The organism is Corynebacterium ammoniagenes DSM 20306, assembly GCF_001941425.1.
GTDB lineage: Bacteria > Actinomycetota > Actinomycetes > Mycobacteriales > Mycobacteriaceae > Corynebacterium > Corynebacterium ammoniagenes.
In genome coordinates, this window is sequence record NZ_CP009244.1 from 1 (window position 1) to 112,695 (window position 112,695).

Below are 112,695 nucleotides of genomic sequence, written 5' to 3' on the forward strand. Positions count from 1 at the left end.
GTGTCTGACCAACAATCGTCCCTGAACTCCACGTGGCGTGTCATCGTTGAAGATCTCATTCGACGCTCTGAACAGCCGAACTCGGAAGTGCCCACTTTCAGTGCGCAGCAGCGGGTGTACCTGCAGCTTGTCAAGCCGATCATGATCAGTGATGGCTATGCCTTTTTGGCAACCCCAGATCAAACCGGGCGGGATATCGTCGAGGCTGAACTTTCCACGCATATCGCCGCTGGACTATCTCGCCACATGGGACGTCCATGCTCTGTTGCTATTACGGTGGCACCACCAGAAGAAACTGCACCCCCGCAGCCGCAGTCTTCGCAATACCCGAATCAACAGGATTCGGGGCGCCAGGGCAACCAATTCAATAATTATGAAGAAGACCGCCCGCGTTTAAACCAGGTCGACGTCACCAACCAAGACTTCCATGAAGTTCACCGTTCAGTTTATGGCCAATTCGATCAGGGCACTGGCCACAACCCCAATACCCAAAATTTTCATACACCGGAGTCCCAGACACGGTCTCCCCAACAACACCCCGGACAGCAACACTCTCAGACGCAGTCGCAGCAGCACCCTTCTGCACCCATGCAGGATCAGCGTGAGAACAACCCACGTTTTAATGACTTAGCAAGCAATCGTCACGATATGTCAGAAGATTCTTCTTCTGGATCTTTTGCCTCTCCGCAATCGTGGCACACCAGCCATTCACCAGCGAATTTGGATGATCTGGCTGATATCTACCAAAACCAGCAGTCCAACCAGTCTTCTTTCCAGGCACCGTCCTCTGCGCGAATTCCGCGTGAGCGCCCCGCGCATGACCCCAACCGTGAGCAATCACTAAATCCAACGCATACCTTCGATAACTTCGTCATTGGTTCCTCGAATCGTTTTGCTAATGGCGCAGCCGTTGCCGTCGCGGAAAATCCTGCCCGTGCCTATAACCCGTTGTTTATTTGGGGCGGGTCCGGACTCGGCAAAACACACCTTTTGCATGCGGCGGGCAATTACGCGCAACTGCTGCATAAAGGTCTACGCGTGAAGTATGTATCGTCGGAAGAATTTACGAATGACTACATCAACTCTTTGCGTGATGATAGGCAGGAGTCTTTCAAGCGTCGGTACCGCAACCTCGATATTTTGATGGTTGATGATATTCAGTTCTTAGAGGGCAAGGAATCGACTCAGGAAGAGTTCTTCCATACCTTTAATGCCCTGCATCAGGCCAATAAACAGATCATTTTGTCTTCTGACCGGCCGCCAAAACAATTGACCACGCTAGAAGACCGCTTGCGTACCCGCTTCGAGGGCGGGCTCATTACAGATATTCAGCCACCGGATCTAGAAACCCGCATCGCTATTTTGATGAAGAAGGCTTCCGCTGATGGCACCACTGTTGATCGCGCGGTGTTGGAACTTATCGCGTCCCGCTTCGAATCATCGATTCGTGAGCTCGAAGGTGCACTGATCCGTGTCTCGGCCTATTCCTCCTTGGTCAATGAACCAATCAACATTGAAATGGCTGAAGTCGCGCTGCGTGATTTGGCACCGGACTCGGCGGCCGAGCAAATTACACCCAATACGATCATTGAAGTCACCGCAGAGTTCTTCAATATTGATGTAGCAACCTTGACGGGGTCGGGTAAAAAGCGCGATATCGCCCACGCCCGTCAGCTAGCGATGTATCTGTGTCGTGAACTTACAGATCTCTCCTTGCCGAAACTCGGCGAGCAGTTCGGCGGTAAGGACCACACCACCGTTATGTACGCCGAGCGCAAGATCCGTCGCGAAATGACAGAAAAGCGCGAGACTTATGACGAGATCCAGGCGTTAACCCAACGTATTAAGGCACGCGGTCGCAACTAGACCTGTCATTGTCCGCTTAGTTGCTGAGTAAATCTTGGTGGCTAGGCGGATTTTCTAGTTTTACGGGGTTTACCAGGCTAAAAGTTATCCACAAAGTTATTCACACTTGTGTAATTCCATCATTGTAATTTAATGAGGTTGCTCACAGCATCTGTTTTCACAAGCGTAAGAAAACCTCCGACCTGCTGTGATCACTGCTGTGCGATCTCAGTGAATAACAAAGACCCACCTGTGGATAACTTTGATGTAATTTGAGTTATCCACATTTCGCCCGATCTATCCACAGATTGATCACATGTGATCACACACGTAGGTTTTGCTCCTCGACCATGGATTTCTTGTCATTATCCACAGGATTCACAACGGTTATTACTACTACTATCTTTATTTCTAGATCACTTAGAAGAAAAAGGGCCTGTGTGGAAGTTCGAGCGCCGCCCACCTGGAGCCGCCGAAATTGCGAATTACAAGAATCCGCCGGAAGTAGCGCTCAGGCCCTGCAACTGGTTAAGTTAGAAGCAGTTAGAAACGAGCAATTGTTGTAAGTTGCTCAACCTTTAAACATTTTGAAACCAGGTAGATTCAGGTCATTTCCTGCACCTGCGGTGATCGCCACCCAGTGGTTACTCGCCAGGCAAAAGCAAGAAATACCTAGTCGGCGTGCGTCGAATGACAAATAGCTCGCAAGCTAGGCACGACGCATCGAACGTGAGTCAAGGAGAGTAAAGACGCACATGGAAACCCTAACGACCAACGCCGTGTCTTTTCGTGTGGCTAAAGATGACCTCAGCCACGCAGTTGGATGGGTTGCCCGAAACCTACCGACGAAGGCAGCGCAGCCAGTCCTGCGCGCAATGATTTTCACCGCGGATGACAATGGCTTGGAAATTGCAGGATTCGACTATGAGGTTTCCACTCGTGTTCGGATCGCTGCGGAGATCGAAGAGCCTGGCCGCGTAGCTGTGGCCGGCAAGCTCATGTCTGACATTGTCAGCGCTATGCCTAATCGGCCGGTAGAGATTCGCCAAGAAGACACCAAGGTTCTCATTCAGTGTGGTTCTTCACGCTTTGAGCTGCCGACCATTTCCTTGGAAGACTACCCACAACTTCCGGTATTGCCCGAGGTCACCGGCAAGATCAACCCACAGCTTTTCTCTGAAGCGGTCTCCCAGGTCGCCGCAGCAGCGGGCAAAGATGACACGTTGCCAATGCTCACCGGCATCAGCATGTCCATCGAAGGCAAAGATGTGCATCTAACTGCCACTGACCGCTTCCGCCTGGCAGTGCGCACTTTTGAGTGGGAGCCCACGGCTGAGGATGTAAAGACCCAGCTGTTGGTACCAGCCAAGACTCTGCAGGAAACTGCGCGCACGCTGGACTCACACATCAATGACCCCATTGAAATTGCAGTCGGTACCGGCGACAGCATTGCTGCCGATGGCCTCTTTGGCCTGCACGCCGATAACCGTGAGACCACCACGCGCATGTTGGATGCAGATTTCCCGACGGTCTCGCACTTGCTGCCGAAGACGCACACTGCCATGGCCTCGGTTGAGATCGGTCCACTGCAGGAAGCTATTCGTCGTGTTTCTTTGTTGACGGACCGAAATGCTCAGATCCGTATGCTCTTTAGCGAAGGCGAAGTACAGCTTGCAGCAGGTGCAACGGATACGGGCAATGCCGAAGAAACCATCCCTTGTGCATTTACCGGCCGTGATGAACTGCTGATTGCTTTCAACCCGGCCTTCCTCAAAGACGGCCTAGCAGTTATTCCAACGGATCGCGTGGTCTTTGGCTTTACGGAACCATCACGCCCAGCGATTATGATTCCAGAGCCAGAAGAGCTCCCGGAAGCAGATGAAGATGGTAATTTCCCAACGCCTGATACCTTCTTCACCTACCTTTTGATGCCAGTGCGTTTGCCTGGTTAAACTACGCAATAGATGTATATTCGTGAGCTTGACCTGCGGGATTTCAGATCTTGGACGGAGCTAAAGCTAGATCTGGATCCCGGCATTGTCCTTTTTGTAGGCCGCAACGGTTTTGGTAAGACCAATATCGTTGAGGCCTTGGGCTATGTCGCGCACCTAAGTTCACACCGCGTTAATCAAGACGCACCTTTGGTGCGGCAAGGCACGGCCAGCGCCAGGGTTTCTGCGACCGCGGTCAACCAGGGCCGCGAACTGACAGCACACATGCTGATCAAACCTCATGCTGCTAATCAAGCCCAGATCAACCGCACCCGGTGTAAGTCCCCGCGCGAGCTTTTAGGCGTTGTAAAAACCGTGCTCTTTTCCCCGGAGGATTTAGCTTTGGTGCGCGGTGAGCCGGCAGAACGTCGCCGCTACCTTGATGACATCATCGCGACGCGAACTCCGCGTCTAGCTGGGGTGAAGGCAGACTATGACAAAGTTTTGCGCCAACGCAATGCTTTATTGAAATCTGCATCGGCAGCGATGCGTCGTGGATATGGGGATACCGAGGGTGCTTCGGCCCTGGCGACATTAGACGTGTGGGATACCCAGCTGGCGACGCTGGGCGCACAGGTTATCAATGCGCGCTTAGAGCTTATCGATGAGCTCTCAGATCTGATCCCTGCTGCGTATGAAGGTTTAGCGCCCGAATCAAGGCCTGCGCATATTGCGTATAAAGCAACGATTGATACCTCTGACCGTGATGTATTAGAAGCCGTCATGCTCGCGGAATTGGGAACTAAACGCCAACGTGAGATCGAGCGTGGAATTTCTTTGGTAGGCCCCCACCGTGATGACCTGGAATTACATTTGGGCACCGCCCCGGCCAAGGGGTTTGCTAGCCATGGTGAGACGTGGTCTTATGCCATTGCTTTGCGCTTTGCAGAATTCCAACTGCTGAGATCCGAGGATTCCGATCCTATTTTGATCCTGGATGACGTCTTTTCAGAGCTAGATGCCAAGCGCCGCGAAAAGCTGGTGAAACTCGCAGCAGATGTTGAACAGGTCTTTATCACCGCCGCTGTCGATGAGGATCTGCCAGAAAACCTCGTGCCCATCAAGCGCTATGAAATCGGTGTGGAAGATACCGCTGATGGCCGGGTTTCCGTCTTGGTTCAGCCTGATGATAGCCGCGATGGCCGCGGTATCGAAGAGTCTGCTTCTGCACCTAGAATAGAAGAACAGGAGCACGGCGGAACCACAAAGGCTGGTGGCAGCGATGTCTAATACAGACCCAGTGCAACAAGCCTTTGACCATATTCGTAAGCGTTCGCCGAATCCGCCGAAGCTACAGCATGTGTCCCGATCCAAGATCGCGAAGATGCAGGTGGAAAAGCCCCAGGGCGTCCCGGTGCCCCAGGTGCCGGGATTTGATATCTCGGAGCTGACAAAAACTCCGCAGAAACGTTATCGCGGCAAAGGCCGCGAAACCGGAGCTGATGGTCGTCGGCGCCGCAAGGGCGTGGATATTCCGAAATTGGGTTCTCATATTGCACGCGAGGTCACGTCGCGTGGCTGGGAACACGAATTAGCGCATGGCTGGATTACGGGGCATTGGCACAAGCTAGTCGGCGAAAAGATCGCGCAGCATACCCACCCAGATCGCATCGAAAATGGCATTATTTATGTCGCCTGCGATAACTCCAATTGGGGTACGCAACTGCGCTATTTGCAACGGCAGATTCTGCAGCGGATCTCGGAGCAAGTTGGCGTAGATGTCATTACACAACTGAAAATTTCCGGTCCGAAGCAACATAAAAATTACCAAGGGCCAATGTGGGTAAAACCGCAGGGCTCGAAGGATACATACGGTTAAATTATCAATCTGGTTCTAAAACACTGTTAACCAGCTCGTTCGCAGCATTCTTGAATCGGCGGGAGCCGATCTGCTCGGTGCAAACGTAAAAAATAACGCATAATTTGGCGTTTAACCGGAGTGACATCTGTCTAGGTAGGGGGACACAGTGTAGAATGGATAAAGTCTTAGAACTACACGGACGCGAAACCGTGGCCGTGATTAGTTCACCCTTTATTTAAAGGGGCATTGCATTATTGATTTCTACGATGGCATCTCGCCACCGTTTAAATTTGGAATAAAGGAGTACACGGTTTCGTGGCTACCCAACCAGAATATAACGCTGGGTCAATTACCATCCTGGAGGGCTTAGAAGCTGTCCGTAAGCGTCCAGGTATGTATATCGGCTCTACCGGACCTCGTGGTTTGCACCACCTGATCTGGGAGGTCGTCGATAACTCAGTGGATGAGGCCATGGCAGGACATGCCTCCAAGGTCATTGTTCGCCTCATGGAAGACGGCGGCGTTGAAGTTACCGATGATGGCCGCGGTATCCCCGTGGGCATGCACGCCTCGGGTGCACCGACCGTCCAGGTCGTGATGACCCAGCTGCACGCAGGCGGCAAGTTCGACTCGGACTCTTATGCCATCTCCGGTGGTCTGCACGGCGTCGGTATCTCCGTTGTCAACGCGTTGTCTACCCGCGTCGAAGCGGAAATTAAGACTGACGGCAAGCACTGGTACCAGGTCTTTAATAACTCCATCCCGGAAGAGCTCCAAGAAGGCGGCAACGCGCGTGGATCCGGAACCAAGATTCGATTTTGGGCGGATCCGGAGATCTTCGAGTCCGTCGAGTATGACTATGACACCATTGCGCGTCGTTTGCAGGAGATGGCATTCCTTAATAAGGGTTTGACCATTCAGCTCATTGATGAGCGCGTGACCAAAGAACAGCTGGATCTCGAAGCCATCGCAGACGCGGAATCCGGCGAAAAGCAGCTGGATGAGACCTCTTTTGATGATGAAGAGGTAGATGACTTCGTAGAAGAAGGCGCTGTTACACCTGCGCCTGTGGAGACGTCGGGTTCTTCCAAGAAGAAGCTGCAGAAGAAGGTTACGTACCACTACCCAGATGGTCTGATTGATTACGTCAAGTTCCTCAATAAGACCAAGTCTGCTATTCACCCCACCGTGGTTGCTTTTGATGTCAAGGGCAATGAACACGAGGTTGAGGTAGCCATGCAGTGGAACCAGGGCTACAAGGAATCCACGCACACTTTTGCCAACACCATCAACACTTATGAAGGTGGTACCCACGAAGAAGGTTTCCGTTCCGCACTGACATCGTTGATGAACCGGTACGCCAAAGAGCACAAGCTCATGCGTGAAAAAGATGGCAGCTTAACAGGTGATGACTGCCGTGAGGGCCTGGCAGCGGTGGTCTCGCTCAAGGTTGCTGATCCGCAGTTTGAGGGTCAGACCAAGACGAAGTTGGGCAACTCTGAGATCAAGGGCTTTGTTCAGCGTGCAGTCAATGAGCACCTCAATGACTGGTTTGATGCCAACCCGGCTGAGGCCAAGGCCATCGTAAATAAGGCCGTGGCGTCGTCGCAGGCTCGTGTGGCAGCGCGCAAGGCGCGTGAGTTGGTGCGCCGTAAGTCTGCGACGGACTTGGGTGGTTTGCCAGGTAAGCTCGCCGATTGCCGTACCAAGGATCCGAAGATCTCTGAGCTGTACATCGTGGAGGGTGACTCCGCAGGTGGTTCGGCCAAGGGCGGCCGTGACTCTATGTTCCAGGCTATTTTGCCGCTACGTGGCAAGATCTTGAACGTGGAGAAGGCGCGCATGGACAAGGTGTTGAAAAACGCCGAGGTTCAGGCCATCATCACCGCGCTGGGCACGGGTATCCATGAAGAATTTGATATCACTAAGCTGCGCTACAACAAGATTGTGCTGATGGCCGACGCCGACGTTGACGGCCAGCACATCGCCACGTTGCTGCTCACCTTGCTCTTCCGCTTCATGCCGCAGTTGGTCGAGGAAGGCCACGTCTACTTGGCTAACCCACCGCTGTACAAGCTCAAGTGGGGCAAGGGCAAGCCAGGTTATGCCTACTCTGATGCCGAGCGTGATGAGTTGCTGGAGGAAGGCCTTAATGCCGGCCGCAAGATCAACAAGGATGACGGCATCCAGCGCTACAAGGGTCTTGGTGAGATGAATGCATCTGAGTTGTGGGAGACCACGCTGGATCCATCCAACCGCATCCTGCGTCGTGTTGATTTGGAAGATGCGCAACGCGCTGATGAGCTCTTCTCCATCTTGATGGGTGATGACGTAGCCGCACGCCGTTCCTTCATTACTCGCCGTGCAAAGGATGTCCGCTTCTTGGATATCTAAGCCGTAAGGTTTTTCAAGCAGTTGCTTGTCGATGGCTAGTTCTTAACGAAACACCGTCATTACGTTTTAAAACGTAATGACGGTGTTTTCTCTATTCTTGAGCACATGACCGTTGAGATCATCACCACTCAGTTCATCGCTAAGCCCGAAGACCTTGATCGGGCCTATGCTCTTTATGAAAGCCGTATTGCGCAAGCGGATGCTCGGATTCTGGCGTATTCGGCAAAGCCGATTCCGAGCACAAACGAATTTGAGTTGTGGTCGCTTCGAACCCAGGCGGTTTATGACCGGCTTGATTCCCCTGAAGAGTGGAAGCTTTATGAACTCAATGCGTTGGTGGAGTTTGATGAAGCCAATGATGACGAGGTGAAAGAAAAGTTCTTCTTCGAAGATGACACTGAACCGACTGCTTTTCCAAGCTCGTTAGGTGGGGCTTTCGATATGAAGCTTGTGCGTGAGTCAAATATCGTGCCTGGTCACGACGGTCTTAGTTATGTCACGGTAGCGTTTTTTACGCATCCAGATAACCTATTGAAAGTGCCGGAGCTGTTCTCAGAGTTTGTCTCGGCAATTGATCCGATTGTATACGGTGGCGTCCCAACCGAAGTCGAAGAAGTTTATATGCCGCAATATGCCGGGCCGTTATGGTTGAAAGCCGCACAGCATGAGCTAGATCAAACTGGCGATGACACCAATTATGGGGCGAAGCGAATGTGGTTAGGGTGTGTGGTCATTGATGATGACGCAGAAAAGCTCGCAGAGCACCTGCCGGAATCATTAGATCCAGATAATTTCGTGCTCGCGAGCTTATATCCTGAGCCCTTCTAAGCGTGGACTACTTCATGTGCTTTTGAAGGATGCGGCCCAGCTCGGGGACTTTGCCTTCCACAATCTTGGCGCCCTTATTGCGCAGGGACTTGTAGGTCTTGGCTAGGGGGGCGACGTTGATGCGCTCGGCGTGGCGGTCAGCGGTGGACATCACGGCATCGGAGACTTCTGCAGAGTCTTTTTCCAAAAAGGTACCGAAGTCGGTGGCGCCGGCCTTTTCAAACTCAGCCCAGCGGGGTTCTAGATCACCCAGCATGCCCGGCAACATTTGGTTAATACCTTTGGGGATGATGTCTGCGTTAATTCGGGTTGCGGTTGATACCGCGCCCTTGATCGCCATCCCGGAAATTCCGGATTGTTCAGCGACGGTGTGTTGAATGAGCTCAGTCAGGTCGGTGATCAAGCCAGGACGAGTTCTAGGTTCGAGGAGCTGGGAAAGATTAGCCATGCACACCATAGTAATGGGGCGGTGCGCGCTATTAGCCACCATCGGCAACGGCGAGGTGGATTTTCGCGCAGATAGTAGCAAATTCCTTATTGTGGCCGCTTAGCGCTTCAACTTTCGTCAAGATTTCATAGAGGCTGGCGGCTTCTTGGCGGGGGTTGTCGTGGATCCGGATGCCATCGATAAGCGCATGCGCTGCGGCTGCCGCGGCTACCAACGCTGAATAGTTGCTGATGCGCACTCGATGCACTTCACAAAAGCGCTGCGCGACAATCAGTAATTGCTCAGCTCTCATAGCGAAGCCTGGCCCCGGGAACGGCGAATATCTGCTTCCAGCGCACTGCGGCCTTTGATGTGCTCGCGGGCAAGTTCATCCACGGTAGCGTCGTTTATGGTGCGCGCTGCGGCAAGCGCGATTGCGCGAACTACTGCCTCATGCTTGGAGGTGCCATGCGCGGAAGCGAGCAAGGTTAATGCGTGATCTTGTTCAGGAGTCAACCGAAGCGTCATTGCCATACTCGTTATGGTATCACCGTGATACCACAAACGGGCATTAAAGGCTTAAAACGGCTAGGATAAAGCCTTATGAGCGATGATAACGGCGATCTTTATGACAAGATCCACCCCATTGATATCAATGAGGAAATGGAAACCAGCTATATCGACTATGCAATGTCTGTCATTGTTGGTCGTGCGCTACCAGAAGTACGCGACGGTCTAAAGCCAGTACACCGTCGCATTTTGTATGCGATGTATGACTCGGGCTACCGTCCTGAGCGCGGCTATGTGAAGTCTGCGCGTCCAGTTGCAGATGCCATGGGTCATTTCCACCCACACGGTGACTCGGCTATTTATGACGCGCTGGTGCGTCTGGCGCAGCCATGGAATATGCGTTACCCAATGGTTGATGGCCAGGGTAACTTCGGCTCCCCAGGTAATGACGGCCCGGCAGCAATGCGTTATACCGAGTGCCGTATGACGCCTTTGGCGATGGAAATGGTCCGCGATATTCGTGAAAACACCGTGGACTTCTCACCAAACTACGATGGTAAGACCCAAGAGCCAGATATTCTGCCATCGCGTATTCCTAACCTGTTGATGAATGGTTCCGGCGGTATTGCCGTTGGTATGGCCACCAACATCCCGCCGCACAACCTCAAAGAATTGGCAGATGCCATTTTCTGGTTGCTAGAAAACGCAGAAGCTTCCGAAGAAGAATCTCTGGAAGCGTGCATGAAGTTTGTGAAAGGTCCAGACTTCCCAACTTACGGCTTGATCGTCGGCGATAGCGGTATTAAGGATGCTTACACCACCGGCCGTGGTTCTATCCGCATGCGCGGTGTGACCTCCATTGAAGAGCAGGGCTCACGCCAGACCATCGTTATTACGGAGCTGCCTTACCAGGTCAACCCAGATAACTTGGTCACCAATATCGCGGAGTCCGTAGCCAACGGCAAGATCGCTGGTATTTCCAAGATTGAAGATGAATCTTCTGACCGCGTGGGCATGCGCATTGTTATTACGCTCAAGCGTGATGCCGTAGCGCGCGTGGTGCTCAACAACCTGTACAAGCACTCCCAGCTGCAAACTTCCTTCGGCGCGAATATGCTCTCCATCGTTGATGGCGTGCCACGCACCCTGCGTATCGATCAGATGCTGCGCTACTACGTGGCTCACCAGATCGAGGTCATTGTTCGCCGTACCCAGTACCGCCTGGATGAAGCTGAAAAGCGCGCACACGTCCTGCGTGGTCTGGTTAAGGCACTGGATATGCTCGATGAGGTCATCGCGCTGATCCGCCGCAGCCCAACCGTGGATGAAGCCCGCGAAGGTTTGATGTCCCTGTTGGACGTTGACACCATCCAGGCCGATGCCATCTTGGCCATGCAGCTGCGTCGCTTGGCTGCTCTGGAGCGTCAAAAGATCGTTGATGAGTTGGCAGAGATCGAGCTTGAGATCGCTGACTACAAGGACATTCTGGCCAAGCCTGAGCGTCAGCGCGCGATTGTGCATGATGAACTGCAGGAAATCGTGGACAAGTATGGCGATGAGCGTCGTACACAGATTGTTGCCGCGACCGGTGATGTGACCGATGAAGACCTCATCGCTCGTGAAAATGTGGTTGTGACAATTACCTCAACCGGCTACGCCAAGCGCACCAAGGTTGACTCCTACAAGGCGCAAAAGCGCGGCGGCAAGGGCGTACGTGGTGCAGAGCTGAAGCAAGATGACATCGTCAAAAACTTCTTCATCTGTTCCACCCACGACTGGATTTTATTCTTTACCAACTTTGGTCGCGTCTACCGCCTTAAGGCCTATGAATTGCCAGAGGCATCACGCACCGCACGCGGCCAGCACGTGGCTAACTTGCTGGAGTTCCAGCCTGAAGAAAAGATCGCGCAAGTTATTCAGATTCAGTCCTATGAGGACGCGCCATACTTGGTTCTGGCTACCAAGCAGGGACGGGTTAAGAAGTCCCGTCTGACGGACTATGAGTCCGCGCGTTCGGCAGGTCTGATTGCTATTAACCTCAACGAGGGCGATTCCCTGATTGGCGCTGAGCTGGTCTCTGATGCAGATGACATCTTGTTGACTTCGGAGCAGGGCCAGGCCATCCGCTTTACTGCGGATGATGAGCAGCTGCGTCCAATGGGTCGTGCAACCGCTGGTGTTAAGGGCATGCGTTTCCGCGATGATGACCAGCTGTTGAGCTTGTCCGTTGTGCAAGAAGGTGGCTACCTCCTGGTGGCTACCTCAGGTGGCTACGGCAAGCGCACGGCCATTGAGGAATACGCACCACAAGGCCGCGGTGGCTTGGGCGTGATGACATTTAAGTACACGCCAAAGCGCGGCAAGCTGATCGGCGCCATCACCGTGATGGAAGATGATGAAATCTTTGCCATTACCTCTGTGGGCGGCGTAATCCGCACTGAAGTCAATGAGATTCGTCCATCCTCGCGTGCCACCATGGGCGTGCGTTTGGTCAACCTCAGTGACGATGTTGAGTTGCTTGTCATCGACCGTAACGTGGAAGATGATGGGGAAGAGGAAGCGCTGGCTGTAGCGAAGGGTGAAAAGACTGTGGAGGATGCTCGACAGGAATTAGACCCTAATAAGTCAGGTGACCAGGACAACGATTCCGAAAATAAGGAGTAATTCCTATGGCACGACGAAATGTTTCGCTGAAGCGAATCACACCGCTATCGGCGTTTCGCGTCGGTTTGGCCATGTCGCTAGTGGGCTTAGTGGCCTGGTTGATCGCAGTTGCGGTCTTGTACTTCGGCATGAGCCAGTTCGGGATTTGGGAGTCCATGAACTCCCTGATCTTCGACGTTGGTGGCAACCAGAGCATCACCTTCGGCATGGTATTTGCCGTGTGCGCCCTGATCGGCGTGGTGGTCGCGATTTTCAACACCATCCTCGCACCGTTATTGGCGCTGATCTACAACGCCGTGGTTGATCTCTTCGGCGGTTTAGATATCGGTTTGCAGGACTCCGCGAAGCCGTCTAAGGCAGCTAAGTAGCAACCAGCTTATTTCGCAGCAGATCAGGCTCTACATCGCCGCACGCTATGTGCGATGTAGAGCCTTTTGCTTGTCGATGCCCCCCTTCGCTTCCTTCTTCCATGTCCGCAACAAAGAAACTGCACATGAACTACTGGTTAAAAAGCGTTTTAACCAGGCGATTTGGTCAATTTCAAAGCCGCTTGTATAGTTACTATTCGTTCCGCTTAAGGGCCTATAGCTCAGTCGGTTAGAGCGCATCGCTGATAACGATGAGGTCGCAAGTTCGATTCTTGCTAGGCCCACCAACGGAACAATGGGGCATTAGCTCAATTGGTAGAGCACCTGCTTTGCAAGCAGGAGGTCAGGAGTTCGATTCTCCTATGCTCCACAGTTAAAGGCTTGGTAGAGAAATCTACCAAGCTTTTCGTGGTTCCACTCGCTGAGTGAGCCTGGGGGTTAAGGGAACAAAGGGGATGCGGACTGTTCTTGGGACAGTTTTGTTAATGAAGCCAGCAGGATTCGGTAAAACCGATGGGATAGTTTCGTGTCTTCCCTGCAGTTTCCGCCTAGGGCCAGGGCGTAATCTATACGACCGATTACATCACGTCGATGGGTAAAGACCTGCGTAAGCTATCCGTAACCGCGCGCAATTTACCAACGATGCCGCAATTCAGACCTTACGGTTGGGGATCCACAATTCACCTCAAATCAGGTAGTAAACCCAAACTGACACGATAACTACACCACCTAGAACTGCTGGAACCCATCGCGGAACTCTTTTTATGAAAAGGAGTGTGAGCATGACTAGAACAAGAAAGGTCGCTAAAACTGAGAAGTAAGTGTCCACTACACCCATCGTGCCCACGTCCTAAAGTTGGTACCGTACGCTCCACAGATTAGGGCGACGCCCTTCCCCTCAAAGCCGAGTACAGTTCTCCATAATTTCCTGAAATTACAATTCCGTGTGGAACGGTTGCTGCAACTACTCCCAGCGTAGCCAGTACCTCATCAATAAACCCATTCGATTACTGCCGCGCCAAGGCCCTGCAAGAAGAAGCCCTGGCCGGAGGAAACGTACCTTTTCCATTGTGCGCTCCGCGCAGTGGTTGGAATTCGGGTTGAATCCGACGGCGTATACATCGTCCATAGGCCGGGATAACCTAGATTACGGACGGTTTCGACTACCGACTTCGTCCGACGATACTCAGCTACAGCACTCTTTCGTTCTTCTAGGGCATGGGAGCGGTTCATCGAGAAAACCTTTCAAGATTCCTTCCGCATCCTCTTTTGTTACTAAGTTTGATCCTTTTACTCTGATCTCCACTGCAAAAGTTCGTCCTGAATATGACCTGTGGTTAAGGAGAACCATGTGCCGTATCGTTGGATGACACGGCAACCGGTGATGGGTGATTCTTATGAAGTGGAATCTTCAGGGCCAGCTTTTAAGCGGTCTATCTATCGGCGCATTGTTGTGCTCCGGGGCGTTGTCGGGATGTTCTTCTGGAGGAAGCCAGGCATCACTTCCAGCTACTACCAGCCTGGGCACGCCTGTGAACACGACCAGCGCGGACTCACCGCCGGAGGAATCGGAGGCTACCGAAATCGACGACATACCACGCACTGATCTTTCGCAGGAGCGCGCTGTTGATTGGCAACGCTATGAGCTTATCGATGAACACAGCATCCGAGTCTTCTTCTCCGCCGGCTCGAAGAGCTGTTATGGAACCCGCGCGGTGGTGGAAGAAACCGAATCAACCGTTGAAATTGCAGTCATTGAAGGAAGATTCCCTGGCGCACCGGATGTTTGCACGCTCATCGCAAGGCAAGCATCGATCCTGGTTGAGACATCACAGCCAGTCGGCGATCGCGAGGTTATCCCACTAGCAAACCCGGTATTGAACCAATAATGCAGCCCTACTGGCTATCTTCGGGATGGTGTTGGGTCTATGGCTAATCTCTTATTCCGCCAAGAAAATACGGAGGGGTGTGGTCCATGAGGGTCTGTGCTAGGTAGTCGCGTCCGAAAGATGCGAAGACTTCAGCCTGGGGATGGGGCTGCTTGCGTGGATAGACCAAGGACACCTCAACGGCGGGCGCATCCGAGATCGGGAGATAGGAAACATCGGATGTCTGATGGTTATGAATGGTGGCTTCGGCGGTAATGCCTACGGCTTCGCCGAGGGCGATGTGCGTGAGCCATTCATCGGTGCCGGAGACAGTGAAAGTGCGTGGACTTTCTTGCGGGTCTGACCATAATGCGGCGGTTGCTGTGGGGGCTGTCCGGCAGACAGCCAACGGCGTCTGTGCAAGTTGGGCCAAGCTCACCGTTTCCAAGCTACTGCGGGGATCATCGGCGGCGATGGCAGCGACCAGGCTCTCGGTAAAAAGCGGGGATTGGATATACCCGTCGAGCTCTGATGGGTTCGGCGGCGAGTGGCGAACGAGTGCTGCATCAATATGCTCATGTCGAAGAGCATTCATGGGATCGGCAGGGCGGCTGAGCTCTACCGGGTATGCATGTTCTTTCTTCCAGGCTTGTAGCAGCGGCACAGTGTGTCTACCGAAACCTGCCCACGCCCAGCCCAGCCGCAAAGGGGGTTGCTGTTTCATACCAATCGATGACAGGCGATCTTCCAGGCGGGCAAGAATATCACGCGCTTCTTCTGCCAGGGAGATACCGTCGCTGGTCAACCAGAATTCACGCGTGGTGCGTTCTACTAAACGCGCGCCTGTTATTTCCTCCAGCTGTTGAATTGTTCGTGACAGCGTCGGCTGAGTTGTATCGAGTTCTGCCGCAGTGATTGTGCAGTATCGAGGCACGCAGCCGGATGCAAACGTAGGCTGGTCACACAAGGTGTAATACTTCTTCAAAGGAGAAACTCTGATGGCTTTGACCGTTGATGATCTCATTACCCGTGAAGAGATCCGAGATGCGCTCAATGCATATTCGCAAGGACTCGATCAACGCAATTGGGAGCTTTATGACCAAGCGTTTACCGCAGATGCGTCGTTTGAAGCCCCAGACGAAGGCATTGATAAGATCACAGCTGCTGAACTGCAGCAACTGCTCCAAAGCAATAATGATACAACGCGTCTATCTGGCCAGCACTTACTGCACAACACTCACTTCACCATGCGCGGCGATACCGCGCGCACCATCACCGAAGTGGAGTGGGTAACGCTGCAGACCACGGATAAGCCGGGGATTATCTTCGAAGTACGTGCTGGTGGCATGTACGTTGATGATTTGGTCAAGACTGATGCAGGGTGGCGGATTCAACACCGCAAGCTCGTGACCAAGAACAAGTCCACCCGCGGAGTGAACTATTCATCCGAGCGGATTGAAAACATCCGTCGGCACTCCCTGGAGGCAAACTACTTCCTTTAATTAAGCCTAGGCTGGATCGTGTCCCAATCAGCATTCGAGAATGGAGATGGACATGAAGATTGCAGTTATTGGCGCGACAGGTACCGCTGGACGCAAGGTCGTCGAGCAGCTTGATGCACAAGGCCATGACACCGTGGAGGTTTCACGCTCCAAGGGCGTGGATGTCACCACCGGCAAAGGCCTAGACGAAGCTCTTGCTGGGGTCGAGGTGGTCATTGATGCATCGTCGCCGTGGCCAAGCGAGGACGCAGATATCGGCGAGTTTTTAGCCGGTGTGACTCGCACGATCCTGCAGGCAGCGGAAAGTGCCGGGGTAAAGCACATCGTGTATTTGTCGATTACGAACATCGACAAGCCTGAGGTTGCGAAGTTTGACTACTACCGTGCCAAAGCCACCCAAGAAAAAGTCTTGGCGCAAGGCACCGTGCCGTTTTCTATCGTGCGTTCCGCGCAGTGGATGGAGTTCGCGTTGAACCCGGCCGCGGTTGAAGAACGCGACGATGAAATCATTGCCTCCGACTGGAATATTCAGCCCATCGCCGTTGAGGAGGTGGCGAAGGTGCTCGCGGAAGTTGCCACATCCACACCCACTCACCGCACGGTGGCGGGACCGGAACCTATCCGTCTTCCGGAACTTACGCGCTTGTTAATGACAGCCCGCGGCGATAACCGTGAAGTAACAGCGAGTGAACCGCCGTTGGCATCGTTAGGCGATGGCAGCTTGCTTGCCCCAGCCGAAGCTGAACTGCTGGGCCCTTCGCCACAACAGTGGGTTGAGGCGCAGTCTTAGCACGAGCGCGGCGTGGGATAACCTCGAGGTTATGGCACGAACTCTGTGGGCAGTGAGCGATCTGCACGTCACGTTCAAGGAGAACCAGGCGGTCGTCGATAAGCTTGCTCCCCGCGACCCTGGTGACTGGTTAATTGTTGCCGGCGATGTTGCCGAGCGCATCCCAGATATCGTGCGCACTCTCAAACCCTTAGCCCAGCGTTTTGCCAAGGTAATCTGGGTACCGGGCAATCATGAACTGTTTAACCGTGCCACGGAAAGAGTCAAAGGCAAGGCCCGCTACCGTGCCCTGGTGGGCGAATTGCGCGCGATCGGCGTGGTCACACCCGAAGACCCGTACCCGGTCTTTGGTGGGGTGACAATCTGCCCGCTTTTTACGCTGTACGATTACAGCTTCCGCCCGCTGGGCCTGACAGCGAAGCAGGCAGTGGCACAAGCAAAGATCAAGCTTGACGATGAATTGGCCATCGCCCGATACGTTGATGTTGAACAGTGGTGTGCGGAACGGATTGAATACTCCGAAGACCGACTGGATGGGGTTAGTGGGCAGACGATTTTGGTCAATCACTGGCCGCTGGTGGTGGAACCAACCCATCGGCTTTTTGAACCAGATATTGCGCTGTGGTGCGGTACTACCGCGACTAGGCATTGGGCGGTGAAATACCATGCCAGCTTGGTCATTCACGGACATTTGCACATTCCTGCCGAAACCCGCGTGGACGGAGTAAGCCACATCGATGTATCGCTGGGCTACCCCTTTGAAAAACACCCTCCGCAGCACCAGCGGCGGTGGCCCCTGGAAGTTATGCAAGCGCCTTAGGCACAGGCGTATTCTCAAAGCTATGGTTTTGCCTCAAATTCATGTCAGCGCCGTAGTCTTTCGCGATTCCCAGGATAAAGTTCTGACCGTGCGCAAACGCGGCACGGAAAAATTCATGTTTCCCGGCGGCAAACCTGAACCTGGGGAGAGCCCAGTTGCCACCGCCGTGCGCGAAGTACAAGAAGAACTCGGCATTGACCTCGAGGACACCCAGCTAACTCAGCTTGGTGTGTTCGAAGCACCTGCCGCCAACGAAGCAGAGCACACCGTGGTTGCCACCGTGTTTTCCTATGATGGTGCCATCGCCCCGAACGCTGCCGCCGAAATTGCGGAACTGTCCTGGGTATCTCCACATCAGCCTGCTGTTGAGCTTGCGCCTTTGCTTGCTGATTATGTCTTCCCCGCGCTCAAATCCAGCGTGTCTTAACACTGAAGTTGGAAAGTCGGGTGTTTTCACCCACAGGAGAAGAAACCTAGTGGTAGGTTTCTATCACATAGTAGGTAGGTGCGAAAACGTCGCAGTAGCGCCGTACCCTTAAAGCTTCAACTTCCCCGATATCAAGACAGGTCGATAATGGCATCGCATGATCCTGGCCATCCACAGGTTAAAACCGCTGAACCAGTAACTGACTCTCACGTGGAGTCAGACCATCTCCAGCGCGGACTTAGCAACCGACATATCCAGTTGATTGCCATTGGGGGTGCCATCGGCACTGGACTATTTATGGGATCTGGCAAGACGATTTCGTTGGCTGGGCCTTCCGTGGTTTTGGTTTACGGCATCATTGGCTTCATGCTCTTCTTCGTCATGCGTGCGATGGGTGAGCTGCTGCTATCGAACCTAAACTACAAGTCACTGCGTGACGCCGTGTCAGACATTTTAGGCCCCACCGCTGGTTTCGTCTGCGGCTGGACCTATTGGTTTTGCTGGATTGTCACGGGTATGGCCGATGTCGTGGCTATTACTGGCTATGCCCAGTACTGGTGGCCGGATATCGCGCTGTGGATACCCGGAGCGTTAACGATTCTTCTCCTACTCGGGTTAAACCTCGTTGCTGTTCGCCTTTTTGGTGAGCTGGAATTCTGGTTCGCCATCATCAAACTAGTGGCCATCACCGCGCTCATCCTCGTCGGCGGGGTGATGATTCTGACTCATTTCCAGTCACCAGACGGCAACGTTGCGGCGGTTTCGAATCTGATTAACCACGGGGGCTTCTTCCCGAACGGTATCGCTGGCTTCCTCGCCGGATTCCAGATTGCTATCTTCGCTTTTGTCGGCGTGGAACTTGCTGGTACCGCTGCTGCTGAAACGAAAGACCCAGAAAAGAATCTGCCGCGCGCAATCAACTCGATTCCTGTCCGTATCGTTGTGTTCTACATCCTGGCGCTCGCAGTTATCATGATGGTTACTCCGTGGGACAAAGTCCACAATGACTCCAGTCCGTTTGTTCAGATGTTTGCCCTGGCTGGATTGCCGGCCGCAGCAGGCATTATCAACTTCGTGGTGCTGACATCGGCTGCATCATCGGCCAACAGCGGCATTTTCTCAACGTCACGAATGCTTTTCGGCCTGGCACGCGAAGGCCAAGCGCCCAAGCGCTGGGGAGTATTGTCCAGCCACCACGTGCCCGCCCGAGGCCTTTTCTTCTCGGTAGCATGCTTGGTCCCAAGCTTATTGATCTTGTATGCAGGATCCAGCGTGATCGAAGCCTTCACTTTGATTACCACCGTCTCATCTGTTTTGTTCATGGTGGTGTGGAGCCTTATCCTCGCCGCCTACCTCGTCTACCGCCGTAAGTTCCCTGAGCGCCACAAAGCATCCAGCTTCAAGGTGCCGGGCGGTCGGTTTATGTGCTGGGTTGTTCTCGCCTTCTTCGCATTTATGGTTGTTGTCCTGACCTTTGAAAACGACACCCGCTCCGCTTTGATGGTCACCCCGATTTGGTTCGTGATTCTGTTCGCCGGCTGGTACCTCACCGGTGGTGCGAAAGGCGCTGAGAAGCGAGCTACGCAGTAGTGAGTTAAGCAGCTGACTGGCTCTCGGCTCTGGGAGCCCGCAGGTGTAGTGTCGGGGTCTCTGGCAGATGAGATTCCTGTCAGCCTCACTGCAAATTGGTGCACTCTGCCTTCAAGGCGTGACATGTATTCAAAAATGTTGTAGGTTGAGCACCATGCATTTGTATTTCCTATAAGGCAAAGTTCGCCGGCCGTTACCCGATTGAACTGATCTCGGGTTCGCACGGAGGCAACTTGTCCTGACTCGTATCCTGGCGCAACGCTGTGTTCGCATGCGTCCAGTTGATTGTGGGAGTCGAAGTTTTTCCATGCCTAGCTGAAAACATCGAAAAGACGTCTTTTCAGTGTGTTGGGCATGAGTTTTTTAAAGGAAATACATGAATACCGACGCACGTCGTTTTCCGGCGCAGGAGCTTTCTGCTCGTCAACTTCCAGCTCGTGAACGCGCCCAAATCATTGCCTCTGAAGTAACCGTAGTTCGAGGCACCAATACCGTCTTGAAAGAAGTAGATCTGGTTCTTAACGCGGAGTCACGCGTGGGAATCGTGGGTGAAAATGGGCGTGGTAAATCCACGCTGTTGCATGTTCTCGCGGGGACTTTAGAACCTGACAGCGGCACGGTGTCGTGCATTGGCACCATTGGTGTGGCTGAGCAAGAAATGCAATCGCACGGTGAGCGCACCGTGGGCGATGCGGTGGCGGAAGCTATTGCAGAACCACTTGCTGCGCTGGCTGCTCTTGATGAGGCCGGTCAGAAACTTGCCGAGGGAAGTGATGACGCCAACGATGCCTATGCCGAATCCTTGGAATGGGTCGAGCGCCTGGATGCGTGGGGCGCGGAGCGCCGCGTGCATATCGCACTGGAGGCTCTCAATGCAGTTACGGACATGTCCGTCCGTTTGGCGCAGTTGTCCGTGGGCCAGCGCTACCGCATCCGCCTGGCCTGTTTGCTCGGCGCAGATGATGATTTCTTGTTGCTGGATGAGCCCACGAACCATCTCGACCGCAGTGGGCTGGAGTTTCTCACCGCGCAGATCAGCAACCGCACAGGTGGCGTTGCCGTGGTCAGCCACGACAGGGCCCTGCTGACGGACTTTGCACAGACCATCGTTGATGTGGATCCCACACCCGATGGCCGCCTGCGGATCTATGGCAATGGCTACGCCGGATACCGTGAGGGCCGTGCAGCTGAACTAGTCCGCTGGGAACAGGCCTATTACAAAGAGCAGGCTGAGCGCGCCCGGCTTGAGGCGAGTTTAGATGCCGCACAGAATCGCCTGGTTGATAAGTGGCGCCCAGGCAAAGGCACCCCGAAACATGCGCGCACAACGCGCGCTGGTGGTGCGGTTAAAGCGTTTCATCGCCGCCAAGAAGAACTGGAGTCCCATGCCATTACGATTCCCGAGCCACCGCAGGAATTTAAGTTTCCTCATTTGAAGACCCGTAAGTCCGCCACACTGATGGCGGTGGATGATGTCACCGTTACCGGGCGTCTAACCCAACCCGTATCGTTCGAGCTGGAACAGCGCGGAAGGCTAGTCATCACTGGGCCTAACGGTGCAGGAAAATCCACGCTGCTGGAGGCTATCAGTGGCCATCTCACCCCAAGTACGGGTCACGTATCTGTGCCGCAGGGAACACGCATTGGTTATCTCCGCCAAGAATCTGATCTGCCCGCCGAACAGCGTGTGGGGGAGTATTTCCTCCGCCAAGTCGAACACTTGGTGTCAACCGGTGCTATTAAAAAATCGCAGGCACTCGGGCTTCCGGAACTTGGTTTGCTGCGTGCACCAGAGATGGATAAACGCATTGGTGAACTATCCATGGGACAACAACGCCGCCTAGAGCTAGCGCTTGTACTAGCGGAGCTTCCGCATGTGCTGATCCTGGATGAGCCCACCAACCATCTCTCCATCGCATTGGTTGATGAACTCACCGAGGCACTTGAAGCAACAGAGGCCGCCGTAGTGTTGTCGTCGCATGACCGGCAGCTTCTTCGAGATACGCAGCAGTGGCCCAGAATCGAACTTATCTAGGCCAGAAAACATCAAGAGCCGTATTTTCCCAGCAAATAGTATTTATCTTGCTGCGGTGAAAGGAGCACACGTTGTTGGAATGGAATCAGATTATCCAAGAGATTGAAGAAGACTTGGATGTGGACATCGAAAAGCTGGCACGGCGCACACTAACCACGGAGTACCACCTGCGGAAGATGTTTAGCACCCTCGCGGGGATCACGCTGACCAGATACATCCGTAATCGGCGTTTAACATTGGCTGCCGCGGAACTGCGTGCCGGGATGACGGTGCTTGATGCGGCGGTGAAGTACGGATATGGATCCTCGGAAGCCTTTTCTCGGAGTTTCGCTAAGTTCCACGGCATCAACCCTTCTATGGCGCGAACTGATTCAGCCACGCTGAGTTCACAACCGCAGTTGAGATTCAATATTTCAGTGAAAGGAGCAAGTAAAATGCGTTTTCGCATTGTAGAAAAGAAGTCTTTCTACCTCAGTGGTTTCTCAACGACAGTAAACCTCGTGTTTGAAGGAGATAATCAGCAGATCAGTGACTTCGAAAAGTCACTTGATCCCCAAAGAACAGGAGCTTTGCTGGAATACAATGATGTAGAGCCTACAGGGCAGCTTGGTGTCAGTACCGAACTCGAAAACCAGCGTGAAGAAGGTTCGGAGTTGGAATATTGGCATGCAGTGGCAACGAGTGAGCCAGCGGACGGGTATGAGTCGACGAAGGTGCCAGCGGGCACGTGGGTCGTCTTTGATTCTGAAGGGACATTTCCTGACACAATCCAGCAGATGTGGGCAGATGCAGCCACCGAATGGTTTCCCGCAAATCCCTACTTGTGGGCACCAGGACCACAATTGCTACACGTTGAGTTTGAGGATGGTTCCACTGCACGTGCTCAACTGTGGATTCCTGTGATCTCCCAACAAAACCGTCAACAGTCAGAAAAGAACGGATGATGGATCTTTTCTAGCTAGATATCCATATTGTCGATCAGCCTGGTCCCACCAACGGTGATAGCTCCCAGGGCTAAAGCGGGTGCAGTTGGTGGCCAGGTAATGGGCTGCAAGGTATCGGGAGAGACGACCTCGAGGTAGTCCATGTCCACGCCGGGACAGTTGCGGAGTTGGTCGCGGGCTTGATCAAGATCGATGCGGCGATCGCGCAGTGCGGTTAGCGTTGTCGGCAGCGCGAGCGCTTTGCGACGATCGCTGGCGCTCAGGTGCTGGTTGCGGCTTGATTCCGCTAGACCATCCGCGCCACGGCTAATGGGAACGGCGCGGATATCAACGCGTAGGTTCAAATCGTGGACCATCCGCCTGATGATTGCTAGCTGCTGGGCATCTTTTTGCCCAAAGTAGGCGCGGTGCGGGCGGATGAGATTAAACAGTTTCGTGACCACGGTGGCAACACCGTCGAAATGCCCAGGCCGGCTGGCGCCTTCAAGCTGCGAACCCATCTCGCCGGTACTTACCCATACTTCCGGTGTGCGGAGCGGATACATTTCCGCCACCTCAGGGGCGAAGACAAAATCTACCCCGGCGGATTCCAAAAGCTGTGCATCCGCGTCGACATCCCTGGGGTAGTTGCGGTAATCATCGCAGTTGCCGAGCTGCGCGAACTGCAGTGGGTTGACAAAAATGCTGGCGATGACCACGTCGTTGTCAGAGTCGCTGTCGGCGTGTGCGGCGGAGATGAGGCTTAAGTGCCCATCGTGAAGCGCGCCCATAGTGGGCACTAGGGCGATGGTGCCGCGGACGGCTACGAGGGCATCGATAAGCTCTGCTGTGGTTTTAATCAGCTTCATTCGTAGGATTCCTCCACCGCTGGAAAATTGCGGGTGGAGACATCGTCGGCGTAGGCGCGGGCGGCATCGAAAAGTGAATCACCCAGGCTCGCGTAGTGGCGCACAAAGCGCGCGGTCTTGCCCCGGTTGAGACCGAAAGCATCCTGCCAGACCAAGATTTGGCCATCGGTGTCTGGGCCGGCGCCAATGCCGATTGTGGCGATGGAAATCTCGCGGGTAACCTCGGCCGCGATCTGAGCCGGTACCATTTCTAATACGACGGCGAATGCACCGGCAGCTTCTACGGCGCGGGCATCGCGAGCGAGTTTCTCCGCGCCAGAACCCCGGCCCTGAATAACTGGGCCGCCCAGCGCGTGCTCAGACTGCGGGGTAAAACCGATATGCCCGCACACTGGAACACCTGCGGCGACGATGGCTGCAATGGTGTCTGTGCGTTCTTCCCCGCCTTCTACCTTGACTGCGTGTGCGCCGGTTTCTTTCATAATTTTTACCGCCGTGGCAACTGCTTGCTCAGGGGAAGTTTCGTAGCTGCCAAACGGAAGATCCACGACCACCAACGCGCGGCGTGCCGCGAGTGCAACGGCCTTGGCAAAGACGATCATTTCCTCGACGGTGATCGATAGCGTGGTGTCCCGGCCAAGCACGACGTTGGCCGCGGAATCGCCGACGAGCAGCATATCGATGCCTGCCTCATCAAATATGCGTGCTGATAGCGCGTCGTAGCTAGTCAACGCCGAGATGGGAGAACCAGCGGCTTTGGCCTCGAAAAAGTGACGGGTGCGTACCCGTTTGGCTTCAATTCCTGACATGGCAAAAGTATAGCCATGAGCCGATCCATCAATACACCGTTTTGAGCGCAATAAATGTGCTGAGCAGGTATTTTTTCTCGAATGTTTAATTCTAACTAGTGCTGAGCCAGATCACGGCGGCGGAAACCGGCAAACCCCAGGGCTAAAAATGCCACGGTAATAACGCTTATCCACAGAAGCCCTGCCCACGAATCACCGCTATTGACCACATTCGGGATATGCCAGTACGGGCTAATGGCAAGAATCCAGTCCCACAAATTAAATGGCGGGCCAAGGATGGTCAGCGCAAACGAGATCAACACCCCAGCCCACGCTGCTAATAAGACCATGGGTCGCGCGCCGACCACGGCAACGGCCAAAGCTACAACCGTCCATACCGCAGGGATAACGGTCACAGCCTGGAGTAATACCTCGGCCAAGGACATACCAATATCCGCCTTATCAACGAATACAGCAATGACTGTGCCAGCTATTAGTACATAGGCTGCCGGTGCGAGCAGCACGATAACTACATTGCTGCCCAGGTAGCGGGTGCGGCTTATGGCCGTGGCAAGCAGCGGTTCCAGACGGTCTTCTAATTCTTCATGGCGGATCTTAATCATCATTTGCACACCAGAGACAGAGGCAATGATGCCCACCATGCTCAAAATGGTTACTATAAATTCCGAGATCAGCGCATCCGGTGTCGTCGCACCCGCAGCGAGAATCTGTGAGACCGCACTGTCATTGCGCAGGATCTCTTCGACCGAAGTAGCAAAGTAGCCAAAGACCACACCCAGTACGCCAAAGGCACAGGCCCACGCGATCATTGATCCGGTGTTGATTCTTAATGCCAAGCGCAATGGAGAATGCACCTTACCGCGAGCTGGCCCAGGGCGTGGGGGCGTAGCACCTTGACCAAAATCTCTCCGGGCATCAAGAATAAAGGCACTAACCAGTGCAACTGTGGTAAAAGCCACGGCTAAAAGAAGAGGCCACCAGTGATTTCCTGTTGCAGGGCGGGTTTCAGTCATCCACCCCAAAGGATTTACCCACACCGTCCACTGCGGAGCTTCAATAGAATAAGTAAACCCGCGCAATACAAATAACACGCCGAGTACGGACAACGCCAAGGTATTAGCGCTGTGGGCATCGCCTCCCAATTGCGCTGCGATCGCTGCGATTCCGGTAAACATCCATCCCGTGGCAGTAAAGGTGGCGCACAACAGCAGGGAGTTTTCCCATTCTCCGCCGCACAACGCCGTGGCTATTCCAGAGATGGCTCCGACTAAAACCGAGCAGATCAAAGCTAAACACATGCCCGTAAACAACCGCGTGCCACGACCCATGACCCCGGATGCCAATAGCTCCGCTTGCCCGGAATCTTCTTGCCCACGAGTTGCTTTGACCACGATGAAAATTGCGCCCAAGGCAGTGAGGAACCCGCCGAGAGCCAACGCTCGCCAGGCGTTAAAACCATCGCTGGTGGAAAGATCGAAAGCGGGACCAAAAATCAAGCTCAACGCTGGGTTGGATCCCACCACCGCAGCAAATTCCACGCGGTCCGCTTGCTCCGGATACACCCAGGGATAGACCACCACGGACGAGACCGATAGTGCTGTGGCGATGACAATCCACGGGGCAAAAGACTTCTTTTCGTACTTCAACGACGCCCGCAATAAAGGCCCTGTGCCCGCGAGCGTATGCCCAGCTAATGCACTCATGATTGCTCGTCCTTGTCATACAAGCGCAGAAATAATGACTCCAAGGTGGGCGGTTCTACAGTTAAAGAATCGAGCCCAAATGGCACCAGCTGCGTCATGGCCTCACCAATGCGATCAGAGTCTACGGAGGCGTTGAGGGTTTTATCATCCAGGTGGATGTCGGAAAATAGCGACAGCTCCGATTTCTGTGGCACCCGCTCCAACGTGGCTTGGATCGAGGTACGCGCGTGACTTTGCAGTTCAGCCAGGGAGCCAGTTTCTACAATCGTGCCATCGCGGATGATGGATAAACGATCCGCGAGTGTTTCCACCTCGGCCAGAATATGGCTGGACAAGAGCACCGAAGTACCACGCTCTTTGGCCTCTCCGATGACTTCTTGAAAGACCTTCTCCATCGGAGGGTCGAGCCCGTTGGTGGGCTCGTCCAAGATCAATAACTCCACGTTGGAGGACAATGCGGCGATGATGGCTACCTTTTGCCGGTTTCCTTTGGAGTACTGCCTGCCGCGTTTGGTGGGGTCCAGCTCAAAACGCTCAACGAGTTCTGCTCGCTTCTTCTCCTCCAACCCACCGCGAAGAGACCCCAGCAGGTCAATAGCCTCACCACCGGTCATCCCGGGCCACAAGGAGACATCACCGGGCACATACGCCAGCTTTCGATGCAGTTCCACCACATCCCGCCACGGATCTTGCCCCAGCACCGTCGCTGATCCACCGTCAGCTTTCAACAACCCCAGAAGCACTCGAATCGTGGTGGATTTGCCGGCCCCATTGGGACCGAGAAAGCCATGCACATGGCCTTGCTCCACAGTCAGATCCACCTGATCTAAAGCACGGAATTGACCAAAGGTCTTGGTCAACCCGCGTACATCGATGACCGCATTATTTGCCATGACTACGCTTCACTTCGTGGGAAGAACTGGGTATAGCTCAACGATAGACCCACTTTCGCCGGGACGGGGTTCGTTTCGGAGGCGATTTTCCCAGCGGTATGGGGGAGAGCTCTGGGGGTGGGTTACGCCAAGTTGGCAAAGCCGCGCAGGTTCACTAGTGTTCGCCTCTCGCAGTGTCAGTCCCAGGGTTTTTCGTACTGAATTACGGGCATGTTCGACCGTTGTTAAGTGTGCAAATTGTAGTTAGCAATTTCTGCCATGCCATTTGTTGAGATCGGCGGTATACGTCCGCGAATTCCCATATACTGTGATGTTGGTTATGTTGCAGCGTTAAATGAGAATGGAGTCTCACCGTGGACCTTTACGAGTACCAAGCTCGTGACTTGTTTGAAAAGCATGATGTACCTGTACTTCGCGGCATCGTCGCTACCTCACCCACTCAGGCGGAAGAGGCAGCGGAGAAGCTCGGTACAGACGTTGTGGTCGTAAAAGCCCAGGTGAAAGTCGGTGGTCGCGGCAAGGCCGGTGGCGTCAAGCTGGCCAAAAGCCCGGCTGAGGCCGCGCAGGCTGCCGATGACATCCTTGGGCTGAAGATCAAGGATCACACCGTACGCCGCGTCATGATTGCCGAAGGTGCAGATATCGCGGAAGAGTATTATTTCTCCATTCTCTTAGATCGCACCAAGCGCCGTTATTTGGTCATGCTGTCTAAAGAAGGTGGCGTGGAAATTGAAACCCTCGCTGTTGAACGCCCAGAAGCACTGGTTCGTCGCAGTTTCTCCCCGCTTGACGGAATGACCACCACTTTGGCGCGGGAGATTGCCACCGAAGCCGGTTTCAGCGAAGAAGATACCGATAAGCTGGTGCCAGTTTTCAAAAAACTCTATGACACCTACGAGGAAGAAGACGCGACGCTAGTGGAGGTCAACCCACTGGTGAAGACGTCTTCGGGCGATATCGTTGCTCTCGATGGCAAGGTATCTTTGGATGAAAATGCGGGATTCCGCCACCCAGAGCATGCGGAACTAGAAGACCACTACGCGCAGGATCCACTGGAGCTCAAAGCTCAGAAGATGGGCCTCAACTACGTCAAACTTGATGGTTCCGTCGGTGTGATTGGCAATGGTGCGGGTCTTGTGATGTCGACATTGGACGTTGTCGCCTATGCCGGTGAAGATCTCGCCAGCCAACCAAAGCCGGCGAACTTCCTTGATATCGGCGGCGGTGCGAACGCTGAAGTTATGGCCAATGGTCTGGAAGTAATCTTGGGAGATCCCCAGGTCAAGTCCGTCTTCGTCAATGTCTTCGGCGGCATTACTGCCTGCGATGAAGTTGCTAAGGGCATTGTTCAGGCGTTCCGTATTTTGGAATCGGAAGAAATTGAACCAAAGCCTCTTGTTGTTCGCTTGGACGGAAATAACGCGGACTTGGGTTGTTCCATCTTGAAGGATGCGGACCTGCCGAAACTGCGCCAAGTCGGAACCATGGATGAGGCAGCACGTGTTGCTGCAGAACTCGCTGACTCCGCCGTAGCGGTGAAGGCTTAAGCGCTTCAAAGTATAAAAGGACGAAGAAGAACACTCATGGCTATTTATCTCGATTCCAATTCCAAAATCATCGTTCAGGGTATGACCGGTTCTGAGGGCATGAAGCACACTCAGCGCATGCTTGGATCCGGTTCCAATATCGTGGGCGGAGTCAACCCTAAAAAGGCTGGCGAAACCGTGTCCTTTGAAACGGGTGAAAAGATCCCAGTCTTTGGCACGGTGCGTGAAGCAATTCAGGCCACTGGCGCTAATGTCAGCGTGATTTTCGTGCCCGCGAAGTTCACAAAAGCTGCGGTAGAAGAAGCAATCTATGCCAATATTCCGCTCGCTATCGTTATTACCGAAGGCGTGCCGGTCAAGGACACCGCGGAGTTTTTCGCCTTGGCGAAGGAATCCAATACCCGCATTATTGGCCCCAACTGCCCAGGTATTATCACCCCAGGGCAGTCCAACGCTGGCATCATTCCGGCAGAAACCGCACCGGAACCAGGATCCATTGGGCTGGTTTCGAAGTCCGGCACCCTGACTTATCAGATGATGTACGAGCTTTCTGATATCGGCTTTTCCACCTGCGTCGGCATCGGTGGTGACCCAATTATTGGTACAACACACATCGCTGCCATTGAAGAATTCCAAAAGGATCCTGACACCAAGGCCATCATGATGATTGGTGAAATTGGTGGCGACGCCGAAGAATACGCAGCTAATTACATTGCTGAGTATGCCACCAAGCCAGTCGTTGCGTATATTGCAGGCTTTACTGCTCCAGAAGGCAAGACGATGGGGCACGCTGGCGCTATTGTCTCTGGTTCTTCCGGTACCGCCGCTGGTAAAAAGCGTGCTTTGGAAGCAGCCGGTGTTCGCGTAGGCCGAACCCCGTCGCAGGCAGCGCAACTCATGCGCGAGGCACTCGAAGCCGCGGAAGCAAAGGTCGCGCGCGTGTAAATCTCACAGCACCGTGAAAATACAACAGGGTGGGTACCGTTCATCAGCAGAGGATCGGTACCCACCCTGCTTTATTGTGAGTTCTAGTTCCGGCGGATTAGTAGACCTCGATGGAGCGAATATGGTTGCCTAGCCCAACACGGTTAAATACGGTCCGCGCCGTGGTGGGATCATCAGCAGCGCCCATGGTCAGTAACAAGGGCACGAAATGGTCCGCAGTCGGGTGCGCAATTCGCGCGCCAGGGCCTTTAGCCAAGTAATCACGCAAAGAATCCACATCCCCGCGCGCGATAGTTTCGCCAGCCCAGTCATCAAAGTCCTGGATATAGGGTTGGAGTGAGGGATCGCGCATCACGGCAAAGCTATGTGTCATATAGCCCGAACCAACCACCAAGATTCCTTCTTCACGCAGACTGCGCAGCTTATTGCCTAATTCTTGCAGGTCGGATGGGTTCATCGAAGGCATGGATACTTGGATAACCGGTACATCACCGGCTGGGTACATGGCCATCATAGGGATAAATGCGCCGTGGTCTAGTCCGCGGTCGGTGAATTGGTGAACGGGGGAATATCCCAATAAACCAGCTACACGCTGGGCCAACTCAGTGGCATCTGGGGTTTCATACTTCAAGGTGTAGTAGCGCGGGTGGAAACCACCGAAGTCGTAGTACAACGGAGTGCCAGCTGCCGATGCAGAAATCGCCACCGGGGCATTTTCCCAGTGCGCGGAAATCATAACAACAGCACGCGGTTTCGGTAAGGACTGTGACCACTTGTAGAGGTAGCCCAACCATTCAGCGTCATCCAAGGTCGGGGGTGCGCCATGGCTGACAAAAAGTGCCGGTAGTGGCCCATCGCTGGGATCCCAGTGGCGTTGTTCGTGGGCACGCGGGATCGCCATGGCACGCAGATCGTCTAAAGCACCAGCGGGGCGTACCTGGGTGCGTGGATCGGGAAGAATGGACATATTTTCTCCTATACGCTTCAAGGCTTAAGTAAAAACTAACACGCGATACTTTAAAAGTAAAGCGATATTTAACAACTACCTGCTAGTCTGTGTTGAAATTGTTTCCCATTCTGATAGGCTGAGTCTTATGAATCGCACGGAAAATCAATCAGGAAAGGCTTCCGAACCTCAAACGCGTTGGCTCAATGATGAGCAAAAGGATGCCTTTTATACCCTCATGGCGTTGATTATTGAGGTGGATCGCTCACTAGATCATCAACTGACCCAAAATGCTGGCTTGAGCCACTTTGGCTATACCGCGCTGGCACGGCTATCGGAAGCGGACAATCGTTCCCTTCGGATGAGCGAATTGGCGGAAACGGCTAATGGTTCGTTGTCACGGTTATCGCAGGTTATCGCCAAGCTGGAGAAGAAGGGCTGGGTTACCCGCAGCGCGGATCCGGATGATGGGCGCTATACCGTCGCTACGCTTACCGATGCCGGCTATGACAAGGTAGTAGAAACTGCCCCCGGTCACGTTGAGCAGGTGCAAAAGGTGCTTTTTGATCCCTTGACTAAGACGCAAGTGCAGCAAGTCCACACCATTGGGCAACGAATTTTGCGCCGGATTAAAGAAGTGGATGCCAAGTAATTTCACCGGCAATCGGTATTAGTGTAAGCAGCCGTTTTGCTTGAGTAACGTGCGAAGAGTACCCTAAATACCTAGCGCAAGCTTGTAAAAGCGCGAGCTTGGGGCATTAGCTCAATTGGTAGAGCACCTGCTTTGCAAGCAGGAGGTCAGGAGTTCGATTCTCCTATGCTCCACAAGAGAAGGGCTTGGTAGAAAAATCTACCAAGCCCTTGTTCATTGCCTAGCCGCATTAAGGATTAGGCCAAGAGTTGGCTCCGGCGGGTGCGTGCTGCACGCAGGCCATTGAGGATGACTAAGACTTCGGCAACTTCGTGAATGAGAACGACAGTGGCAAGTCCCAGGACACCGAATAGTGCGAGCGGGAGCAGGGCAATGATGATTAATAACGACAAGATGATGTTTTGATTCATAATGCGACGCCCGCGGCGACCGTGGGCGAGTGCCTGTGGAATCAGCCGCAGGTCGTTTCCGGTAAAGGCAATATCAGCGGACTCAATGGCGGCGTCTGAACCGGTGGCTCCCATCGCGATGCCGACATCAGCGGACGCAAGCGCCGGACTATCGTTGATGCCATCGCCAATCATCGCGACCGTTTCGTCTACGCCAAGTTCCTTAATCGCGGCGGCTTTATCCTGTGGACGCAGCTGCGCGCGCACGTTTGTAATGCCAGCTTGGGAGGCAAGGGCCCGCGCCGTGTGGTTATTGTCGCCGGTGAGCATCGTCGTTGTGATGCCTTGGTCGTTGAGGGTTTGAATAACCTCGGGAACCTCTGCCCGTAATTCATCGCGCACCCCGATGGCCCCGATCAAGGAATTATGGTGATGCACCATCACCACGGACATGCCCTGGTGTTCTAACTCGTCTACGCGTTCAGCAAGCACGCCGGCATCAAGCCAGCGAGGGTTGCCAACAGCCACCGATACGCCATTAATAATGCCGGTGACTCCCTGCCCGGCCTGCTCCGATGTATCGGTGGCGGGCAAAGGTTGGGATGCTCCACTTGTAATTGCCTGGGCGAGTGGATGTGTACTGTGCTGCTCTAACCCAGCTGCAAGGTTGAGCACCTCGTCCTCGGTTGCATTATTGGTTGTCACAACCGCAGTAACGGTGGGTTCATTACGGGTTAATGTGCCAGTTTTATCAAGCGCTACGTGCTTAATATCGCCGAAGCGTTCAAAGGTTGCACCAGATTTGATGATCACTCCGAACTTGCTGGCCGAGCCGATGGCTGCCACGACGGTAATAGGAACAGAAATTGCCAGTGAGCACGGCGATGCAGCGACTAGTACAACCAGCGCGCGCGTGATCCACAGTTCCGGATCTCCGAATAGAGCTCCGAGCAGAGCAACGAGACCAGCGAGGATCAAAACCCCTGGTACCAAAGGACGGGCAATGCGATCAGCGATGCGTGCACGATGGCCCTTTTCGGATTGGGCCTTTTCCACCAATTCCACCATCGTGGTCAGGGAGTTATCTCCTCCCGCAGCGGTCGTCTCCACTTCCAGCAGGGCGGAGGTGTTCACAGCTCCGGCAGCAACCTCATCCCCGGGTCCAACTGTCACTGGGATGGACTCGCCCGTAATCGCGGAGGTATCTACGCTGCTGCGTCCAGATTTCACAAGGGCATCGGTGGCAACCCTTTCTCCGGGGCGCACCACCATGATTTGGCCTACTTTTAAGTCTGCCGCCGCAATCGTGACCGGGGATCCGTCGATGAGGACTGTTGCGGTATCCGGGACAAGTTTTAATAGGGCTCGCAGTCCATTGCGAGCGCGATCCATTGCCTTGTCCTCCAAGGCCTCCACGATGGAATACAAAAACGCGAGTGCAGCTGCTTCTGCGACATAACCGAGAATGACCGCGCCAACCGCACTGATTGTCATCAGCAGGCTAATGCCGAGTTTGCCCTGAAAAAGATTGCGAATTGCGCCAGGGGTAAAGGTGAAGGCTCCCAGCAGCAAACCAACCCAAAACAGGACAAGGGCAGGGGTGTCTACCCCGAGCCACTGGCAAACAAGGCCCGCGAGCAGCGCGATCCCTGAGAGTACGGGCAGGAGAATTTCCCTATCTTTCCACCAGGGGGCGTCGCCGTCATGGACGTCTTGAGGCTTTTCGATGTGCGTTGCTGTCGTCATTCTAAGCACTTCTTTCTGGCTCGCAGCAGCCGGGAACCTCGCACTGCGGATCGATGCACGGTGCGTTTTCATCAACAGCAAGGGTGACATTAACCAGTGCGTTCAAAGCAGCAGCGAGGTGGGGATCAGCAATGGAGTAGCGCGTTTGCCGGCCTTCGGGCTCGGCTATGACAATGCCGCAATCACGCAGGCACGTTAGATGGTTTGAAACATTCGAGCGGGTGAGCCCTAAAGCGCGCGATAAGACCGCAGGATAGCTGGGGGCTTCCAAGAGCGTCAGCAGAATTCGTGAGCGCGTGGGATCTGCCATGGCGCGTCCCAGGCGGTTCATCACATCAAGTTTGGTCTGATTGGTCAGCATGCACTGATCATACAGTGTATGCTGTACTATCTTCAATCCAATGACAAGAATTCATGCGGTATTCGCCGCCTCACGCAGGCATAATTGACGAAGAAGAGGTGAATGAAAAATGATCAATAATGAAAATATCAATAACACCCACCGCGAGATCGGCAATGCGCCCGTGACCAGCGGCGAGGGCCGTTCGGTGTTGCTGCGCCGAAACTACACGGCGTCAGTAGAAAGGGTGTGGAACGCACTAACCCAGCGTGAAGAGTTGGCGCAATGGTTTGGCCAGGTAGATGGCCAGCTGCGTACCGGAGGGACCTTTCAAGTCCAAGACAATGCTGGGGGAGACATCCTCGAGTGTGATGAGCCGCAGATGTATAAAGTCACATGGGCGATGGGCCCCGGCATGTCCACGGAGCTGTCTTTACGTCTTTTTGCCGACGGTGAGGCAACCACTGTCGAAGTAGAGCACTCCACCCCAGCGGAAATCTTTGATGAGCTGCTCAATAGCTATGGCCCCGGCGGCACGATTGGCATTGGTGTGGGCTGGGATCTCAGCCTCGTAGCGCTTGGCATGTACCTTGATGGGACAGCCTTTGATGTCGCCACCTGGGAAGATGTTCCGGAGACCAAGGAATTTGCCGCAGCAGCTTGCGATGCCTGGGGCGTGGTTGCGCAAAACGCCTGGGATATCGCTGATGCAGATATGGCCCCGGCGATTGCGTTTGCGAAAGCCCAGTACGCGCCGGATTCGCACTAGTTGTCAGGTAGTTACCTGGTGTTTTACAGCGTCAGCATGACCTTGGTGGCGCGGCGTTCATCCATGGCCTTGTAGGCTTCCGCTGCTTCTTCGATGGGTAGGACCAGGTCGAAGACAGCGCCAGGATTGATCTGATCGGTCATGATGAGATCAATAAGCTCCGGCAAAAAGCGGCGCACTGGCGCTGGTCCACCGAGCAGACCCACGGTGGATACAAAAAGATCAGTGCCGTCGAGTTCCACGCCATGGCTTACTCCCACAAAGCCCACGTGACCGCCTGGGCGCGTCGCGCCGATAGCTTGGGTCATGGATTCTTGGGTACCCACCGCCTCAATGGTGGAGTGCGCGCCGTAGCCACCGGTGAGCTCTTTGATCTTGGCAACGCCAACATCACCTCGTTCTTCCACGATATCGGTGGCACCGAACTGGCGCGCCAAAGCTTGGCGGTCAGCGTGCCGGGACATCGCGATAATACGCTCCGCACCCATCTGTTTTGCCGCGAGAATACCCAGCAGGCCAACAGCACCATCGCCGACTACGGCAACAGTCTTGCCCGGTCCTACTTGCGCGGCGTCAGCGGCAAACCAGCCCGTGCCCAAGACATCGGAGGCAGCCAGCAAACTCTTCGTCTGTTCCTCATTAGGGGTGCCATGGACTTTGACCAGGGTGCCATCGGCAAGCGGAATGCGTGCGTAATCTGCCTGCGTGCCAATCGAACCCATCATGACCTGGTGAATACAGCGGGATTGAAAGCCTGCCTCGCAAATTTCACAAGTGTTATCGGAGGCAACAAAAGAACCCACGACAAAATCACCGACTTCAACGGTGGAGACATCCTCGCCGATTTCCTCCACGACACCGATGTACTCATGGCCCATGTGCGAAGGTCCCTGCACGTCTTCCAAGTCACGGTAAGGCCACAGGTCAGAACCGCAGACACACGCTGCAGTAACACGAATAACGGCATCGGTGGGTTCCACAATGGAGGATTTTGCAACGTCCTCGACTCGGATATCGCCGGGGGCGTGTAGAACTACTTGGCGCATACTTTTCTCCTTGAGATCATCTATAAGAACGTGCTTCAACAAACGCACCATAATACGCCCTGATCCTTTTCTTACCCTGTGATCTAGAACGCAGTCGGTCTAGGGTGGAAGAAGAAACTGTCACAGCCTTGAGCAATATCAGGAGTAACGATGAGCCAGAACAATTTTGAGCAAATTTTTGCCACCGGGGAGACCAACGATGAATTAGCTGAGTATTTCATCGGTCAAAGCTATCGCGCACCGCTTGTCGATGGCACCGTGCCCGTTGCCAACATCACCTTTGAACCGGGGTGCCGCAATAATTGGCACATTCACCACGGTGACAATGGTGCCGGGGATCAGATCTTGTTGTGCACCGCGGGCTCTGGTTGGTACCAAGCCGAGGGCGAAGAAGCGGTGAGTTTAGAACCCGGTAGTGCTATTAGCATTCCCGCAGGGCTGAAGCACTGGCACGGTGCCAAGGCCGACTCGTGGTTTAGCCACCTTGCCTTTATCACTCCCGGCGAAGGCGTGCGCAACGAATGGCTTGAACCAGTCACCGACGAAGAATACGGCCAGCTGCCGAGTTAGCTTCTTATCCCGGCTACCCACCGTCCGAGCACCTAGGTGTTGTGAACTTCTGCGATGTCACCTGTAAAGATATTGCGGTCGATTGCGATGAAATCGGCGGATTTTCCGGGTTCGATCGTGCCAGTTTCATCGCCGATGCCCAGGGCTTGTGCTGATTGTCGGGTAAATGCGGCCATGGCCTGGTGCAGTGTGATGGCCTGATTGATATTGACCGTGCGATCGCCGTAGTTGGCATCGGATTGGTCAGCAGCGGCTTGGCGGGTGACCATACCTTCGATACCCAACCAGGGGTTTAAAACAGGCAGGCCAACCGGCCAATCGGAACCGCCCGCGATGAGAGCGCCGGTGGAGAGCAGGTCTTTGAAACGCCAGATATTCGCCATCGTTTCGTCGGTGACGAAATCCGAGATGCCATCGGTAAGCGGGCTTGGAAACCACATAAATGGACAGGCGTCAGCAGCGACGTTGAGCTCCGCGAAGCGCGGGAGATCCTGCTCGGAGATAAACGACATATGGGCAATCTGCATCGCGGGACCGCCGCCTGCGTCCTGGCGGACGATTTCAGCGGCATCGAGAGCCTGGCGCACCGACGCATCACCGGTGGCGTGCAGCTTGGCATCAAGTCCCAACTCCGCACAGCGGCGCAACGCGGCCACGAGATCATCCAAAGTCCAGTAGAGCTCACCGCGGAAGTTCGGATCGTGGCTGGAGTGATTGCCTTTATACGGATTTAACAGCGCGGTAGTATGCGTGGTGGGAACTCCATCTAAAACGAACTTCGCAAAGCGCGGCTTGACGTGCTCGCTTTCAAATTTCATGCCGGCGGCGAAGAGTTGTTCGCCCACGGTGCCGTCTTCAATGAAGGGCCGAATGGGCATCGATGCAATCACGCGCATGTCCAACGCGCCGGATTCTTCCAAAGCAGCTAGACCCGCAAAGTGCGGGAGCATGGTCGCGGCGTCTTGCACGGTGGTTATCCCCAGCGCAGCCAGACGATCTAGTGCGGTGCGTAGTGCTTTAACCTGGCGCTTTTGCGGATCAACGTGGGACCTAGCAGCGACACCTTCGGCCACCGCGCAGGCTAGCTCGCATAAAGCGCCGGTAAGCCGGCCTTGATCATCGCGAACGTACGTGCCGCCTTCCGGGTCAGGGGAGCCAGCGGTGATACCCATGGCTTCAAAAGCGGCGGTGTTGATCTGCCGGTTGTGCATGGTGTCATCGCGCAGAAGCACCAGATGGCCGTGGAAAGCTTCATCGAGTTTTTCTAGAAACTCCACGTTATTCAGTGTGGGCAGCACACCGCTGCCGATGATGCCGCCAATGACCCACTCACCCGGTTTCAGGCGCGACGTCCACTCGCGTACCTTCGCCAAGATAGTTTCAGCATCGTCGGTGGGATCTAAAGCCAGCTCGTGGGCCAATTGGGTACCGCCGAGGCTTAGGTGCAGGTGGCCATCGATAAGCCCTGGCGTAACAATGCCCTTATCAATGGTGATGGTCTCATGCTGCTCACCAACCTGGTCCTCGACGTGTTGCTGCGTTCCGGTGGCGATGATGCGGCCATCTGCAACGGCAAAAGCTTCGACCCAGTCATCATCAGCAACACCGGTCCAAATCTTTCCGGTGTATACGGTTGTCTGCGTCATTTACTGTTCCTTTGTCTCCCGCATGCTGTTGATGACCTGGCGGGCGGTGGTCATGCCTTTTTCTAGCGCGCCGTCGACGCAGACGCCGCGCCAGCCGTAGGCATAATCGGAGCCGGCGAAGAATAACTGCGAATCGATGTCGTCGAAAAGGCTCCAACCTTGGGTGAATTGGCCCTTGCGCAGGGTTCCCCAGGCCTGGCCAGCCCACTTATCGGCAACCCAGTTGTGGCCGGTGGTATCGACAACCTCGAGGTCATCGCGCCATTGGTTGATAACAGCTTGGGCGTCTTCGATGGAGTTGAGATCAATATTGGTGTTGTCGTAGCCAAATCCGACCAGGATGGTGGTGTCGTCATCCATGAAGTATTCGGAGCGCACCACGGACATCTTGGCTGGCTTTGGTGCATAGCCTAGGAAGCGGTGGTGACCTTTGATCTTGATCCAGATCTTCGCACCTTGGGAGTTCCACTTGTCATCGATAACGCTTTGTACAGCATCGGGCAGGGCAGGGGAGAATTCAATATTGCTCAGCGCGCCCACTGGCACGGTGCAGATTACTGCCGATGCTTCGATGACCTCACCCGATTCGGTAGTTACGGTTGCGCCATTGTCATGGTGCTCAACCTTCGCCACCGGGGTATTCAGGCGGATATCGGTGTTGAGGTCGCCGGCGATGCCATCGTAAAGCGAGCGCATGCCGTTATTCAGCTTCCACTTCAAGGTGATATCTTCCATCACGCGGTAGCGGTTATCGGACAGCGCGCCCCATTGCTTCGCCATCAACGCGGAGCCGGTGTATGGGTCGCCGATGTATCCGGCGCACCAGAAGGCATCGACAAGATCGATAGTTTCTTGGTCGAAACCGGCTTCTTTCACCAGGTCAATGGCATTTGTCTGGTCATCGGAAAGAAAGCGCTCCCGCACTTCAGCTGGGCCATCGAAGTCATCTGAGAGAACCCATAGCGGATCATGCGGGTTAGGGAAGTACTCTTCACTGCCTTCATAGGTCACGCCCATTGCAGCGGTGAGCTTTTCATCCAGGTCATCCTCGGTGCCTTTGACTACCTTGCCGTCCGTTACCCAGTGGGCATCATTGCCGGAAGGAGACGCCGTGATTTCAGTGCGCTGACCATAGCGCATGATCTCAGTCCAGGTGTGGGCTTGGAACCAGTGCACCCAGGTAGCGCCCAATTCCAGCGGGCGACCCATTCGCTCTTCGGTCCAAGCACGCCCGCCGATGCGGTCTTTGGCCTCCAAGATTTCATACTCAATGCCGGCGGTTTGCAGCTCGCGCGCGGCAACGAGGCCTGCGAATCCGGCACCGATGATGACAACTTTGTTCTTAGACATGATTAAGGTTTCCTTTTCTTGAAGTGAAAAATGTTGATGGCTTCGAGTAGGCAAACGCCTACACCGGCGCCGCGGGCGCAGGTTCTATCTCCGCTACCTCGCCCGTGATGTGCGCGGAGTTCATGGTGTTGCGGCGGATTAAAATCTCACCCCAGATAAGGCCAATGAGCCCGGATCCCAAGATGATGGCCGGCATGATCCAAATCATGAAGAAGTCTTCGGTGTCCATCATGAGGTTGAAGTTGATGAGAATCAGCGCGGTTACCGCCGCCATACCAATGCCGGCGAGCAGCGGCGCGATGGTTTTCACGAACACGCTGTATTCGCGGTGGTAACGGTTCGCCCACACCATTACAGCGAAGCTGGTGATAGCCAGCAGGAAGGTCAGGCCAAAGGCCGCGGCGTTGGTAAACCAGGTAAATAAGGTCACCACTGGAAACAGGAATTCTTGTTCCGAGCCACTGCCGACGATGGCAAAGACGGCCAGCACGACAATCGCCAGGATGGATTGCGCCAGAGAGCCACCAATCGGCGCACCGTTCTTCGCGGTTCTTCCGAAGGCTGCAGGAAGAACCCCGGATTGCCCAAGGGAGAAGAAATACCTTGCCGCAGCATTGTGAAAAGCAATCAACGCCGCCATGAGGCTGGTGACAAAAAGCAGGTGCGCGGCATTGGATGCGGTGGTGCTAAAGTCCGCGAGCCAGACAAAGACCAGGTCGGGACCAAATTCTTGCGCTTGGCTAACGATGCTCCCTGGACCCACGCCCATCTGCAACGCCCACGCCGAGAACGCATAAAAAGCAGCGATAATGCCGACGGCAATATATGTTGCACGTGAAACAGTACGCTCAGGGTTCTTGGCTTCCTCGGAGTAGATAGCGCCGGATTCAAAGCCCATAAACGCGGCCATCGTAAAGGCTAGAAGCACACCGATGCCTGGGGTGAAGAACTGATCCGGCTGCCAACCGCTGGTGCTGACTCCTTCTGGGGCATTGGCAATCGCCATGACGGAGAAGACAATGACCACCAAGAATTCCAAGGTGACGATGACGCCAAGTACCTTGGCCGAGAAATCGATGTTGTTCACGCCCAAGATGCCAACGATGAGCCATCCCACGATGCCAAGCAACCACCAGGGAAGCTCAATTCCGGCCAATGCTGTCAAAGCATTGGCCGCGGAGAACCCGAAGAGTCCATAAAGGCCAATCTGCATGAGGTTATACGCAACGAGCGCCAAAATAGCGCCCGCGATTCCTTGGCGCAGTCCCAAGCCACGCGCAATGAAGACGTAGAAAGCGCCTGAGGATTGAATCTGGCTGGCCATGCGCCCGTAGCCCACGGCGAAAAGCGCCAGGATGATGCCAAGCACCACGTACCCGATGGGCACTCCGAGCAGTCCTGCAACCGCGTAGTTAGTGGGCGCACCACCAGCGAGCACTGTCAAAGGTGCCGATGCCGCGATGATGATAAATACCAATGACGCCGTGGACAGCTTTCCGCTTTTGAGCCCATTGCGAGTGTCTTGTTGTGACGGTGAAGTAGCCATATCGGTCTTTTCTGCCGGGAATAAGGATTGACGTGAATCTCTCTACGTTCTTAAAGTGGTTCACGACACGTTTAAGTTCTACTAGTGTAGAGGATAAACTTGAAGTGACGCATTGGCAAGGGGATATCTGAAATTAGTTTGAACCACGCAACAACCAACTTGAGCAGCGAGAGTGCTTAGTACAATGTCAACAGCACTATTGAGTGGAGAAAATGAATGCCAAAAGTAGTTGACCATGTACAGCGCAAGCGGGAGCTTGTTGAATCAACGTGGCGGGTTATTGCGCGCCGGGGACTAGCTGGTGCCACTATGCGGCAGATTGCTGAAGAAGCAGGCTATGCCAATGGTGCGTTAAAGCCGTATTTTCCCACCAAGATGGACCTTTTAGAGGCCACGTTTGAACACGTTTATAGCTCCACTGAAGAGCGTATTGGCAAGTCCATCGAAGGCCTGCGTGGGTTTGAAGCAGTGCGTGCGATGTGCCTGGAAGTCCTTCCGTTTACTGAACGACTGCGTGATGAGGCGCGGATAGTTGTGTCATTCTGGGACAGTGCTGCCCAAGATGAAAAACGTGCGGCACTAGCTGCGGTTTCAACGAATCGGTGGTGCGAGATGATAGCCACCATGCTCAAGGAAGCTAAAGAAGATGGGCTGCTTCGTTCAATTTCCAACGTTGAAAGCACGGCAGAGATACTGGTGGTTTTCTTGCAAGGCTCGCAGATTACCGCGGTGATGGATCCGGAAGGATTTAGTAAACAAAGGATCATTAACCAGCTGGAGGCGTATTTGGATCTTCTGCGCGTATAAAGGGCTAGACTCGCGCAAAACTAATCCGAGAGAGTTTTGAGCCTAGAGGAGGATTCATATGCGGAGCGTTGAACTAGGCAGCAGCGGGCAACAAGTACCCAACATGATCGCGGGAATGATGCGCATCGGAGATAAGACTGATGCGGAAATTCGTGAGCTTTATGATTCCGCGCGTGAAGCGGGCGTGAGCTACTTCGATCATGCGGATCTTTAGGGTTTCAACTTTCCTGATGGTGGATACCACCTGTGTGAGCGTAGGTTTGCAGAAGCCGTGAAGCTTTCTTCGTCCGAGCGCGAGGGCATTGTTCTGCAGTCGAAGACAGGAATCGTTGAAGATCCGTGGGGCTATGACCAGTCTTATGAACACATTGTTGCTTCAGTAGATGAGTCCTTGAAATCATTGAATACGGACTACCTTGATGTGCTGTTGCTGCACCGTCCCGATGCACTGGTGGAACCAGAAGAAGTAGCGCGTGCCTTTGATGAACTTGAGGCAGCCGGCAAGGTGCGTGCCTTTGGCGTATCGAACCACACTCCGCGTCAGATTGATCTGCTCAAGACTGCTGTGAAACAGCCACTTCTTGTGAACCAGGTGCAGTTTTCTATCACGCATTCTTCGTTGATTGCGCAGGGGATGACATCCAATATGACAACGTCGGATGATGCGTTTACGCGCGATGGTGGCGGTCTAGTGGACTACGCGCGGGTGAATAAGATTACGCTGCAGGCATGGTCGCCAATTCAAATAGGCCATGAGCCCGGCATTTTCTTAGGTTCCCTAGACTATCCGGAACTCAACGCTGAGATTGAAGGTGCTGTTGCAAAGAGGAATTCCAGATGACTAACTATTTGTTAGTGTGCAGTGCAATGCTGGTGCCGGATCCGCCGTTTTCGTCGAAAACGCGAGTTTACAACAGCACCGTCTTTGTCTGCTCCAGACTGGTCAACGACATATAGCGTTTCTGCTGAATCCAGTCATCATGCTGCTCCGCGAGTACCGCCCCGACCAGACGAACCACTGCGTCCCGGTTTGGGAAGATGCCGACGACGTCGGTACGCCGGCGGATCTCTCGGTTCAACCGCTCGGTCGGATTATTCGACCAGACCTTCGTCCACACCGCCTTCGGGGCGTTCGTGAACGCCAGCAGCTCATGCAGAGCTTCCTCCAGATAATCCGCCACCTGCGGGAACTTTTCCTGACAGAACGCCACGACCTCCCGGGCCTGCTTCCATACTGCGTCGGCGTCCGGCACCTGAAAGATCGTGTGAAACATCGCCGACAAGGTCGGCCACTTAAGTCTTCGATACCAAGCCAGAGAGGTTCTTCGAAAAGTGCGTGCGGCACTGCTGCCAGGGCGCATTCGGTAGGATCTCGCCGATAGCGTGCTGGATGCCCAGGTGCGCGTCGCTGGTGACCAGGTAGACCTGATTAAGACCCCGGGCCTTGAGGTCCCTAAAGAAACCCGTCCAGGAGGCCACCGACTCTGCGGTGGCGACCTGCATACCGAGTAGTTCCCGGTAGCCAACAACACCGAGGTTTTGACGACGCGGCCGCCTTCGCGGACCTTCATGGTCAAGGCGTCACAGGAGACGTACAGGTAGGGGCCGGTATCCAGCGGCCGGGTATGAAAATCCTCGACCATAGAGTCCAGGTCTTTGGACATCTCGGATACCTGTGACTTCGAGAGATTGTTGATGCCCAGTGAGGCGACCAGGTCGTTCATCCTGCGGGTGGAGACACCCTTGAGATAGCAGGTCGCGATCACCGTGGTCAGGGCGCGTTCGGCCCGGGTGCGTCGTTCCAGCAGCCAGTCGGGGAAGAACGACCCTGCCCGAAGCTTCGGGACCGCGACATCTACGGTGCCAACCCTGGTGTCGAGGTCGCGGTGACGGTAACCGTTGCGGACGTTGGTACGGGCCTGGCTGGTGGTGGCGTAATCAGCACCGCAGATCTGGTCTGCTTGGGTGGACAGGATCTTCGTTGATGAAGCCCTGGAGCATCTGTCTCATCAAGTCCGGGGAGGCTTGGGACAGCAGGTCGTCGAGATAGGTGGTCGGATCGATAGAATAAGGGCCAGCGGCCATCGTGGGTTCCCTTTCGAGGAGATGTAGGAGTTGATTCGAAAGGTGACTTTGGTGGTCGCCCACGTCTTCCATGGGGCCCTCACCGACAGCTACAGATACACCACGCTAAAGGACGTAACCGAGGCGTCGCCGGCGGGTGGAAAGCCGCAGATTTCCAGGCGTAGTACGAGGACCGGTTGATCCTCAGGACTTGGCACAACCGCTTGACCTGATAGAGGTCTCGGTGGTCATCAACGAATCGGAAGCGGCTCTACCTGGTCGTCTCTCCCGCGAAATATTTCGCGGCCTTGGCAGCAGGATATCGCGCTCGGTTGGGAGTTTCTGCGTCTCCGAGCGCAGGTGCTGGACTTCTTTGTGCAGGCGCAACAGCTCGTCGGTGGGGTCTTCGGCGGTGCGGCTGGGCTGGACGCCGCGGGCCTTGCGGGCGGCGTAGACCCAGTTCTTCAGCGTCGCCCGGCTGATCCCGAGGTCCACGGCGATCGGGGAGAACGAGGCGCCTGTGGTGTCCTCATAGAGTCGGACCGCGTCCGTCTTGAACTCATCGGTGTAGGTGTTCTTCGCCCATGGTGGTTTCTCGCATTCTCCGGCCCATTTTGGGCCGGGGTCAGCGTGTTCACCAAACAGGGGACGGCCCCGTAGTCTTGCTGGTGGGACTGTTTGTTTGGTTTTTCTTCACACATTAATCGAAACAGGCAGTCCCCTTTTTATGTCCCCGCGACACGCCCCAGAGCGGCGATCGGACTGCGAGCGCTAAACCCCTATGAATAAGCCTCAATCCCCACAGGGCGCTCATGATGTTTATCCGGTGGCAGTCATGCCCCGTGTCTTGGCTTGGTGAGAATTAGCAGTTGTTCTCGTTGGCGTCTTGGCGTTGTTTGAATCGTTGTGCCAGGCGTTTGCCGTGGGTGAGTTCTCGAATGGTGTCTTCGCTATCGAAATTCGATCCGAGAGCACCCGCAACGGTGCCCATCGAGGCGCTGAGCCAGGCGATATCAACGTAGTTCCCGAGGGAGGCTTCCGCACCGATTTTCGATGACATGAATCCGGATTCGATGACACCTATTTCCCCGATGAGAATGCCGATAAATAGTACCAGGTAGAGCAAGATGACCGACAGCAGGAGAGTGGCCACGGTGGAGGCGTTATACATGGCGGCTTCGGTCAGGTCGCCTAGTTTTCGTGAATGTTCCCACAACCTGTTGGCACCGATCAGCCAGAGCACCATGGTCACAATGACCATCGCGGTAATCAGACCCAGTCGCCAGCTGGGCAAAGCGTCCGCCATTTCCCAAATTGAGGAGTAGAAGATGCCGAACGCCCCAGTTCCCGCCGCGGCAGCGAGTACTCCCGACAACTTCGATACCGTCGACAGGGGCTCATTGGTACGTACCATGCCCAGGACCAGTCGGAGTCTGCCCGGTCGCCACCAGGGAGAGGTGATGTAGACGGACCGGCCGGAACGAGACTCCTGCTCGTAGACCACCCCGGAGTCGGATGTGTGCTGGTCGGTTCCGGGTGTCTGCTGGTCGGCGAGAGCGTCCAGGGAGTCGAACAGTACATGGCGAAGTCTCTGGGTCACGCCCTGCCATCCCAGTGCTGGTAGGGAAATGATGACCAGACCTTCCCCGTAGTGCAGCGCGGCGATCTTGGGTTTTCGCCCGGCACGGCGGGGGATTTCGGTGACGATGGCCAGTAGATCTACGTCATCGTCTCGTGCCCATCCTCGAACGGTGTCGAGATCGAGCGTGCCATCTGGGCGCGCTGGGGTTCGACTTTTGTGGTGGGAGAAAAGATATCTGCCGACAGTTTTCTCTCCGTCATTGCCATCACCGAGGACACGTGAGACAGTGCGGGACGGTAGGCCAGGGTCGGCAAAAATAGCAACGCGCACTGGTTGGTTCATGAGGGCCATTATAGGGCCATTATTCGGAGGAACCCACTATTTCACAACCTGCCTGGGCCGACGCTGGTGCGCACTCACGGCGGTGCCGAAATCGAAGGATTCATCAGTCTCGAGCAAATGAGTGCCGAGCGCTTTATACGGATCAAGTCATCGATTAGTCATGATGCTCCAGAAAATCTATTACTGAAGGCCGGCCTGCAACTTCAAACTGGAATCATCGGGACGAGGGTAGCGTCGGTTCCTGGCGTGGTGATGAATTCAGAGCTACTCGGCATCATTCCTAGCGCAGTGGTTGAGAGCCTTGGCTGGTCCGACCGGACACAGATTTTGCCCAATCCGACCAGTGCTGAACCTATGGAAGTGTCGTTGATGTCAAGGGTGAAGCAACGCCGAACGAGGCCACAGAGGTGCTGTTGCAAACATGAATTCCGGATCACTAACTATTTGTTGGTGTGCAGCGCAACGCTGGTACCGGATCCGCCGTTTTCGACGAGAACGCGAGTTTGCAACAGCACCCTCTCATCCACCCGCCAGGAACTGGCCTGCCAGTCAGGTACCTGCCGGTACCACCGTGTTTGCTTGTCCAGCTCAGGGGCATATTTCTGGACCCAGCGGTAGATCGTGGTGTGATCGACCGGCACGCCCCGCTGAAGTCATCATTTCCTCCAGATCGCGGTAGCTCACCCCGTAGCGGCAGTACCACCGCACTGCCCACAGAATGATGTCACGGGGGAAATGACGACCGGAGAAGATACCCATGGCTGTGATTATTTCACGTCGCTTTTCCTACTGCCCCAACTTTGCAACAGCACCCTTAGTCCTTCAGCATCAATCCACTTCAAAAGCGAACAGGGCCCGCAAGGGGCGTCTGAAGCTGCGTTGTTTAAAGGGCCCCACCATTGCGGAATACCCCGTGGGGTATTATGGTTGTGGTGTATGACCGAGGAGAACTTCCCCGGTTGCCCCCGATTTCCTGTGAAGGAGAAACCATGCTCATCGAGCGCATCTACGACAAGGACCTGGCTCAGGCCAGCTACTTTATCGGCTGTCAGGCCAAGAACACGGCCGTGGTAGTCGATCCCCGCCGAGATATCGACGTCTACCAGGCAATGGCAGAAAAGAACGGTATGACGATCGTCGCCGTGGCCGAGACCCACATCCACGCCGATTACCTCTCAGGCACCCGGGAGCTGGCCGCAGCCGTTGGGGCGGATGTTTATGTCTCAGGTGAGGGTGGACAGGACTGGCAGTACGAGTTTGATGCCCAGCGGCTGTACGACGGTGACGAGATCCGTATCGGCAACATCACCATCGCGGCCGTCCACACCCCCGGCCACACGCCAGAGCATCTGTCCTTCCTGGTCACCGACGGTGCATTTGCCGATGAACCCGGCTACATGCTCACCGGTGACTTCGTTTTCGCCGGGGATCTGGGCCGACCCGATCTACTGGATGAGGCCGCCGGGGGTGTGGATACCCGTTTTGAAGGGGCTCAGCAGATGTTCGCCAGCCTGCGGGACAAGTTCCTCACCCTGCCCGACCACGTCCAGGTCTTCCCCGGTCACGGGGCGGGTTCTGCCTGCGGTAAGGCGTTGGGGTCTGTTCCTTCCACGACGGTCGGTTACGAGCGGAAATACTCCTGGTGGGGCCGCTATCTGGCCGACAATGACGAGCAGGGCTTCATCGATGAGCTGCTTGATGGTCAGCCTGATGCCCCGGCCTACTTCGGCCGGATGAAAAGGCAGAATCGTCGTGGTCCGGCCATCATGGGTGAGCGCGCCCCCCTCGCCGAGCTGGATGCCGCGACTGTCGCCGCCCAGTTGGAGGCCGATGAGGTGGCCTTCGTCGACACCCGCTTCGCCGATCAGGTCCACACCGGCACCGTTACCCGCGCCCTGAACATCCCGGCGGGCGGCTCGGTGGCCACCTACGCCGCCTGGGTCGTCGACCCGGAGAAAGATGCCCGTCCGTTGGTCCTGTTGGCCGAGGATCAGGAGTCCGCGCAGGAATTTTGGGACCACCTGGTGCGCGTGGGTATCGATACCGTCGCCGGCTATCTGACCAGTATCGAGGCGCTGCCGCAGGTTATGCCACAGGTGATCAATCCCGCCAAGCTCGAGTCCTTCGACGTCGCAGAGCTGCTTGATGTGCGGGCGAAGAGCGAGTACACCGCCGGGCACATCCCCGGGGCTACCCAGCTCCACGGCGGGCGGGTGCTGTGGAACCTGGACCAGCTCCCCGGAGAGGGGGCCATCGTGACCTACTGCCAGAGCGGTACTCGCAGTTCTGTAGCGGCCAGCGGTCTGCGCAATGCGGGCTTCGACGTGGTTGAACTGGAAGGCTCTTACGAGGGATGGCTCAACCACCAGGCCAAGGTGGATGCCACCCAGCGCTAGTTGAAACCGTGACAGGAGGGACCGTTCCATCAGGGACGGTCCCTCTTGCGATTCATCCTTGCCCCTTCCTGGAGATGGCCATGGGGATTAAGCGGGATTAGGGGGCTCACGCTCGTCGGATGTGAGTTCATGTCCCGCGGCACTGCTACGGTGCGGTCCTCTATCTCTCAAGACACAGAAAGGGGAGGTGGAACTAGGCACCGGTGGCAGGGGGGGCTCAGGCCGAAATCCCCGCATGCACTCGCGGATGTGTCTCGTATAGGCGTACTGCCACCACCAGTGCGGAGACCGCGCTGATAACTGCAGCCACCCACACGGCGGCATGCAGGCCCATGAGGTCGGCGACCATCCCACCGAGCAAGGCGCCAGCAGCGTAACCGAGGTCCCGCCGCACTCGGTCGACACCCACCGTGCGGTCCCGCTGGGCGGGGCGGGCGACATCGCCGACCACAGCCAACAGGGTGGGATAGACCAGGGCGGTGCCTGCCCCGAGGACGACCGTGCCGACAGCCCAATCCGGGAAACCCCTAAGGGCGATAACCACCAATCCCACGGCCTGGATGGCCATGCCGCTGGCAATAAAGGGTTTGCGGCCATACCTGTCGGAGGCCGCACCAGTAATCAGCTGCCCAACACCCCATACCCCGGGGTAGAGGGCGCCGAGCACCCCGATCTGGGTCAGGCTCAGCTCCGCGGTGGCAAACAGCAGGGGGGAACAGGCCCCAGGACAGTCCGAAGTTGAGGTTGTTGACCAACCCCGCCTGGCTGGCGGCGGACAGTGCTGGCTCGCGGATGCTGGTGTCGAGGAAGATATCCGAGTTGGTCCACATCGGAATAGGGGCATCAGGGTCGGGGCGGTTGGTTTCAGCAGCCTCCAAGTCAGCGTGGTCCCGGGTTTCACGTACCCCCAGGTGCTAATGCCCAGGGCAAGGACGGCGTAGGCCAGACCCAGTAGAAACGGGGCGGGGCACAAACCGTGGGTTTCAGCCAGGTGGCCGGCGAACAGGGAAGTGACCGCGACCGCGGCATGCCCGGCGGCTTCGTTAAGACCCACCGCCAGGCCCCGATGGGCAGGCCCTGCGAGATCGATTTTCGTCACCACGGTCGTTGACCAGGTCAGACCCTGGTTAAACCCGAGCAAGACGTTGGCGGCGATCGCCCACCATCAGGTCGGGGCGAGGATGAGCATGACTGGCACTGGCAAGGCAATCAACCAGCCGATCAGCAGGACCGGTTTGTGTCCGTACCGGTCCGACCACGTTCCGGCAAACCAGTTGGCGGCGGCCTTGGTCGCCCCGCAGGCAGCGATATAGGTGAATACGAAGGTGTAACCGGTCAGGCCGAATTCATGCTCGGCGAGTAGGAGAAGTACGGTCTGTTGTTGACCGATCATGCCGCCCACCAGGGCGTTGACCACCACCAGGAGGGTCAACTGTGTGGCGTTGGCCCGCAAACCCAGCACAGGGGCAGGCGATCGGCCAGCACACATGAAAACTGCTGTCAGAGATCAGCTAATGTCCACAGGCCGGTGATGGGGGAATCGGGACAGCAGGCGGATTCACAAGCCCAGGCAACGAAGCGGAGGAGGCCTGCGCAACAGCCAAGGCGTGTCCTCGACTCCGTGACCGAGGTGGGTGGCCTCCGGTCAACGGCGCGGGGACACGCCTTGGCTGATGAACTGGGTCGGTGAGCACGCTTGCAGGTGATGGGTGCGGGCACCGGGGATGGAAAAGTGGTGAGCCCTCTACCGGGTGGCGGCGGTGGTCCGCAGGGGGCAGGTGGGAACAGTGGACCAACAAACGGTTGCGGCGACGGCCACAAGAGCGGCAGCGATAGCAGCGATGCCGGTGGTGTTGAAAAGCTCCTGGATGAGGACAAAGACACCCATCACCAGGACAAAGACACCGAAGCCCTTGCGCAGCAGTGCTTCAGGGATGCGTCCAGCCAGGCGGGATCCGAGCAACGAGCCAAGGATCGCGGCAACAGTGACCGCACCCACCAGGGCCCAGTCCAGTTCGACGGAGGTGAGGTAGCCGGCCAGGCCAGCAAACGACTTCATGGTGATAACCACCAGGGAGGTGCCTACGGCCACCGGCATGGACAACCCACCCAGCAAAGCCAACGCGGGGACGACGAGGAACCCACCACCCGCGCCCACCAGACCGGTGATCACACCGACGACCAGACCGTCGAGGATCACCCTGCCCAGGGGCAGATCACGGTCTTTGACCTCACCGGCGGAGCCCTTGCGGCCACGGATCATTGCGATGGAGGTGGCGATCATCATCAACGCGAACGCGACCATCAACACCACGCTGGGGATGTGCCCGCCGAGCAATCCGCCGCCGAAAGCACCCGCCATGCCGGCGGCGCCGAAGATTACGCCGGTGCGCCACTTTACCCGGCGGTTGCGCGCGTGGTTGATCGCGCTGACCGCAGAAGTCACACCGACGACGAACAGGGAGGCGGCGATGGCTTCCTTCGGGTCGAGTCCAGCAACATAGGTCAAGATGGGCACGGTGAGGATCGATCCGCCGCCGCCGAGCAGGCCGAGCGACAGGCCGATCAGGATCGACAACAACAAGGTGAGGATAAGCGTGAGGGGCATGGGGTGTCCTAGTCGGGTAGCCGGGGTCTGGGTCAGCGGGTGGGTAGGCCGGCCCGCTGCCAGGCGGTCATCCCGCCGGCCATGGTATCGGCTGTGTACCCCGCCTGGTTGAGGGCATCGGCCACCGCAGCACTGCGGTTACCGCTACGGCACACGACAATAATGGGCCGGTCCTTATCAAGGTCGCCGAGTCGGGAGCCCAGTTGACCCATCGGAATGTGAAGGGCACCGGGAATCATGCCCTCGGCTACCTCGAAGCCCTCCCGAACGTCGAGGATTTGATCCTGGGTGTAGCGCTTCTGGGCGTCGGGGACGGTGATTTCTGCCATGGTCGTTCTCCTTATGGCGCTTAGGGGGGTAGAGAGTGGGGGATTAGGCTAACGGGTGGGGGATCTGGTTGATGGCCTCGTCTGCGGTGGGGGCAGCGGTGGTCTTGTTCCAGGGCATCACCGACAGGGCCTTGCCCATCGCGCAGGTGTTGGTCACTCCGGAAAATGTCAGGCCAGCGCCAATGGCTCCGGCGACGGTGCGCAGTTTCGGGGAGAGGAACTTACCGCCCACCAGGCCGGTGACAACGAGGGAACCGGCGACCAGGCGCACCTGACGCTCGAGGTCCCAACGCTGGGCACCTCGGACGACGTCTCCTCCGGCGGCGGCGAAGGCACTGACCCCACCGGTGAGCACCTGGGCGGTTTCCACCCCGGCGGCTCCGAGACGTTGGCGGGCCTGCTCCGCGCGGACACCGGACTGGCAGACCAGGATCACGCGCTCACCGAGACGCTCGGCGAGCTGTTCGGTGTGCTCGGAGACTAGCGGCAGTGGCACGTTGTAGGAACCACGGATGTGCAGGGCCTCAAATTCAGCCGGGGAGCGCACGTCAATGGCAACGAGGTCCTTGTGGTCGGTGATCCACTGGCGCACGGTGGCCGGCTCGACGGTAGTAATGGTGGTAGAAGGCGAGTTCATGGAGATCCTTTCAAGGCTGTTACTGGGAGCTTCACCCAGTCTGCCATATACCCCCCGGGGTATGCAAGATACGGGTGCGGGTATGCAAAATGCCCCTCTCCGTATAGGGTGAGAGTACGTTTCCACCCTGCACAAGGAGTCCTGATGCAACTCGAATCCAGCGAAATGAAGCCGGTTATCAACCGCCTCAAGCGCGCCCAAGGGCAGCTTTCTGCCGTGGTGCGCATGCTTGAGGAGGGGGGCGAGTGCAAGGAGGTTGTCACCCAACTCTCGGCGGCGACCAAGGCGCTCGACCGGGCGGGTTTTGCGATCATCGCCACCGGACTCGAGCAGTGTTTGACCAACCCGGAGGAGTCGATGGACAAAAAGGAAATGGAGAAGCTCTTCCTCTCCCTTGCGTGATCCGCCAGCCACTGTCAGGCTGGGGCGTGATGTCAGTGCCGAGTTCACCTATGTTTAAGGAGTCAGAGCATGTCCTACACCCACAGTATCACCGTGTCCCTGTCCTACAAGGACGCTGTCACACGTACCCGTGCGGCCCTGGCTGAGCACGGATTCGGCGTACTCAGCGAGATCGATGTCCGTGCCACTTTCGATAAGAAACTCGGAACCGACGCCGCCGAGGCAGTGGGAGACTACGTCATTCTCGGCGCCTGCAACCCCACCCTGGCCAGTAAAGCCCTGGCCGCGGAACCGGAGCTGGGGGCTTTGCTGCCGTGCAACGTTGTTGTCCGGCGGGGCCCAGGGGATGACGGGACTACCGTCGAGGCGATCGACCCGCAGACCATGGTGAAACTAGGCGAAAGTGACCAGGTCCGGGAGGTCGCCGCCGACGCTGACGCCCGGCTCCAGGCAGCGTTGGCCGACATCGCCGGGGGCAATGAGTCCGGCTCCTGATCCGGTGGCCAGTTAGGCCACACCCCAATAGGGCAGTTTTAGAATTTCTGTCGCCCTAGCGTGGTCGACCCCCTGCGGCAGCGGTCTTTCACAACTTCATAGGCGGTTCAGTTGATGCCGGTGAGGAAACCTAGAGAGGCCCTAGGAGCACGGGGGATGAGCTTATTAAAGGCCGAAGGCGCCGCCGCTGACGAGGATGAAGAGGTGCTGTTGCAAAGTTGGGGCAGTAGGAAGATCGACGTGAAATAATCACAGCCATGGGTATCTTCTCCGGTCGTCATTTCCCCCGTGACATCATTCTGTGGGCAGTGCGGTGGTACTGCCGCTACGGGGTGAGCTACCGCGATCTGGAGGAAATGATGACTTCAGCGGGGCGTGCCGGTCGATCACACCACGATCTACCGCTGGGTCCAGAAATATGCCCCTGAGCTGGACAAGCAAACACGGTGGTACCGGCAGGTACCTGACTGGCAGGCCAGTTCCTGGCGGGTGGATGAGACCTATATCCGGGTCGGCGGCAGGTGGTGCTACCTCTATCGGGCGATCACCGCCGGTGGCCAGACCCTGGACTTTTACCTCTCTCCGAAGCGGAACGTGGCCGCAGCGAAGCGTTTCCTGGCCAAGACGCTGCGATCGAATACGACAGCCGGGTCCCCGCGGGTCATCAACACCGACAAGGCACCAGCTCTGGCCAAGGCAATATCCGAGCTGAAGGCGGAGGGAATCTGCCCGCCAACAGTGGAACACCGGCAGGTGAAATACCTCAACAACATCCTGGAAGGCGACCATGGTCGGCTGAAGCGGATCCTCGGGCCGAAGGGCGCGTTTAAGAACCGGACATCTGCATATCGGACGTTGAAAGGGATGGAGGCGATGCACTCATTGCGGAAAGGCCAGGGCACGATGTTTGACCTCACGGGCACCCGCCTCAGACCGCAGAGACGCTTCTCACTCATCGCCGACACAGCCCGGACTTGATAGCTTCTCCAGGCAGGGCAGACCGGGGCACAGGGGAGGCAGTCCGTGCTCGTCATATATGGGGGCGGCGAGCGTCCCGCCAACGAGGAGCAGGTGCCGTAATCCACGTTTAGTGGGATACTTCCGTAACCTGCCTTCTCCTGCGCCAGCTGACGAGGCCGGTAACCGCAGGCCATGCAAGAGCCAGCATCGCGAGAACCAACAGGGGCGTATCCCCCATGCGCGCATACGGCGTCAAACCAGTATGAAGGGGAACGGTTGCCGTCAGCAGTTCGTTCGTGCCCAGGCCACTGAGTTGTGAGACTGTGCCGTCGGGCTGGATAACTGCGGAGTATCCGGTGGGGGCAGCCTGGAGAACGGTGCGGCCAAACTCGCGGGCACGCATCTGGGATGCGGCCACTTCAATTGCAGGTACTTCCTCGGTCACAAAAGACGCGGCGTTGGTCGGTGCGAGGAGTAGCTGCCCACCATTGCGAACGGCATCGGCGACCCGGTCGGCGAAGAAGACCTCATAAGAAATGACGATCCCCAATCGTGGTGTCCCGCTGGGATCGAGCACCGCCGGTCCCTCTCCGGCAATGGCGTCGCGGGGGATGAACCGTGCGTCCTCGCTGAGTCGTTCAATCAGATTGCGCATAGGGATGTACTCGCCGAACGGCACACGATGATGCTTCTCATAGCGTCCTAACCGGGTCCCGTCCGGTCCCCACACTATGGATGCGTTCCGGAAATGTTGATCCTCGGATTCGGTAATTCCGACAACGATGTTCGTGTCGAGTTGCCTGGCCAGTTCAGCGAAAGCTGCATCAACGCGCGTCCCGTCGATTGAGCCGTCGATATTGACGACGTTTTCGGGCAGCAGAACCAGATCAGGGTCCCCGGTGATATCTTCGGCAGCCTGTAGGTGCTGGCGGGTCGTATCAAACGGATCGGTATTGACCGCGCGAAGCCCGCGGGGGCCTCCACCCTGCACGAGCACGACGTCAAGGCTGCCTTCTGCCGTATCATCTACGATCGTTGGCGCGAACGCCGGTACCGCGAGTACCACGACCACTGCGACCACGGATGCTGCACGGGCTCGTCTCGGCCCGAAGATGACAGCGGTAACAACGGCCCCCGCAACTGCGGCCAACGCGGTCACCAGGAGAGTCCCACCCAGGGGCGCTGCCGCCATGAAAGGACCATCGGTCTGGCTGTATCCGAAAGCGGACAGCGGGAAACCGCCGAACGGGAACCGGTGCTGCACAGCCTCCAATAACACTAGGGCAGCAGGGGTGAGCAGCCACCAGCCCGACCAGCGGCTGCGAAAAGCCGCCTCGTTAGGCGATACCGCGGCAACCAGCATTAACAGTAGCGCCTGAACGGCAACAACAGCAGCGTATCCGGCAGTGTTGAAGTCGGTGAGCCAGTGCAGAGCAAGAGCGTAGTGCACCACCCCGCCCAACCCACCGAGCCACAAACGGTTACGTAGTGGTTGACCTGCCAAAGCCAGCATGAACATAGTCACGCCCACCGGGAACAGCACCCACCAACCGCGTGGCGGCAGCGCCAGCCACCAGACCACCGCAGCTCCCATCATGAGCGCGGTGGGACCGGCCAATCTGCGCCAGTTATCGCCGGCTATCCCCCGGGAAAGACGTGAGACTGTCACGTCTGCTGCAGTACTAGCCTTCACCGGAGATCACGGCCTTCTTCGGGTTGCTGCTCAGTTGTGAATATATGCCCAATCCTTCGAGTCATGTGACAGCAACTTTCAGTACTTTCCCAGTGGATCTGGGGGTGTTCGGCAAAGCGTTGACGAATCCGGATTTAGTTCAGGCCGGCGTAGGAGTGCAGGCCGGAGACGACCAGGTTGATGAAAAACAGGTTGAAGATTATCGTGGCCAGGGCCAGGATATTGATCCACGCGGCCTTGTGATCGCGCCACCCGGCCGTGGCACGGGCATGCAGGTAGGCGGCATAGAGCACCCAGGAGATAAAGGATGCGGTCTCCTTCGGATCCCATCCCCAAAACCGGCCCCACGAGACCTCCGCCCAGATCGCACCCAGAACAATGCCCAACCCCAGCACGGGCAACGTAATGATGGCGGATTTGTAGGCTAAGGCGTCGAGTTTCTTCGCATTAGGAAGCGGCTTGGCCACCGCACCAAAAAAGCCACGTTCTTTGCCCAGAGGTTGCCACATGCGCAGGAGGTAGAGCAGGGAGGCGATACCGGAGACGATGCCAATCGCCGCGCCCAGGGAGACGGTGGAGACGTGAACCGGTAGCCAGTAGGACTGTAGGGCAGGGACGACCGGGGCGGAGTCGGAGTAGAGGCTGGTGCCTGCGAAGAACAGCAGGACGAGGATGGGGACCAGCAGCCAGGGCCAGACGCTGCGCCATTCGCGGTGTTGAATGACGATCGCGGCGGCGATCATCGCCAGCACGCAGATCATGGAGATGTATTCGTACATATTTCCCAGCGGGAAGCGGTAGGTGGCTAGACCGCGCAGGACCACAGACATGAGGTGGATGGCCGCACCGACCCACACCAGGGCTTGGGTCATTCCGCCGAATTTGTGGGCGGAGGATTCTTTGGCCGCGAAGTGTTCATCGGTGAGTGGGGTGTCTGCGGCGGCAGTATCCTCATCGGGACTGTCAGTGAGGTCAGTGGTGCTGGCGCCGGTGCGCACGGCGACACGTTCGGGTTCTGCGATATGTTCGCGCAGTCGTCGGGCGTCAATGACCCCCTGCATCTTCACGTAGAAGATCAGGGAGAGCACCAGGGCGAGCAGGTAGACCACGAACGCGGTCTGGAAGGCAGTATCAGAGAAGGCGGAGAGAGTCTGATTGACAGGCATGAAGGCACGATTCCTTAGAATTGAAGGTGGGTATTACTGACTGGGGTGGGTAACCGACACTGGGGTAGCCTCCTCGGCGTCCTCATCGATGTCGTCGGGGTCGGGCAGCCCGAGCAACTCACGGTGGATGTCATCGAACTCGCTGCCCCAGCCAGCCCGGTCAGTCCGGGCTAGGCCGGCTATCTCTACGACGGTTGCGGTGCCATCAGCGGAAGGCTGCAGACGGATCCAGATACGCCGGCGCTTGATGACCAGAGAGCCGATGAGAGAGGCGAGCATGATCACGGTGGTCACCAGCACCCACGGTTGGAAGGGGTCGTGGCTGATCTGGTAATTGGCGAACTCGCTGGCCCCGTCAAAGGTGACGGTCGTACCGTCATCCAGGGTTACCTCCTCCCCCTGTTGAAGGTTGACGCGTTCGATTCGTTGCAGCTGTCCGTTGGCAATCAGCGTGTCGTCGAGTTCGAAGATGGACTGGGCACGGCCGGTGTCGAGGCCAGCGTCACCGCGGTAGATGTCAATGGCCACGGCCGGATCCCGCATCGCCGGATACGATGAGGTCAGCAGTTGACCGTTGTCCCCGCCCCACTCGGCGGTGGGGGCAAAGAGTCCCTCCAGCGCGATTTGGTTTTGCCGGCGTTCAAAGAGATCGGGATACATCCCGGCCGGTGGGTCAAACCGCATCGCACCAGAGGACAGGAAGAAGGTCGGATCTTCGGGGCCGAATTGCAGGGTCTGCGTGCGGGTTTCACCGTTGGGCCAGGTCACCGTGAAGGTGGGGGCATATCCGTGGCCCATCAGATAGATCCGGTCGCCGGCCACCCGCAGCGGGTGGTTGACCTGCAATTGGTAGTCGGTCCACTCCTCCTTCGGTGTGAGGATGTCGTCGCCGATGGCATAGGAGATATTGGAGGTAAACATCTCCGCCTGGCCATTGGGCAGGTAGTCGGCGGAAAAGTCGTGGGCGTCGAAGCAAAACGTGGTCAGTCCCGTGCCGTCGAAGGTCGGGCCAGCCCGGAACGAATCGAAGTTGGCGGTGGAGGTATTGCAGAACTCGGTGCTCTGTTCGATCGGCGGGGTCTCGTAGTTACCGGATTCGGTGACGATGATGACCATGCCCTCGTAGTAGACCATCCGACCGGCGGCGATCGTGACGAGCATGCCCACCAGCGAAAGATGGAACAGGAGGTTAGCCAGCTCCCGGGTATAACCGCGCTCCGCGGCGAGGGAAAACACCCCTGCCCGGTCCTGGTTCGGCTGATACTCGGCGACCTTCCATCTCTTCAGTCGTCGGTGAGCATGTGCGGTGACCTCTGATATCGGCTTGTCGATCATGCCGGTGGCATGTAATGGCAACCGGGCCAGGCTTTTCGGTGCCCGGGTCGGTGGGGTTTTCATCGCCTGGTAGTGGTCCCAGGAGCGTGGCAGGATACAGCCGACCAGGGAGATGGTCAGCAGCATGAAAATGGAATTGAACCAGGTGGATTCGAAGACGTCGAACAGCTGCAGTTGGTCGTAGATTTCCGCTAGGCGGCCGTTGTTGGCGATGTAGTCGGCGACGTTGCCTTGATTGAGGCTGCGCTGGGGCAATATGGTGCCAGGGATCGCTGCGATGGCGAGGACGAACAGCAGGACTAGCGCGGTGCGCATGCTGGTCAGCCAGTGCCAGGCCTTCTTCGGATACGTCCATAGGGTGCGCATCAGGGTGGTCATGAGTGTTCCTCTTCCAGACCCCAGCCGGCACCGGGCGGTAACGGCTGCAGGGATGGGGATTAAGTCGGTGTGACCGGTGGGGTGACCGGTCAGGTGTTAGATCAAGGTGGCGCCATATTCGACGGTCCACTGGCGTACCCAGTTGATGAAGTACGCCCACGCCCCGCTGGCCAGGGCAATGCCGACGGCGACCATGAGCACCCCGCCGAACATCTGGATCTTGCGTGAGTGGCGTCGCAGCCAGCCGACGGTGCGCATTGCGCGCGCCGAGCCGAAGGCCATGAGCAAAAACGGCAGTCCCAGGCCCAGGCAGTAGCCGAGGATGAGGATGACCCCACGCACGGCGGTCATACCCTCGGTGCCAGCCGAGACAGAGATGATCGCCGCGAGCGTGGGCCCCAGACACGGGGTCCATCCCAGAGCGAAGACCCCGCCTAACAGTGGGGCTCCCAGCCAGGTGGACCACTTCTTCGGAGCCATGCGGGTATCACGCTGCAGGGCAGGGACCATGCCCATGAACGTCAGCCCCATGAGGATGGTGGTCACCCCACCGATGCGCATCAGGGCCTCGGCATTGAGCGTGAGCATGCTGATCGCCCCGAAGACGGTGACCGTGGCCAACACGAAGACGACCGTGAAGCCAAGGATGAACAACCCGGCGGCACCGGCCACGGCCCACTGGCGTTTTTTGGTCACCACGGAGCCGTGTTCGGAGTCATAGCTGACCTCGCCGCCGACCACACTGGCCAGATACGACATATAACCAGGGACCAGCGGGACCACACACGGGGAGGCAAACGAGACGAGGCCAGCGGCAGCAGCAGCGAGGATGCCGATCAGCAGCGGCCCGGTGGCCGCAACGTCAGCGAACTGCTGGCCGATCGCCAGCTGTGCCATCACATCAACGGTCATGGTGCTGGTGCCTCCTTAGCCAGTGGGAGGGCGACGTCGAGGACGTCCTCGGCGTCGACCTCCCGGAGGAACACCGCTGCGGGGCGGTGCTGCTTGTCCAGGATGATCGTGGTCGGGATGACCGAGGTCGGTATCCCTCCCAGGGCCACGGCGGTACGAAACGGCGGGTCGTAGATTGAGGGGTAGGTCACACCGTTGTCGAGTTTGAAGTCCTGGGCGATGGTCTGGTTGTAGTCACGGACGTTGATGCCCAGCACCGTGCCACCGAGGGGGTCGAGAGTCTCCTGGACAAGCTGCAGGTCATCGACTTCCGCCCGACACGGTGCACACCACTGGCCCCAAGCGTTGAGGACGACGACCTCGCCTTCAAAATCAGACAGGCTGATCTCCTCACCCTCCTCCATCAGCGACGGGCCGGAGAAGTCCGGCAGCGGGGCACGTTCCTCCTCTGCGTAGATAATCTCGGTTTGGCCTCCTGGTGAGTGGAACTGGAAGGTGCCCCCGACGGCGACGGCGTTTCGGGCGCCGTCGCCTGAGGAACAGGCCGTCAGGGTCACGGCGGTGAGCACCGCGGCAACCGCTGTGGCGGCTCTGCGGGGTGTGCTCGGCATGGATTAGATCTCCTTATTCCGGGGCGGTGGGGAAGAAGACGGTGTTCTGGTTGTCCCGGAAGACCACAACACCGAGGAAGGTCATCGTGCTGCCCGGTGGGTGGTCTGCAGCGACCCAGCTCACCCCAGCGACCGACCATGCTGTGGGGTTAGGCGTACCGCAGGGAACTCATCATCCCGGTTTCCTGGTGATAAGCGTTGTGGCAGTGAAACGCCCACTCACCGGGGTTGTCGGCGATCAAGTCCGCGTCCACCGTTTCGCCGGGGAGAATGAGGACAGTGTCCTTGCGCAGGCCGCTACTTCCGGGAAGAGCCCAGGTATGCCCGTGCAGGTGCATCGGATGGGGCATGGCCGTGGGGTTGTGCATCCGCATCCGCAGGCGTTGGCCTTCTTGAACTGTGCCCGGGGAATCAGCACCGTCGATGCGCAGTCCCCACTGGTAAGGCATCATCTGGCCGGTTAATTCGACCTCTGTTTCCTTATCCACGTCACCGGCCGGGAGCAGGGCTCGTTCCGCCGGCTCAAAGGACGTCAAGAAGGTACCGGGGGCAGTGAGTTCGGGGAAGGTAGTCTCTGGTGCGGGGGTCTGGCCCGCGGCGGTCCGGATGACGGCAAACGCCCGGTCGTCCTTGCCGGCGGCCAGGGCGGTCAGGGGAAAGACACCATCACCGAGTACCACCTCCACGTCGACACGCTCACCCATCGAGAGGTAGAACGACTCGATGTCGTGGGGACGGACCGGGAAACCGTCGACGTGGGTGACGGTCATGCGGTGGCCACCGAGAGCCACCTTGAAGATGGTGTCACCGCCGGAGTTGATAAACCGCAGGCGGGCTTTATCCCCCGGTCGGGCATTAAACGTTCGGTGCGCCCGGGGAATGCGTCCGTTGATGAGGTAGTGCGGATACATGACATCACCGGCATCTCCGCCCAGAGCCGGATCGGGCGTGCCGTGGGCCATCATGCCCCCCTCACCACCCATATCCATCCCGCCGTGGCCACCCATGTCCATGTTTCCGTGTCCGCCCATGTCCATCCCCGTCAACATGGTCAGCTGATCTTCGGGACTGCTGCCGTCGATGCCGTCCAGCCAGTCGTCGAGCACGATGGTCCATTCGACGTCCTGATCCTCTGCGTCGTCCGGGTCGCGGACGATCAGAGGGGCGTGCAGACCCCGGTCGAGTTGTAGGCCGCTGTGGGAGTGGTAGAAGTAGGTGCCACCGTGGGGGACTTCAAAAACATAGGAGAAAGACTCGCCAGGTTCAATGGGGTCCTGGGTCATGCCGGGCACACCGTCGGCTGCGTTGTGGAGTGCGATGCCATGCCAGTGGATGGAGGTGCTCTCAGGCAGTTCATTGGTGATGTCGACCTGGAGGACGTCGCCGGCGGTGGCCTCAATGGCCGCATCCCCGGTGTCAGAGACGTATCCCCACGTCTTGGCTTCGATGCCGCCGATATCCAGAGAGAGGGGCCGGGCGGTCAGTGTCCGGCGCACCGTCGGCTCACCGAGCGCAGTGGGGGTGGGAGTGGGGCGAAGGGAGGGACCTGGTGCCGAGGCAGCGGGTCCAGGGTCGCTGGTGCAGGCGGCCAGGGCGCCGGTGCCGGCGAGTACGAGCCCGCCGAGCAGAACCTGTCGCCGGGAAAAATTACTTGTCATGGTTAAACCGTCCTTGGTGCAAGTCTGAGTGACACAGGGGAAGGATCAGGGGAAGGATCAGGGGAAACCCACTGCTGAGGCATCAGGTCAGGCGCAGGTCCGTGACACAGGTGGCCCCGTCCTCGGTGGTGGAGAACTCGGTGACACCGGTGCGCCCCTGATGGGTGATCTCGATGGTGCCGGTGGCCTCATCGGGGATCCAGAAGCCGACAAACCCGTTGTCGAAGGTGGTGGTTTGCTCATCGATCAGGACCTCGCCGGTCGCTTCATCGGTGATCGTGACCTGGATATCCTCATTGTCGAGTTCCCCCAGGCAGGTCGTGAGGCTGTGGTAGAAGCAGTCGTGGGTGGAGGTGATATACGGAGCAACCGAGACATACGTCTGATTGTCGGGAAGATCGACCACGACTTCCTGGTCATCGCTCGAGAGCAGCAGTTCATCGGCACGCACGGAGGCGATCAGATCCGTGGGACGCTCAGTGACCTTCTGCCGGTCGAGGTGATCAATGATCTCCACCGCGTCCATGGCGGCCAGGCCATGGGTAGTCAGGAATGTATCCTGGGACACCGTCCCGTTGGCGGTGGGTTCCGGGTCGGCGGCCGAACACCCCGTGAGGGCGAGGGTAAGGGCGGCGGCTGCGATCGCTGCTCGTTTCACGTCAATCTCCTTGGATCGTGGTAAGACCGTGAGAAGACACCGCCTCAAGGTCGATGCCATACCTTTTCTAGCACGGGTGCCTGACGGCCCAGAAATCAAAAACCCTGCTCACAGCCTTATAACAGGGCGAAAAGGGGGTGACTCCGGTGGGCTGGGTCACCACCGGGACACCACCCCACAGCCGTGGGCGATGTCCTTCTACCCGCCCCGGGTATGCGGTGCAGGCAGTGAAATCCCTGGTGGCGCCTGCTGAACTGACCAGGGGAGGCGATGCCGCCGGCCCGGGGTGGGGCACAGGGGTGACGGCGGTCGAAGGGTGATGTTTGAAGATTTGATGAAGGTTTCCCCGCAGGGCACTGAGCGAGGGTGGTATTCTCCCCTGGCCGGAGCGATACTGGGGTCTATGGCTGACCGCACACCGACCACCGCCACGCCCCCGGGGCGGGTGTTGGTCGTCGATGATGAACAACCCCTGGCTCAGATGGTGGCCTCCTACCTCATCCGGGCCGGCTTCGATACCCGCCAGGCGCACACCGGCACCCAGGCCGTGGACGAGGCCCGTCGCTTTTCCCCCGATGTTGTGGTGCTGGATCTGGGGCTGCCCGAACTCGATGGCCTGGAGGTGTGCCGACGGATCCGCACCTTCTCGGACTGCTACATCCTCATGCTCACCGCGCGTGGCAGCGAGGACGACAAGATTAGCGGTTTGACCCTGGGGGCGGATGACTACATCACCAAACCTTTTAGCATCCGGGAACTGGTGACCCGGGTGCATGCGGTGCTGCGCCGCCCGCGCACCAGCACCACCCCACCGCAGGTGACCACCCCCTTGATCGTTGGTGACCTCATCCTTGACCCCGTCGCCCATCAGGTGCGGGTGGGGGAGACGACCGTGGAGCTCACCCGCACGGAGTTCGAGCTGCTGGTTGCCCTGGCCCTGCGCCCCGGCCAGGTGCTGACCCGCCACGACCTGGTCACCGAGGTCTGGGACACCACCTGGGTCGGTGATGAACGCATCGTCGATGTCCACATCGGCAACTTGCGTCGCAAGCTCGGCACCGACACGCGGGGCCGGGGGTTTATCGACACCGTGCGTGGCGTGGGCTACCGGGTGGGGCAGCCATGAATCACGGACCCGGCCTGACCTTCCGCTTCCTGGCCGCCCAGGTGTTGGTCGTGGTGATTAGCCTGCTGGTTGCCGCGGCCGTGGCCACGGTGGTGGGCCCGACCCTGTTCCATGATCATATGTTGATGACCGGCCGGGAGGACCCCTCGCTGGAGCTGTTCCATGCCGAGCAGGCCTACCGGGACGCCAACCTGATCACCCTGGCCGTCGCCCTGCCCACCGCCTTGATCAGCGCCCTGCTGGCTAGCCTGTGGTTATCGCGTCGCCTGCGCACCCCCCTGCAGGATCTCACCCGCGCCGCTACCAGCCTGACGGCCGGCAACTACCGTATCCGCGTGCCTGCCGGAGAAGCAGGCCCCGAGGTCACCACCCTGGCGCATTCCTTCAACACCATGGCCGACCGGCTGGAACACACCGAACAGGTCCGCCGCCAGATGCTCTCTGATCTGGCCCACGAAATGGGCACCCCCTTATCGGTGCTCACGGTCTACCTCGATGGTCTCCAGGACGGGGTCGTGGACTGGAATAATGCCACCCACACGATCATGGCTGACCAACTCACCCGCCTGACCCGGTTGATGGAAGACATCGACGATGTCTCCCGGGCCCAGGAACACCGGATCGATTTGGACCTGGCGGAGGAAGGGCTCGGGGATCTGCTCCATACCGCCGCTGCTGCCGCGGGGGAAGCTTATGCTGACAAAGGCGTCGATTTACAGGTCGAGACCATTACGGACACCGCCCGGGTGCTCGTGGACCGGCAACGCTTCGGCCAGGTGATGAGCAATCTCCTGTCGAACGCGCTACGGCACACCCCGGCCGGCGGGCAGGTCCGGATCAGCGTCCACCGACAGGGGGCGTCCACCGCGCTCATCCACGTCGCCGATGACGGCGAGGGCATCCCACCTGGCCAGCTCGGACACATCTTCGAACGCTTCTACCGGGGGGATGCCGCCCGCAGCCGGGACAATGGCGGGGCCGGTATCGGTCTGACCATCTCCAAGGCATTGATCGAGGCCCACGGCGGCACTCTCACCGCCACCTCTCCTGGCCCCGGTGCCGGATCGGTCTTCACCATCCGTCTTCCCCTGCACCAGGAAAACGTGTCCCTGATGCTCAGTGACCCCCACTCCCGGGGACAATAATTCTGATGACCTCGGCAGCGATCCGTATCAACCCCTGGACAATACCCCATAGGGGTATATAATGGGAGGGGAAACCCCGCCTGATCCCCCGATCCCACAGGAGCGATCCGATGACCGCCCCGACTTCCCCCTTGCTGCCGCTGGCCTCCGACGGTTGTGGATGCTGCGCGCCCTCTACGCCGTCCGCGACCGTCTCCGCCCCGGCCGTGGCCGCGGCAACCGACGCAACACCTGAAGGTCCCACCACCTACCAGGTCACAGGCATGACCTGCGGACACTGCGCCGGCAACGTCACCGAGGCGGTGAGCGCTCTGCCCCAGGTCGACGACGTCCAGGTCGACCTCATCGCCGGTGGGGTCTCCATCGTCACGGTCACGGGTTCCGTGCCCCTGGAAACCGTCCACCGGGCGATTGAGGAGACCGGCTACACCGTCTTGTCCTGATCGATTCGCCCATCATCTCGACCCCGACCGGGTTGAGCGGAAGGAACCTCATGAGCACTCCCCACCACCACGGTGATCACCCCGCTCCGGAAACAGACCACACCCACCACCCGAATCATGCCGGTCACGAGCACCATGCGGATGCCGCCACCCACGGCCAGGCCATGCCGCACGATCATCCGCATTCCACTGTCGATGAAGAACACCAGGTCCACGGTCACGGTGAACACGCCGGCCACAGCGCCGCGATGTTCCGGGACCGCTTCTGGTGGTCGCTGATCCTGTCGGTTCCGGTGGTGTTCTTCAGCCCGATGTTCGCCGACCTGCTGGGATATAATATTCCGGAGATTCCGGGAGCCTACTGGATTCCTCCGGTCCTGGGCACGATCATCTTCCTCTACGGCGGCACCCCCTTCCTCAAGGGCGCAATGACCGAGCTGAAATCCCGCCAACCGGGCATGATGCTCCTGATCGCCATGGCGATCACCGTGGCGTTTATCGCCTCCTGGGTCACCACCCTGGGGCTGGGCGGGTTCCACCTAGATTTCTGGTGGGAACTGGCCCTGCTGGTGACCATCATGCTGCTGGGCCACTGGCTGGAGATGCGCGCTCTTGGTGGAGCCTCCTCCGCGCTTGACGCGCTGGCAGCGCTCCTGCCCGATGAGGCCGAGAAGGTCGTCGACGGGACCACCCGCACCGTAGCGATCTCAGAGCTGGCCGTCGACGATGTCGTGCTGGTCCGAGCCGGTGCCCGCGTCCCGGCCGACGGGACCATCATCGACGGAGCGGCCGAATTCGATGAGGCCATGATCACCGGTGAATCCCGCCCCGTCTTCCGGGATACCGGTGAGACCGTGGTGGCCGGCACCGTGGCCACCGACAACACCGTCCGGGTCCGGGTGGAGGCCACCGGTGGGGACACCTCCCTGGCAGGCATCCAGCGCATGGTCGCCGATGCCCAGGCCTCCTCCTCCCGGGCCCAGGCCCTGGCCGATCGAGCCGCAGCCTTCCTGTTCTGGTTCGCCCTGATCGCGGCCCTGATCACCGCCGTGGTCTGGACCATCATCGGCAGCCCCGATGATGCCGTGGTCCGCGCGGTGACCGTGCTGATCATCGCCTGTCCGCACGCCCTGGGCCTGGCCATCCCCCTGGTCATCGCGATCTCCACCGAGCGGGCCGCGAAATCCGGGGTGCTCATCAAGGACCGGTTGGCCTTGGAGCACATGCGCACCATCGACGTGGTCTTGTTTGATAAGACCGGCACCCTGACCGAAGGCGCACACGCCGTCACCGACATCATGGCTGCCGACGGCATTACCGAGGGCGAGCTGCTGTCCCTGGCCGCCGCCGCCGAGGCCGATAGCGAGCATCCCGTGGCCCGGGCGATCGTGGCTTCCGCGGCCGCACACCCGGAGGCCTCACGCCGCCCACTGCGCGCAACCGGTTTCACCGCCGCCTCCGGCCGCGGGATCCGGGCCACTGTCGATGGCACCCAAATCCTCGTGGGTGGGCCGAACATGTTGCGCGAATTCAGTCTGACCATCCCGGGTGAGCTCACCGACATCACCGGTTCCTGGACGCAGCGAGGCGCCGGAGTGCTCCACGTCGTCCGCGACGGTGAGATCATCGGTGCCGTGGCCGTCGAGGACAAGATCCGCCCCGAATCCCGCGCGGCGGTGCGCGCCCTGCAGGCCCGCGGGGTGAAGGTGGCGATGATCACCGGTGACGCCACCCAGGTCGCCCAGGCAGTGGGCAAGGATCTGGGGATCGATGAGGTCTTCGCCGAGGTTCTGCCGCAGGACAAGGACACCAAGGTCACCCAGCTGCAGGAGCGCGGTCTGAGCGTGGCCATGGTCGGCGACGGTGTCAATGACGCCCCGGCCCTGGCCCGGGCCGAGGTCGGTATTGCGATTGGCGCGGGTACAGATGTGGCGATGGAGTCCGCCGGGGTGGTCCTGGCCAGTGATGATCCCCGGGCCGTGCTGTCGATGATCGAGCTCTCCCATGCCAGCTACCGCAAGATGGTCCAGAACCTGGTCTGGGCGACCGGGTACAACATCGTGGCCGTTCCCCTGGCCGCCGGTGTGCTCGCCCCTATCGGTGTGCTGCTTCCCCCGGCGGCCGCCGCCTTCTTGATGTCCCTGTCCACGATCATCGTCGCCCTCAACGCCCAGCTGCTACGCCGGATCGACCTGGACCCGGCTCACCTGGCTCCGACCGACGGCTAATTCCAGCAGGAGACACCCACCGCGGTGCCCGACCCAGATCGCTCATGTCCGGGTCGGGCACCGCTGTATAAGCAGTTGATCAGGCGCACCGCGCCTTCTCGGAAGGCGTAGTCAGGTGCGTGAGGCTTCCGCGATAGTGCCGATTGTTTCATCCAGGACAGCGTCGAATTCGCGGTCGTCCTGGGTGACGGTGAGCCCTTCGGTCAGGGCGCGGGAGAAACTGGCGATTATTCCGGGGTTGCGTGCCAGGCGAGCGTTAGCTTCCGCGCGGGAGTAGCCGTCTGATAGTGCCAGCACCCGGATCACCCGCCGATGTTCCACGAGCTCGCGGTAGAAGTCATCAGTTTGATGCACCCAGATCCAACTGGCCGACACTACCCAGGACGACGTCGGCGCCCGCCGCGTCCAGTTGCTCCCGGTACCCGGCGTGGTCGATTCCTACCACCAGTCCGAAACCGCCGGCGTGTCCTGCCTTGACCCCGGACACGGCATCCTCGATGACCACGGAACGCTCCGGGGATACGCCGAGTCGACGTGCCGCCTCGAGGAACATCGCCGGATCCGGTTTGCCGGGCAAACCTTGATCTGCGGCCACCAGGCCGTCAACGATCACATCAAATGCCGGCTCCAGGCCCGCGGCCTCCAACAGAGCCTGCGCGTTACGGCTGGCTGTGACGAGGCCCACGGGGATGCCGCCGCCGCGCAGGCGTTCCAGCAGCGCCACGGTTCCGGGATAGACATCGACACCGTCACGGGCTAATGCGGTCAGGAACAGGTCATTTTTTCGGGCCCCAGTCCGGCGACAGACCAGGCATCCGGTCCGTCCTCCGGGCTGCCTGTGGGAAGCTGGATGCCGCGGGAGGTCAGGAAGGCGCGGATGCCGTCTTCGCGGCTGCGTCCGTCCACGTAAAGCCGGTAGTCCCGGTCTGCGTCGAACGGTGGCGTATCCGCTCCCAATCCGGATCTGGAGTCGGCCAGGACGGAGTCGAAGAGCTCCTTCCAGGCCGCCGCATGCACGCTGGTAGTCCGGGTAACGACCCCGTCCATGTCGAACAGCACCGCATCATAGGGCAAAGTGGCGAGATGATTCGACGACAAGGGCGGTGATGTCTTCCGAGGATGTGACGGTGCCATGTTAGAGCGGTTCCTCTCGTGCTTCCTGCTCGCATCGAAGGCCGGGGCCGGGGACAGCTGTCCATTGCCAGTTGTTGATTTCCGGCATGTCTTCGCCGTGGGTGCGGATGTACTGGTGGTGTTCGATCAGGGCGTTCTTGAATTTTTCGCGCACGGTGGCCGAGACGTCCTTGAGCCGCGGCACTCTGTCAATCACCGCCATGGCCAGGTGGAACCGGTCGATCCGGTTGAGTACACCCCAATAGGGCAGTTTTAGAATTTCTGTCGCGCTAACGTGGTCGAGTCCCTGCGGCAGCGGCTTTTCACAACTTCATGGGCGGTTCAGTTGATGCCGGTGAGGAAACCTAGAGAGGCCCTAGTAGCACGGGGGGTGAGTTTATTAAAGGCCGAAGGCGCCGCCGCTGACGAGGATGAAGATACCCAGGCCGATCAAGACGATAGGGAACAGCACATGCTCCCAGCGTTCGAGAATCTCCGCGATGGGTGGACGGGTGGCCACGAACTTCGCCAACAGGACCAGGCCCGCCACCAGGATCAGAAAGACGACGCAGTAGATGATAACGGTGGCGGTATCCACGTTGAGAAAAAACGGGACATAGACGCCGATATTGTCGCCACCGTTGGCAAAGGTCACCCCGGCGACGGTCAAGACGCTTACGTTCTTTCCGCTGACTTTCGCGTCATCGTCGTCGTCATCGTCTCCCCGCCAGGCTTGCCAGGCCGCCCACAGCCCCAGGGTCAGGGGGATTAGCCCGAAGTAGGGGATCGCCTCGGTGGGCAGGAAGGCATCCGCCCCTAGGGTGACCAGAATCGTGGCTGCGAGGATGCCCGCGAAACCAAGGTACTGCCCGGCCAGGATCCGAAGTGTGGTCCCTGCTTGGCCGGCCCCACGGGCGAAGAACAGCGAGAGCACGATGATGTCGTCGATATTGGTGGCGATAAACAGACCAACCGCTCGCAGACCGGCATGGCTCCACTCTCGGATCAGATCACATTCAAACTCCGCCGGGCAGGAAGATGTGGAACACTCTTCGGCCCCCGGAGGATGAGGTGCCGGTGTTTTCCTGCAGCGATCGAAACTCCACTCCTCTCGTTGTGCTGACGACAGAATGCCCCTCAGGGTTGCCGGCCAGGCGGGGATTACTTGACGGTCATGCCGAATGAGTCCGCGATGGCCCGGGCGGTCTGCTTGGCGTAGCGGCCTACCCCGGTGAGCGTGGCGGATCCGGGGCCGGTCCAGTCGCCGTAACCGACCAGGTGCAGGCCCGGGTATTTCGGGGTCGTGCCGTCCAGGAGCCGGCGCACCGGCCCGAGGGACGGCCGAAACCCGGTACACCAGATCAGATGATCGGCCCGTACTTCTTTGAGGGAGTTAAACATCGGCGTCGCCGCCAACCATCCGGCGTCGCGGGCAGCGCGCACCTCAGGCAGCACGACAATATCGCCGAGCTCCGAGTCGGCCCCCGGATCGGTCTCGCCGCGCTGGACGGCCAGGGCGCGTTGCCGGTTCCGGCGAAACAGCACCCGCCCGTCGACCTCATCGGGCATCCACCGGGGTGGATGGCGGGTATACCAGGTGACTTCGGCAACACCGGTGAGTTCGGCGGCGATTTGCGCGGCGGAGTTCGCCGCCCCCACCACAGCCACGGACGACCCCCGGAAGGGGCCCACCCCGGGATAGTTCGCCGAATGCCACTGCGTGCCGGTAAACAATCCCGGGTAGGCCGGGACGAAGGGAGTAGACCAGGTACCGGTGGCGGCTACGACATGGGGAGCCGTCCACGATCGATCACCGGCGTGGAGGCGGTAGCCTCCATCCTCCCGCTCGACGCGGTCCACGTGCACGGGGCGCTCGACGGGGATCCGGTAGCGCTGCTCATAGTCGGCAAGGTAGTCGATGACATGGTCCGACGGTGGGAACCCCTCGTAGGCTGGCATGAGCTTGCCCGGCAGGCTGGAAAACTCCGCGGTGGAAAACAACGTCATCGACGGCCACACATGCCGCCACGCCCCACCGGCGCCCTCCTGATCGTCGAGGACCAGGGTGTCCACGCCTGCTCGCAGCAGGTAGTAGGCGGTGGCCAGGCCCGCCTGGCCACCGCCTATAATGATCGCTTCGAAGTGTTTGCTGGTCACGTGTGTGATCGTCTCCTGCTCGTCGGTGGTGGGTTAGTCCATCTGTAACACGGTGCGCAGCTCCGCGAACAGCTCTGGGCGCACCTGATGGGTCATCGTCCGGCCGACCCGGACTTTGTCCAATAACCCGGCCTCGGTCAACCGCTTCAGGTGATGCGACACGGTCGGCTGACTCAACCCCGACGTCTCTGTCAGCTCCCCGACGCTGACCGGGCCGCAGCCTTCGGCCGACAACTGCGATAACAAGCGCAGGCGGGCGGGATCGGCCAACACCTTGAACAATGTGGCGTAGCGTTCGGCCTCACCACTGGTCAAGGGGCCAGCACCCAGTGAGCAGCAGGCGGACAAGTCCGCCAGCGGGAGAGTCTGCGAGAGTGTCATACCAACCATCCTATATTGACAAGCATCGATATCAAGACTACTTTTTGTATTGATGCTTGTCAATACTGTGAAAGGCTCGTATGAATTCTGACCACCGCCCACGCATGACCTTTTTAGATCGCTTCCTGCCGGTCTGGATCATTCTCGCCATGGCCGCTGGCCTGCTCATCGGCCGGGTGGTCCCCGGTATTGGTGACGCCCTGGGCGCTTTAGAGGTCGGTGGGATTTCCCTGCCGATAGCACTTGGCCTGCTGGTGATGATGTATCCGCCGCTGGCGAAGGTTCGCTACGACAAGGCCGGCGAGATCGCCGCCGATAAACGCCTGATGACGGTGTCCTTAGTGCTCAACTGGCTGGTCGGTCCGGCTTTCATGTTTGCCTTGGCCTGGATCTTCCTGCCGGATCAGCCGGAACTGCGCACCGGGTTGATCATCGTTGGCCTGGCTCGGTGTATTGCGATGGTGCTCGTCTGGAGTGATCTGTCATGTGGTGACCGGGAGGCCACGGCCGTGCTGGTGGCGATCAACTCGGTGTTCCAAGTCATCATGTTCGGCGTACTCGGCTGGTTCTACCTCCAGGTCCTGCCAGCCTGGCTGGGCCTGGCGACTACCTCGGCGGAATTTTCCTTCTGGTCGATCGTGGTTTCCGTGCTCGTATTCCTCGGCATCCCGCTGGCCGCCGGCGTGGCCTCCCGAATCATCGGTGAAAAAACCAAGGGCCGTGCCTGGTACGAAAACACCTACCTGCCGAAGATCTCCCCGCTGGCACTGATCGGCCTGCTCTATACCATCGTGCTGCTGTTTTCCCTGCAGGGCGAGCAGATTACCTCCCAACCGTGGACCGTGGCCCGCCTGGCTGTGCCGCTGCTGGCCTACTTCGTCGGCATGTTCGCCATCGCACTGATTGCCGCGAAGGCGTCGGGCATGAATTACGCTCAGTCGGCGTCGGTGTCGTTTACGGCCGCGGGCAATAACTTCGAGCTGGCCATCGCCGTGGCCATCGGCACCTTCGGGGCGACCTCCGCACAGGCGCTAGCCGGCACGATCGGCCCGTTGATCGAGATCCCGGTGCTTGTCGGCCTGGTCTACACCATGCTGTGGCTGGGACCGAAACTCTTCCCCCAGGATCCGACCCTACCCGTATCCTCGACACCGTCTCCGCAGACTGCTGTATCCGAGAAGGAGAACTTCACCTCATGAGCACCCACCCAACAGTCCTGTTCGTCTGCGTCGGCAACGGCGGCAAGTCCCAGATGGCCGCAGCCCTAGCCGCTAAGCACGCCGGTGACCGGATCGAGATCCACTCCGCCGGCACGACACCCGGCACGAAGCTCAACCCCCAGTCCGTCGAGGTTATCGCCGAGGCCGGTGCCGACATGTCCGCAGGCCACCCTAAGGGTGTAGATCCACAACTGTTGCGCGAGGTCGACCGCGTGATCATCCTGGGAGGTGATGCCCAGCTGGAGCTACCCGACGGTGCCCGCGGTACGTGCGAGCGGTGGGTGACTGACGAGCCGTCCCAGCGTGGCATCGAGGGCCTGGAGCGCATGCGTCTGGTCCGTGACGACATCGACGCCCGGGTACGCCGGCTCATTGCCGAGCTGCTCGAGAACTGACCACCCCACCTGACACCACCAACGACCCCGCGCGAATTCGCGCGGGGTCGTTGGTGTCTGCACCGGCTGTCAGCTCCTCGTCCGGGAGCCAGACACGCTGGTAGAGACCGGGATGTGTCGGGTTAGGACGTAGCCTGCGGGTGCTGCTTCTCCTGGTCACTGGTGGTCTCAGTGGTGTCGGTGTCGTCGTCGGCGACGATCTCGACCCCGCAGCAGTCGGAGGTGGAGTTTTTCTTGGTAAACAGGTCCTTGAAACCCATGAGAGTGTGTCCTTTCGGTAGGGGTACGTGGTTTAGAGGATGATCGTCATCGCGTAGCCGGCCAGCATGGCCGCCAGCAGAATGGTGATCACGAAGGTGGCCAACAGTTTCGGCTTGAACACCGCCGCCAACATGGAGACCTCCGGCGGAGAGGCCCCCGCCCCGCCGATCATCATCGCGAAGATCGGGCCGATGGCCACCCCGGCACCCGATAAAGCCAGGGCGACCGGCAGCATCGTCTCCAGTCGGACATACAGCGGGATACCGATCACCGCAGCCAGTGGAATCAGCCACCAGACGTTTCCACCGGCCATAAATCCCAGGCCGTCTTCGGGCACGACCCCGTAGATGAATGCACCGATGGCCACGCCGATGATCATCGGAAGGAGCATGGGGCGAAGATCGTCCCATGCCTGACGGATCGCTGCCGGGGTTTCTTGTTTGATTCCACGCCACGGGGTCCCGTCCAGCTGGCGCCCGCCCTTGACCTTGACCTTGCGCAGCTGGTCTTCCATGCCCAGCGCGGTCCAGGCCCAGGGTGCTCCCAGCGACAGCAGCACCATGATCACCGCGTAGCTGATCGCGACCTGCCAGGTAAAGATCAGCCAGATCCCGCCGACGATAACCGGGTTGAGCAGCGGCGAAGCGATCAGGTAGGTCACGGCGATACGAAAGGCCACCCCGGCTTTGAGCATGCTGACAAACATCGGGATCGTCGAACAGGAACAAAACGGAGTGATCGCCCCCAATGCCAGTCCTTTGAACTGGCCGGGAACCGCTCCACCAGCCATCCAGCTCTGCAACCGCTCCGGGCCGAAGCGCCGGTTGATCAACGCGACCGCATAGGAGATCACCAGAAACAGCAGGAGCAGTTCGACCAGGAGGATAGTGAACGTGCCGAGCGCGCTAATCAGCATCAACGACCTCGTTTCTCAGGGAGGTGTCCGTGCAGCAGGCGCGTTGTCCCTCCGGGGTCAACGTCGCCAGGTGCGCCAGCCAGCGCACCGGATCGGCCAGCTGAGCACAACACACCGAATTCAGCGTGGCACGACCCCTCGGCTCCGAGTCCACCAGTCCGGCCTTGCGCAGGGCAGCCAGATGATGGCTGACCAACGCCTGACTCATCCCGGTGGCCTCATGGAGCTGGCGGTTGGTCATCGACGTCTCCGCCAAGGTGAGCAGGATCGTCAACCGGTTTTCATCCGACAGCGCGGACAGGGTGGGCACGAGTAACTGGGCCCGCTCGGCGGGACTGAGATCCGACGCGGGGATGGATAAGGAAATCTCTGTAAGCACACTCCGATATTAACAAGCGAGTACTTGTATTTCAAGCAATGGTTTGAACATCGGAAAAGGGGTTCCTTCCGGCCTTTCCCGAGCGTCTCACTTTCAAGGAAGTGGGACACCATCAATGACAATGGATTGAAAATACACAGTCCCAGGAGGAGCATGTCCCACAAGTCATGCCACAGCCATGTCCCATAATGTCCGCTACAGAATGGACTTCCGGCACTATTCTGGTTATGGATACTGGCTACGCCCGGGTTTCGACCGCGAAACAAGACCTCGACCGACAGATCGACGCTCTGCGCCAGGAAGGTATTGCCAGCAAATACATTTACGTTGATAAGAAATCCGGATCCACCACCAACCGCCCCGGACTGCACAAGGCACTGGATCAGGCCCGTGAAGGCGATATCATTGTCGTCCACACGCTCGACCGGTCAGATGCTCCTCAAGCTATAGCAGCGTGTACACCCCAAAAGGACAGTTTTTAAATTACTGCCAGAGTCAGAAGGCGTTGGCACAGATGGCCCCGGCGAAGCAGGAGCCTTCGGCCGCCGAATTAATGCAAAAAGCATATGACAGTCTCGACGCCATGATCGACAAGGCACGATACGACCCGGCGACCGCCCAACACTTGTTCGAGTTAATGACGTATCCCCAGGCGACGAGAACGCACGCCAAGATGTTCGCAATTCGTTCGCCCATCTCAGCATCCCACTGGAATTTCTGTCGCGTTAGCGTGGTCGAGTCCCTGCGGCAGCGGCTTTTCACAACTTCATGGGCGGTTCAGTTGATGCCGGTGAGGAAACCTAGAGAGGCCCTAGTAGCACGGGGGGTGAGTTTATTAAAGGCCGAAGGCGCCGCCGCTGACGAGGATGAAGATACCCAGGCCGATCAAGACGATAGGGAACAGCACATGCTCCCAGCGTTCGAGAATCTCCGCGATGGGTGGACGGGTGGCCACGAACTTCGCCAACAGGACCAGGCCCGCCACCAGGATCAGAAAGACGACGCAGTAGATGATAACGGTGGCGGTATCCACGTTGAGAAAAAACGGGACATAGACGCCGATATTGTCGCCACCGTTGGCAAAGGTCACCCCGGCGACGGTCAAAACGCTTACGTTCTTTCCGCTGACTTTCGCGTCATCGTCGTCGTCATCGTCTCCCCGCCAGGCTTGCCAGGCCGCCCACAGCCCCAGGGTCAGGGGGATCAGCCCGAAGTAGGGGATCACCTCGGTGGGCAGGAAAGCATCCGCCCCTAGGGTGACCAGAATCGCGGCTGCGAGGATGCCCGCGAAACCAAGGTACTGCCCGGCCAGGATCCGAAGTGTGGTCCCTGCTTGGCCGGCCCCACGGGCGAAGAACAGCGAGAGCACGATGATGTCGTCGATATTGGTGGCGATAAACAGACCAACCGCCCCCAGGAGACCAGTTACCACTTCCTGTCCCCCTCTCCGGTGGCGCACCCGGGCACGTCACATGCCGAGTCAATACACGGGGCATTCTCGTCGGCAGCCAGAGTGGTATCCAGCAGTGAGTTCAACGCCTGGACAAGATGGGCGTCGACGATCTCGTAGCGGGTCTTCCGTCCCTGCGGTTCGGCGACCACAATTCCGCAGTCCCGTAGGCAAGTGAGGTGGTTCGACACATTTGACCGCGTCAGTTCCAGCTCCCGTGCGAGATCGGCCGGGTAGGCCGGGCCGTCCAGCAGGGCCAGGAGAATACGGGATCGGGAGGGATCGGACATCGCCCGGCCCAATCGGTTCATCACGTCCAAGCGTGTAGCAATAGTCAGCATGTACTGAACTATACAGCTGTTGCTGAACTGTCGCAACGAGGGTCGAACGTCGGCCCGACGGTGATGTGTGGGACACCAGCGCCCTTCGGTACTGTCTGCGTCGAAATCGTTGCACAACAATACGGTGCGGCAGGCAGAGATAGCGAGATGCCACCCATGCGGGACCGCCAGACCATGGCACGACGCGTACGCGGCTATGTCACCCAATCCAAAACCAACACAAGCCTCGGTTCCAGCGCTCCCGGACGCGCCACAAGCAGTGAGCGCAAAGCACTAGCCACCATGGGACGCAAAGGTGGCCAGAAAGCTGCACAACGCTGGAAAACCGATGGAGACGGAGAATACGCTCAGACAGCAAGGCAGAATCTCCAATCTGCGAATTCACGACGCGCAGCCAAAGGAAGAGTTAGCAAACGAGACATCGCTAACTACTTCGAGAGCACATTCATAGATACAGGAACTTGGCCAAGTTCAGCAGAAGCAATGAAAGAGTTTAATGTGTCCCGCCCTACTGTCTCTAGAGCATTAAAAGAAGCTGGAATCACTCTTCCGCGGGGACGACGGGCATCGCAGAAATAAATGTATCAAGCCGTAAGCAATATACGGTTCCCCTGCCGTTAGGCAGTGAGTAATAACCTCTTTGAAGAAAAGCTTGTAGCGCAAGGCTACTTATTATTTGGGGCTATGCGTTCTTCTCTATTCCAGAACTTATTCAAACCCCAGCGTTCATAATGTCGTCAGCATCTTCGTATTGTCGCCCGCGAGGCTTTCTAAAAGCTCGGATGTAGTGCAATCAGTGACTGACTGCAAGGCTCCAGAGCCTACCTCTGTCAAACGAATCAGAACACTTTGTCTTCTCATAAAGTGGAATACTTTGATTTTTACGTTTAGCTTTGTCCGCTCGCCCCATTAAGGTAGATGTCAACAGCAAATAAAAGGCGGAGTTATGGCTGAACACATTGATTCTATCGACGATTTAAAGCGTGCCCTTAGCATCGAGGATCTCCGAAATATGAGCAGCGAAAAAGTCCTTGAACTAGTCAAGTTGATTCAAAACGGCCAGGTAGGCGAAATTGTCCTACCTACCCTCTTTGCTGCTGCGCCAGACACTATGGCGAAAGTGTCTCAAGCAATGGCCGATTCTTTCCAACAGGCCCTATCTAGCAATAAATACAGCTCAGATAGGCTTTATGACAGTTTTGATAAGACGAAAAGCATACTTACGCAAGTCATTGACGACCCTAATTCATCAGAAGAAAGTCGCCGAGATGCCCTCGATCGGTTAGAACGCCTTGACGACAAGCTCATGGAGCATGACGTCAACAACAAAAGATTTAATCTGCAATCACTGCAGGTAAGTAAAGAAACAATTCTTATAGGCTCAGTTTTGGTTGCGAGTGCTGTGGTGGCAACTGTCAGTCCAGAGGCCAAGAAGCTTTTGGCTCAAAATGCACCAAAGGTATTATCCTCAACCGCCAAAATGTTACTTCCAGGTAAGAAATAGTCCCTATTTATAGATAGCTCCTGGCGGTTAATCCTGTCATCCTGGCTCTCGTCGAGCTGCAACTCTCGCATAGCGTGGTTGCTAAGGAGGTGTGCCCAATTGGATTACAAGTACCTACACACTTGATCGGTGCTGCACGTTTCAGGGTCCGGGTGCGCGGCGTCCTGTCTGAGGTCCGCGATAGTGTCGCGCAGCACGGAGAGCTGCGCGATCTGCTGCTCGATCTCAGCGAGGCGCACGTCAAGCAGGTCGCGCACGTGCTCGCAGGGCGCCTGGCCGCCGTCGCGGATGTCGAGGATCTGGCGGATCTGGGCGAGGGTGAGGCCCGCGGCCTGGCCGCGGTGGACGAAGTCGATCCGAGCGACTGTCTCGGGCGCGTAGTCGCGGTATCCGGACGGCGTGCGCTCGGTCGGGGGCAGAAGGCCCTGTTCCTCGTAGAAGCGAAGGGTCTTCGCGGTAGTGCCCGCCCTCTCGGCGAGTTCTCCGATCCGCATTGCTGTCTCCCTCCGTGGCCGCGCTTGACCTTCCCCTGCACTGGAAGGTCCAGTATGGCTGAGACAGAGCAGAAAGCCAAGAGTTGACAGGAGCAGAGATGCCTACGAAGTACGATCTCGCCATCATCGGATCGGGAGGCGGCGCGTTCGCCGCTGCGATCCGCGCCAGCACGCTCGGAAAGTCGGTGGTGATGATCGAGCGCGGGACGCTCGGCGGCACCTGCGTGAACACGGGCTGCGTCCCGTCGAAGGCGCTCATCGCCGCGGCCGGCGCGCGGCACGTCGCCGTCGACGCCGCAACCCGGTTCCCCGGGATCGCGTCGACGGCGGATCCCGTCGACATGCCCGCGCTGATCGCTGGGAAGCAAGCGTTGGTGGAGTCGCTGCGCGGCGAGAAGTACGCCGACGTCGCCGACTCCTACGGCTGGCAGGTCCTCCGCGGCGACGCCTCGTTCGTGGGCACCCCTGATGCGCCGGTTCTCGATGTTGCCGGAGCCGACAGAAGCGTCGAGACCATCGAGGCCCACCACTACCTGGTCGCGACTGGTTCTCGCCCGTGGGCACCGCCGATCGACGGCCTGGAGGAGACCGGATACCTGACCTCGACCACGGCGATGGAGCTGACGGAGGTCCCCGAGTCGCTGCTGGTGCTCGGCGGCGGCTACGTCGCCCTGGAGCAGGCGCAGCTGTTCGCCCGCCTCGGCTCGCAGGTCACGCTGCTCGTGCGGTCCCGGCTCGCCTCGAAGGAGGAGCCGGAGGTGTCGAAGGCGCTCCAGGAGGTGTTCGCCGACGAGGGCATCCGCGTCGTCAGCCGCGCAGTGCCCACCCGGGCCTCCCGCGGCACGGGAGGCGAGGCCGTCGTGACCGCCGCCGTGTCCGGCGGCTCGCAGGAGTTCCGCGCCGACCAGGTCCTGGTCGCCCTCGGACGCCGTCCCGTCACCGATGGCCTGAACCTCGATGCGGTCGGGGTGAAGACCGGAGACTCCGGCGAGGTGGTCGTCTCCGACCGGCTGCAGTCCTCGAACCCGCGGATCTGGGCCGCGGGCGACGTGACCGGGCACCCCGAGTTCGTCTACGTCGCCGCCCACCACGGCACCCTCGTCGCCGAGAACGCGTTCGCCGACGCCGACCGGTCCGTCGACTACGCCCGCCTGCCGCGGGTGACGTTCACCGGGCCCGCGATCGGCGCGGTCGGGATGACCGAGAAGGACGTCCTCGCCGCGGGGATCCGCTGCGACTGCCGCGTCCTGCCCCTGCACCACGTGCCCCGCGCCTTGGTGAACCGCGACACCCGCGGGTTCATCAAGATCGTCGTGAACGCCGAGACGAACGAGATCCTCGGCCTGACCGCCGTCGCCAAGGACGCCGGGGAGCTCGCCGCCGCAGGCGTCCACGTGCTCGGCAGGACCGTCGCCGAGATCGCCGACGCCTGGGCCCCCTACCTGACCATGGCCGAGGGCATCCGGATCGCCGCGAAGGCCTTCACCACCGACCCGTCGCTGCTGTCGTGCTGCGCATGAACGGCAACGCAGGCAATCGGGGAGATCTCATCCTGAAGAGGTGCAGACGATGAGCGCCCCTCCCCCTTGGTGGCTCCTGTCGGTTTTGAGATAAAGATGATTCGATAGGGCACACCCCAGGGGGACGGGTGCCCGGCAGGTGTCAGTGTCAGAAGGTGTTGGCACAGATCGGCCCTGGTGACCAGGGGTGTGACGACGACTTCTGAACACCATCCGGTCAGTCCTCATGGGCACTAGGACCTGTTATGAAAGTCGTTTGAGCCAGCGGTCAATGTTCGCGACCCGGATGACTGCCTCGAACCGGATGGCGAGTTTGTCGTATCGGGTGGCCACCCCGCGGTTGTGTTTGAGCGCGTTGAAGCAGCGTTCGACGACGTTGCGGCCCTTATACGCCTCAGAGTCGAAGGCCGGTGGCCGCCCACCGGCAGACCCTTTGGCCTGACGGTTGTCGGCCTGGTCCTTTTTGACCGGGATCGTGGTGGTGATCTTCCGGCACCGCAGGTACGACCGGTTCGCCTGTGAGGAGTAGGCCTTGTCCGCCAGCACCCGATCCGGCAGACTGCGGGGCCGACCGGGCCCGGGGCGGGCCACCCGAATCCGGTCCAGGACTTCGGTCAGCTGCGGGCTGTCACCGGCCTGCCCGGCGGTCAGCGTGAACGACACCGCCTGTAGGTGATGGTCACAGGCCAGATGAATCTTGGTGGAGAACCCGCCCCGAGACCGGCCGAGGGCATGGTTGTCCGGTTCGCCGTCGAGGCGGTCGGAGGAATCTCGCCGCGCTCCGGCGGCGTGGATATGCGCCCGGCTGGTAGTCGAGTCCACGGAGATGTCCCATCCGAGTTGTCCCTGGCCATCGGCTCGGGACTGAAGGGCGGCTTCGATCTGTGCCCAGGTGCCGGATAGTTGCCAGGCACGAAACAGGGCGTAGACCCGCGTGGAGGGTTCCCCAGCGCACGCCGGTGGGAGCTGGGGACAGTGTGGAGAAGATCACTAAAGGGGCCGCAAGGTGGACATCGGAGAAGTTCAGGCGTTAGTGTTACCTCCGTTAGATAACGGAACGGTAACGGTCTGATCTCCAACGGACATATCGCTGGAATTGCTCAGGGCGGGACAACAGACAACGACGGAAGACGAGTCATGCGCCTGAAGGCTTCGCGGTCATCCGGAGGAAAACACCGCACGATCACCACCTCGCAGACCAAGGGGCGTCTCGCCCTCGTGGCTGTAGCCGCCGGCGGTGGAGACTGCGCCGATGGCAGCGGCCATGAGGGCGATGCGGCTCTTAGTGGACCGCTGATTCGGGCTGGAAATGGTTCTACTCCTGTCATGCTGCCCACTGCACGGGCCTGGGCGATAACTCAATCGTGAGCACATCGTGACCGTTTCGTTATTGATTCGCAGAACCATACATACGGGCCTTGGGGTATGCAAGCCCCCCGTCAGCCTATAATTTGACTGTCAGAATCCCGGGCCGTATGCAGGGGAAAAAGCCCAGGTTAGCGCGCAAGTGGGAGAAGGGTGTCAGGATTCTTCCAGCTCAGACCCAGTTTCTGAGTGGAGAAATGCGCTCCGAATCACAAAGGCCACACGCTCCCGGGAGCGTGTGGCCTTGAAGGAAAGGTGGGGAGGGGGTGGCGTGGATAAGCGGGGGTCAGACAGCTCTACGCCGGTGGAACCCGTGATAGAAGACGGCCGTGATGATGGCGACGCCAGCCAGCGCGGCGTACATGGTGCCGTAACCGCGGGAAGCGACCAAGGCTTCCCGGAGGAGCATCGTCACCGCGTAAGTCACGAAAAAAGAACCGCTTTGGGATGAACTAGTCCCCGGGGCTCACCCGCCAGGTCCATCCCGGAATCGTGCCATTATAAGCCAGAACCTGAGCCTGACATCCGCGGATATCCACCTCTTGCTGGGCGGCAACTATCTTCACCTGCAGTAGCCCGTCCTGGCTGTGAAGTACTTCCGGCTGCCATAGGTCTCCTCCCACGAGGATGCCCGCGTCGTCGCCACCAGAGACCTGGGAGAAGAGGCGAATGGGTGGGCCCAGGGCAACCCGGTCTTGGAGACGCCGATTCCACCCGGGCCCATTGTCCTCGGCTGAGTGGCGTCAGGGCCTAATCTTTATCCTTACGGTTCTCAAGACGCCGCCGTTTCTCGTCGTACTCAGTGGCGTCGATCTCCCCTCGGGCATAGCGCTCATCGAGCATGTCTCGTGCCCGATTGCGCTCCGGTCCCTGAGCCCTGTCATCGCCTCCTGGGCCTCGTCCTATTCGGCCGCGGAAAATGCCGACCATGATCATGATCAAGACCACGATACCGAGCACGAGTAGGGCCAGGACCAACCAGCCCATTCCCATGCCCCAGCCCCCCATGTGGTCTCCATCCCAGTGCATGTTTCACTCCTTCGGGGTTTCCCGAGCAGCTGACCATCGTCGCCGGGGGAGCGCCAGGCCTTCCACATTTTCCGGATCAGTACCGCCAGCAGCTCTTCTTCTGCCTGTGGCCACCAGAATAGGTGGCATGCTCTCCTGCCTCGACTATTGAGGAGAACCCAGTCACAAAGCCAGTCTGGGACGAGAATCTTCACGAATTCTTCATCAGAGAGGACATGCAGGAACTCATCCTGGGTGGCTGTCTTTATCTCCAGAGAAGGGCAGCTGAATGATCACGTCAGACGAGGCTTGCTGTCAGGGGCAGAAGTCGTTTGCCTGCCTTTACCTCACGGAGGATGTGTGTGGCTAGGCGCCGAGGTATGACACTGTCACGCGGAGTCGATAGTAGGTCAGAGACGGTTTCGCTGGCCTGAGGGTGAACGCGGCTTCGGACTGTTCTCGAAACTGCCCCCACTGGTGACTGGCAGGGGGAAGCGTCAGTGCGTGGGCTTATCTTCGTGGTCGATGCCAGCGTGTTCCTTGCCCTTCTGGAAGTTGAGCAGGCGCAGCGCGTTTGCGACGACGATGAGAGTGGATCCCTCGTGGATAAGCACGACGGCGCCGATATTCAACCCGAGGAAGGTCGCGATGATGAGGACAACGACGACTGCGAGGCTGGCGATGAGGTTTTGCCGGATGATCTGGCCAGTCGCCCGGCTCAGCCGGACAGCGAACGGGACGCGTCCGAGGTCGTCACTCATCAACGCGATGTCACAGGTCTCCAGCGCGACCGTCGACCCAGCGGCACCCATCGCAATGCCGACGTCGGCGCGGGCCATGGCGGGGGCATCGTTGACACCGTCGCCGACCATCGCGATCGGATGGTATGTCTTGGCCAGGCCCGTGATGTGGGTGACCTTATCCTCGGGGAGCAGCTCTCCGATCGCCGTGTCGACGCCGACTTCCCGGCCGACCGCGTCGGCCACCCGCTGGTTGTCGCCGGAGATCATGACCAGATGGCCCACCCCTGTGTCCCGGAGCATGCTGAGCACCTGGGCAGATTCGTTGCGGGAGGCATCCATCACTCCGACGACCCCAAGGAAGCGGTCACCACGACGGACCACCATCAACGTCTGCCCCGAGTCGCGGGCCTTCGTGTAGGCCTCGGCCAGCGAAGGAGGCAGCTTAAGCTGCTGCTCATCGAACATGCGGAGGTTGCCCACTTCCACCCGTTCTCCGTCGATCGTCGCAGTGATGCCGCGTCCAGTGAGGGCAGAGAGATCGGTGGCCACCAACCGCTCGGTCTCCGGGACGCGGGGGGCAAGGTCGCGGACGATCGCGGCAGCGAGGGGGTGATCGCTGAGCGATTCGACAGCCACAAGTGTGGGGATCAGTTCCGCTTCGGACGTATCGTTGGCGGAGGCCAGTGAGGTCACTCGGGGCGCGCCCCACGTGAGGGTGCCGGTCTTGTCGAACGCTATCGCCTTTACTCGGCCCAGTGTCTCGAGCGGGGCACCGCCCTTGACGAGCACGCCGGCCCGGGCAGCGCGAGCCACACCCGCCAGGACCGCGGCTGGGGTGGCGATCGCGAGAGCACATGGACTCGCGGCGACGAGCACGGTCATGGCGAGGTAGAAAGCGTCGGAGAACGGTTGTGCGAACACGAACATCGACACCAACAAGGTGGCGATGACCCCGAGGATCACGGCGGGCACGTACCAGCGCTGGAACCGGTCTATGAACTGCTGGGTCGGGGACACGGCCTGGTCGGCGGTGCGAACGAGCTCGACGACTTTGCTCAGCGTTGAGTCGGCGGCGGTCGCGGTGACCTCGATCTCGAGCACGCCGGACCCGTTCACGGTGCCGGCGAACACTCGATTGGCGGCGGGGAGGGTGTCAATCGTGTGCATCGTCCGCTGTGGGTCGGCCACCGGTTCCTTCTCCACGGGGATCGACTCGCCCGTGACCGCTGATTGATCAACGGCGGACATCCCGGAGATAACGAACCCGTCCGAGGGGATGCGGGAATTCGGGCGGATGACCACGATGTCTCCGACCACGAGTTCCTCCACGGGCACTTCCACGGGTTCGGTATCACCGCGGCGCACCAGGGCGTGGCGGGGGGCGAGTTCGGCGAGGGCCTCAATGGACTTGCTGGCGCGGCTGAGGGCGTACTCCTCGAGGGCGTGGCCGAGGCTGAACAAGAACAGCAGCACCGCTCCCTCCGCCCACCGGCCGATGAGGGCAGCGCCGACCGCGGCGACAAGCATGAGGAAGTCAACCTCGAACTTCCCCCGCAGCGTGGAGGAGATCGCGGTGCGGATGGTGAAGAACCCGCCGAAGAAGTAGGTGGCGAGAAAGAACGCCAACGGCCATCCGACCATCGGCAGCCCCAAGGCGAACTGCGCAATCATCCCACCGGCGTAAGTGACGCCGGCGGCGATCGAGAACCCCAACTCCCAGCGTGCGGAGCCGTGGGCATGATCGCCGGTAGGGGTGGTCGGCGCTGTCGGTGTCAGGGTTGTGGGGGATCCGTTCGGGGCATGGGGCTGGCCGGGGTCATGGCCGTGGTCGGGCGTGCTCATGCCTGTAGCCTAGCAGGGAAAACCCCTTATTGAAAGCTTATTGAAAATGCTTGATGGCATCCGGTCTGGTACGGCCCACGCAAGTGTGAGGCGGGTTGAACGGTGCTGCGGGGAAGGCCACGGTTAGAACCGTTCGCGCTGGCGACGAGCGAATTTTCGGGAGTGATCCGGTCGACTGTCACCGTAGCGGTCGTGCAACATGCGTGAACGGTCACCGGAGGATGCGGACGTGGTGGTTCCGGTAGGGGCGGGGCCAGGGGTGTCGTTCTCCGGATGAGTGGTGCGGAGGGTGCCCATCGTGCCGGAATCCGTGTCACCGTCCTGTTGGTCCGTGGTCTGCTCGGCGGATGCGGCGTCGACGGAAAGCTCGGCCTCCTCGCGGCGCACGCGGCGGTGTTCCTTTAACTCCGCCCAGATGAAGTAGCCCAGGCCGAGCGGGGCCATGATGCCAAAGGCGATCCACTGGAAGGCGTAGGACAGGTGTGAGCCGCGGTCGAGCATGGGCACCGGGATGGCGTTGATCTCCCCGGCCTGTCCCTCGGCCAGCTGCACATAGTCCTGTGCGAGATCTGTGCCGGTTACCTCGGCGATCTGCTCGGTGTTGATGCCGTAGACCTGGCGGTAGCCCTGGTCCTCGATCGGCGGGGACATCGGTGTCTGCTCGGCAAATCGGGCGTGGCCGAGAATGGACTGCTCACCGGTCGGCGGGGTGTCCATCGGGGGGGACACCGCCCTCGAACGGCGGTTGAAAACCACGGTTGACCAGGATCACCTCACCGGAGTTCAGCTGGAAGGGGGTCAGGGCGTGGAAGGCGGAGGAGGAGTCGACCGGACGGTTGCGCATCAAGACCTCATCCTCGGGCAGATAGTGGCCCTCAAGGATGACCCGCGCCCATTCCTCCTCAGGCTCAATGCTGCCCTGGGCGTCGAAGACCTCCTCGGCGGGGACGGGCTCGACCTCGAAGGCGGCCTCGATCTGATCGTTGCGCTCGACGATGGCACCGTCCCTGCTCAGCTGCCATGGGGCCAGAAAGGTAAAGGAGAAATAGGAGAAGGCGATGATGGCGAGGACACCGAACACCCAGCCGGGCCGGAGGAATGTCCACCAGCCCTTCTTCTGCGCGGCCCGCTCGTACCTGCGTTCATGTGTGCTGCTCACGGCCATGACTTCTACTTCCCCGTCCGGTGAGAAAATGCATTCTTTTCCAGTGTGCTGATGGGTGAAAACACTAGTAGACCCGGGTCTTTCCGTGCGCATCCTCATCCGTTGGAACCGTGGCCGTCGCCACCGGGTTGAGGTCAGGATGCTTGGTGCGGGCGGCCCGTAGGCCGTTGGTGATGACGATGACCTCGGCCACCTCGTGGACCAGGACCACCGCCGCCAGTCCCAGCACGCCGGTGATCGCCAGCGGGAGCAAAACGATGATGATCGCCAGGGACAGGACGATGTTCTGGTTGATGATGGCCCGTCCCCGGCGGGCATGGTGCAAGGCGCGGGGGATCAGGCGCAGGTCATCGCCGGTAAACGCCACGTCCGCGGACTCGATCGCGGCATCCGAACCCTTAGCACCCATGGCGATGCCGATGTCTGCCGAGGCCAGGGCGGGGGCGTCGTTGATGCCGTCGCCGATCATCGCCACCGGACCCCGCTCATGCAGGTCAGCCACGGCCCGGGCCTTGTCCTCCGGGCGCAGCTCGGCTCGAACGTCCGCGATGCCGGCCTCATGAGCCAGGGCGGTGGCGGTACGCGTGTTATCACCGGTGAGCATGGTGATCCCAAAACCCTCGGCCGCAAGCGACGCGATGACCTGAGGTGTTTCCGGGCGGAGTTCATCGCGCACCCCGACTGCACCCACGGGCTGGTCGTCGCGGTGGACGATGACCACGGTCATGCCCTTGTTCTCCAGGTCCTCGATCTGGGTGGCCAGGGGGCCAGGGAAAAGCCAGCGGGGGCTGCCCACCGCAATGCGCACCCCGTCGACCACCCCGGTCATCCCTTGGCCGGCGGCCTCGTCGACCTGCTGGGCGGCCGGGGCCTGCGGTGTGGCGGCGGTGATCGCCGATGCCAGAGGGTGGGTGGAGTGGGCCTCCAGTGCTGCCGCCCAGCCCAGGACATCGGCCTGGCTGGCGTTCTCGGTGGTGAGCACCTGGGCGACGGTGGGCTGGTTACGGGTCAAGGTACCGGTCTTATCGAGTGCCAGATGCCGGATGCCACCGAGGCGCTCAAAGGCGGCGCCGGACTTGATGACCACGCCGAACTTACTGGCCGCCCCGATGGCGGAGACCACCGTGACCGGCACCGAGATCGCCAACGCACACGGCGACGCGGCGACCAGGACAACCAAGGCACGTTCGATCCACACACCTGGATCCCCGAACAGGGACCCGATCACGGCGACCAGGACGGCGAGGATGAGGACACCGGGCACCAAGGGGCGGGCCAACCGGTCGGCGATACGCGCGCGTTGGCCCTTATCGTTTTGGGCCTGCTCCACCAGCTCGACGACGGTGGTCAGGGAGTTATCCGTGCCGGCGGCGGTGGCCTCAACCTCCAGTGCCCCGGTGGTGTTGATCGACCCGGCCAGCACCGCATCGCCGGGCCCGACCTCGACGGGGATAGATTCGCCGGTGATCGCCGAAGTGTCCAGGCTGCTGCGCCCAGACTGGACCACCCCGTCGGTGGCCAGGCGTTCCCCCGCGGCCAAGCGCAACACGTCACCCGGGATGAGGTCTTCGACCTGTACGGTGCGGGTCGCCCCATGGGCGGCGATGATCGTCGCGGCCGAGGGGATCAGGGCCAGCAGGGCACGCAGGCCCGAGCGGGCCTTGTCCATCGCCTTATCCTCCAGCGCCTCGGCGATGGAGTAGAGGAAGGCCAGGGCGGCGGCCTCCTCGATGAAGCCCAACAGGACGGCACCGATGGCGCTGATCGTCATCAACAGCCCGATGCCCAGCTTGCCCCGGGTGACCAGTCCCGTGAGGGCTCCGGGGACGAACTGGGAGGCACCCAGCAGCAGGGAGGCCCAGAACAATACGGTGGCCACCAGCCCGGCCCCGGGGATAAACCACTCGAGGATCAGGCCGATGAGCAGGAACATTCCGGAAGCCACCGGGAGGAGGATGGCGCGGTCACGCCACCACGGGGTGTGCTCATCTTCTTCGGTCATCGGTGCGGACGGTTCACAACCACAGGCAGACGTCATGACTGCTGGCCTCCGTCCGTATCGCAGCAACCGGCGACCGGGCACTGCGGGTCCAGGCAGGCGGCGTCCTCATCGACGGCGAGGGTGGTCTCCACCAGGGCGTTAAGGGCACGCGCCAGGTGGGCATCAGCAATGTCATAGCGGGTGCGCCGCCCCTCTGGCTCGGCGACCACGATCCCGCAGTCCCGCAGGCACGTCAGGTGATTGGAGACGTTTGAGCGCGTCAACCCTAGTTCCCGGGCCAGCTGCGCCGGATACCCGGGCGCCTCCAGCAGGGATAACAGGATCCGGGACCGGGTGGGATCGGCCATGGCACGTCCCAGCCGGTTCATCACATCAAGACGAGAAGCAATAGTCAGCATGCACTGACCATACAGTGGGGACTGATTAGTCTGCAATTGTCCCTCGGGTGGTCGCCCCTGGATGTCCGACGAACGTCAGGTGGGAGGTGGGGTCCTGAAACCGCGTCAGCCTGGAGGGAGATTGACCCGCGGCATGGCACACCGGCGCTCAGGATGTAGCGGGAGTCTTCTGCTTCCTAACGCCTGTCACGGCTCCGGACAACCAGCACGATGGCCCCGGCGATGACGCCGAAGAGGGCCAACCCCGCGAGGGTCAGGACTATCGGATTACTGACTACGGAGGTGGCCCCCTCGGCGGTGTTCTCGGCGGCTGTGGTCTCCTCCACAGGCTTGGCGTCGGTGCCCGTGGTGGTGGCGGTCGTTTGGGCGTCACCGACGACGGTGAAGGTGGTCGCGCTGCGGGTGGCGTGGCCGTCGGAGGAGAGGATCTGGAAGCCGATGGTGTAGTCACCTGGCCCGCCGCTGACATCCGCAGGTAGATCAAGGGTCACCAGTAGGCCGTCGATGGTCGGCTCACCACTGAACAGGAGATCACCGGAGTTCTGGTCGGTGATGGCTACGGTGCTGAAACCTTCCTGGGGAAGCCCGGAGAACTCCAGCTCGATGCTGCGCGGAAATTCTTCGACCACGTCACCGTCCGCGGGATTGCCGCCGATCACGGAGTCATGCGCGAGGGCAACCGGGGTGGCTACGACGGTCAGGGCCCCGACCGCCACAACAGTAGCCAGCACACGACGAGGGAGCGTGGGGGAGATGATCACGAAAGTCCTCCTGGGTTGGGCCGGTTCTTCAACCGGATGTGAGCGACTAAGACACCTGCCTGCGGGAGGTACCAAGACACTAGTCGGAACAGGCGGGAGGAAAGTTCCCGGCCACGGCGCCTTCACCGGGTGTTGTTCTTCCCAGGTCGGTGCCCCCTGCAGGGGGTGAACCGGGGGAAGATACCGGTCCCTGGGCAATTTACAAGAACACCCGCAGGCCCTATTAGGGTGAACCTCACGCCCGCTTCCGAGCACACCATGAGAGTGGAGGCGGCATGGACGGCGAAATGGACACAGATGACCCACCCGGTAAATAACACCCCCACTGCCACGGATACGACCGCAGGGACGACCCCCGCCATCGGGCGCCGGCCTCAGGAGCGGGTACGCCCCACGTGGCCGTTGTACCTGCTCTTTTTCGCCGTCGCAGGTGCCGTCGGCGGGACGGTTGCCTACAGCTTCCTCGGCGAATCCCTCGCGGCCCTGGGGATCCCCAACCCGGGCATCGCGACCACCTTCGGGTTGCCGTTTTTCCGTGCGGTCGGTTGGATGCTCGCTGCCCTGTCGGCCGGTTCTTTCTTGTTCGCTGCTTTCCTCATCTCCCCACGGTTGCCCGGCGGTGATCACGACCGCCTGCACCAGGCCTCGTTGAGTGTGGACGGGCACCTGGCCTCGCGTACCGGTGCGGTCGCGGCCATCTGCTTCGGACTGATCGCGTTGTTGATGATCCCGCTGGTGCTCTCAGATGTCTCCGGCACCCCCCTGGCCCAGACACTCGGCCTGGAGACCCTGACGGTGGCCGTCGAGCAGGTGGCCATGGCCCGGGTGTGGCTGATCGTCGCGCTTATTGCCCTGGTCACCGGTGGTACGGGCCTGATGAGCCGGGCGTGGATCACCCAACCACTGTTGCTCCTCGGGTCAATCCTCATGATCATCCCCCTGGGCCTGACAGGGCACTCCTCCTCGGGCGGCAACCACGACCACGGCACCAACTCCTACCTGTGGCACCTGGTCTTCTTAGTCCTGTGGGTCGGCGGACTCATGGCCCTGCTCGCCCACGGGCGTCGCCTGGGACCTGACCTGGATATTGCGCTGCGCCGCTACTCGACAATCGCCCTGGTCTCCATCATCGTCATGGCCGTGTCCGGGTTAGTCAACGCCGCCATCCGCATCGAGCTGACGGATCTGTTGACCACCCGGTACGGGTTAATCATCGTGGCCAAGACCATCGGCGTGATCATCCTCGGTGTCTTCGGGTGGATCCACCGGGCGTGGGTCATTCCGCAGGTGCAGGCCAACCCCGCTGATCGCCGCCTGTTCCGCCAGGTCGCCATCGTCGAGGTGCTTGTCATGGCGGCGGTCACCGGTATCGCCATCACCATGGGGCGCACCCCGCCGCCCTCACCGCGCATCCCGAACCTCTCGCAGATGGCCACCAAGCTCGGCTACGAGCTGTCCGAGAAGCCCACCATCCTCAACGTGTGGGGCATGTGGCGCTTTGACCTGCTGTTTGGTGCCCTCGCCCTGCTTCTGGCCGTCGGCTATCTCTCCGCTGTGTGGCGCACCCGCCAGACAGGTCACACCTGGTCAAGCACCCCCACCGCCTGGTGGTTGGCCGGATGTGTGACCCTGCTGGTGACGATGAGTTCCGGGATCGGGCTGAATATGCCCGCGGTCTTCTCGGTGCACATGGTCGGTCACATCATCTTGTCGCTGGTCATCCCCATCTTCCTGGTGATGGGTGCCCCGCTGACCCTGCTGATGACCGCCTTCGCCCCGGGGGCCCCGGGTAGGCCGAATATCCACGACTGGGTGCGCGCCTTCACCCGCAGCCGGTTGGTGGGGGTGATCACCCATCCGGTGGTCAACACCCTGCAGTTCCTGGTGTTCTTCTACGTCATGTACCTGTTCATCCCGCTCTATGAGCTGCTGATCTCCAAGTACGCGGGGCAGCTGATCATGAACACCGTGCTCCTGGTCTCCGGGTGCTTCTACGTCTGGGGGATGCTCGGCCCCGACCTGATCCCGCGCCGTCGCCCGGCCGCCGTCCGCCTGGGGTGGCTGGTCGCCTCCCTGCCCGTCCACCTGCTTGTCGGGGTCTATCTCCTGCGCCTGGACACGATCCTGGGCGAGGAGTTCTACCGCTCCCTGCTTTTGCCCTGGGAGCTCGATCTGCTCGCTGACCAACGCGCCGCCGTCCTGGCCTGGGCCACAGGTGTGGTTCCGCTGGCCTTTGTCACCTTTGCGCTCCTCCGGCAGGTGCGGGGGAGCGGCGAAAACGCCCGGGTTTCCGGGGAGTAGGCCACCACCGACCCCGGCGAGGGATCGCTGGCCTGCCAGCGATACCCGGGGCACTGGTACACCCTCACCGTCCACGCCGACCCGGTACTTCTGGTGGGAGGTCGCCGGGAGTGGCCAGGAAGTCGGCGATAGCCGGAGTTCTGACAGGGCCACCCCGGTCGTGCCCGATTTCTCTTGAGGTCACCTACTGGCAGGGAACAGCCCTCCGGCACGTTGGGGCCACCTCCCCGCCCCCTGACAACCCTGGGGGAGTCGCCTGTGAGAAGGGTGGAAGAGTCGCCGACCCCGCCTGGCGGCTGGATCTTTGGGGGAAGGGGAGGTTAGTGTTACGTCCGTAAATAACGGAACGGTCACAATCTAGTCTCCACCGTGCATAGCGGTGGGCTTGAGTGGGACGGACCAACGGACAACGACGGAAGAAGATTCATGCGACTGAAGGCTCAGCGACCAGCCGGAGGAAAACACCGCAAGATCCCCACCCCGCAAACCAAGAGCCGCGTAGCCCTGGTGGCCGTGGCCACGGGCGCGGTCTCGTCTGCGGGTCTCAGTGGTGCCGCCGCCGCCACGCTGCAGACCCAGGCTGAGGCCCCGATCTCCCCGCAGGACATTGTCGGTGGCGTGCAGTTGGCCACCAATAACACCGCGCTGCCCCCGGACACGACGGAGACGGCCCCGCAGATCCTGACGATCTCGGAGTATAAGCCGGTAACCAATATCAACGAGCAGTTGGACAAGGCGGTTGAGTACGCCGCCGAGCGCACCGAGGCCGCCCGCGCTGAGGCTGCACGTCTGGAAGCAGAACGGATTGAGGCAGAACGCCTGGCCAACGCCTCATCCGTGGTCAAACCCACTGAAGGCACCTTCACCTCCGGTTTCGGTATGCGCTGGGGCAGCCTCCACGCAGGACTAGACATCGCCAACGTCGTGGGCACCCCAATTCTTGCGGCCATGGGCGGCACCGTCATCGACTCCGGCCCGGCTTCCGGTTTCGGCCAGTGGATCCGCATCCAGCACGATGACGGCTCCATTGCCGTCTACGGCCACATGGAAACCCTCGATGTCAGCGTGGGTGAGCAGGTCACCGCCGGCCAGAAGATCGCCGGCATGGGTAACCAAGGTTTCTCCACCGGTTCCCACCTGCATTTTGAGCTCTACCCGACCGGCAGCGGCGCCGTCGACCCCGCCCCCTGGTTCGCCCAGCACGGCATCACCTTCTAACCTTCCCCCACCCGGGAGAAAACCCGGTCCTGACCCTCAGGCCAGCATCTGTGGTCCGGGTGTCAACATGCTCCAGGTCATCTCGCACTCCTCCGCCGAGGGCACCGAGGAGTAGTACAGGGGATTGTGTACTGTCTACGATTATGAGCACGGTGACCGTCACTCACACCTCGGCGTTGTCCCGGGTGGGCCATGCCCTGTCTGATGACACCCGGACCGGGATCCTGTTGGCCTTGCGCCACGGGCCCGCCCGACCCTCGGACCTGGCCCGGCAGTTGGATGTCTCCAAACAGGTGATGTCGAATCAGTTGGCCTGTCTGCGCGGATGCGGGCGGGTGGCCTCCACCCCGGAGGGGCGCAGCGTCTGGTATTCTCTGGCTGATCCCCAGCTGGGTCACGCCCTTGGCGAGTTACTGGAGTTGGTGGTCACCATCGATCCGGCCTGTTGTTCGCCGGACGGATGCACCTGCTGATGACCGCCTCGGTCCTGGAGGACTTCGTCGCCACCGTGCCGGGTCCCCCGGGGCCCACGGCCTCGACACCCCTTAATTTCCACCAGAGATAGAACGGAACCCTCGTGAGCACCCCCACCACCCGCACCACCTCCACCCGGCCCTCCGGGAATTGGAGAAAAGCCCGGATCATTGTCTGGGCGTTATTGGCAATCGTCGTCATCGCCGGGATCGTCGCCTTTTTCCTCGGCCGATCCGACTCCGCTTCTGCGCCCGCCCCGGAAACCGTGACCAGTGATGCGGGGCAGGTGGTCCGGGACAACAGTCGGGTGCTGTCCCAGGCGCCGAACGAGAAGGCCGTGCTGGTGGAGTTCCTCGACTTCGAGTGCGAGGCCTGCCGGGCGGCTTACCCCTTCGTGGAGGAACTTCGTGCGGAGTACTCCGACACCGTCACCTTCGTCAACCGTTACTTCCCGCTGCCGGGTCACCGCAACTCCATGCCCGCTGCCGTGGCTGTGGAGGCTGCCGCCCAGCAGGACCAGTACGAAGCGATGTACCACCGGATGTTTGAGACCCAGTCTGAGTGGGGTGAGTCCGCCGAGGACAAAAGCGCGGTCTTCCGCGGCTTCGCCGAGGACCTGGGTCTGGACATGGCCGCCTTTGACGCCGCTGTGGCCGATCCGGCCACCGAGGAACGGGTCCGACTCGATGTGGCTGACGGCACGGCCCTGGGTGTGCGCGGCACCCCGACCTTCTTCCTCGACGGTCAGCTCCTGACCCCGGACTCCCTGGAGCAGTTCCGGGCCGAGGTCGACGCGGCTGCCGCCGACTAACCCGAATCCATGACGCACTCACCCACCGCCGACGACAATGAGGTTCTTGTGACCGAGACGAACACTGACCCCTCTTTGCCGGCCGTCGCCCGGAACCGTCCTTTCGCCCTCATCCTGTTGATCACCGGTGTGATCGGATGGGTGGCCTCGGGCATCCTGGTGCTCGAACGCCTGGCCCTCTACGAGGACGCCGAGCATGTCACCACCTGTGACATCAACGCGTTGGTTTCCTGTGGAAAGGTGATGGGCACCTGGCAGTCCGAACTCTTCGGCTTCCCCAACCCGTTGATCGGCATCGTCGCCTTCGCCGTGGTCATCACCACCGCGATGGCCATGCTGTCGGGGGCACGCTTCGCCGACTGGTACTGGGGAGGTTTGCAGGCGGGTGTGACCGTGGGCCTGCTGTTCATCATCTGGCTGTGGTACCAGGCGCTGTTCGTCATCCATATTTTGTGCCTGTACTGCATGGTGGTGTGGGCGATGATGGTCCCGCTGTTTATCCTGCTCACAGTACGCAACCTCGCCCACGGCCTCTTCCCCGCCTCGCCTGCTGTGGTGCGGTTTGCCTCCCAGTGGGCAGGCACCCTGATCGCCGTGGTCTACGTCGCCGTGGCCGCCTCGGTGTTTGTCAGCTTCTACTCCGATTTCACCAGCCTCTGACCTTGGCGAGCGGCCACTTCCCAGCGCCGGTGATTCCGGGGCCATGTGTGACGCAGGCCCAGACCTGGGGTGACCTGCATCAACTCGAATGGGCTTCGGGTGGAGACCTTCGTCACGTTCTCGGAACTTTCCGTTCAGCCGGACCGACAACTTGGGTATACCTGAATTTAGATCGGGTGTCGGCAGGAATCGCGAGCCGGGAGTGTGTGAGGCCAGTTCGCCACGCCTGCCGGAAAAGAAGCTGTCGCGGTGGCGATGAGTTACTGTGCCGGTTTTTCAACTGCGAAAGGCATACGCTGTGGATCTTGTCGATGTCTCACGCTGGCAATTTGGCATCACGACTGTCTATCACTTCATTTTCGTCCCCCTGACCATCGGACTCGCTCCGCTGGTGGCAATCATGCAGACGGCCTGGCATCGCACCGGTAAAGATATGTGGTACCGCGCCACCCGGTTTTTCGGCACGCTGTTCCTGGTCAACTTCGCCATGGGCGTGGTCACCGGCCTTGTCCAGGAGTTCCAGTTCGGCATGAACTGGAGTGAGTACTCTCGCTTTGTCGGCGATGTTTTTGGTGGTCCGCTCGCCCTGGAGGGGCTGGCAGCTTTCTTCTTTGAGTCCATCTTCTTGGGCATTTGGATCTTTGGTTGGGGAAGAGTCCCCCGCTGGATACACCTGGCGTCCATCTGGATCGTCGCAGCCGCGACTAATGTCTCGGCCTACTTCATCATCGTGGCGAACTCCTTTATGCAGCACCCGGTGGGGGCGGCGATGAACTACGAGAACGGTCGCGCGGAACTGATCAACGTCTGGGAACTGCTGAGCAATCCGGTGGCCCTGGTGGCCTTCCCGCACGCGGTGGCCGGTTCCGTGCTTGTGGCCGGCACCTTCGTCGCCGGCATTAGTGCGTGGTGGATGGTGCGCGATCGTCGTCACGCCGCAAAGACGGGCGAAAACGCCGAGGATGCCGGGCAGTTGTGGCGGCCCCTGCTGCGCATGGGACTGTGGGTCACATTATTGGGGATCGTCTCCGTTTCCATCACCGGTGATCTGCAGGCCAAGGTGATGTTCGAGGTCCAGCCGATGAAGATGGCCTCCGCGGAGGCCCTTTGCTATACGGAGGAGGACCCGTGGTTTTCCATCTTGGCTATCAGCACGTTCAACGACTGCAACTCCGTCTCCGAGATTTTCAGTGTGCCCTGGGTTCTGTCATTCCTGGCCGGCGGCCAATTCAGCGGTGTAACGCTGCAGGGTGTCACGGACCTGCAGGCCCAGGCCGAGCAGCTCTACGGTCCGGGCAACTACTCTCCGAACCTGTTCGTGACCTACTGGTCCTTCCGTCTGATGATCGGCTTCATGGCCGCCTCCATCCTGGTGGTTATCGTCGGTTTCTGGTTGACCCGTAAGAAACGCACCACCGACAGGCGGTGGTTCGCCTGGCTGGGTCTCATCGCGATTCCGTTCCCCTTCCTGTCTAACTCCGCCGGCTGGATCTTCACCGAGATGGGGCGCCAGCCCTGGGTGGTGTACCCGAATCCTGACTTCGGTCCGGAGAATAGCCCGAACGGGGAGAACGACATCCACCTGATCGTGGACTTCGGGGTGTCCAACCACTCGGTGGCCACCGTCTGGATTTCCCTGATCGCCTTCACCCTGATCTACGGCATCCTCGCCGTGGTCTGGTTCTGGCTCATGCGCCGCTTCGTGGTTGCCGGGGCACTGGCATCTGGCGCTTCCGAGAACATCGTCGAGGACACCTACGGGCCGGACGCCGAGGAGCTAGAACCGCTGAGCTTCAACGCCGACAGCTCCGACGACTTCCCCAGCGCCGAAGAGTCCGAACCCGCCGACCGGGGTTCCGCAGCTGTCACCACGAAACCACGCCGACAGCGTGATGAGCGCACCGTTGATGAGAAGGGGAATTGATCATGGATCTGCAGACCTTGTGGTTCATCGTGATCGCTTTCCTGTTCGTCGGTTATTTCGTCCTGGAGGGTTTCGACTTCGGTGTCGGTATGCTTCTGCCCTTCCTGGGCGGTGACGGTGAGGAGCGTGCGCGGCGTCGCGACGCGGTGGCCACTAGCATCGGACCGGTGTGGAACGGCAACGAGGTGTGGCTTATCGTGGCGGTGGGTGGCATGTTCGCAGCCTTCCCTGAGTGGTACGCCACGATGTTTTCCGGTTTCTATCTCCCGTTGCTGCTCATTTTGCTCTCCCTAATCCTGCGGGGCGTCGCCCTGGAGTGGCGCGTCAAAGTCGACACCCAGGCCTGGCGGGACCGCTGCGATATCGGGTTGGCTATCGGCAGTTGGGTGCCAGCGATTTTTTGGGGTGTAGCCTTCGCCAATATCGTCCAGGGCGTGGCGATCGACGCCAACCGGCAGATCGATTCCAGTCTGACCGCGATGTTTGGCCTGTTCAATCCCTACGGTCTGCTGGGAGCGGGGACCTTCGTTCTGGTGTTCATGGTGCACGGCGCGACCTTTTTGGGGCTCAAGGTGCACGAACCGTTGCGCAGCCGGGCCCATCGCCTAGCCCAACGGCTGACTATCCCGACAGCCGTGGTGGCCGTCGGGTTCGCGGTATGGACTCAGCTGGCACATGGTGATCCCGTCATCTGGATCGCGGTGGGTGTGCTCGCACTGTGCGTGCTCATCGGTTCGGTGGCCATCATGCGGGGCCACGACGGCCTCGCGTTCGCGGCCACTGCCGTGGCTGTGGCCACCCTGGTGGTGCAGATTTTCGTCACCTTGTTCCCGAACGTGATGCCTACCTCCCTGCCGGGCGGGGTGTCTCTGGACATCTATAACGCCTCTAGTTCGGACTACACGCTGGTCTTTTTGTCCTGGGGTGTGCTGATCCTGGTGCCGTTCATCCTGGCCGCTCAGGGCTGGACCTTCTGGTCCTTCGCCAAGCGGATCACGGTGTGAGCCGCGTGCAGGGACCCATTGACCCCAGACTCCTTGCTCTGGTTCCGCCGGTGTGGGGCCTGATCCTGCGTACCGGCGTTCTGCAGGCGCTCACCACCGTGTTAGTGCTCGCCCGCGGGGTGCTCATCGGCTGGATCGCAGCCCGCGTCATCTTGGACCGCGGCGCCGACTGGGACGTGCTGACCTGGCCAGTGGTGGCACTTTTCGTGGTCATTGCTGTCCACGGCGTCGTGTCCGGTCATGCGCAACGCGCCTCCTCGGAGAGCGTCGGACGGGTCGTGGATACGCTGCGGGCCAAGGCTCTGACCGCGTTGCGACGCCGCGATCCCCGCCGCGTGCAGGAGGAATCGGCCCACTGGCGTGAGGTACTCACCGACGGTATCGAGGACTTCCGGCCCTACTTGAGCGAATTTCTGCCCTCGCTGGTCGCCGTCGTGCTGGCTACTCCGGCCGCTTTGGTGGTGGTGCTGGTGGCGGACCCGGTCTCCGGAATCTTGGCGCTGGTGACGGTGCCGCTGATCCCGGCCTTCATGGTGTTGATCGGCAAGCTGACCGCCGCGCATACCCGACGCCGCCTGGAGGTGACCGCTGCTTTGGGCGGGCAGCTGGCGGATCTACTCTCCGGCTCGCTAACGCTGCGGGCGCTGGGAGCCATCCGTCATCCGAGTAGGCAGCTGCGGTCCACGGGGCGTCGCCATGAAAAGGCCACCATGTCGGTGCTGCGCCTGGCATTCCTCTCTTCCTTCGCCCTGGAGTTCCTGGCCACCCTCGCGGTGGCGCTAGTTGCTGTGAGCATCGGGCTGCGCCTGGTGGACGGGAACATGGAGTTGACCGCCGGGCTGATCGCGCTGATCGTGGTCCCGGAGGTGTACAACCCGATCCGGCAGGTGGGTACGAACTTCCACGCCGCAGCCGATGGGCTGGCCGCCGTCGAGGAGATCTTGGAGCTGCTGGATGAGGATGCCAAAGCAACCGACACATCCGGGGCCGGAGCGGACCACCGCGGCCGGACCTATCTGACCCACCGCGAATCACCTGGAGACGCCCAACTGACGGTCACCGGCCTCAGCGTGAGAGGCCGCGACGGCATGAAGCCGGAGAACTTGAGCTTCACCGCCGAACCTGGGACGATCACCGTGTTGTACGGCGACAACGGTTCCGGAAAATCCACTGTGTTCCTCGCCGTCCTGGGCGCGCTGCCGGATGATCTGGTCACCGGACGGGTCGTCGCTGCGCCGTTGGTGCGCACGGCCTATCTGCCGGCCCGGCCGGTACTGGTGCAGGGCAGCGTAGAGGACAACCTCGTGCTGCTGGGTGCGGAGCGTGGGCCGGCCACCGAAACCGCTCGGAACCTGGGCTTCGACGTGTCGCTGGAACGCCGCCTCGGACCGGCGGGGGAAGGCATCTCGGCGGGCCAGGGCCAACGCCTGGCCCTGGCGCGCACCCTGGCGGGCGGCACCGGCCCCACGCTGTATCTGCTGGATGAACCTAGCGCGCACTTGAGTCCGGAGCTGGTGGAGGCCCTCTCCGCTGAGCTGCGGCGGCGTGCAACGGCCGGACACACGGTGGTGGTGGCCAGTCATGACGTCCGGCTGGCCGCGATCGCGGATGAGGTGGTGTACCTGTGAAGTCCGAATTTCGCGCCCTGAGCGCCATGCTGCGCCTGGCCGGCGTGCGCTACCGCGAGGTCGTCGCGGGTATCGCTGCCGGTTCCATCACGCTGATCTCTGCGTTGACCCTGACGATCGTTTCCGGTTGGTTAATCACCAAGGCTTGGCAGATACCACCGGTGCTGGACCTCTCGGTCGCGGTCACCGCGGTGCGCGGCCTGGGCATCTCCCGGGCAGTATTCCGCTACGTGGACCGGCTGCTCAGCCACCGCATCGCGCTGCGGGCCCTGACCACATTGCGGTCACGGGTCTTCGACGCGCTGGCTTTTGACCACACCGGCACCGGCCGAGGACACCTCTTCACCCGCGGTGACGGGCTGGTGCGCCTGGTCGCCGACACCGAACGCATCACTGACGTCATCGTCCGTTCTGTCGTCCCCGGTGGGGTGGCATTGGTGCTCACCGTGTTCGCGGTGGCCGGCGCTACCTGGCTGCACCCGGCAGCGGGCCTGGTCCTGACTCTCGGCTTCATGGTCACCGGCCTTATCACCCCGTGGCTGGCGGTGCGGGCGGCCAGACGTTCACGCCGAGTGTTCGCCGAGGACAACCTCGACGTGGCCCTGGATGAACTGCTGGACCACCGCGTCGAGTTCGCCGCCGCCGGCCTGGGGGCGAAACGCGAGGAGTGGGCCCTCACGGCGTCGCGACGCAGCAGCGACGCCACCGTCGCCGCCGAGAAACCGCTGGCCACCTCACAGGTCTTGATCACCTGGTCCACCGGTCTGGCGGCGGCGCTGACCGTGGTCGTTGGCGCGCTGACCTACACCGGGGACCCCACCTGGCTGGGCATGATGGTGCTGCTGCCGCTGGCCGCCTTCGAGTCTCACGCCCAGCTCTCAGAAGCTGCGATCCACGCCGACGAGGCCTCCCGCAGCGCCCACCGACTCACCGACCTGGTCAAAGAATCCGACACCACTTCGGCGACGGACGGCGGGGAGGCGACGGCGTGGGAGCTCGATGGCTGTCACCTTAAAGCCACCGACCTACGTTGCCGCTTCGGCGATACCACCTGGCAGGTGGATCTGCCACCCGGTGAGCGCATGGTCATTCGCGGCCCCAGCGGTTGCGGCAAGACCACACTGCTGCAGACCCTGGGTGGCCTGGTGCCACCACGCAGCGGTTCTGTCACGCTGGGAGGGCAACGTGTGCCGGAGATCGACCCGGCCGCGTTGCGGAAGACCGTCCGCGTGCACGCGGAGGACGAATGGCTCTTCTCCACCACTATCCGACAGAACCTCCTCGTGGCCAACCCGGCCGCCAGTGACGGGGAACTATGGGAGGTCCTGCATGCGGTGGGGTTAGATGACTGGCTGCGGGAGACTGTGGGACCGGTCACCGACCCGCTGGACCTGCTGCTTGCCGACGGCGCGGGTTCCCTGTCGAGCGGGCAGCGCCGCCGTCTGCTGCTGGCCAGGGCGCTATGTTCCACCGCGCCGGTGCTGCTGTTAGATGAGCCGACCGAACACATTGACGCGGCAGATGCCGACGACCTGCTGGACACCCTCCTGGCCAAGCCGCTACCCGGACCGCGGACCCGACGCAGCGTCATCGTGGTCACCCACCGGTCGGATAAGCAGGACGGCGGGAACACTGAAGTCGGAGAAGTAGACATCCGCCGCTACGCCGACCCGGTGACGGAGCACCCCTAAGTGCTTATCTGCTTGTCGACGCCTCCTGAGCCCGGAGGCAAGTCGGGGTGAGCCGGTCACCGCAGGGTGATGCCGATGTGCTCGACACCCACCAAACCGGCATCGAGCTGCCCCTCACAAGGCAAGAGAACACCGCAATATAAGTACCCAGGTCCCCTGACCGTGTGGTCGGGGACCTGGGTGCTGCCCTCTTCGGTTTCTGCCCTAGTGCGAGTTGATCCTCGTTGACGGTGAGCATCTGCCTCACCATCCGGTAGGCGTGCTCGTCCCACCCTTGGCGTACAGCATCGCGGACGAGTCGGGAGCGTTCCCACCGGTGACCGCAGCCAATGACAGGGGTATTGTCGCGGCGGCGGCCGATCTCCCCGGCAGATGCTCTCGGCCTGGGTCGCCGACCGCAAGTGGTCCCTCATCGACGGGGACGGTCGATGATCGATCGTTCCGGGGGGGGGCTGGGGCATTTACCCTGATGAGTTGACCTACGTTTCACTCCATTTCCCCTGATCATATACCCCCTAGGGTACTTCTTGTTCAATACCCCTGGGGGTATTATGGTGGTGTCGTAGGACCGGGGAAGACGTCCCCGGCTGTCCCCGATTTCCTGCGAAGGAGAAACCATGCTCATCGAACGCATCTAGGACGAGGACCTGGCCCAGGCGAGCTACTTCATCGGCTGCCAGGCCAAGAACACGGCCGTGGTGGTCGATCCCCGCCGAGACATCGAGGTCTACCGGGCGATGGCCGAAAAAACGACATGACGATCGTCGCGGTGACCGAGACCCACATCCACGCCGACTACCTGTCGGGTACCCGTGAGCTGGCCGAGGCAATTATCAACGGCGCGGAAAACAAGGGCCTGACCGTGGAGATGGTCGACCACGCCACCCCGATCACCGGCAAGGGCATCCGCGCCCAGGTCGACGGTCAGACTGTCGCCGTCGGCTCCGCAGACCTGCTTGATGTCACCCCGGACAACACCCGCATCCTCGAGCTCAACGACCAGGGCAAGACCGCCATGTACGTCGGCGTCGACGGACGCGCCATCGGCATCGTCGCCGTCGCCGACACCATCCGCGATGACGCGTACGCCGCAGTCCAGGCCCTGCACGAGAAGGGCGCCAGAGTCATCATGGCCACCGGTGACGCCGAGCGGGTGGCCCGCAACGTCGCCGCCGAACTCGGGGTCGACGAGGTTCACGCCGAGCTGATGCCTGAGGACAAGCTCACCATCGTGCGTGAGCTGCAGGAAAAGGGCCACACCGTGGCCATGGTCGGTGACGGCGTCAACGACACCCCCGCACTCGCCCAGGCCGACATCGGCGTGGCCATGGGAGCCGCCGGCTCCCCGGCTGCCATCGAAACTGCCGACATCGCCCTGATGGCCGATAAGCTGCCTCGCCTGCCCTACGCCCTGGGTCTGGCTCAGCGCACGGTACGCACCATGCGTGTCAACATCGCCATCGCCCTGGCCACGGTGGCCATCCTCCTGGTCGACGCGGCTGCCGCCGACTAACCCGAACCCATGACGCACTCACCCACCGCCGAAGACGAAACTGAGGTTCTCGTGACCGAGACGAACACTGACCCCTCTTTGCCGGCCGTCGCCCGGAACCGTCCTTTCGCCCTCATCCTGTTGATCACCGGTGTGATCGGATGGGTGGCCTCGGGCATCCTGGTGCTCGAACGCCTGGCCCTCTACGAGGACGCCGAACATGTCACCACCTGCGACATCAACGCGTTGGTTTCCTGTGGAAAGGTGATGGGCACCTGGCAGTCCGAACTGCTCGGCTTCCCCAACCCCCTGATCGGCATCGTCGCTTTCGCCGTGGTCATCACCACGGCGATGGCCATGCTATCCGGGGCCCGCTTCGCCGACTGGTACTGGGGGGCTCTGCAGGCAGGGGTGACCGTGGGCCTGCTGTTCATCGTCTGGTTGTGGTACCAGGCCCTGTTCGTCATCCATATTCTCTGCCTGTACTGCATGGTGGTGTGGGCCATGATGGTTCCGCTGTTCATCCTGCTTACCGTGCGCAACCTCGCTCATGGACTCTTCCCCGCTTCCCCTGCTGTGGTGCGGTTTTCCTCCCAATGGGCGGGCACCCTGATCGCCGTGATCTACGTCGCCGTCGCAGCCTCGGTGTTTTTCAGTTTCTACTCGGATTTCATCACTCTTTGATCCTGGTGATCGGCCGGTGCTGTTGTCGCGACCACCCCGGGAGGAAGGGGGTCGTAACCAGCAGACGGAGACAAAATATCTGCCTCTGAGCTGTGGTCAGGTGTGATGCCCTCGGGGAGAAGGTTTCCGATAGTGACCACGGTGGTAGCAGTTTTCGGGATACCAGACGGTGGGTTGAGGCTTAGGATGATCCTCAGAACGGACCTACCCGCGACGATGATCACCGGCAGAGAGAACCTACTGGATGTCTGCTCCCATTCGACACCGTGACGAACCCCATGGAACAGGCCATCATGCCCGGTTGAACTGGCTGCGTGCCGGTGTTCTCGGCGCCAATGACGGCATAGTCTCCATTGCGGCCTTATTGCTCGGTGTTATCGCCACAGGCATGGGGGAGGGGTCATTGCCATAGGAATTGGACTCACGGAATTTGCCGTCACGTCCCTGGATTCGATGCTCCAACCCCTCCCTCATTGCAGTGCTCCGAGCGTCTGCGATGGCTTCTGCCTGTGTGTCATATCGCTTCGAGACCCGCTCTGCGCCATCTCGGCGATTAGCCCACCCATCTCCTGAGCGCACTGTGTTGATATTCCTCTTTGCCATATTTCCTCCACACGTCACTGATCGCACTCATATTCGAGCATTGACCTGATTATAGAGGAAAGAGGATCTTAGTTTCCTTGTATAGTTCCCTCCCTGAGGTTCTGAATTGGGACCGAGTGTTCAATCAGGCAGCTCGGCCCTGACCCCGCCACGCTTTCGGCGAGCGTCTACAGAGTAGCGGGCCCAGGCACCCCGTTTCTCAGACGCTGTAATACGCCCACCTATAGAGGCGGTTACCGATACTGGTCCCACCGGCAAACGCGAGGCCCTGTATCTGCACTATGGAAAATGACCGAGAAATCCGACATATCTCCCACTGCCTTGCTGATGATTCTGTTCAACTTCCATCCCTACATGGCAGTCATGTGCCACATGGGTACACCTTAGGTGAACACATTTCAAATGACAGGAATGTCACCAAAGTCAATGTTCACTAGGGTTGGGTTATGGATAATGAAACAGAACCGTCACTGCCTCTAGAGATTCCTGAACAGGCTGAGGTTATTGCCGGGCAGAAAGTCGGCTACGCGAGGGTTAGCTCTAAAGACCAAAACTTAGAGCGGCAAACTGCAGCACTGAAGAAAGAAAAGTGCTTTCGTATATTCGACGATACCGTCAGCGGTTCATCTACTGATCGCCCTGGGCTTGATGGTGCTTTAAATGGTGCTGTTGCAAACTCGCGTTTTCGTCGAAAACGGCGGATCCGGTACCAGCGTTGCGCTGCACACTAACAAATAGTTAGTTATCTGGAATTCCTGTTTGCAACAGCACCTGACGGGGACCGTTTCCCAGGCGGGTGGATGAAAACTCCAGCCGGCCGCGCCGTCTGAGACGACGTCCAGCGAGGAGAACTCCTCTATCTCACCCCACCCGGTGGTGCCGGTGTCGTCGCGGCCGTAGTAGACCTGCGCTTTAGTGATGTGCTTGTACGAGCGGTGAATCTTCAGCAGCGCCTTAAGGTTTCCTTTTCTTGAAGTGAAAAATGTTGATGGCTTCGAGTAGGCAAACGCCTACACCGGCGCCGCGGGCGCAGGTTCTATCTCCGCTACCTCGCCCGTGATGTGCGCGGAGTTCATGGTGTTGCGGCGGATTAAAATCTCACCCCAGATAAGGCCAATGAGCCCGGATCCCAAGATGATGGCCGGCATGATCCAAATCATGAAGAAGTCTTCGGTGTCCATCATGAGGTTGAAGTTGATGAGAATCAGCGCGGTTACCGCCGCCATACCAATGCCGGCGAGCAGCGGCGCGATGGTTTTCACGAACACGCTGTATTCGCGGTGGTAACGGTTCGCCCACACCATTACAGCGAAGCTGGTGATAGCCAGCAGGAAGGTCAGGCCAAAGGCCGCGGCGTTGGTAAACCAGGTAAATAAGGTCACCAATGGAAACAGGAATTCTTGTTCCGAACCGCTGCAGACGATGGCGAAGATAGGTTGCTGCGTCCTCTCCCTGACGTTGACAGCACGGCAGAGCTATTGGTGGTTTTCCTGCAGGGCTCACAAATTACAGCAGTAATGGATCCAGAAGGTTTTAGTACTGAGCGGATCCTCAACCAACTTGAGGCTTATTTAACGCTTCTGCGTCGCTAAACGGATAGACTCGCGCAGTACTCAATCCGTGCGAGCTGAACGCTAATCCAAGAGGAAATTAATATGCGAAGTATTGAATTAGGAACAAGTGGGCAAGAAGTGCCCAATATTATCGCGGGCATGATGCGCATTGGTGATAAGACGGATGTGCAGATTCGCGATCTGTATGCCGCCGCGCGAGAGGCTGGCGTTAATTACTTCGACCACGCGGATCTTTATGGTTTCAATGTTCCCGAGGGCGGGTATCACTTGTGCGAGCGGAGGTTCGCAGAGGCGTTGAAGCTATCTTCAGCGGAGCGCGAAGATATTATTGTGCAGTCGAAAACGGGAATCATCGACAAACCATGGGGCTATGACCAGTCCTATGAGCACATTGTTGCTTCAGCTGAGCGATCGTTGAAAGCCCTGAATATGGACTATTTAGATGTGCTGTTGCTGCACCGCCCGGATGCACTGGTGGAACCAGAAGAAGTAGCACGCGCATTTGATGAACTTGAGGCAGCTGGGAAGGTACGTGCCTTTGGTGTATCGAACCACACTCCACGTCAGATTGATCTGCTCAAGACTGCCGTGGAGCAGCCGATTCTGATCAACCAGGTGCAGCTGTCAATTACACATTCTGCTTTGGTTGCGCAGGGCATGACGTCGAATATGACTACTACTGGGGACGCCATCACCCGCGATGGAGGCGGATTAGTGGACTACGCGCGGATTAATGACATCACGCTGCAGGCCTGGTCACCTCTGCAAAAAGGGAGTGAGCCGGGAATCTTCCTGGGCTCGCCAGACTATCCGGAACTCAATGCTGAGATTGAGCGTCTCGCTGAGAAATATGGCGTGGAACCCATCGCCGTTGCGTGCGCCTGGATCACGCGTCATCCTGCGAACATGCAGGTTGTGCTGGGCACGACGACGCCTTCTCGCATCGTCGATGCCGCAGCGGGTTCAGATATTTCGCTATCCCGCGCTGAGTGGTACAGCCTTATTCAGGCAGCTGGTCACAAGCTGCCTTAGGCTGATGGGTTACTGAGCGGGTTCGATTTCGCTTTCGGTAACCCACTTGTGGTTTTTCATGGTCATCTCATCATTATCAATGTCGACCATGTACACCGTTTCCTGCGTGGAGTAATCAATCGTGGCCTCGGCGTCCTTCATCCCGGGCATGTGCTCAGCGGTCATCACTGCCTTGGCGCCATCAGCAAGCGGTGCTTCGCCGGGATCCACGAGTTCTTCGTGCACAACCCAACGGTGATCAGTAACTGGAGCATCGCCGTTGGTGGGGGTGTAACTCACGGAGTAGGTCGTGGTATCAAAGGCTCCGGAGATGGTTGCGGTTGCGCCATCCATGCCGGGCATGTGATCCGCGGTCAAGGTGACCTCAGTGCCGACTGGGTAGGTCGGGTTTTCTGCTTCCTCAATTCCGGCTGGGGGAGCGCCGCCGTCTTCAGGATGGTCGTGAGCCATGTCTTTGTGCCCTTCGTCCTCCGTCGCGTTTTCTGAAGTCGCAGCGTTGTCCGAGCTATCGGCACTTTCGGAAGTAGCCGGCGCAGGCTCTGCGGAATCTGAGGCGTCGCTGCAGGCACTCAAGGTAAGACCAGCGGCGAGCGTGAGAGCGATGAGAGAAGTGGAATGTTTCATGTGAAACCTTTCTGAGGTTGAGAAAATTATGGTTTAGAAAGCTTTATCATCAAGCGTTTATGGTTGAAGTTTTTCGCTTGAGGTAGCGGGTGCTACATGCGTTGGTTTTAGATCGATCCTCCTTAAAAGTTGGGCATTGAAGGCCACGATTATGGTCGACAATGACATCAAAATTGCGCCCACCGCTGGCGAGAGAACAAAGCCAATGGGAGCTAGTACACCAGCAGCGAGTGGGACTGCGAGGATGTTGTAGCCCGATGCCCAGACCAAGTTTTGAACCATCTTGGAGTAGCTGGCCTTGGACAACGTGATCATGGACAACACCGCGCGGGGATCATCGCTGGCGAGCACAACGCCAGCGGATTCCATGGCTACATCTGTGCCCGCCCCGATAGCGATGCCAATATCGGCCCGTGCCAGGGCAGGCGCGTCATTGACGCCATCGCCGACCATGGCCACGTCGAATCCGCGTTTCTGCAGTTCAGTGACTTTAGTGTCTTTGTCCTGCGGTAGAACCTCGGCAAAGACTTCGTCGATACCCAATTCTTGGGCCACGCTTTCTGCAACTTGAGAAGCATCGCCGGTAATCAGCGCGACTTTCACACCCGCATCTTGCAGTGCGCGGACGGCATCGCGGGATTCAGGGCGGATGTGATCCTCGACGGCTATGGCCCCAATGACTTCCTTGTTGCGAAGTACGTGCAAGACTCCTGCGCCGCGGGAGGTCCACGTAGAAATCTTGTCGTGCAGTGAGTCAGGGGAGTCAACGCCAAGCTCGCGCAGCATATTGGGGCCTCCAACCATGATGTTTTCTCCATCGACGGTTGCTTGCACGCCACGACCCGCGGCGGTGCGGAAATCCGAGCCAACGCGCGGGCTTTGCGATGCCACTGGGTGCGCGGCTGCAGCAGTGACGATCGCTCGGGCTAGTGGATGCTCACTATTAATTTCAGCTGCAGAAGCTAGGGCCAGAACATCTCCCTCCGGCACTTCCGATGCTGCCGCGACACCGGTGACCGCGTGTGCACCTTCGGTTAAGGTGCCAGTTTTATCAAATAAAACAATATCGATGGAGCGCATGCGTTCAAGGGCAAGCCGGTCCTTGATGAGTAAGCCAGTTTTGGCGGCGCGCTCCGTAGAAATGGCAATGACCAGGGGGATGGCCAGGCCCAGGGCATGGGGGCAGGCTATGACCAGCACGGTGACGGTGCGGACAATGGCGTCATCAGGGCTGCCGATGATTGTCCAGACGATGGCCGTAATAATGCCAGCGGCCAAGGCAAACCAGAAGAGCAAAGCCGCGGCCCTATCGGCCAGGGCTTGCGCACGGGAAGAAGAATTTTGTGCTTCGGCAACCATGCGTTGAATACCAGCCAAGGTGGTATCAGCGCCGATCTTTTCCACTCGGACGCGCACGGTGTTATCCGTAGCCACGGTGCCGGCGATAACTGTTTCGCCACTGTTGCGATATACAGGCTGGGATTCGCCAGTGATCATCGATTCGTCGAATTCGGCGAAACCATCGATGATGGTGCCGTCAGCAGGCACTCGCGCGCCGGGGCGAACTAGCACGATGTCATCAGCAGTAAGTTCTGAGATGGCTACCGAGTGGATAGCATCGCCGTCAACCTTTTCGGCTTTCTCTGGAAGGAGGGCAGCTAAGGCATCGAGGGCAGAAGATGCAGAACCTAGGGCCCGCATTTCCATCCAATGGCCCAACAACATGATGACAACCAGCAGGGCAAGCTCCCACCAGAAGTCGAGTTCAAAACCACCGATGCCCAAAGTGGTAACCCATGAAGCGACAAATGCGACTGTGATCGCCATGGCAATCAGCAGCATCATGCCCGGTTGACGCGAGCGAATCTCTGACACGCCACCTTGGAGGAAAGGGCTGCCGCCGTAGAGGAAAATCACGGTTCCTAGAACCGGGGCGACCCAGGTTGAACCTGAGAATTCCGGCACGGTGTAGCCCAGGAAGGTGGCAAACATGGGGCTGAAGACAATCACCGGGATGGATAGTAGGAGGCTCAGCCAAAAGCGGTCTTTAAACTTTGTAACGCTGTGACCCGCATGTTCATCATGGTTATGTCCTTCATGGCCTTCATGGCCATCATGGCTTGAGGACTTGTGATCGTGGTGTGGGGTACTCATGTCACTTCTTTTCTCAATTTTTAGGATTCTAGGAAACCGAGATATGGCGGAGATAGATATTTAAGCGCTATGAACAACGGTATACCCCGACAGGGTATGTTTCAAGGAAAGCTAGCTCTTTGTCGGGATAGGAGAAATGGTGCTATTAATTAGCCTATGGAAAATATTCAGGATGGAGCTGGATCGCAACCAGCTAGCCCCCAGCGCGCTGCGAGAAAAAGCGCATCAATTTTTAGCGCTATCGTCGGTGCTTCTCTCGCTTTAAGTGCTTGTTCATCCTCGGGCACGGAGCAGGAAGAAGTACTAAACGCGTACGGCCTAGAAGGGATGGATGCTCGCGAGATTATTGACTATCTGGATCAGCAACCGATCGCTGAACGCCCTACTGATTTGATGGCTTCAGTAAGAAGCGAAGAATTGATCCTGAGCAATCAGGCGGGAGAAGTGACACTCGCTATGCCTGAGGACCGGAGTTATGTCTCGGTCGCCCCCTTCGTGTCGCAAACCCATGATTGCTACTATCACAGCCTTACCACCTGCGTGGGAGAGCTGGACAATGAGCCAGTAGAGGTATCAGTTTTTGATGAGGAAACCGGCACAACGCTTGTCGATGGCCCCGCCACGACCTTCGATAATGGCTTTGCCGGGTTTTGGGTTCCGCGCGGAAGCGCCGGTACCATTACGGTGAATTACCAGGGATTAGAGGGCACAACGGAATTTGCCACGGGAACAGAAGACGCAACGTGTATCACCGATTTGCGCCTTAGCTAGGGTGTCAAGCCCACACTTGTTTTATGGCTGCGGCAAAAGCGTCAATGTCGTTTTCAGTGGTGTCGAAGGAGCACATCCAGCGCACTTCATTGCGCGTGGCATCCCAGTCGTAGAAGTGGAAGTTTTGGCGCAGTTCATCGGCAATGCCGTCGGGCAGGGTGGCAAAGACCGCATTAGATTCGGTGGCTTGGGTAAATTTCAAGCCCGGTAGGTTGGCTTCTTCGAGTTTGCTGCGCAGGCGCTTGGCCATCGCGTTGGAATGACGAGCGTTGTTAAGCCACACGTCGCCTTCATATAGGGCGATGATTTGTGCGGAGATAAAGCGCATTTTGGAAGCTAATTGCATCGATAGTTTGCGCACAAACGGCAACGCCTCCGCGCCACCGACTAGCGCATCGGGGTTTAAAACCACTACGGCTTCCGCACCCAGTGCGCCATTTTTGGTGCCGCCCAGGCTGAGGACATCTACGCCGGCCTCGGTGGTAAAAGCAGACAGCGGCAGCCCGAGTGTTGCGGCCGCATTTGAAAGACGCGCGCCATCCATGTGCAGGGCCATGCCGCGAGCGTGCACATGATCCGCTAGCGCCCGAATTTCCTCTGGGGTGTAGCAGGTACCCATCTCTGTGGTCTGGGTAATGGAAACCACCAGCGGTTGCGCGCGGTGCTCATTGCCAAATCCCCATGCCTCGCGGTTGACTAATTCCGGGGTGAGCTTGCCGTCCTTGGTTGGCACGGGCAATAACTTGATTGAGCCCATGCGTTCGGGTGCGCCGCCTTCATCGACATTGATGTGCGCAGTCGCAGCACAAATCACCGCGCCCCAGCGCGGCAACAATGCCTGCAAGCCCACAACGTTTGCGCCAGTTCCGTTAAAAACCGGATACGCGGTGGCGGTGGAGCCAAAATGCTTCACGATGACATCGTCAAGCAATGCCGTGTACTCATCCGCCCCATATGCCGCCTGGTGCCCGCCATTAGCTGTCGTCAACGCCGCCAGTACCTCCGGGGCAATGCCCGAATAATTATCGGAGGCAAAGCTATGCGCGACGGGATCGTGCAGGGGTTTCACAAAATCTCCTTCAGGAATGCCGGGCTCTGCTAAAAACGGTACACCACCGCCCAGTGGTGGCGTCGCGAAGTGTCTAGAGAATCATGTACAGCAAAGCTGGTCACAGCGAGAACTTGTGGGGGTCCATGCGGTCATCTGGGAATTGGTCGAGTGTGAAAGGGGTGAGCATGAACCTGCTAATCCACGGAAGAGGGAACTCCCATACGTAATCCCAGTCATCTTCTCCTTGTTCTGCTTCCTCCCGCGTTAAGTAGGCCTTCATTGGGATAAAGTCACTGAACTCTGCGGCCAGCGGATCGTTTTGGTCCATGGAGATCTGGCCTGGAATGAATACGGAAGTTGGTGGAGAGTCGGGATCTACGGTGAATGCGAGAGGCACCTCGGCCGAGATGAGAGGTGTTCCTTTTGCTCGGGCCTTATCTGCCAGGCTACGGACCTCATCTTCTGTCCACACTGATCCACAAACAACTGTCCACGTACGCGGATCGTTTGGGCTATCGTCCCAGGTCACAGTTCTGCCTCGGTAGATAATAAACATGCTGTTCATCGGCACTCCTTATGCAGGTCGGGGTTACAGGATCGAATCATGTACTGAACAATTTTCAGAGACGAGGCGTGAGAATGCTTGTGCATAGTCCTTTGCAAAGCTATGCGCGACGGGATCGTGCATGGGTTTCATCATCTCTCCTTGAAACAGCGCTACAGTTTCTGCGCGCCGGGTTGTGAAGCACACGGTACACCGAGTGGGGGAGAGGCCGTTGCCCAGCGAGGTTGAGGTCAGTTAGTGTGGTGAGTACAGACACGGGGTGCCGTAGAAAGCGGCTGAGATTACACCCGTTGAACCTGATCTAGCTAGGACTGGCGAAGGGATTGTCCGGGATGACACTGGTCGTGCGATCACGAGGGACAATCTGGCTTCGCTCTTGAAGAAAGTTGAACGTGATGAGCCTTTCCCCCAATGCTGCGTTGCTGGATAAGCTGCGCGCGCACCATCCGCTGGTGCAGTGCATTACAAACTCCGTCGTTCCTAATTTCACCGCTAATGTTTTATTGGCCATTGGTGCGGCACCAGCCATGACGGATATCGTTGGTGAATCGGGCTCTTTTGCCCGGGTAGCCAGTGGGCTTTTGGTCAATCTGGGCACGCCGACGCCCGAGCAGCGCGAGGCGATGGAAGAAGCGGTGATTGCCGCTAATGATGCCGCCACGCCCTGGGTTTTGGATCCGGTGGCCATTGGCTTTTTGCCGATTCGCACGAGGTTGGCACAACAGCTGGCACCACAAAATCCCTTTGCGGTTCGCGGCAATGCTTCAGAGATCTTGGCGCTAGCCGGGGAAGGAGCAGGCGGCAAGGGCGTGGAGTCGGTTGATTCCACCGATGCTGCCGCGCCCGCGGCCATCGCTTTGGCTCAGCGTTTGCGCACCGTCGTTGCGGTGTCTGGTCCCGAGGACCTCATTACTGATGGTCAGCGGATCATTCGCGTGGGCAATGGTGATGAGTTGTTGACCAAGGTCACCGGCGGTGGGTGCGCATTGGGTGCGTTGATTGCGGCTTTTGCCGCAGTGCGCGGTGACTACGCCCCGGTAGAGGCAGTTACGGCAGCGCATTGCGTCTATGACATCGCCGCCGAAAAGGCCGCCGCGCAGGCTGCCGGCCCAGGTTCCTTCGCAGTTTCGCTTATCGATGCCCTATCCACCCTCACCGCTGCCGATATCACCACTGCGGAAAAAATCCGCGAAGAAAAGGTGCAGGCATGAACGAATTGCACGATTACGGGATTTACTTCATCACGGACCGCGAGTTATGCGGGGAGCGTGGGGTGAAAGAAACGGTGCGCGCTGCTGTCGATGGCGGGGTGCGCACAGTGCAGTTGCGCGATAAGCATTCCAGCTTTGACCAGCAGCTTCAACAGCTCGAAGAGCTTGCAGAAGTAATCGACGGTCGGGCAGCGTTGGTGATCAATGACCGCGTCGATGTCGCCGTTGAAGCTTATCGACGCGGGATTGCCATCGACGGTGTGCACGTCGGACAAGGTGACGCCGCAGTGGTACAAGCCCGCGAAGAACTAGGTCCTGATGCCATCGTGGGGCTGACGGCTAATACCGAAGAACACTTGCAGGCCGTGGCCGCATTACCGGAAGGCACCGTGGATTATCTCGGCGTTGGTGTTATCCGGCCAACGTCTACCAAACCAGACCACCCGCCGGCCTTGGGCATTGACGGTTTTCGCCACCTAAATTCCGTCTCACCTGTGCCGACTGTAGCCATTGGCGGCGTGCGCGAAGAAGATATCAGTCCTCTTCGCGCCGCGGGTGCTGCGGGCATTTGCTTTGTCTCTGCCCTTTGCGCCGCCCCAGACGCCGAAGCAACCGCTCGCCGCTTTGTTGCGCAGTGGCACGGTGCTAGCTAGAGCTTCTCCACCGAATCAATCGCTTGCTGCCAGAAGGCTGCCTCCAGGCGGGTTGCGGTGCGGAAGATGTCCACGAGCTCGTCAAAACGCTGGGCGGATACACCGCCGGTGGTAAGCGCCGTGATGCGCGTGGTGGCAGCCTGGGCGGATTCTTGAAACTCTGCACCGGCGTATTCACTGATCCACTCCGCATACGGGTGCTCTTCATGGGAAAGACGTGCGGGGGCGAGAGCCGCACCGATTTCGGCATAGCCAATGGTGCATGGCGATAGCGCTACGTGTAAGTCGAGGAGATCGCCCGACATGCCGGCATCCAAGACGTAGCGAGTATAAGCCACCGTCGTGCGCTTTTCTGGCGCGGCGAGCAGCTCGTCTTCGGCAATGCCCCACTGCGCGGTCAAACGCTTGTGCAGTTCTGTTTCGTGCAAAATCGCCTGCACTGCTTGGGTGGCGCTTGTAATATCCGCGAGAGTGCGGCTTTTGTATGCTGCCAGGGCATTTGCGCGCGCAAATTGCACCAGGAAGTGGTAATCCTGCACCAAATAATCCTGAAATACTTCCAGTGGCAACGTGCCCTCACCCAGCTGTTTTACAAATTCATGCTCCGTAAAATCCGTCCATTCCGAACCAA

General features: G+C 59.1%; 104 protein-coding genes, 3 tRNA genes, 11 pseudogenes and 1 riboswitch (1 of these 119 only partly in view). Of the genes and pseudogenes, 59 read left to right on the plus strand and 59 right to left on the minus strand.

The genetic code is table 11. The features are described from left to right. From dnaA to CAMM_RS00030, 6 genes are all read left to right on the plus strand, one after another. The gene (dnaA, locus tag CAMM_RS00005; protein WP_040355229.1) at positions 1–1,866 is read left to right on the plus strand and encodes a chromosomal replication initiator protein DnaA; all 1,866 of its coding nucleotides are present in this window, start codon (positions 1–3) and stop codon (positions 1,864–1,866) included. Positions 1,867–2,600: 734 nt separating this feature from the next. Then, positions 2,601–3,797: a DNA polymerase III subunit beta gene (dnaN, locus tag CAMM_RS00010; RefSeq protein ID WP_003847036.1), complete on the plus strand. Its 1,197-nt coding sequence runs from the start codon at positions 2,601–2,603 to the stop codon at positions 3,795–3,797. Positions 3,798–3,809: 12 nt separating this feature from the next. Next, positions 3,810–5,066, plus strand: a complete 1,257-nt coding sequence (gene recF / locus CAMM_RS00015; protein ID WP_003847037.1) for a DNA replication/repair protein RecF — start codon at positions 3,810–3,812, stop codon at positions 5,064–5,066. Continuing rightward, on the plus strand, positions 5,059–5,655 hold the full coding sequence (locus tag CAMM_RS00020; protein WP_003847038.1) for a DciA family protein: 597 nt from the start codon (positions 5,059–5,061) through the stop codon (positions 5,653–5,655). The genes recF and CAMM_RS00020 overlap by 8 nt, the downstream gene beginning before the upstream one ends. A gap of 297 nt (positions 5,656–5,952) precedes the next feature. Beyond that, positions 5,953–8,031: a DNA topoisomerase (ATP-hydrolyzing) subunit B gene (gene gyrB / locus CAMM_RS00025; RefSeq protein ID WP_040355232.1), complete on the plus strand. Its 2,079-nt coding sequence runs from the start codon at positions 5,953–5,955 to the stop codon at positions 8,029–8,031. 105 nt (positions 8,032–8,136) lie between these two features. Further along, entirely contained in the window at positions 8,137–8,859 is a 723-nt protein-coding gene (locus CAMM_RS00030) for a hypothetical protein (RefSeq protein WP_003847040.1), read from the plus strand. A 7-nt stretch (positions 8,860–8,866) separates the two neighbouring features. On the opposite strand, the gene CAMM_RS00035 is transcribed toward CAMM_RS00030, so the two are convergent. The 3 genes from CAMM_RS00035 to CAMM_RS00045 are packed head-to-tail and all read right to left on the minus strand — an operon-like array spanning position 8,867 to position 9,820. Then, positions 8,867–9,307 carry a DUF6918 family protein gene (locus tag CAMM_RS00035; RefSeq protein ID WP_040355235.1) on the minus strand — a complete coding sequence of 147 codons (441 nt, stop codon included), beginning with the start codon at positions 9,305–9,307 and terminating at the stop codon, positions 8,867–8,869. A 31-nt stretch (positions 9,308–9,338) separates the two neighbouring features. Further along, positions 9,339–9,599, minus strand: coding sequence for a hypothetical protein (locus CAMM_RS00040; RefSeq protein WP_003847042.1), 261 nt, complete (start codon positions 9,597–9,599; stop codon positions 9,339–9,341). Then, positions 9,596–9,820 (minus strand): hypothetical protein, encoded by a 225-nt coding sequence (locus CAMM_RS00045; protein ID WP_003847043.1) that lies wholly within the window; start codon positions 9,818–9,820, stop codon positions 9,596–9,598. The genes CAMM_RS00040 and CAMM_RS00045 overlap by 4 nt, the downstream gene beginning before the upstream one ends. Positions 9,821–9,889: 69 nt before the next feature. Between CAMM_RS00045 and gyrA the strand changes: the two genes are divergently transcribed. The 5 genes from gyrA to CAMM_RS00075 all read left to right on the plus strand — a co-directional run bounded on the left by gyrA (position 9,890) and on the right by CAMM_RS00075 (position 14,717). Continuing rightward, positions 9,890–12,460, plus strand: coding sequence for a DNA gyrase subunit A (gyrA, locus tag CAMM_RS00050; protein WP_003847044.1), 2,571 nt, complete (start codon positions 9,890–9,892; stop codon positions 12,458–12,460). Positions 12,461–12,465: 5 nt separating this feature from the next. Then, on the plus strand, positions 12,466–12,828 hold the full coding sequence (locus CAMM_RS00055; protein ID WP_040355239.1) for a DUF3566 domain-containing protein: 363 nt from the start codon (positions 12,466–12,468) through the stop codon (positions 12,826–12,828). A 210-nt stretch (positions 12,829–13,038) separates the two neighbouring features. Further along, positions 13,039–13,115: transfer RNA gene (locus CAMM_RS00060), tRNA-Ile, on the plus strand. A gap of 10 nt (positions 13,116–13,125) precedes the next feature. Next, positions 13,126–13,198: transfer RNA gene (locus CAMM_RS00065), tRNA-Ala, on the plus strand. 1,027 nt (positions 13,199–14,225) lie between these two features. Further along, positions 14,226–14,717 carry a hypothetical protein gene (locus CAMM_RS00075; RefSeq protein WP_232051011.1) on the plus strand — a complete coding sequence of 164 codons (492 nt, stop codon included), beginning with the start codon at positions 14,226–14,228 and terminating at the stop codon, positions 14,715–14,717. 43 nt (positions 14,718–14,760) lie between these two features. Here the strand turns inward: CAMM_RS00075 and CAMM_RS00080 are convergent, their stop codons facing one another. Continuing rightward, on the minus strand, positions 14,761–15,630 hold the full coding sequence (locus tag CAMM_RS00080; protein ID WP_169307533.1) for a LysR family transcriptional regulator: 870 nt from the start codon (positions 15,628–15,630) through the stop codon (positions 14,761–14,763). 64 nt (positions 15,631–15,694) lie between these two features. Here CAMM_RS00080 and CAMM_RS00085 point away from each other — a divergent pair, with 64 nt between their 5' ends. The 7 genes from CAMM_RS00085 (at position 15,695) to CAMM_RS00115 (ending at position 22,804) form a co-directional block, all read left to right on the plus strand. After that, entirely contained in the window at positions 15,695–16,198 is a 504-nt protein-coding gene (locus CAMM_RS00085; RefSeq protein ID WP_003847057.1) for a nuclear transport factor 2 family protein, read from the plus strand. 52 nt (positions 16,199–16,250) lie between these two features. Beyond that, complete coding sequence (locus CAMM_RS00090) at positions 16,251–16,988, plus strand: SDR family oxidoreductase (RefSeq protein ID WP_040355241.1); 738 nt, start codon at positions 16,251–16,253, stop codon at positions 16,986–16,988. A gap of 31 nt (positions 16,989–17,019) precedes the next feature. Next, positions 17,020–17,808, plus strand: a complete 789-nt coding sequence (locus CAMM_RS00095; protein WP_003847061.1) for a metallophosphoesterase family protein — start codon at positions 17,020–17,022, stop codon at positions 17,806–17,808. A 22-nt stretch (positions 17,809–17,830) separates the two neighbouring features. Beyond that, a complete protein-coding gene (locus CAMM_RS00100) occupies positions 17,831–18,235 on the plus strand; it encodes an NUDIX hydrolase (RefSeq protein ID WP_003847062.1) in 405 nt (134 codons plus the stop codon). Between the two features lie 147 nt (positions 18,236–18,382). Beyond that, positions 18,383–19,825 carry a D-serine/D-alanine/glycine transporter gene (gene cycA, locus CAMM_RS00105; RefSeq protein WP_003847064.1) on the plus strand — a complete coding sequence of 481 codons (1,443 nt, stop codon included), beginning with the start codon at positions 18,383–18,385 and terminating at the stop codon, positions 19,823–19,825. 376 nt (positions 19,826–20,201) lie between these two features. Next, positions 20,202–21,860, plus strand: coding sequence for an ABC-F family ATP-binding cassette domain-containing protein (locus tag CAMM_RS00110; protein ID WP_003847066.1), 1,659 nt, complete (start codon positions 20,202–20,204; stop codon positions 21,858–21,860). A 71-nt stretch (positions 21,861–21,931) separates the two neighbouring features. After that, positions 21,932–22,804: an AraC family transcriptional regulator gene (locus tag CAMM_RS00115; protein WP_003847067.1), complete on the plus strand. Its 873-nt coding sequence runs from the start codon at positions 21,932–21,934 to the stop codon at positions 22,802–22,804. A 14-nt stretch (positions 22,805–22,818) separates the two neighbouring features. Here CAMM_RS00115 and panC read toward each other — a convergent pair whose 3' ends face one another. The 4 genes from panC to CAMM_RS00135 all read right to left on the minus strand — a co-directional run bounded on the left by panC (position 22,819) and on the right by CAMM_RS00135 (position 27,057). Beyond that, entirely contained in the window at positions 22,819–23,652 is an 834-nt protein-coding gene (panC, locus tag CAMM_RS00120) for a pantoate--beta-alanine ligase (protein WP_003847069.1), read from the minus strand. Then, positions 23,649–24,461, minus strand: coding sequence for a 3-methyl-2-oxobutanoate hydroxymethyltransferase (panB, locus tag CAMM_RS00125; protein WP_003847070.1), 813 nt, complete (start codon positions 24,459–24,461; stop codon positions 23,649–23,651). Before panB ends, panC begins: the two co-directional genes overlap by 4 nt. A 95-nt stretch (positions 24,462–24,556) precedes the next feature. Further along, the gene (locus tag CAMM_RS00130; protein WP_003847072.1) at positions 24,557–26,164 is read right to left on the minus strand and encodes an ABC transporter permease; all 1,608 of its coding nucleotides are present in this window, start codon (positions 26,162–26,164) and stop codon (positions 24,557–24,559) included. Beyond that, positions 26,161–27,057, minus strand: a complete 897-nt coding sequence (locus CAMM_RS00135; RefSeq protein WP_003847074.1) for an ABC transporter ATP-binding protein — start codon at positions 27,055–27,057, stop codon at positions 26,161–26,163. Before CAMM_RS00135 ends, CAMM_RS00130 begins: the two co-directional genes overlap by 4 nt. Before the next feature lie 353 nt (positions 27,058–27,410). Here CAMM_RS00135 and sucC point away from each other — a divergent pair, with 353 nt between their 5' ends. Together sucC and sucD are read left to right on the plus strand one after the other, a co-directional pair. Then, complete coding sequence (gene sucC / locus CAMM_RS00140) at positions 27,411–28,604, plus strand: ADP-forming succinate--CoA ligase subunit beta (RefSeq protein ID WP_003847076.1); 1,194 nt, start codon at positions 27,411–27,413, stop codon at positions 28,602–28,604. 36 nt (positions 28,605–28,640) lie between these two features. Then, the gene (gene sucD, locus CAMM_RS00145; protein WP_003847078.1) at positions 28,641–29,549 is read left to right on the plus strand and encodes a succinate--CoA ligase subunit alpha; all 909 of its coding nucleotides are present in this window, start codon (positions 28,641–28,643) and stop codon (positions 29,547–29,549) included. A gap of 97 nt (positions 29,550–29,646) precedes the next feature. Here the strand turns inward: sucD and CAMM_RS00150 are convergent, their stop codons facing one another. Then, positions 29,647–30,516: a DODA-type extradiol aromatic ring-opening family dioxygenase gene (locus tag CAMM_RS00150; RefSeq protein WP_003847080.1), complete on the minus strand. Its 870-nt coding sequence runs from the start codon at positions 30,514–30,516 to the stop codon at positions 29,647–29,649. Positions 30,517–30,643: 127 nt separating this feature from the next. Between CAMM_RS00150 and CAMM_RS00155 the strand changes: the two genes are divergently transcribed. Both CAMM_RS00155 and CAMM_RS00160 read left to right on the plus strand, forming a co-directional pair. Further along, positions 30,644–31,147 carry a MarR family winged helix-turn-helix transcriptional regulator gene (locus tag CAMM_RS00155; protein ID WP_003847081.1) on the plus strand — a complete coding sequence of 168 codons (504 nt, stop codon included), beginning with the start codon at positions 30,644–30,646 and terminating at the stop codon, positions 31,145–31,147. Positions 31,148–31,247: 100 nt separating this feature from the next. Continuing rightward, positions 31,248–31,320, plus strand: a tRNA-Ala gene (locus tag CAMM_RS00160). A 63-nt stretch (positions 31,321–31,383) separates the two neighbouring features. On the opposite strand, the gene CAMM_RS00165 is transcribed toward CAMM_RS00160, so the two are convergent. After that, positions 31,384–33,282 carry a heavy metal translocating P-type ATPase gene (locus tag CAMM_RS00165; protein ID WP_003847083.1) on the minus strand — a complete coding sequence of 633 codons (1,899 nt, stop codon included), beginning with the start codon at positions 33,280–33,282 and terminating at the stop codon, positions 31,384–31,386. 1 nt (position 33,283) lies between these two features. Beyond that, a complete protein-coding gene (gene cmtR, locus CAMM_RS00170) occupies positions 33,284–33,643 on the minus strand; it encodes a Cd(II)/Pb(II)-sensing metalloregulatory transcriptional regulator CmtR (protein WP_003847086.1) in 360 nt (119 codons plus the stop codon). 109 nt (positions 33,644–33,752) lie between these two features. Here cmtR (CAMM_RS00170) and CAMM_RS00175 point away from each other — a divergent pair, with 109 nt between their 5' ends. Next, positions 33,753–34,391 carry an SRPBCC family protein gene (locus CAMM_RS00175; RefSeq protein ID WP_003847088.1) on the plus strand — a complete coding sequence of 213 codons (639 nt, stop codon included), beginning with the start codon at positions 33,753–33,755 and terminating at the stop codon, positions 34,389–34,391. Between the two features lie 23 nt (positions 34,392–34,414). On the opposite strand, the gene CAMM_RS00180 is transcribed toward CAMM_RS00175, so the two are convergent. After that, the gene (locus CAMM_RS00180; RefSeq protein WP_040355314.1) at positions 34,415–35,437 is read right to left on the minus strand and encodes a zinc-dependent alcohol dehydrogenase family protein; all 1,023 of its coding nucleotides are present in this window, start codon (positions 35,435–35,437) and stop codon (positions 34,415–34,417) included. Positions 35,438–35,587: 150 nt separating this feature from the next. Here CAMM_RS00180 and CAMM_RS00185 point away from each other — a divergent pair, with 150 nt between their 5' ends. Then, on the plus strand, positions 35,588–36,007 hold the full coding sequence (locus CAMM_RS00185) for a cupin domain-containing protein (RefSeq protein ID WP_003847093.1): 420 nt from the start codon (positions 35,588–35,590) through the stop codon (positions 36,005–36,007). Between the two features lie 32 nt (positions 36,008–36,039). Here the strand turns inward: CAMM_RS00185 and CAMM_RS00190 are convergent, their stop codons facing one another. From CAMM_RS00190 to CAMM_RS00200, 3 genes are read right to left on the minus strand one after another with little or no spacing between them, the layout of a single operon-like run. Next, the gene (locus CAMM_RS00190; RefSeq protein ID WP_003847094.1) at positions 36,040–37,653 is read right to left on the minus strand and encodes an amidohydrolase; all 1,614 of its coding nucleotides are present in this window, start codon (positions 37,651–37,653) and stop codon (positions 36,040–36,042) included. Continuing rightward, positions 37,654–39,003, minus strand: coding sequence for an NAD(P)/FAD-dependent oxidoreductase (locus tag CAMM_RS00195; RefSeq protein WP_040355246.1), 1,350 nt, complete (start codon positions 39,001–39,003; stop codon positions 37,654–37,656). 58 nt (positions 39,004–39,061) lie between these two features. Next, positions 39,062–40,549, minus strand: coding sequence for an APC family permease (locus CAMM_RS00200; protein ID WP_075761497.1), 1,488 nt, complete (start codon positions 40,547–40,549; stop codon positions 39,062–39,064). A 216-nt stretch (positions 40,550–40,765) separates the two neighbouring features. On the opposite strand from CAMM_RS00200, the gene CAMM_RS00205 reads away from it, so the two are divergent. Genes CAMM_RS00205 through CAMM_RS00210 form a run of 3 tightly spaced genes read left to right on the plus strand, consistent with a single transcriptional unit; the run spans position 40,766 to position 42,197 of the window. Continuing rightward, on the plus strand, positions 40,766–41,356 hold the full coding sequence (locus CAMM_RS00205) for a TetR/AcrR family transcriptional regulator (protein ID WP_003848371.1): 591 nt from the start codon (positions 40,766–40,768) through the stop codon (positions 41,354–41,356). Positions 41,357–41,414: 58 nt separating this feature from the next. Further along, complete coding sequence (locus CAMM_RS13010) at positions 41,415–41,570, plus strand: hypothetical protein (RefSeq protein WP_003848373.1); 156 nt, start codon at positions 41,415–41,417, stop codon at positions 41,568–41,570. 30 nt (positions 41,571–41,600) lie between these two features. Next, positions 41,601–42,197, plus strand: a complete 597-nt coding sequence (locus tag CAMM_RS00210; protein WP_240940970.1) for an aldo/keto reductase — start codon at positions 41,601–41,603, stop codon at positions 42,195–42,197. A 67-nt stretch (positions 42,198–42,264) separates the two neighbouring features. Here CAMM_RS00210 and CAMM_RS12750 read toward each other — a convergent pair. From CAMM_RS12750 to CAMM_RS00235, 4 genes and pseudogenes are all read right to left on the minus strand, one after another. Continuing rightward, positions 42,265–43,441: pseudogene (locus CAMM_RS12750) on the minus strand (IS256 family transposase). 183 nt (positions 43,442–43,624) lie between these two features. Then, entirely contained in the window at positions 43,625–44,065 is a 441-nt protein-coding gene (locus CAMM_RS13190; protein WP_077715779.1) for a transposase, read from the minus strand. A 217-nt stretch (positions 44,066–44,282) separates the two neighbouring features. Further along, positions 44,283–45,344, minus strand: a complete 1,062-nt coding sequence (locus tag CAMM_RS00230) for a hypothetical protein (protein WP_147581017.1) — start codon at positions 45,342–45,344, stop codon at positions 44,283–44,285. A 518-nt stretch (positions 45,345–45,862) separates the two neighbouring features. Then, positions 45,863–46,103 (minus strand): annotated as a pseudogene (locus CAMM_RS00235) (IS6 family transposase); the annotation flags it as partial. Between the two features lie 230 nt (positions 46,104–46,333). On the opposite strand from CAMM_RS00235, the gene CAMM_RS00245 reads away from it, so the two are divergent. After that, positions 46,334–47,740, plus strand: coding sequence for an MBL fold metallo-hydrolase (locus CAMM_RS00245; RefSeq protein ID WP_003848352.1), 1,407 nt, complete (start codon positions 46,334–46,336; stop codon positions 47,738–47,740). Positions 47,741–47,957: 217 nt separating this feature from the next. Here CAMM_RS00245 and CAMM_RS00250 read toward each other — a convergent pair. The 4 genes and pseudogenes from CAMM_RS00250 to CAMM_RS00265 form a co-directional block, all read right to left on the minus strand. Beyond that, positions 47,958–49,229, minus strand: a pseudogene (locus CAMM_RS00250) (MFS transporter). Between the two features lie 255 nt (positions 49,230–49,484). Beyond that, positions 49,485–50,348, minus strand: coding sequence for a sulfite exporter TauE/SafE family protein (locus CAMM_RS00255; RefSeq protein ID WP_075761499.1), 864 nt, complete (start codon positions 50,346–50,348; stop codon positions 49,485–49,487). A gap of 32 nt (positions 50,349–50,380) precedes the next feature. Then, complete coding sequence (locus CAMM_RS00260) at positions 50,381–50,677, minus strand: rhodanese-like domain-containing protein (RefSeq protein ID WP_003848340.1); 297 nt, start codon at positions 50,675–50,677, stop codon at positions 50,381–50,383. A gap of 43 nt (positions 50,678–50,720) precedes the next feature. After that, positions 50,721–51,314: a rhodanese-like domain-containing protein gene (locus tag CAMM_RS00265; RefSeq protein WP_003848338.1), complete on the minus strand. Its 594-nt coding sequence runs from the start codon at positions 51,312–51,314 to the stop codon at positions 50,721–50,723. A 144-nt stretch (positions 51,315–51,458) separates the two neighbouring features. Here CAMM_RS00265 and CAMM_RS00270 point away from each other — a divergent pair, with 144 nt between their 5' ends. The 3 genes and pseudogenes from CAMM_RS00270 to CAMM_RS00280 all read left to right on the plus strand — a co-directional run bounded on the left by CAMM_RS00270 (position 51,459) and on the right by CAMM_RS00280 (position 53,189). Beyond that, positions 51,459–51,716 carry a metal-sensitive transcriptional regulator gene (locus CAMM_RS00270; RefSeq protein WP_003848336.1) on the plus strand — a complete coding sequence of 86 codons (258 nt, stop codon included), beginning with the start codon at positions 51,459–51,461 and terminating at the stop codon, positions 51,714–51,716. A 69-nt stretch (positions 51,717–51,785) separates the two neighbouring features. Beyond that, the gene (locus CAMM_RS00275) at positions 51,786–52,211 is read left to right on the plus strand and encodes a DUF302 domain-containing protein (protein ID WP_003848333.1); all 426 of its coding nucleotides are present in this window, start codon (positions 51,786–51,788) and stop codon (positions 52,209–52,211) included. Between the two features lie 257 nt (positions 52,212–52,468). Continuing rightward, positions 52,469–53,189: pseudogene (locus CAMM_RS00280) on the plus strand (IS6 family transposase). Between the two features lie 109 nt (positions 53,190–53,298). On the opposite strand, the gene lnt reads toward CAMM_RS00280, so the two are convergent. The 7 genes from lnt to CAMM_RS00315 all read right to left on the minus strand — a co-directional run bounded on the left by lnt (position 53,299) and on the right by CAMM_RS00315 (position 61,582). Continuing rightward, positions 53,299–54,768: an apolipoprotein N-acyltransferase gene (gene lnt / locus CAMM_RS00285; RefSeq protein WP_003848396.1), complete on the minus strand. Its 1,470-nt coding sequence runs from the start codon at positions 54,766–54,768 to the stop codon at positions 53,299–53,301. Positions 54,769–54,998: 230 nt separating this feature from the next. After that, the gene (gene ccsB, locus CAMM_RS00290) at positions 54,999–56,030 is read right to left on the minus strand and encodes a c-type cytochrome biogenesis protein CcsB (RefSeq protein ID WP_003848398.1); all 1,032 of its coding nucleotides are present in this window, start codon (positions 56,028–56,030) and stop codon (positions 54,999–55,001) included. A gap of 33 nt (positions 56,031–56,063) precedes the next feature. Further along, complete coding sequence (gene resB / locus CAMM_RS00295; RefSeq protein WP_075722089.1) at positions 56,064–57,743, minus strand: cytochrome c biogenesis protein ResB; 1,680 nt, start codon at positions 57,741–57,743, stop codon at positions 56,064–56,066. Between the two features lie 96 nt (positions 57,744–57,839). Then, positions 57,840–58,655, minus strand: a complete 816-nt coding sequence (locus tag CAMM_RS00300) for a cytochrome c biogenesis CcdA family protein (RefSeq protein ID WP_003848401.1) — start codon at positions 58,653–58,655, stop codon at positions 57,840–57,842. After that, a complete protein-coding gene (locus CAMM_RS00305; RefSeq protein WP_003848403.1) occupies positions 58,652–59,266 on the minus strand; it encodes a TlpA family protein disulfide reductase in 615 nt (204 codons plus the stop codon). The genes CAMM_RS00300 and CAMM_RS00305 overlap by 4 nt, the downstream gene beginning before the upstream one ends. 149 nt (positions 59,267–59,415) lie before the next feature. Further along, positions 59,416–60,924 (minus strand): multicopper oxidase family protein, encoded by a 1,509-nt coding sequence (locus CAMM_RS00310; RefSeq protein ID WP_003848406.1) that lies wholly within the window; start codon positions 60,922–60,924, stop codon positions 59,416–59,418. An 82-nt stretch (positions 60,925–61,006) separates the two neighbouring features. Then, positions 61,007–61,582 (minus strand): CueP family metal-binding protein, encoded by a 576-nt coding sequence (locus CAMM_RS00315; protein WP_040355979.1) that lies wholly within the window; start codon positions 61,580–61,582, stop codon positions 61,007–61,009. Between the two features lie 403 nt (positions 61,583–61,985). Here CAMM_RS00315 and CAMM_RS00320 point away from each other — a divergent pair, with 403 nt between their 5' ends. From CAMM_RS00320 to CAMM_RS00335, 4 genes are all read left to right on the plus strand, one after another. Continuing rightward, positions 61,986–62,708: a response regulator transcription factor gene (locus tag CAMM_RS00320; RefSeq protein WP_003859491.1), complete on the plus strand. Its 723-nt coding sequence runs from the start codon at positions 61,986–61,988 to the stop codon at positions 62,706–62,708. Then, entirely contained in the window at positions 62,705–63,853 is a 1,149-nt protein-coding gene (locus CAMM_RS00325) for a sensor histidine kinase (RefSeq protein WP_003848414.1), read from the plus strand. Before CAMM_RS00320 ends, CAMM_RS00325 begins: the two co-directional genes overlap by 4 nt. Positions 63,854–63,963: 110 nt before the next feature. Further along, positions 63,964–64,296, plus strand: coding sequence for a heavy-metal-associated domain-containing protein (locus CAMM_RS00330; RefSeq protein WP_003848416.1), 333 nt, complete (start codon positions 63,964–63,966; stop codon positions 64,294–64,296). 50 nt (positions 64,297–64,346) lie between these two features. Beyond that, positions 64,347–66,524 (plus strand): copper-translocating P-type ATPase, encoded by a 2,178-nt coding sequence (locus CAMM_RS00335; protein ID WP_040355983.1) that lies wholly within the window; start codon positions 64,347–64,349, stop codon positions 66,522–66,524. 111 nt (positions 66,525–66,635) lie between these two features. On the opposite strand, the pseudogene CAMM_RS00340 reads toward CAMM_RS00335, so the two are convergent. From CAMM_RS00340 to CAMM_RS00365, 7 genes and pseudogenes are all read right to left on the minus strand, one after another. After that, positions 66,636–66,863, minus strand: a pseudogene (locus tag CAMM_RS00340) (fructose-bisphosphate aldolase); the annotation flags it as partial. A 1-nt stretch (position 66,864) separates the two neighbouring features. Further along, the gene (locus CAMM_RS13015) at positions 66,865–67,248 is read right to left on the minus strand and encodes an HAD family hydrolase (protein ID WP_232051013.1); all 384 of its coding nucleotides are present in this window, start codon (positions 67,246–67,248) and stop codon (positions 66,865–66,867) included. Positions 67,249–67,289: 41 nt separating this feature from the next. Continuing rightward, positions 67,290–67,658, minus strand: coding sequence for a hypothetical protein (locus CAMM_RS13020; RefSeq protein WP_232051014.1), 369 nt, complete (start codon positions 67,656–67,658; stop codon positions 67,290–67,292). Position 67,659: 1 nt separating this feature from the next. Then, positions 67,660–67,953 (minus strand): phosphoketolase family protein, encoded by a 294-nt coding sequence (locus tag CAMM_RS00350; RefSeq protein ID WP_309295193.1) that lies wholly within the window; start codon positions 67,951–67,953, stop codon positions 67,660–67,662. A gap of 84 nt (positions 67,954–68,037) precedes the next feature. Beyond that, positions 68,038–68,619: a cadmium resistance transporter gene (locus CAMM_RS00355; protein WP_147581095.1), complete on the minus strand. Its 582-nt coding sequence runs from the start codon at positions 68,617–68,619 to the stop codon at positions 68,038–68,040. Positions 68,620–68,798: 179 nt separating this feature from the next. Beyond that, positions 68,799–69,794 (minus strand): ArsO family NAD(P)H-dependent flavin-containing monooxygenase, encoded by a 996-nt coding sequence (locus CAMM_RS00360; protein WP_075761501.1) that lies wholly within the window; start codon positions 69,792–69,794, stop codon positions 68,799–68,801. Between the two features lie 33 nt (positions 69,795–69,827). Next, positions 69,828–70,175, minus strand: coding sequence for an ArsR/SmtB family transcription factor (locus tag CAMM_RS00365; RefSeq protein ID WP_040356245.1), 348 nt, complete (start codon positions 70,173–70,175; stop codon positions 69,828–69,830). A gap of 80 nt (positions 70,176–70,255) precedes the next feature. On the opposite strand from CAMM_RS00365, the gene arsB reads away from it, so the two are divergent. Further along, positions 70,256–71,374 (plus strand): ACR3 family arsenite efflux transporter, encoded by a 1,119-nt coding sequence (gene arsB, locus CAMM_RS00370; protein ID WP_040356244.1) that lies wholly within the window; start codon positions 70,256–70,258, stop codon positions 71,372–71,374. Then, a complete protein-coding gene (locus CAMM_RS00375) occupies positions 71,371–71,790 on the plus strand; it encodes an arsenate-mycothiol transferase ArsC (RefSeq protein ID WP_003849011.1) in 420 nt (139 codons plus the stop codon). The genes arsB and CAMM_RS00375 overlap by 4 nt, the downstream gene beginning before the upstream one ends. 122 nt (positions 71,791–71,912) lie before the next feature. Here the strand turns inward: CAMM_RS00375 and CAMM_RS12905 are convergent, their stop codons facing one another. From CAMM_RS12905 to CAMM_RS00385, 3 genes are read right to left on the minus strand one after another with little or no spacing between them, the layout of a single operon-like run. Further along, positions 71,913–72,050 (minus strand): hypothetical protein, encoded by a 138-nt coding sequence (locus tag CAMM_RS12905; protein WP_003849010.1) that lies wholly within the window; start codon positions 72,048–72,050, stop codon positions 71,913–71,915. 32 nt (positions 72,051–72,082) lie between these two features. Further along, a complete protein-coding gene (locus CAMM_RS00380) occupies positions 72,083–72,967 on the minus strand; it encodes a permease (protein ID WP_003849009.1) in 885 nt (294 codons plus the stop codon). Beyond that, positions 72,957–73,346: an ArsR/SmtB family transcription factor gene (locus CAMM_RS00385; RefSeq protein WP_003849007.1), complete on the minus strand. Its 390-nt coding sequence runs from the start codon at positions 73,344–73,346 to the stop codon at positions 72,957–72,959. Before CAMM_RS00385 ends, CAMM_RS00380 begins: the two co-directional genes overlap by 11 nt. Before the next feature lie 227 nt (positions 73,347–73,573). Here CAMM_RS00385 and CAMM_RS00390 point away from each other — a divergent pair. Further along, positions 73,574–73,774: pseudogene (locus CAMM_RS00390) on the plus strand (recombinase family protein); the annotation flags it as partial. Positions 73,775–74,181: 407 nt separating this feature from the next. On the opposite strand, the gene CAMM_RS00395 reads toward CAMM_RS00390, so the two are convergent. Together CAMM_RS00395 and cmtR (CAMM_RS00400) are read right to left on the minus strand one after the other, a co-directional pair. Continuing rightward, positions 74,182–74,778, minus strand: coding sequence for a cadmium resistance transporter (locus CAMM_RS00395; protein ID WP_075761502.1), 597 nt, complete (start codon positions 74,776–74,778; stop codon positions 74,182–74,184). After that, positions 74,772–75,137, minus strand: a complete 366-nt coding sequence (gene cmtR / locus CAMM_RS00400; RefSeq protein WP_003847959.1) for a Cd(II)/Pb(II)-sensing metalloregulatory transcriptional regulator CmtR — start codon at positions 75,135–75,137, stop codon at positions 74,772–74,774. The genes CAMM_RS00395 and cmtR (CAMM_RS00400) overlap by 7 nt, the downstream gene beginning before the upstream one ends. A 946-nt stretch (positions 75,138–76,083) precedes the next feature. On the opposite strand from cmtR (CAMM_RS00400), the gene CAMM_RS00410 reads away from it, so the two are divergent. After that, positions 76,084–76,641: a hypothetical protein gene (locus CAMM_RS00410; protein ID WP_003847962.1), complete on the plus strand. Its 558-nt coding sequence runs from the start codon at positions 76,084–76,086 to the stop codon at positions 76,639–76,641. A gap of 104 nt (positions 76,642–76,745) precedes the next feature. Here CAMM_RS00410 and CAMM_RS00415 read toward each other — a convergent pair whose 3' ends face one another. Beyond that, positions 76,746–77,135, minus strand: coding sequence for a heavy metal-responsive transcriptional regulator (locus CAMM_RS00415; protein ID WP_003847964.1), 390 nt, complete (start codon positions 77,133–77,135; stop codon positions 76,746–76,748). A 98-nt stretch (positions 77,136–77,233) separates the two neighbouring features. Here CAMM_RS00415 and merA point away from each other — a divergent pair, with 98 nt between their 5' ends. Then, the gene (gene merA, locus CAMM_RS00420; RefSeq protein ID WP_003847965.1) at positions 77,234–78,655 is read left to right on the plus strand and encodes a mercury(II) reductase; all 1,422 of its coding nucleotides are present in this window, start codon (positions 77,234–77,236) and stop codon (positions 78,653–78,655) included. 243 nt (positions 78,656–78,898) lie between these two features. Here the strand turns inward: merA and CAMM_RS00425 are convergent. Beyond that, positions 78,899–79,606 (minus strand): annotated as a pseudogene (locus tag CAMM_RS00425) (IS5 family transposase); the annotation flags it as partial. Positions 79,607–79,792: 186 nt separating this feature from the next. On the opposite strand from CAMM_RS00425, the gene CAMM_RS13195 reads away from it, so the two are divergent. Further along, a complete protein-coding gene (locus CAMM_RS13195) occupies positions 79,793–80,023 on the plus strand; it encodes a hypothetical protein (RefSeq protein ID WP_088859150.1) in 231 nt (76 codons plus the stop codon). A 283-nt stretch (positions 80,024–80,306) separates the two neighbouring features. Here the strand turns inward: CAMM_RS13195 and CAMM_RS12815 are convergent, their stop codons facing one another. The 8 genes from CAMM_RS12815 to CAMM_RS00455 all read right to left on the minus strand — a co-directional run bounded on the left by CAMM_RS12815 (position 80,307) and on the right by CAMM_RS00455 (position 87,939). Next, a complete protein-coding gene (locus tag CAMM_RS12815) occupies positions 80,307–80,447 on the minus strand; it encodes a hypothetical protein (RefSeq protein WP_155803959.1) in 141 nt (46 codons plus the stop codon). Between the two features lie 323 nt (positions 80,448–80,770). Beyond that, a complete protein-coding gene (locus CAMM_RS00430) occupies positions 80,771–81,049 on the minus strand; it encodes an SHOCT domain-containing protein (RefSeq protein ID WP_003847971.1) in 279 nt (92 codons plus the stop codon). Positions 81,050–81,525: 476 nt separating this feature from the next. Next, on the minus strand, positions 81,526–83,613 hold the full coding sequence (locus CAMM_RS00435) for a heavy metal translocating P-type ATPase (RefSeq protein ID WP_003847976.1): 2,088 nt from the start codon (positions 83,611–83,613) through the stop codon (positions 81,526–81,528). Positions 83,614–83,736: 123 nt separating this feature from the next. Then, positions 83,737–84,330 carry an SURF1 family protein gene (locus CAMM_RS13250; protein WP_003847978.1) on the minus strand — a complete coding sequence of 198 codons (594 nt, stop codon included), beginning with the start codon at positions 84,328–84,330 and terminating at the stop codon, positions 83,737–83,739. Further along, entirely contained in the window at positions 84,308–84,778 is a 471-nt protein-coding gene (locus CAMM_RS13255) for an SURF1 family protein (protein ID WP_003847980.1), read from the minus strand. Before CAMM_RS13255 ends, CAMM_RS13250 begins: the two co-directional genes overlap by 23 nt. Before the next feature lie 64 nt (positions 84,779–84,842). Continuing rightward, a complete protein-coding gene (locus tag CAMM_RS00445) occupies positions 84,843–86,816 on the minus strand; it encodes a heavy metal translocating P-type ATPase (RefSeq protein ID WP_171974883.1) in 1,974 nt (657 codons plus the stop codon). After that, positions 86,813–87,178: a Cd(II)/Pb(II)-sensing metalloregulatory transcriptional regulator CmtR gene (gene cmtR, locus CAMM_RS00450; RefSeq protein ID WP_003847982.1), complete on the minus strand. Its 366-nt coding sequence runs from the start codon at positions 87,176–87,178 to the stop codon at positions 86,813–86,815. The genes CAMM_RS00445 and cmtR (CAMM_RS00450) overlap by 4 nt, the downstream gene beginning before the upstream one ends. Positions 87,179–87,354: 176 nt before the next feature. Beyond that, positions 87,355–87,939: a copper resistance CopC family protein gene (locus tag CAMM_RS00455; protein ID WP_040355751.1), complete on the minus strand. Its 585-nt coding sequence runs from the start codon at positions 87,937–87,939 to the stop codon at positions 87,355–87,357. A gap of 258 nt (positions 87,940–88,197) precedes the next feature. On the opposite strand from CAMM_RS00455, the gene CAMM_RS00460 reads away from it, so the two are divergent. The 13 genes and pseudogenes from CAMM_RS00460 to CAMM_RS13025 form a co-directional block, all read left to right on the plus strand. Continuing rightward, positions 88,198–90,240: a bifunctional copper resistance protein CopD/cytochrome c oxidase assembly protein gene (locus tag CAMM_RS00460; protein WP_003847987.1), complete on the plus strand. Its 2,043-nt coding sequence runs from the start codon at positions 88,198–88,200 to the stop codon at positions 90,238–90,240. A gap of 426 nt (positions 90,241–90,666) precedes the next feature. Continuing rightward, on the plus strand, positions 90,667–91,458 hold the full coding sequence (locus CAMM_RS00465; protein WP_003847988.1) for a M23 family metallopeptidase: 792 nt from the start codon (positions 90,667–90,669) through the stop codon (positions 91,456–91,458). 143 nt (positions 91,459–91,601) lie between these two features. Next, positions 91,602–91,931: an ArsR/SmtB family transcription factor gene (locus CAMM_RS00470; RefSeq protein WP_040355754.1), complete on the plus strand. Its 330-nt coding sequence runs from the start codon at positions 91,602–91,604 to the stop codon at positions 91,929–91,931. A 104-nt stretch (positions 91,932–92,035) separates the two neighbouring features. Beyond that, positions 92,036–92,743: a DsbA family protein gene (locus CAMM_RS00475; RefSeq protein WP_040355756.1), complete on the plus strand. Its 708-nt coding sequence runs from the start codon at positions 92,036–92,038 to the stop codon at positions 92,741–92,743. 9 nt (positions 92,744–92,752) lie between these two features. Continuing rightward, positions 92,753–93,403 carry a vitamin K epoxide reductase family protein gene (locus CAMM_RS00480; protein WP_066791996.1) on the plus strand — a complete coding sequence of 217 codons (651 nt, stop codon included), beginning with the start codon at positions 92,753–92,755 and terminating at the stop codon, positions 93,401–93,403. A gap of 298 nt (positions 93,404–93,701) precedes the next feature. Next, positions 93,702–95,327, plus strand: a complete 1,626-nt coding sequence (locus CAMM_RS00485) for a cytochrome ubiquinol oxidase subunit I (RefSeq protein ID WP_040355493.1) — start codon at positions 93,702–93,704, stop codon at positions 95,325–95,327. 2 nt (positions 95,328–95,329) lie between these two features. Then, positions 95,330–96,331, plus strand: coding sequence for a cytochrome d ubiquinol oxidase subunit II (gene cydB, locus CAMM_RS00490; protein WP_003847484.1), 1,002 nt, complete (start codon positions 95,330–95,332; stop codon positions 96,329–96,331). 5 nt (positions 96,332–96,336) lie between these two features. Next, entirely contained in the window at positions 96,337–97,959 is a 1,623-nt protein-coding gene (locus CAMM_RS00495) for an ABC transporter ATP-binding protein/permease (RefSeq protein WP_040355498.1), read from the plus strand. Positions 97,960–97,985: 26 nt separating this feature from the next. Further along, positions 97,986–99,650, plus strand: coding sequence for a thiol reductant ABC exporter subunit CydC (gene cydC / locus CAMM_RS00500; protein ID WP_083635504.1), 1,665 nt, complete (start codon positions 97,986–97,988; stop codon positions 99,648–99,650). Between the two features lie 647 nt (positions 99,651–100,297). Further along, positions 100,298–100,479, plus strand: a pseudogene (locus CAMM_RS12975) (MBL fold metallo-hydrolase); the annotation flags it as partial. Next, a pseudogene (locus CAMM_RS00505) lies at positions 100,468–101,139 on the plus strand (HAD-IC family P-type ATPase); the annotation flags it as partial. The pseudogenes CAMM_RS12975 and CAMM_RS00505, both read left to right, overlap by 12 nt. Before the next feature lie 33 nt (positions 101,140–101,172). Further along, positions 101,173–101,826, plus strand: a complete 654-nt coding sequence (locus CAMM_RS00510; RefSeq protein WP_066791994.1) for a vitamin K epoxide reductase family protein — start codon at positions 101,173–101,175, stop codon at positions 101,824–101,826. Positions 101,827–102,070: 244 nt separating this feature from the next. After that, positions 102,071–102,223, plus strand: a pseudogene (locus CAMM_RS13025) (VIT1/CCC1 transporter family protein); the annotation flags it as partial. 71 nt (positions 102,224–102,294) lie between these two features. On the opposite strand, the pseudogene CAMM_RS13030 reads toward CAMM_RS13025, so the two are convergent. Beyond that, positions 102,295–102,429, minus strand: a pseudogene (locus CAMM_RS13030) (DUF2188 domain-containing protein); the annotation flags it as partial. 446 nt (positions 102,430–102,875) lie between these two features. Between CAMM_RS13030 and CAMM_RS00520 the strand changes: the two are divergent. After that, positions 102,876–103,160 carry a recombinase family protein gene (locus CAMM_RS00520; protein WP_003849021.1) on the plus strand — a complete coding sequence of 95 codons (285 nt, stop codon included), beginning with the start codon at positions 102,876–102,878 and terminating at the stop codon, positions 103,158–103,160. Positions 103,161–103,439: 279 nt separating this feature from the next. On the opposite strand, the gene CAMM_RS00525 is transcribed toward CAMM_RS00520, so the two are convergent. After that, on the minus strand, positions 103,440–103,811 hold the full coding sequence (locus tag CAMM_RS00525) for a hypothetical protein (protein WP_075761504.1): 372 nt from the start codon (positions 103,809–103,811) through the stop codon (positions 103,440–103,442). Between the two features lie 273 nt (positions 103,812–104,084). On the opposite strand from CAMM_RS00525, the gene CAMM_RS00535 reads away from it, so the two are divergent. Continuing rightward, positions 104,085–105,035, plus strand: a complete 951-nt coding sequence (locus CAMM_RS00535) for an aldo/keto reductase (protein WP_003847108.1) — start codon at positions 104,085–104,087, stop codon at positions 105,033–105,035. 9 nt (positions 105,036–105,044) lie between these two features. Here CAMM_RS00535 and CAMM_RS00540 read toward each other — a convergent pair whose 3' ends face one another. Beyond that, complete coding sequence (locus tag CAMM_RS00540) at positions 105,045–105,659, minus strand: YdhK family protein (protein WP_003847112.1); 615 nt, start codon at positions 105,657–105,659, stop codon at positions 105,045–105,047. Positions 105,660–105,716: 57 nt separating this feature from the next. Next, positions 105,717–107,813 carry a heavy metal translocating P-type ATPase gene (locus tag CAMM_RS00545; RefSeq protein ID WP_040355339.1) on the minus strand — a complete coding sequence of 699 codons (2,097 nt, stop codon included), beginning with the start codon at positions 107,811–107,813 and terminating at the stop codon, positions 105,717–105,719. A gap of 156 nt (positions 107,814–107,969) precedes the next feature. On the opposite strand from CAMM_RS00545, the gene CAMM_RS00550 reads away from it, so the two are divergent. Continuing rightward, entirely contained in the window at positions 107,970–108,584 is a 615-nt protein-coding gene (locus CAMM_RS00550; RefSeq protein ID WP_003847115.1) for a CueP family metal-binding protein, read from the plus strand. 4 nt (positions 108,585–108,588) lie between these two features. Here CAMM_RS00550 and CAMM_RS00555 read toward each other — a convergent pair whose 3' ends face one another. Further along, positions 108,589–109,653 (minus strand): threonine aldolase family protein, encoded by a 1,065-nt coding sequence (locus tag CAMM_RS00555; RefSeq protein WP_003847118.1) that lies wholly within the window; start codon positions 109,651–109,653, stop codon positions 108,589–108,591. Between the two features lie 100 nt (positions 109,654–109,753). Next, complete coding sequence (locus tag CAMM_RS13035; RefSeq protein WP_236163992.1) at positions 109,754–109,963, minus strand: hypothetical protein; 210 nt, start codon at positions 109,961–109,963, stop codon at positions 109,754–109,756. 482 nt (positions 109,964–110,445) lie between these two features. Beyond that, a riboswitch (TPP riboswitch) is annotated at positions 110,446–110,541 on the plus strand. A gap of 54 nt (positions 110,542–110,595) precedes the next feature. On the opposite strand from CAMM_RS13035, the gene thiM reads away from it, so the two are divergent. Next, a complete protein-coding gene (thiM, locus tag CAMM_RS00565) occupies positions 110,596–111,411 on the plus strand; it encodes a hydroxyethylthiazole kinase (RefSeq protein ID WP_003847122.1) in 816 nt (271 codons plus the stop codon). Then, positions 111,408–112,064, plus strand: a complete 657-nt coding sequence (gene thiE / locus CAMM_RS00570; RefSeq protein WP_003847123.1) for a thiamine phosphate synthase — start codon at positions 111,408–111,410, stop codon at positions 112,062–112,064. The genes thiM and thiE overlap by 4 nt, the downstream gene beginning before the upstream one ends. Here the strand turns inward: thiE and tenA are convergent. Beyond that, positions 112,061–112,695, minus strand: the 3' portion of a protein-coding gene (tenA, locus tag CAMM_RS00575; protein ID WP_003847124.1) for a thiaminase II. The gene runs 31 nt beyond the window's last position; only the last 635 of its 666 coding nucleotides appear in the window; the start codon falls outside the window, past its right edge — the gene reads right to left on this strand; the stop codon is at positions 112,061–112,063. The genes thiE and tenA overlap by 4 nt on opposite strands.

What these genes read in the sequence shown, in the direction of transcription:
- CAMM_RS00480 (WP_066791996.1), top strand. Translation starts at nt 92,753, where the DNA reads ATGACGCACTCACCCACCGCCGACGACAATGAGGTTCTTGTGACCGAG.
- arsB (WP_040356244.1), top strand. Translation starts at nt 70,256, where the DNA reads ATGAATTCTGACCACCGCCCACGCATGACCTTTTTAGATCGCTTCCTG.
- CAMM_RS00245 (WP_003848352.1), top strand. Translation starts at nt 46,334, where the DNA reads ATGCTCATCGAGCGCATCTACGACAAGGACCTGGCTCAGGCCAGCTAC.
- CAMM_RS00380 (WP_003849009.1), bottom strand. Translation starts at nt 72,967, where the DNA reads ATGCTGATTAGCGCGCTCGGCACGTTCACTATCCTCCTGGTCGAACTG.
- CAMM_RS00130 (WP_003847072.1), bottom strand. Translation starts at nt 26,164, where the DNA reads ATGAGTGCATTAGCTGGGCATACGCTCGCGGGCACAGGGCCTTTATTG.
- CAMM_RS12905 (WP_003849010.1), bottom strand. Translation starts at nt 72,050, where the DNA reads ATGGGTTTCAAGGACCTGTTTACCAAGAAAAACTCCACCTCCGACTGC.
- CAMM_RS00410 (WP_003847962.1), top strand. Translation starts at nt 76,084, where the DNA reads ATGGCTGAACACATTGATTCTATCGACGATTTAAAGCGTGCCCTTAGC.
- CAMM_RS00470 (WP_040355754.1), top strand. Translation starts at nt 91,602, where the DNA reads ATGAGCACGGTGACCGTCACTCACACCTCGGCGTTGTCCCGGGTGGGC.
- CAMM_RS00540 (WP_003847112.1), bottom strand. Translation starts at nt 105,659, where the DNA reads ATGAAACATTCCACTTCTCTCATCGCTCTCACGCTCGCCGCTGGTCTT.
- cmtR (WP_003847982.1), bottom strand. Translation starts at nt 87,178, where the DNA reads ATGCTGACTATTGCTTCTCGTCTTGATGTGATGAACCGGCTGGGACGT.
- CAMM_RS00055 (WP_040355239.1), top strand. Translation starts at nt 12,466, where the DNA reads ATGGCACGACGAAATGTTTCGCTGAAGCGAATCACACCGCTATCGGCG.
- CAMM_RS00255 (WP_075761499.1), bottom strand. Translation starts at nt 50,348, where the DNA reads ATGCCCCTCACGCTTATCCTCACCTTGTTGTTGTCGATCCTGATCGGC.
- cycA (WP_003847064.1), top strand. Translation starts at nt 18,383, where the DNA reads ATGGCATCGCATGATCCTGGCCATCCACAGGTTAAAACCGCTGAACCA.
- gyrA (WP_003847044.1), top strand. Translation starts at nt 9,890, where the DNA reads ATGAGCGATGATAACGGCGATCTTTATGACAAGATCCACCCCATTGAT.
- CAMM_RS00305 (WP_003848403.1), bottom strand. Translation starts at nt 59,266, where the DNA reads ATGCCGAGCACACCCCGCAGAGCCGCCACAGCGGTTGCCGCGGTGCTC.
- CAMM_RS00045 (WP_003847043.1), bottom strand. Translation starts at nt 9,820, where the DNA reads ATGGCAATGACGCTTCGGTTGACTCCTGAACAAGATCACGCATTAACC.
- sucD (WP_003847078.1), top strand. Translation starts at nt 28,641, where the DNA reads ATGGCTATTTATCTCGATTCCAATTCCAAAATCATCGTTCAGGGTATG.
- CAMM_RS00310 (WP_003848406.1), bottom strand. Translation starts at nt 60,924, where the DNA reads ATGACAAGTAATTTTTCCCGGCGACAGGTTCTGCTCGGCGGGCTCGTA.
- cydB (WP_003847484.1), top strand. Translation starts at nt 95,330, where the DNA reads ATGGATCTGCAGACCTTGTGGTTCATCGTGATCGCTTTCCTGTTCGTC.
- CAMM_RS00095 (WP_003847061.1), top strand. Translation starts at nt 17,020, where the DNA reads ATGGCACGAACTCTGTGGGCAGTGAGCGATCTGCACGTCACGTTCAAG.
- lnt (WP_003848396.1), bottom strand. Translation starts at nt 54,768, where the DNA reads ATGATGGGAGCTGCGGTGGTCTGGTGGCTGGCGCTGCCGCCACGCGGT.
- CAMM_RS00175 (WP_003847088.1), top strand. Translation starts at nt 33,753, where the DNA reads ATGATCAATAATGAAAATATCAATAACACCCACCGCGAGATCGGCAAT.
- CAMM_RS00030 (WP_003847040.1), top strand. Translation starts at nt 8,137, where the DNA reads ATGACCGTTGAGATCATCACCACTCAGTTCATCGCTAAGCCCGAAGAC.
- CAMM_RS00205 (WP_003848371.1), top strand. Translation starts at nt 40,766, where the DNA reads ATGCCAAAAGTAGTTGACCATGTACAGCGCAAGCGGGAGCTTGTTGAA.
- CAMM_RS00200 (WP_075761497.1), bottom strand. Translation starts at nt 40,549, where the DNA reads ATGGCTACTTCACCGTCACAACAAGACACTCGCAATGGGCTCAAAAGC.
- CAMM_RS00330 (WP_003848416.1), top strand. Translation starts at nt 63,964, where the DNA reads ATGACCGCCCCGACTTCCCCCTTGCTGCCGCTGGCCTCCGACGGTTGT.
- thiM (WP_003847122.1), top strand. Translation starts at nt 110,596, where the DNA reads ATGAGCCTTTCCCCCAATGCTGCGTTGCTGGATAAGCTGCGCGCGCAC.
- CAMM_RS00165 (WP_003847083.1), bottom strand. Translation starts at nt 33,282, where the DNA reads ATGACGACAGCAACGCACATCGAAAAGCCTCAAGACGTCCATGACGGC.
- CAMM_RS00435 (WP_003847976.1), bottom strand. Translation starts at nt 83,613, where the DNA reads ATGAGCACGCCCGACCACGGCCATGACCCCGGCCAGCCCCATGCCCCG.
- CAMM_RS00535 (WP_003847108.1), top strand. Translation starts at nt 104,085, where the DNA reads ATGCGAAGTATTGAATTAGGAACAAGTGGGCAAGAAGTGCCCAATATT.
- CAMM_RS00335 (WP_040355983.1), top strand. Translation starts at nt 64,347, where the DNA reads ATGAGCACTCCCCACCACCACGGTGATCACCCCGCTCCGGAAACAGAC.
- CAMM_RS00150 (WP_003847080.1), bottom strand. Translation starts at nt 30,516, where the DNA reads ATGTCCATTCTTCCCGATCCACGCACCCAGGTACGCCCCGCTGGTGCT.
- CAMM_RS00190 (WP_003847094.1), bottom strand. Translation starts at nt 37,653, where the DNA reads ATGACGCAGACAACCGTATACACCGGAAAGATTTGGACCGGTGTTGCT.
- CAMM_RS13195 (WP_088859150.1), top strand. Translation starts at nt 79,793, where the DNA reads ATGCGCCTGAAGGCTTCGCGGTCATCCGGAGGAAAACACCGCACGATC.
- cmtR (WP_003847086.1), bottom strand. Translation starts at nt 33,643, where the DNA reads ATGCTGACCAATCAGACCAAACTTGATGTGATGAACCGCCTGGGACGC.
- cmtR (WP_003847959.1), bottom strand. Translation starts at nt 75,137, where the DNA reads ATGCTGACTATTGCTACACGCTTGGACGTGATGAACCGATTGGGCCGG.
- CAMM_RS00135 (WP_003847074.1), bottom strand. Translation starts at nt 27,057, where the DNA reads ATGGCAAATAATGCGGTCATCGATGTACGCGGGTTGACCAAGACCTTT.
- merA (WP_003847965.1), top strand. Translation starts at nt 77,234, where the DNA reads ATGCCTACGAAGTACGATCTCGCCATCATCGGATCGGGAGGCGGCGCG.
- thiE (WP_003847123.1), top strand. Translation starts at nt 111,408, where the DNA reads ATGAACGAATTGCACGATTACGGGATTTACTTCATCACGGACCGCGAG.
- CAMM_RS00270 (WP_003848336.1), top strand. Translation starts at nt 51,459, where the DNA reads ATGCAACTCGAATCCAGCGAAATGAAGCCGGTTATCAACCGCCTCAAG.
- dnaN (WP_003847036.1), top strand. Translation starts at nt 2,601, where the DNA reads ATGGAAACCCTAACGACCAACGCCGTGTCTTTTCGTGTGGCTAAAGAT.
- CAMM_RS00195 (WP_040355246.1), bottom strand. Translation starts at nt 39,003, where the DNA reads ATGTCTAAGAACAAAGTTGTCATCATCGGTGCCGGATTCGCAGGCCTC.
- CAMM_RS00090 (WP_040355241.1), top strand. Translation starts at nt 16,251, where the DNA reads ATGAAGATTGCAGTTATTGGCGCGACAGGTACCGCTGGACGCAAGGTC.
- CAMM_RS00230 (WP_147581017.1), bottom strand. Translation starts at nt 45,344, where the DNA reads ATGAACCAACCAGTGCGCGTTGCTATTTTTGCCGACCCTGGCCTACCG.
- CAMM_RS00460 (WP_003847987.1), top strand. Translation starts at nt 88,198, where the DNA reads ATGAGAGTGGAGGCGGCATGGACGGCGAAATGGACACAGATGACCCAC.
- CAMM_RS00300 (WP_003848401.1), bottom strand. Translation starts at nt 58,655, where the DNA reads ATGACCGTTGATGTGATGGCACAGCTGGCGATCGGCCAGCAGTTCGCT.
- CAMM_RS00325 (WP_003848414.1), top strand. Translation starts at nt 62,705, where the DNA reads ATGAATCACGGACCCGGCCTGACCTTCCGCTTCCTGGCCGCCCAGGTG.
- CAMM_RS00110 (WP_003847066.1), top strand. Translation starts at nt 20,202, where the DNA reads ATGAATACCGACGCACGTCGTTTTCCGGCGCAGGAGCTTTCTGCTCGT.
- CAMM_RS00275 (WP_003848333.1), top strand. Translation starts at nt 51,786, where the DNA reads ATGTCCTACACCCACAGTATCACCGTGTCCCTGTCCTACAAGGACGCT.
- panC (WP_003847069.1), bottom strand. Translation starts at nt 23,652, where the DNA reads ATGAAGCTGATTAAAACCACAGCAGAGCTTATCGATGCCCTCGTAGCC.
- CAMM_RS00075 (WP_232051011.1), top strand. Translation starts at nt 14,226, where the DNA reads ATGAAGTGGAATCTTCAGGGCCAGCTTTTAAGCGGTCTATCTATCGGC.
- CAMM_RS00260 (WP_003848340.1), bottom strand. Translation starts at nt 50,677, where the DNA reads ATGGCAGAAATCACCGTCCCCGACGCCCAGAAGCGCTACACCCAGGAT.
- CAMM_RS00100 (WP_003847062.1), top strand. Translation starts at nt 17,831, where the DNA reads ATGGTTTTGCCTCAAATTCATGTCAGCGCCGTAGTCTTTCGCGATTCC.
- CAMM_RS00320 (WP_003859491.1), top strand. Translation starts at nt 61,986, where the DNA reads ATGGCTGACCGCACACCGACCACCGCCACGCCCCCGGGGCGGGTGTTG.
- CAMM_RS00415 (WP_003847964.1), bottom strand. Translation starts at nt 77,135, where the DNA reads ATGCGGATCGGAGAACTCGCCGAGAGGGCGGGCACTACCGCGAAGACC.
- CAMM_RS00375 (WP_003849011.1), top strand. Translation starts at nt 71,371, where the DNA reads ATGAGCACCCACCCAACAGTCCTGTTCGTCTGCGTCGGCAACGGCGGC.
- CAMM_RS13250 (WP_003847978.1), bottom strand. Translation starts at nt 84,330, where the DNA reads ATGGACACCCCGCCGACCGGTGAGCAGTCCATTCTCGGCCACGCCCGA.
- CAMM_RS00265 (WP_003848338.1), bottom strand. Translation starts at nt 51,314, where the DNA reads ATGAACTCGCCTTCTACCACCATTACTACCGTCGAGCCGGCCACCGTG.
- CAMM_RS00185 (WP_003847093.1), top strand. Translation starts at nt 35,588, where the DNA reads ATGAGCCAGAACAATTTTGAGCAAATTTTTGCCACCGGGGAGACCAAC.
- CAMM_RS00520 (WP_003849021.1), top strand. Translation starts at nt 102,876, where the DNA reads ATGGATAATGAAACAGAACCGTCACTGCCTCTAGAGATTCCTGAACAG.
- CAMM_RS00035 (WP_040355235.1), bottom strand. Translation starts at nt 9,307, where the DNA reads ATGGCTAATCTTTCCCAGCTCCTCGAACCTAGAACTCGTCCTGGCTTG.
- CAMM_RS00155 (WP_003847081.1), top strand. Translation starts at nt 30,644, where the DNA reads ATGAATCGCACGGAAAATCAATCAGGAAAGGCTTCCGAACCTCAAACG.
- CAMM_RS00465 (WP_003847988.1), top strand. Translation starts at nt 90,667, where the DNA reads ATGCGACTGAAGGCTCAGCGACCAGCCGGAGGAAAACACCGCAAGATC.
- CAMM_RS13035 (WP_236163992.1), bottom strand. Translation starts at nt 109,963, where the DNA reads ATGGACCAAAACGATCCGCTGGCCGCAGAGTTCAGTGACTTTATCCCA.
- CAMM_RS00040 (WP_003847042.1), bottom strand. Translation starts at nt 9,599, where the DNA reads ATGAGAGCTGAGCAATTACTGATTGTCGCGCAGCGCTTTTGTGAAGTG.
- recF (WP_003847037.1), top strand. Translation starts at nt 3,810, where the DNA reads ATGTATATTCGTGAGCTTGACCTGCGGGATTTCAGATCTTGGACGGAG.
- CAMM_RS00550 (WP_003847115.1), top strand. Translation starts at nt 107,970, where the DNA reads ATGGAAAATATTCAGGATGGAGCTGGATCGCAACCAGCTAGCCCCCAG.
- CAMM_RS00545 (WP_040355339.1), bottom strand. Translation starts at nt 107,813, where the DNA reads ATGAGTACCCCACACCACGATCACAAGTCCTCAAGCCATGATGGCCAT.
- CAMM_RS00085 (WP_003847057.1), top strand. Translation starts at nt 15,695, where the DNA reads ATGGCTTTGACCGTTGATGATCTCATTACCCGTGAAGAGATCCGAGAT.
- CAMM_RS00020 (WP_003847038.1), top strand. Translation starts at nt 5,059, where the DNA reads ATGTCTAATACAGACCCAGTGCAACAAGCCTTTGACCATATTCGTAAG.
- cydC (WP_083635504.1), top strand. Translation starts at nt 97,986, where the DNA reads ATGCTGCGCCTGGCCGGCGTGCGCTACCGCGAGGTCGTCGCGGGTATC.
- CAMM_RS00510 (WP_066791994.1), top strand. Translation starts at nt 101,173, where the DNA reads ATGACGCACTCACCCACCGCCGAAGACGAAACTGAGGTTCTCGTGACC.
- CAMM_RS13010 (WP_003848373.1), top strand. Translation starts at nt 41,415, where the DNA reads ATGCGGAGCGTTGAACTAGGCAGCAGCGGGCAACAAGTACCCAACATG.
- CAMM_RS00430 (WP_003847971.1), bottom strand. Translation starts at nt 81,049, where the DNA reads ATGCACTGGGATGGAGACCACATGGGGGGCTGGGGCATGGGAATGGGC.
- CAMM_RS00180 (WP_040355314.1), bottom strand. Translation starts at nt 35,437, where the DNA reads ATGCGCCAAGTAGTTCTACACGCCCCCGGCGATATCCGAGTCGAGGAC.
- ccsB (WP_003848398.1), bottom strand. Translation starts at nt 56,030, where the DNA reads ATGCCTGTCAATCAGACTCTCTCCGCCTTCTCTGATACTGCCTTCCAG.
- CAMM_RS00445 (WP_171974883.1), bottom strand. Translation starts at nt 86,816, where the DNA reads ATGACGTCTGCCTGTGGTTGTGAACCGTCCGCACCGATGACCGAAGAA.
- CAMM_RS00365 (WP_040356245.1), bottom strand. Translation starts at nt 70,175, where the DNA reads ATGACACTCTCGCAGACTCTCCCGCTGGCGGACTTGTCCGCCTGCTGC.
- CAMM_RS13020 (WP_232051014.1), bottom strand. Translation starts at nt 67,658, where the DNA reads ATGGCACCGTCACATCCTCGGAAGACATCACCGCCCTTGTCGTCGAAT.
- CAMM_RS13255 (WP_003847980.1), bottom strand. Translation starts at nt 84,778, where the DNA reads ATGGCCGTGAGCAGCACACATGAACGCAGGTACGAGCGGGCCGCGCAG.
- resB (WP_075722089.1), bottom strand. Translation starts at nt 57,743, where the DNA reads ATGACCACCCTGATGCGCACCCTATGGACGTATCCGAAGAAGGCCTGG.
- panB (WP_003847070.1), bottom strand. Translation starts at nt 24,461, where the DNA reads ATGTCAGGAATTGAAGCCAAACGGGTACGCACCCGTCACTTTTTCGAG.